Origin of the sequence: Bradyrhizobium sp. ISRA442, assembly GCF_038085055.1 — a bacterium.
GTDB lineage: Bacteria > Pseudomonadota > Alphaproteobacteria > Rhizobiales > Xanthobacteraceae > Bradyrhizobium.
This window is the reverse complement of record NZ_JALGCN010000015.1, coordinates 57045-172387: the sequence shown is the minus strand read 5'-3', so window position 1 is coordinate 172387 and position 115343 is coordinate 57045. Positions and strand designations below refer to the sequence as shown.

At 64.4% G+C, this 115343-nt stretch carries 90 protein-coding genes and 2 pseudogenes (2 of these 92 cut by a window edge); 45 read left to right on the top strand and 47 right to left on the bottom strand.

Annotation, left to right across the window (positions count from 1 at the left end):
* From MTR72_RS27640 to MTR72_RS27610, 7 genes are all read right to left on the bottom strand, one after another.
* Window positions 1-239 carry the 5' end (the start) of an ABC transporter ATP-binding protein gene (locus MTR72_RS27640; RefSeq protein WP_280967269.1) on the bottom strand. The gene continues 541 nt to the left of window position 1, outside the view, so 239 of the gene's 780 nt are visible here — the first part of the coding sequence; the start codon lies at window positions 237-239; its stop codon lies off the left edge, out of view.
* Window positions 240-304: 65 nt separating this feature from the next.
* On the bottom strand, window positions 305-1489 hold the full coding sequence (locus MTR72_RS27635) for a substrate-binding domain-containing protein (RefSeq protein ID WP_280967268.1): 1185 nt from the start codon (window positions 1487-1489) through the stop codon (window positions 305-307).
* A 108-nt stretch (window positions 1490-1597) separates the two neighbouring features.
* Complete coding sequence (locus tag MTR72_RS27630; RefSeq protein WP_280967267.1) at window positions 1598-3640, bottom strand: acyl CoA:acetate/3-ketoacid CoA transferase; 2043 nt, start codon at window positions 3638-3640, stop codon at window positions 1598-1600.
* A gap of 123 nt (window positions 3641-3763) precedes the next feature.
* Window positions 3764-5074, bottom strand: coding sequence for an MFS transporter (locus MTR72_RS27625; protein ID WP_280967266.1), 1311 nt, complete (start codon window positions 5072-5074; stop codon window positions 3764-3766).
* A 200-nt stretch (window positions 5075-5274) separates the two neighbouring features.
* The gene (locus MTR72_RS27620) at window positions 5275-6714 is read right to left on the bottom strand and encodes a sigma-54 interaction domain-containing protein (RefSeq protein ID WP_280967265.1); all 1440 of its coding nucleotides are present in this window, start codon (window positions 6712-6714) and stop codon (window positions 5275-5277) included.
* A 300-nt stretch (window positions 6715-7014) separates the two neighbouring features.
* Window positions 7015-8751 (bottom strand): putative bifunctional diguanylate cyclase/phosphodiesterase, encoded by a 1737-nt coding sequence (locus MTR72_RS27615; protein ID WP_280967264.1) that lies wholly within the window; start codon window positions 8749-8751, stop codon window positions 7015-7017.
* Window positions 8752-8972: 221 nt separating this feature from the next.
* A complete protein-coding gene (locus tag MTR72_RS27610) occupies window positions 8973-9935 on the bottom strand; it encodes a sensor histidine kinase (protein ID WP_280967263.1) in 963 nt (320 codons plus the stop codon).
* A gap of 179 nt (window positions 9936-10114) precedes the next feature.
* On the opposite strand from MTR72_RS27610, the gene MTR72_RS27605 reads away from it, so the two are divergent.
* On the top strand, window positions 10115-10954 hold the full coding sequence (locus MTR72_RS27605) for an SDR family NAD(P)-dependent oxidoreductase (RefSeq protein WP_280967262.1): 840 nt from the start codon (window positions 10115-10117) through the stop codon (window positions 10952-10954).
* 160 nt (window positions 10955-11114) lie between these two features.
* On the opposite strand, the gene MTR72_RS27600 is transcribed toward MTR72_RS27605, so the two are convergent.
* Together MTR72_RS27600 and MTR72_RS27595 are read right to left on the bottom strand one after the other, a co-directional pair.
* The gene (locus MTR72_RS27600) at window positions 11115-12491 is read right to left on the bottom strand and encodes a cytochrome P450 (RefSeq protein WP_280967261.1); all 1377 of its coding nucleotides are present in this window, start codon (window positions 12489-12491) and stop codon (window positions 11115-11117) included.
* Window positions 12492-12633: 142 nt separating this feature from the next.
* Window positions 12634-13869: an LLM class flavin-dependent oxidoreductase gene (locus tag MTR72_RS27595; RefSeq protein ID WP_280967260.1), complete on the bottom strand. Its 1236-nt coding sequence runs from the start codon at window positions 13867-13869 to the stop codon at window positions 12634-12636.
* 253 nt (window positions 13870-14122) lie between these two features.
* Here MTR72_RS27595 and MTR72_RS27590 point away from each other — a divergent pair, with 253 nt between their 5' ends.
* Together MTR72_RS27590 and MTR72_RS27585 are read left to right on the top strand one after the other, a co-directional pair.
* Window positions 14123-15535 carry an MFS transporter gene (locus tag MTR72_RS27590; protein ID WP_280967259.1) on the top strand — a complete coding sequence of 471 codons (1413 nt, stop codon included), beginning with the start codon at window positions 14123-14125 and terminating at the stop codon, window positions 15533-15535.
* 141 nt (window positions 15536-15676) lie between these two features.
* On the top strand, window positions 15677-16876 hold the full coding sequence (locus MTR72_RS27585; protein WP_280967258.1) for an extracellular catalytic domain type 1 short-chain-length polyhydroxyalkanoate depolymerase: 1200 nt from the start codon (window positions 15677-15679) through the stop codon (window positions 16874-16876).
* A gap of 100 nt (window positions 16877-16976) precedes the next feature.
* On the opposite strand, the gene MTR72_RS27580 is transcribed toward MTR72_RS27585, so the two are convergent.
* A complete protein-coding gene (locus MTR72_RS27580) occupies window positions 16977-17279 on the bottom strand; it encodes a hypothetical protein (RefSeq protein ID WP_280967257.1) in 303 nt (100 codons plus the stop codon).
* A gap of 141 nt (window positions 17280-17420) precedes the next feature.
* On the opposite strand from MTR72_RS27580, the gene MTR72_RS27575 reads away from it, so the two are divergent.
* The gene (locus tag MTR72_RS27575; RefSeq protein ID WP_280967256.1) at window positions 17421-17795 is read left to right on the top strand and encodes a winged helix-turn-helix transcriptional regulator; all 375 of its coding nucleotides are present in this window, start codon (window positions 17421-17423) and stop codon (window positions 17793-17795) included.
* Between the two features lie 186 nt (window positions 17796-17981).
* Here the strand turns inward: MTR72_RS27575 and MTR72_RS27570 are convergent, their stop codons facing one another.
* Window positions 17982-18650 (bottom strand): MBL fold metallo-hydrolase, encoded by a 669-nt coding sequence (locus MTR72_RS27570; protein ID WP_280967255.1) that lies wholly within the window; start codon window positions 18648-18650, stop codon window positions 17982-17984.
* A 167-nt stretch (window positions 18651-18817) separates the two neighbouring features.
* Here MTR72_RS27570 and MTR72_RS27565 point away from each other — a divergent pair, with 167 nt between their 5' ends.
* Complete coding sequence (locus MTR72_RS27565) at window positions 18818-20422, top strand: alpha-amylase family glycosyl hydrolase (RefSeq protein WP_280967254.1); 1605 nt, start codon at window positions 18818-18820, stop codon at window positions 20420-20422.
* Window positions 20423-20620: 198 nt separating this feature from the next.
* Entirely contained in the window at window positions 20621-21112 is a 492-nt protein-coding gene (locus tag MTR72_RS27560; protein ID WP_280967253.1) for an MmcB family DNA repair protein, read from the top strand.
* A gap of 144 nt (window positions 21113-21256) precedes the next feature.
* Here the strand turns inward: MTR72_RS27560 and MTR72_RS27555 are convergent, their stop codons facing one another.
* Window positions 21257-21811 carry an ActR/PrrA/RegA family redox response regulator transcription factor gene (locus MTR72_RS27555; protein ID WP_280967252.1) on the bottom strand — a complete coding sequence of 185 codons (555 nt, stop codon included), beginning with the start codon at window positions 21809-21811 and terminating at the stop codon, window positions 21257-21259.
* A gap of 103 nt (window positions 21812-21914) precedes the next feature.
* Entirely contained in the window at window positions 21915-23225 is a 1311-nt protein-coding gene (locus MTR72_RS27550; RefSeq protein ID WP_280967251.1) for an ActS/PrrB/RegB family redox-sensitive histidine kinase, read from the bottom strand.
* 137 nt (window positions 23226-23362) lie between these two features.
* On the opposite strand from MTR72_RS27550, the gene MTR72_RS27545 reads away from it, so the two are divergent.
* From MTR72_RS27545 to MTR72_RS27530, 4 genes are all read left to right on the top strand, one after another.
* Window positions 23363-24169, top strand: a complete 807-nt coding sequence (locus tag MTR72_RS27545) for an ABC transporter ATP-binding protein (protein ID WP_280967250.1) — start codon at window positions 23363-23365, stop codon at window positions 24167-24169.
* 136 nt (window positions 24170-24305) lie between these two features.
* Window positions 24306-25124 (top strand): ABC transporter permease, encoded by an 819-nt coding sequence (locus MTR72_RS27540; protein ID WP_280967249.1) that lies wholly within the window; start codon window positions 24306-24308, stop codon window positions 25122-25124.
* A 119-nt stretch (window positions 25125-25243) separates the two neighbouring features.
* On the top strand, window positions 25244-26572 hold the full coding sequence (locus MTR72_RS27535) for a polyhydroxyalkanoate depolymerase (protein WP_280967248.1): 1329 nt from the start codon (window positions 25244-25246) through the stop codon (window positions 26570-26572).
* A gap of 217 nt (window positions 26573-26789) precedes the next feature.
* Entirely contained in the window at window positions 26790-27629 is an 840-nt protein-coding gene (locus tag MTR72_RS27530; RefSeq protein ID WP_280967247.1) for a M48 family metallopeptidase, read from the top strand.
* 343 nt (window positions 27630-27972) lie between these two features.
* On the opposite strand, the gene MTR72_RS27525 is transcribed toward MTR72_RS27530, so the two are convergent.
* Complete coding sequence (locus MTR72_RS27525; protein WP_280967246.1) at window positions 27973-30180, bottom strand: transglycosylase domain-containing protein; 2208 nt, start codon at window positions 30178-30180, stop codon at window positions 27973-27975.
* A 167-nt stretch (window positions 30181-30347) separates the two neighbouring features.
* On the opposite strand from MTR72_RS27525, the gene MTR72_RS27520 reads away from it, so the two are divergent.
* Entirely contained in the window at window positions 30348-30773 is a 426-nt protein-coding gene (locus MTR72_RS27520) for a DUF1330 domain-containing protein (RefSeq protein ID WP_280967245.1), read from the top strand.
* A 308-nt stretch (window positions 30774-31081) separates the two neighbouring features.
* On the opposite strand, the gene MTR72_RS27515 is transcribed toward MTR72_RS27520, so the two are convergent.
* Together MTR72_RS27515 and MTR72_RS27510 are read right to left on the bottom strand one after the other, a co-directional pair.
* Window positions 31082-32308 carry an ABC transporter substrate-binding protein gene (locus MTR72_RS27515; RefSeq protein WP_280967244.1) on the bottom strand — a complete coding sequence of 409 codons (1227 nt, stop codon included), beginning with the start codon at window positions 32306-32308 and terminating at the stop codon, window positions 31082-31084.
* 259 nt (window positions 32309-32567) lie between these two features.
* Complete coding sequence (locus MTR72_RS27510; protein WP_341511575.1) at window positions 32568-33794, bottom strand: ABC transporter substrate-binding protein; 1227 nt, start codon at window positions 33792-33794, stop codon at window positions 32568-32570.
* A gap of 254 nt (window positions 33795-34048) precedes the next feature.
* Here MTR72_RS27510 and MTR72_RS27505 point away from each other — a divergent pair, with 254 nt between their 5' ends.
* Window positions 34049-34579, top strand: a complete 531-nt coding sequence (locus MTR72_RS27505) for a methylated-DNA--[protein]-cysteine S-methyltransferase (RefSeq protein ID WP_280967242.1) — start codon at window positions 34049-34051, stop codon at window positions 34577-34579.
* 181 nt (window positions 34580-34760) lie between these two features.
* On the opposite strand, the gene MTR72_RS27500 is transcribed toward MTR72_RS27505, so the two are convergent.
* Entirely contained in the window at window positions 34761-37550 is a 2790-nt protein-coding gene (locus MTR72_RS27500) for a [protein-PII] uridylyltransferase (RefSeq protein WP_280967241.1), read from the bottom strand.
* Window positions 37551-37802: 252 nt separating this feature from the next.
* Between MTR72_RS27500 and MTR72_RS27495 the strand changes: the two genes are divergently transcribed.
* Both MTR72_RS27495 and MTR72_RS27490 read left to right on the top strand, forming a co-directional pair.
* On the top strand, window positions 37803-38312 hold the full coding sequence (locus MTR72_RS27495) for an OsmC family protein (RefSeq protein WP_280967240.1): 510 nt from the start codon (window positions 37803-37805) through the stop codon (window positions 38310-38312).
* 240 nt (window positions 38313-38552) lie between these two features.
* Window positions 38553-39353, top strand: a complete 801-nt coding sequence (locus tag MTR72_RS27490) for a hypothetical protein (RefSeq protein WP_280967239.1) — start codon at window positions 38553-38555, stop codon at window positions 39351-39353.
* A gap of 48 nt (window positions 39354-39401) precedes the next feature.
* Here the strand turns inward: MTR72_RS27490 and mutS are convergent, their stop codons facing one another.
* Window positions 39402-42137 carry a DNA mismatch repair protein MutS gene (gene mutS / locus MTR72_RS27485; protein WP_280967238.1) on the bottom strand — a complete coding sequence of 912 codons (2736 nt, stop codon included), beginning with the start codon at window positions 42135-42137 and terminating at the stop codon, window positions 39402-39404.
* 206 nt (window positions 42138-42343) lie between these two features.
* Between mutS and pcaF the strand changes: the two genes are divergently transcribed.
* The 4 genes from pcaF to MTR72_RS27465 all read left to right on the top strand — a co-directional run bounded on the left by pcaF (window position 42344) and on the right by MTR72_RS27465 (window position 46145).
* The gene (gene pcaF, locus MTR72_RS27480) at window positions 42344-43552 is read left to right on the top strand and encodes a 3-oxoadipyl-CoA thiolase (protein ID WP_280967237.1); all 1209 of its coding nucleotides are present in this window, start codon (window positions 42344-42346) and stop codon (window positions 43550-43552) included.
* 145 nt (window positions 43553-43697) lie between these two features.
* A complete protein-coding gene (gene pcaH / locus MTR72_RS27475) occupies window positions 43698-44399 on the top strand; it encodes a protocatechuate 3,4-dioxygenase subunit beta (RefSeq protein ID WP_341511574.1) in 702 nt (233 codons plus the stop codon).
* Window positions 44400-44990, top strand: a complete 591-nt coding sequence (gene pcaG, locus MTR72_RS27470) for a protocatechuate 3,4-dioxygenase subunit alpha (protein ID WP_280967235.1) — start codon at window positions 44400-44402, stop codon at window positions 44988-44990.
* Window positions 44991-45080: 90 nt separating this feature from the next.
* Window positions 45081-46145: a phosphotransferase gene (locus MTR72_RS27465; RefSeq protein WP_280967234.1), complete on the top strand. Its 1065-nt coding sequence runs from the start codon at window positions 45081-45083 to the stop codon at window positions 46143-46145.
* Between the two features lie 219 nt (window positions 46146-46364).
* On the opposite strand, the gene MTR72_RS27460 is transcribed toward MTR72_RS27465, so the two are convergent.
* The 3 genes from MTR72_RS27460 to MTR72_RS27450 are packed head-to-tail and all read right to left on the bottom strand — an operon-like array spanning window position 46365 to window position 49564.
* Entirely contained in the window at window positions 46365-47921 is a 1557-nt protein-coding gene (locus tag MTR72_RS27460) for an MDR family MFS transporter (RefSeq protein WP_341511573.1), read from the bottom strand.
* 4 nt (window positions 47922-47925) lie between these two features.
* Window positions 47926-49089 (bottom strand): HlyD family secretion protein, encoded by a 1164-nt coding sequence (locus tag MTR72_RS27455; RefSeq protein ID WP_280967232.1) that lies wholly within the window; start codon window positions 49087-49089, stop codon window positions 47926-47928.
* A complete protein-coding gene (locus MTR72_RS27450; protein ID WP_280967231.1) occupies window positions 49082-49564 on the bottom strand; it encodes a MarR family winged helix-turn-helix transcriptional regulator in 483 nt (160 codons plus the stop codon). The genes MTR72_RS27455 and MTR72_RS27450 overlap by 8 nt, the downstream gene beginning before the upstream one ends.
* Window positions 49565-49721: 157 nt before the next feature.
* On the opposite strand from MTR72_RS27450, the gene MTR72_RS27445 reads away from it, so the two are divergent.
* The 9 genes from MTR72_RS27445 to MTR72_RS27405 all read left to right on the top strand — a co-directional run bounded on the left by MTR72_RS27445 (window position 49722) and on the right by MTR72_RS27405 (window position 59551).
* Entirely contained in the window at window positions 49722-50216 is a 495-nt protein-coding gene (locus MTR72_RS27445; RefSeq protein ID WP_280967230.1) for a Fur family transcriptional regulator, read from the top strand.
* A gap of 36 nt (window positions 50217-50252) precedes the next feature.
* Entirely contained in the window at window positions 50253-51236 is a 984-nt protein-coding gene (locus tag MTR72_RS27440) for a DMT family transporter (RefSeq protein ID WP_280967229.1), read from the top strand.
* Window positions 51237-51376: 140 nt separating this feature from the next.
* Window positions 51377-52660 (top strand): flavodoxin-dependent (E)-4-hydroxy-3-methylbut-2-enyl-diphosphate synthase, encoded by a 1284-nt coding sequence (ispG, locus tag MTR72_RS27435; RefSeq protein ID WP_341511572.1) that lies wholly within the window; start codon window positions 51377-51379, stop codon window positions 52658-52660.
* Window positions 52661-52880: 220 nt separating this feature from the next.
* Entirely contained in the window at window positions 52881-53777 is an 897-nt protein-coding gene (locus tag MTR72_RS27430) for a TauD/TfdA dioxygenase family protein (RefSeq protein WP_280967227.1), read from the top strand.
* A 140-nt stretch (window positions 53778-53917) separates the two neighbouring features.
* On the top strand, window positions 53918-56164 hold the full coding sequence (locus MTR72_RS27425; protein WP_280967226.1) for a hypothetical protein: 2247 nt from the start codon (window positions 53918-53920) through the stop codon (window positions 56162-56164).
* A 60-nt stretch (window positions 56165-56224) separates the two neighbouring features.
* Complete coding sequence (locus tag MTR72_RS27420; RefSeq protein ID WP_280967225.1) at window positions 56225-57262, top strand: TAXI family TRAP transporter solute-binding subunit; 1038 nt, start codon at window positions 56225-56227, stop codon at window positions 57260-57262.
* A 77-nt stretch (window positions 57263-57339) separates the two neighbouring features.
* Complete coding sequence (locus tag MTR72_RS27415; protein ID WP_280967224.1) at window positions 57340-57891, top strand: hypothetical protein; 552 nt, start codon at window positions 57340-57342, stop codon at window positions 57889-57891.
* Window positions 57892-57929: 38 nt separating this feature from the next.
* The gene (locus MTR72_RS27410) at window positions 57930-58529 is read left to right on the top strand and encodes a DsrE family protein (RefSeq protein WP_280967223.1); all 600 of its coding nucleotides are present in this window, start codon (window positions 57930-57932) and stop codon (window positions 58527-58529) included.
* Between the two features lie 212 nt (window positions 58530-58741).
* On the top strand, window positions 58742-59551 hold the full coding sequence (locus tag MTR72_RS27405; RefSeq protein ID WP_280967222.1) for an N-acetylmuramoyl-L-alanine amidase: 810 nt from the start codon (window positions 58742-58744) through the stop codon (window positions 59549-59551).
* 79 nt (window positions 59552-59630) lie between these two features.
* Here the strand turns inward: MTR72_RS27405 and MTR72_RS27400 are convergent, their stop codons facing one another.
* The 6 genes and pseudogenes from MTR72_RS27400 to MTR72_RS27375 all read right to left on the bottom strand — a co-directional run bounded on the left by MTR72_RS27400 (window position 59631) and on the right by MTR72_RS27375 (window position 66793).
* The gene (locus MTR72_RS27400) at window positions 59631-61238 is read right to left on the bottom strand and encodes a Na+/H+ antiporter (protein ID WP_341511577.1); all 1608 of its coding nucleotides are present in this window, start codon (window positions 61236-61238) and stop codon (window positions 59631-59633) included.
* A gap of 46 nt (window positions 61239-61284) precedes the next feature.
* Window positions 61285-62142, bottom strand: coding sequence for a class A beta-lactamase (bla, locus tag MTR72_RS27395; protein WP_280967221.1), 858 nt, complete (start codon window positions 62140-62142; stop codon window positions 61285-61287).
* Between the two features lie 184 nt (window positions 62143-62326).
* Window positions 62327-63070 carry a polysaccharide deacetylase family protein gene (locus MTR72_RS27390; RefSeq protein WP_280967220.1) on the bottom strand — a complete coding sequence of 248 codons (744 nt, stop codon included), beginning with the start codon at window positions 63068-63070 and terminating at the stop codon, window positions 62327-62329.
* Window positions 63071-63173: 103 nt separating this feature from the next.
* Window positions 63174-64175 carry a homoserine O-succinyltransferase MetA gene (metA, locus tag MTR72_RS27385; RefSeq protein ID WP_280967219.1) on the bottom strand — a complete coding sequence of 334 codons (1002 nt, stop codon included), beginning with the start codon at window positions 64173-64175 and terminating at the stop codon, window positions 63174-63176.
* A gap of 12 nt (window positions 64176-64187) precedes the next feature.
* Window positions 64188-65488, bottom strand: a pseudogene (locus tag MTR72_RS27380) (O-acetylhomoserine aminocarboxypropyltransferase/cysteine synthase family protein).
* A 369-nt stretch (window positions 65489-65857) separates the two neighbouring features.
* Window positions 65858-66793 carry an alpha/beta hydrolase gene (locus MTR72_RS27375; protein WP_280967217.1) on the bottom strand — a complete coding sequence of 312 codons (936 nt, stop codon included), beginning with the start codon at window positions 66791-66793 and terminating at the stop codon, window positions 65858-65860.
* Window positions 66794-66968: 175 nt separating this feature from the next.
* On the opposite strand from MTR72_RS27375, the pseudogene MTR72_RS27370 reads away from it, so the two are divergent.
* Window positions 66969-67853, top strand: a pseudogene (locus MTR72_RS27370) (branched-chain amino acid aminotransferase).
* A 240-nt stretch (window positions 67854-68093) separates the two neighbouring features.
* Here MTR72_RS27370 and MTR72_RS27365 read toward each other — a convergent pair.
* The 4 genes from MTR72_RS27365 to MTR72_RS27350 form a co-directional block, all read right to left on the bottom strand.
* Window positions 68094-68711 (bottom strand): class I SAM-dependent methyltransferase, encoded by a 618-nt coding sequence (locus MTR72_RS27365; RefSeq protein ID WP_341511571.1) that lies wholly within the window; start codon window positions 68709-68711, stop codon window positions 68094-68096.
* 208 nt (window positions 68712-68919) lie between these two features.
* On the bottom strand, window positions 68920-69795 hold the full coding sequence (locus tag MTR72_RS27360; RefSeq protein ID WP_341511570.1) for an acyl-CoA acyltransferase: 876 nt from the start codon (window positions 69793-69795) through the stop codon (window positions 68920-68922).
* A gap of 37 nt (window positions 69796-69832) precedes the next feature.
* On the bottom strand, window positions 69833-70813 hold the full coding sequence (locus MTR72_RS27355) for an amino acid--[acyl-carrier-protein] ligase (protein ID WP_341511569.1): 981 nt from the start codon (window positions 70811-70813) through the stop codon (window positions 69833-69835).
* Window positions 70814-70846: 33 nt separating this feature from the next.
* Window positions 70847-72067 (bottom strand): acyl-CoA dehydrogenase family protein, encoded by a 1221-nt coding sequence (locus tag MTR72_RS27350; protein WP_280967213.1) that lies wholly within the window; start codon window positions 72065-72067, stop codon window positions 70847-70849.
* A 355-nt stretch (window positions 72068-72422) separates the two neighbouring features.
* Here MTR72_RS27350 and MTR72_RS27345 point away from each other — a divergent pair, with 355 nt between their 5' ends.
* The 3 genes from MTR72_RS27345 to mtnA all read left to right on the top strand — a co-directional run bounded on the left by MTR72_RS27345 (window position 72423) and on the right by mtnA (window position 75009).
* A complete protein-coding gene (locus tag MTR72_RS27345; RefSeq protein WP_280967212.1) occupies window positions 72423-72695 on the top strand; it encodes a phosphopantetheine-binding protein in 273 nt (90 codons plus the stop codon).
* Window positions 72696-73009: 314 nt separating this feature from the next.
* The gene (locus MTR72_RS27340; protein ID WP_280967211.1) at window positions 73010-73885 is read left to right on the top strand and encodes an S-methyl-5'-thioadenosine phosphorylase; all 876 of its coding nucleotides are present in this window, start codon (window positions 73010-73012) and stop codon (window positions 73883-73885) included.
* A 17-nt stretch (window positions 73886-73902) separates the two neighbouring features.
* Entirely contained in the window at window positions 73903-75009 is a 1107-nt protein-coding gene (gene mtnA / locus MTR72_RS27335; protein WP_341511568.1) for an S-methyl-5-thioribose-1-phosphate isomerase, read from the top strand.
* A gap of 184 nt (window positions 75010-75193) precedes the next feature.
* On the opposite strand, the gene MTR72_RS27330 is transcribed toward mtnA, so the two are convergent.
* Window positions 75194-75829, bottom strand: a complete 636-nt coding sequence (locus tag MTR72_RS27330; protein ID WP_280967209.1) for an HAD-IA family hydrolase — start codon at window positions 75827-75829, stop codon at window positions 75194-75196.
* 135 nt (window positions 75830-75964) lie between these two features.
* On the opposite strand from MTR72_RS27330, the gene MTR72_RS27325 reads away from it, so the two are divergent.
* Window positions 75965-76723 (top strand): S1 family peptidase, encoded by a 759-nt coding sequence (locus MTR72_RS27325; protein WP_280967208.1) that lies wholly within the window; start codon window positions 75965-75967, stop codon window positions 76721-76723.
* Window positions 76724-76848: 125 nt separating this feature from the next.
* Window positions 76849-78351, top strand: coding sequence for a flavin-containing monooxygenase (locus MTR72_RS27320; RefSeq protein ID WP_341511567.1), 1503 nt, complete (start codon window positions 76849-76851; stop codon window positions 78349-78351).
* Between the two features lie 144 nt (window positions 78352-78495).
* Here the strand turns inward: MTR72_RS27320 and MTR72_RS27315 are convergent, their stop codons facing one another.
* From MTR72_RS27315 to MTR72_RS27295, 5 genes are all read right to left on the bottom strand, one after another.
* Entirely contained in the window at window positions 78496-79332 is an 837-nt protein-coding gene (locus MTR72_RS27315; RefSeq protein ID WP_280967206.1) for an MlaD family protein, read from the bottom strand.
* Window positions 79333-79640: 308 nt separating this feature from the next.
* The gene (locus MTR72_RS27310; protein ID WP_280967205.1) at window positions 79641-81860 is read right to left on the bottom strand and encodes an acetate--CoA ligase family protein; all 2220 of its coding nucleotides are present in this window, start codon (window positions 81858-81860) and stop codon (window positions 79641-79643) included.
* Window positions 81861-82135: 275 nt separating this feature from the next.
* Window positions 82136-82852: a DUF1614 domain-containing protein gene (locus MTR72_RS27305; RefSeq protein ID WP_280967204.1), complete on the bottom strand. Its 717-nt coding sequence runs from the start codon at window positions 82850-82852 to the stop codon at window positions 82136-82138.
* A 64-nt stretch (window positions 82853-82916) separates the two neighbouring features.
* Window positions 82917-83486: a class GN sortase gene (locus MTR72_RS27300; protein ID WP_280967203.1), complete on the bottom strand. Its 570-nt coding sequence runs from the start codon at window positions 83484-83486 to the stop codon at window positions 82917-82919.
* A gap of 176 nt (window positions 83487-83662) precedes the next feature.
* Window positions 83663-85924: a marine proteobacterial sortase target protein gene (locus MTR72_RS27295; protein ID WP_280967202.1), complete on the bottom strand. Its 2262-nt coding sequence runs from the start codon at window positions 85922-85924 to the stop codon at window positions 83663-83665.
* A gap of 187 nt (window positions 85925-86111) precedes the next feature.
* Between MTR72_RS27295 and MTR72_RS27290 the strand changes: the two genes are divergently transcribed.
* On the top strand, window positions 86112-86882 hold the full coding sequence (locus tag MTR72_RS27290; protein ID WP_280967201.1) for a helix-turn-helix domain-containing protein: 771 nt from the start codon (window positions 86112-86114) through the stop codon (window positions 86880-86882).
* Window positions 86883-86969: 87 nt separating this feature from the next.
* Here MTR72_RS27290 and MTR72_RS27285 read toward each other — a convergent pair whose 3' ends face one another.
* Window positions 86970-88193: an ABC transporter substrate-binding protein gene (locus MTR72_RS27285; RefSeq protein WP_280967200.1), complete on the bottom strand. Its 1224-nt coding sequence runs from the start codon at window positions 88191-88193 to the stop codon at window positions 86970-86972.
* A 77-nt stretch (window positions 88194-88270) separates the two neighbouring features.
* Complete coding sequence (locus MTR72_RS27280) at window positions 88271-89824, bottom strand: acyl-CoA synthetase (RefSeq protein ID WP_280967199.1); 1554 nt, start codon at window positions 89822-89824, stop codon at window positions 88271-88273.
* 265 nt (window positions 89825-90089) lie between these two features.
* Between MTR72_RS27280 and MTR72_RS27275 the strand changes: the two genes are divergently transcribed.
* The 7 genes from MTR72_RS27275 (at window position 90090) to MTR72_RS27245 (ending at window position 99055) form a co-directional block, all read left to right on the top strand.
* Window positions 90090-91226 (top strand): acyl-CoA dehydrogenase family protein, encoded by a 1137-nt coding sequence (locus MTR72_RS27275; protein ID WP_280967198.1) that lies wholly within the window; start codon window positions 90090-90092, stop codon window positions 91224-91226.
* 131 nt (window positions 91227-91357) lie between these two features.
* Entirely contained in the window at window positions 91358-92521 is a 1164-nt protein-coding gene (locus MTR72_RS27270) for an acyl-CoA dehydrogenase family protein (protein WP_280967197.1), read from the top strand.
* Entirely contained in the window at window positions 92521-93177 is a 657-nt protein-coding gene (locus MTR72_RS27265; RefSeq protein WP_280967196.1) for a glutathione S-transferase family protein, read from the top strand. Before MTR72_RS27270 ends, MTR72_RS27265 begins: the two co-directional genes overlap by 1 nt.
* Before the next feature lie 307 nt (window positions 93178-93484).
* The gene (locus MTR72_RS27260; protein WP_280967195.1) at window positions 93485-94285 is read left to right on the top strand and encodes a helix-turn-helix domain-containing protein; all 801 of its coding nucleotides are present in this window, start codon (window positions 93485-93487) and stop codon (window positions 94283-94285) included.
* A gap of 199 nt (window positions 94286-94484) precedes the next feature.
* Window positions 94485-95351 (top strand): BKACE family enzyme, encoded by an 867-nt coding sequence (locus MTR72_RS27255; RefSeq protein ID WP_280967194.1) that lies wholly within the window; start codon window positions 94485-94487, stop codon window positions 95349-95351.
* A gap of 114 nt (window positions 95352-95465) precedes the next feature.
* Window positions 95466-97082 (top strand): acyl-CoA carboxylase subunit beta, encoded by a 1617-nt coding sequence (locus tag MTR72_RS27250; protein ID WP_280967193.1) that lies wholly within the window; start codon window positions 95466-95468, stop codon window positions 97080-97082.
* Window positions 97079-99055, top strand: a complete 1977-nt coding sequence (locus tag MTR72_RS27245; RefSeq protein WP_280967192.1) for an acetyl/propionyl/methylcrotonyl-CoA carboxylase subunit alpha — start codon at window positions 97079-97081, stop codon at window positions 99053-99055. Before MTR72_RS27250 ends, MTR72_RS27245 begins: the two co-directional genes overlap by 4 nt.
* A gap of 147 nt (window positions 99056-99202) precedes the next feature.
* On the opposite strand, the gene MTR72_RS27240 is transcribed toward MTR72_RS27245, so the two are convergent.
* The 6 genes from MTR72_RS27240 to MTR72_RS27215 all read right to left on the bottom strand — a co-directional run bounded on the left by MTR72_RS27240 (window position 99203) and on the right by MTR72_RS27215 (window position 106128).
* Window positions 99203-100189 (bottom strand): ABC transporter ATP-binding protein, encoded by a 987-nt coding sequence (locus MTR72_RS27240; RefSeq protein ID WP_280967191.1) that lies wholly within the window; start codon window positions 100187-100189, stop codon window positions 99203-99205.
* Window positions 100186-101190 carry an ABC transporter ATP-binding protein gene (locus MTR72_RS27235; protein WP_280967190.1) on the bottom strand — a complete coding sequence of 335 codons (1005 nt, stop codon included), beginning with the start codon at window positions 101188-101190 and terminating at the stop codon, window positions 100186-100188. Before MTR72_RS27235 ends, MTR72_RS27240 begins: the two co-directional genes overlap by 4 nt.
* On the bottom strand, window positions 101190-102083 hold the full coding sequence (locus MTR72_RS27230; RefSeq protein WP_341511566.1) for an ABC transporter permease: 894 nt from the start codon (window positions 102081-102083) through the stop codon (window positions 101190-101192). Before MTR72_RS27230 ends, MTR72_RS27235 begins: the two co-directional genes overlap by 1 nt.
* A gap of 194 nt (window positions 102084-102277) precedes the next feature.
* Window positions 102278-103225, bottom strand: a complete 948-nt coding sequence (locus MTR72_RS27225) for an ABC transporter permease (RefSeq protein ID WP_280967188.1) — start codon at window positions 103223-103225, stop codon at window positions 102278-102280.
* Window positions 103226-103267: 42 nt separating this feature from the next.
* The gene (locus MTR72_RS27220; RefSeq protein WP_280967187.1) at window positions 103268-104866 is read right to left on the bottom strand and encodes an ABC transporter substrate-binding protein; all 1599 of its coding nucleotides are present in this window, start codon (window positions 104864-104866) and stop codon (window positions 103268-103270) included.
* Between the two features lie 338 nt (window positions 104867-105204).
* Window positions 105205-106128: a BKACE family enzyme gene (locus MTR72_RS27215; RefSeq protein WP_280967186.1), complete on the bottom strand. Its 924-nt coding sequence runs from the start codon at window positions 106126-106128 to the stop codon at window positions 105205-105207.
* Between the two features lie 80 nt (window positions 106129-106208).
* Here MTR72_RS27215 and MTR72_RS27210 point away from each other — a divergent pair, with 80 nt between their 5' ends.
* Window positions 106209-106985: an SDR family oxidoreductase gene (locus tag MTR72_RS27210; protein ID WP_280967185.1), complete on the top strand. Its 777-nt coding sequence runs from the start codon at window positions 106209-106211 to the stop codon at window positions 106983-106985.
* Between the two features lie 238 nt (window positions 106986-107223).
* Here MTR72_RS27210 and MTR72_RS27205 read toward each other — a convergent pair whose 3' ends face one another.
* Together MTR72_RS27205 and MTR72_RS27200 are read right to left on the bottom strand one after the other, a co-directional pair.
* Complete coding sequence (locus MTR72_RS27205; RefSeq protein WP_280967184.1) at window positions 107224-108774, bottom strand: AMP-binding protein; 1551 nt, start codon at window positions 108772-108774, stop codon at window positions 107224-107226.
* Between the two features lie 17 nt (window positions 108775-108791).
* Window positions 108792-109946, bottom strand: a complete 1155-nt coding sequence (locus MTR72_RS27200) for an iron-containing alcohol dehydrogenase (RefSeq protein WP_280967183.1) — start codon at window positions 109944-109946, stop codon at window positions 108792-108794.
* Window positions 109947-110450: 504 nt separating this feature from the next.
* On the opposite strand from MTR72_RS27200, the gene MTR72_RS27195 reads away from it, so the two are divergent.
* The 3 genes from MTR72_RS27195 to MTR72_RS27185 form a co-directional block, all read left to right on the top strand.
* Window positions 110451-111650 (top strand): efflux RND transporter periplasmic adaptor subunit, encoded by a 1200-nt coding sequence (locus MTR72_RS27195; RefSeq protein ID WP_280967182.1) that lies wholly within the window; start codon window positions 110451-110453, stop codon window positions 111648-111650.
* Window positions 111647-114802, top strand: a complete 3156-nt coding sequence (locus tag MTR72_RS27190; protein ID WP_280967181.1) for an efflux RND transporter permease subunit — start codon at window positions 111647-111649, stop codon at window positions 114800-114802. The genes MTR72_RS27195 and MTR72_RS27190 overlap by 4 nt, the downstream gene beginning before the upstream one ends.
* A gap of 287 nt (window positions 114803-115089) precedes the next feature.
* On the top strand, window positions 115090-115343 hold the start of the coding sequence (locus MTR72_RS27185) for an ABC transporter substrate-binding protein (protein ID WP_280967180.1). Its footprint extends 934 nt past the window's final position; the window shows 254 of its 1188 coding nt (coding positions 1-254); its start codon is at window positions 115090-115092; its stop codon lies off the right edge, out of view.

The following is a 115343-nucleotide window of genomic DNA, read 5'->3' as shown; positions in this document are numbered from 1 at the left end:
CCTGCACGGGTGCGTAAGGGTGCGGAATGCGCGGTGATGTCGGTGCCGTCGAACAGGATGCTGCCGCTTGAGGCGCGGAGCTGGCCCGAGATCAGGTTGAAATAGGTGGTCTTGCCGGCGCCGTTCGGCCCGACGATGGCGGTGAGCTCGCCCGGGCGAAACGTGCAGCTCACATTGTTGACTGCGACATGGCCGCCGAAGCGAATGGTGAGATCGCGGGTCTCTAGCGTCAGGGCCATTTGGGAAGCTCTTGGCATTCTCGAAGCCTCCTCTCCCCGCGCACGCGGGGAGAGGAGAGGGCATCTCACCGCTTGTTGCGGACGGGAACGTTCATGTCCTCGATCTTCAGCTCGCGCACCGGCTCGAGCACGGCCCAGGCGACGTTCGGATCGACCTTGACCTTGAAGTGATACATGCTCTGGAGTGCCTGATGGTCTTCTTTCCGGAACACCATCTTGCCCTTGGGCGTGTCGAACTCCAGGCCTTCCATCGCGGTGATCAGCTTCTCGGTGTCGGTCGACTTCGCCTTGGTGACGGCGGCGACGACGGACATCGCTGCCGCGAAGCCGCCCGCGGTGAAGAAGTCCGGCGGCGCGTTGAAGCGCTTCTGGTGCTCGGCGACCAGCCAGTCGTTCACCGGGTTCTTCGGGATGTCATAGTAGTAATAGGTCGCGCCTTCCATGCCGGGCAGGCCTTTGTAGGCCGCCAGCGCCGGCAGGATGTTGCCGCCGGTGGAGAGCTCGATGCCGTAGCGCTTCGGATCCATGTCCTGGAGCTTTGCCAGCGGATTGCCGGCGCCGGCCCAGATCACCCAGATCACCTTGCGGCCGGGCTTGTCCTTCAGCGCATCGAACAGGCGCTGGCCGACGGCGGTGAAGTCGGTGGTGTTGGTCGGCGCATATTCTTCCGCAGCGAGCGTTGCGCCGGTCTTGGCGAGCGCCTCCTTGAAGGCGGCGACGCCGTCGCGGCCGAAGGCGTAGTCCTGCGCCAGCGTCGCAACGGTGACGCCCTGCTTGCCGATCGCGACCGCGTTGGAGATCGCGTCCTGCGAGGAGTTACGCGCGGTGCGGAAGATGTAGCGATTCCACTTCTCGCCGGTAATCTGGTCCGCGACCGCCGGTTCGACGATCAAAATCTTCTTGTTCTCCTCGGCGACTGGGAGAATGGCGAGCGCCGCGGCCGACGAGGTCGTGCCGATCGCAATGTCGGCCTTGTCGTCCTGATAGGCCTCGGCGAGCGCCGCCTTCGAGAGGTCCGGCTTGCCCTGGTCGTCCTTGGTGATGATGACGATCTTGCGCCCGTCGAGCGTCATCGTGCCCCTGGTGGCGTATTCAAAGCCCATCTGCAGGCCGGTCTCGGTCTGCTTGGCATAGGCCTCGAGCGGACCGGTCTTGCCATAGATCAGCGCGACCTTGAGGTCGTCCGCGCGCGCGGACGTGGCCGCGGTAAGGCTGAGAATGGTTGTTGTTATGATAAATGACAAACGCAAGACGATCCCTCCTGATCAATTTTGTTGGGCAACAGCGATTTGCACAGCCTGACGAACATTGCAATTCAACCTTCCGGCCGAGGCCGTGCCTGCGAAGCGTGCATCATCTTAACCCTGCCGCACCGCGCGTTGCACGCTCCCATCGGATGCGGCTTCCTCGATCCGGCGCCGATCTGATTGCGCCTCTTCGGCGCTCTCGAAGATGTGCGGCGCGACGCCGCGCTTCTCCAGCGCTTCGCCGAGCTTGATCCGCAGGAAGCCGGAGGTGGTGTAGCGCGACACGCCCGAATAGAAGCGGTCGGTGAGGCTGCGCACCATGGCGGAATAATCGTCGAGCAGCTCGGGCAGGATCGAAAAGTTGTCATAGTTGACGATGGCGTAGACCCGGCGGCGGAGGGGGGCGAGCCTGGCCTCGACGATCGCCGCTATCGCGTCGATCTCGGCCTTGCTGCGCAGCGGAAAGCGCTCCAGGTTGACGAAGAACAGGTTCTGCTGCTCGTCCAGCGTGAAGCGCTGGTCGAGCGGGATGGTGAGCAGTCGCTCGCGCAGCTCCATGGGATCGTCACGGAAGATGCGTGCGTCCATCAGCACGGGATCGCGCGGAATCAGCGGCTTGAAGTCCATCAGGCGCAGAATGTCGCGCTCGATGTCGACGCCGGGCGCGACTTCCGTGAGCTCGAGCCCGTCTGGCCGGAGCAGGAAGACGCAGCGCTCGGTGACATAGAGGACCCGCTGCCCTCGCGCGGCGGCCACGGCGCCGCTGAAGGTGACGTGCTCGACCGCCTCGACGAATTTGCGTGACGCGGCCTCCTGGGTGATCGACAGCTTGCCGTCGTTGACCGCAACGCGCTGCCTGCCCGCACCGAAGGTGCCGACGAAGACGACCTCCTTGGCGTTCTGGCTGATGTTGACGAAGCCGCCGGCGCCGGCGAGCTTCGGCCCGAACTTGCTGACATTGAGATTGCCGGCGCGGTCGACCTGGGCGAGCCCGAGGAAGGCGGCATCCAGCCCGCCGCCGTCATAGAAGTCGAACTGGTAGGGCTGGTCGATCACGGCCTGCGTGTTGATCGCCGCGCCGAAATCGATGCCGCTTGCGGGAATGCCACCGATCACGCCGGGCTCGGCCGTCAGCGTGATCAGGTCGATGATCCGCTCTTCATTGGCAATCGAGGCGATCCCCTCGGGCATGCCGATGCCCAGATTGACCACGCTGTTGGCTTTCAGCTCGAAGGCAGCGCGGCGCGCGATGATCTTGCGTTCGCTCATCGGCATCACCGGCAGCGAAGCGGCGCGGACCCGGATCTCGCTGCTGAAGGCCGGATTGTATTGCGTGCCAAAGGTCTGCCAATGATGTTCCGGCTTGGCCACGACGACGCAGTCGACGAGGATGCCGGGGATCTTGACCTGGCGGGGATTGAGGCTGCCGCTCTCGGCGACCCGTTCGACCTGGGCGATGACGATGCCGCCGGAATTATGCGCCGCCATCGCGATGGCGAGCGCCTCGAGCGTCAGCGCTTCCTTTTCCATGGTGAGATTGCCGTCGGGATCGCCGGTGGTGGCGCGGATGATCCCGACATTGATCGGGAAGGTTTTGTAAAGCAGGCACTCTTCGCCGCGAAGCGTGATCAGCTCCACCATCTCCTCGGTCGTGCGCGCATTCAGCTTGCCGCCGCCGTGCCGGGGGTCGACGAACGTGCCCATGCCGACGCGGGTAATGTGTCCGGGGCGGTGCGCGGCGATGTCACGGAACAGGTGCGTGATCACGCCCTGCGGTAGGTTGTAGGCCTCGATCTGGTTGGCGATCGCGAGCTGCTGGAGTTTTGGTGCAAGACCCCAGTGCCCGCCGATCACGCGTCGAACCAGCCCTTCATGCGCAAAATGATTGAGGCCGCGATGCTTGCCGTCGCCTTGGCCTGCGGCATAGACCAGCGTCAAATTGCGCGGCTTGCCTTGCGTGTAGGGCGCGTCACCTTCGTTCGAGAGATACAGCTCCTCCAGCGCCAGCGCGATCTCCTCGGCAAAGCCGATGCCGACGAAGCCGCCGGTTGCAACCGTGTCACCGTCACGGATGAGCATCACGGCTTCCGCCGCGGTGACGACTTTGCCCTTCTCGGCGTTGCGCAAATAGGGCAAGGCAGGATGCTGGCTCACGGCATTCCCTCCCATGTCTGTTGCGGACCGCATGCCCGTTCTTCTGGCTTTGCTTTGATGGTAGCGCGTGGAGCGGCTGGCGACCAGCCGCTCGCGGCGTCGCAGGTGCCGCGCTCAGCCCGTTCAGGGCTGAGCGATCTTGCGCGTTTCGGTGGCGAAATACACCGAGACGACGGTGATGATGGCCAGCGCGATCATGTAGAGCGAGATCGGCCAGGTCGCCGGGGCGTAAGCCGTCATCAGGCCGGTGGCGATCAGCGGCGACAGCGCGCCGGCAAAGATCGAGGCGAGGTTGTAGCCGAGCGAGACACCGCTATAGCGCACCTTAGTGCCGAACAGCTCGGACAGGAAGCTCGCCTGCGGCCCGTACATCGCGGCGTGACCGACGGCGAGGCCCAGCACGATCGCGATCCAGGCAAGTTGCGGGTTCTTGGTCGACAGCAGCATGAACAGCGGGAACGACATCAACGCCGAGAACACCGCGCCGAAGATGTAGATCGGCCGCCGTCCGACCCGGTCCGACAGAGCGCCGAAAGCCGGAATGGTGAAGGTTTCGATCGCTGCTGCGATCAGGACGCCGTTCAGCATGTCCTGCTTGTTCATGCCGAGCGATTGCGTCGCATAAGCGAGCACGAAGGTCGCGTAGATGTAGAAGAAGCCGTTCTCGGCAAAGCGCGCGCCCATCGCCAGCACGATGTTCTTCGGATACATCCGGATCGCGTCCACGATCGGCATCTTCACTTCCTGCTTGGTGTCCTTGACCTTCTGGAACTCCGGCGATTCAGCGATGGTGAAGCGGATCCAGAGCCCGACCAGCACCAGCGCGATCGAGAACAGGAACGGGATGCGCCAGCCCCAGGCGTAGAGCTGGGCGTCGGTCAGCATCGAGGATACCACCGAGAACACCAGCGTGCCGAGCACGAGGCCGAGCGGCGCGCCGAGCTGCGGCCAGCTTCCATAAAAGCCCTTCTTGTCCTCGGGCGCGTGCTCGACCGCCATCAGCACCGCGCCGCCCCATTCGCCGCCGAGGCCGAAGCCCTGGACCAGCCGGCAGGTGACGAGCAGGACCGCGGCCCAGATGCCGGCGGTCTCATAGGTCGGAAGGAAGCCGATCGCTGCGGTCGCGGCGCCCATGATCAGGAGGGTCAGATAGAGCATGGTCTTGCGGCCGATTTTGTCGCCGTAGTGGCCGAACACCACGCCGCCGAGCGGGCGCGCGACGAAGCCGAGCGCGTAGGTCGCAAACGCCAGCAGCGTGCCGACCATCGCATCGAAGGTTGGAAAGAACAGCTTGTTGAAGATCAGCGCTGCGGCGGTGCCGTAGAGGAAGAAATCGTACCATTCGATCGCCGTGCCGATCAGGCTCGCGGTGGCGACCGTGACGTGCGAAGGATGTCGTGCCTGAAGCTGGTTGACTGTGATCGCTCCACTCATCTTGGGTGCTCCCTGATTTTTGCCAAGCGCGCACTTGCAGCATGCGTCTTTGTGCAGAGCGAAAAGCAAGCTCCGCGCCAGATGCGATGGAGATGAGAAAAGTGGCTGAAAACCCGGCAATTCGCGCGTCGCGCACCGGGAAAGACACGCGGCGCGGCGTGTCCGGAGTCTGAGACTCCTGACAATCTTAGTCTCGAAACTCAGACGGAGGAGGGTCCCGAGGCCAGACCGAACTTGGCGAGCTTCTTGTAGAAGGTCGCGCGCGAGATGCGCAGCATCTTGGCGGCTTCCGAGATCTGGCCGTTCGAGGCAGCGAGCGCCTGTTCGAGCGTGTGCTTCTCGAACTCGGCCTCGGCCTCGGCATAGGGCACCACGATGCCGGCCGGCCGCGCCGGCGCGGCGAGCCTGGTCTCCATGCCGACGGGAAGGATGCGGACGAAATCGTCACCGGTCAGCCGGGCGGAATCGCTGAGGATCAGCGCGCGCTCCAGGATGTTGCGGAGTTCGCGGACGTTGCCCGGCCAATCGTAGTGGGCAAGCGCGGCGAGCGCGCTCGGCGTGATCTTGGCGTTGACGTAATCGCCGGACGCGCTGATGTCCTCGAGCAGCCGCGCGCAAATCTCGGGCAGATCATCGAGGCAGTCGCGTAAGGGCGGCAGGTCGATCGAGAGCACGTTCAGGCGGTAGTAGAGGTCGGCCCGGAACGCGCCTTCGCTGACGCGCTTGTGCAGATCGACATTGGTGGCGGCAACCACGCGGACGTCGACCCTCGATACCTTGTCCGAGCCGAGCGGCTCGATTTCGCGCTCCTGCAACACGCGCAAGAGCTTGGCCTGCAATTGCAGCGGCATCTCGCCGATCTCGTCGAGGAACAGCGTGCCGCCGTCGGCGATGCGGAATTTCCCCTCGCGGCCCTTGCGGTCGGCACCGGTATAAGCACCGGGCGCGGTGCCGAAGAATTCCGATTCGATCAGCGTGTCCGGGATCGCGGCGACGTTGACGCTGACGAACGGCTTCTCGGCGCGGGACGAGGCGTTGTGAATCGCCTGCGCCAGCATCTCCTTGCCCGTTCCCGTTTCGCCGGTGAGAAGCACCGTGACGCTCTGCCGCGCGGCGCGGCCCGCGAGCTCCTTCGCCCGCGTGATCGCGGTTGTCTTGCCGACGAAGTCGGCGAAGGTGAAGCGCGCCGCGCGCGCGTTCGACAATTGCCGGCGCGCCAGCCGCAGGTCGCTCTCGAGCTGGGCGACGCGGGCGAGCAGGGGCTTGAGGCTGTCGAGCTGGTCATACAGCACGAAGCCGATCGCGCCGATCACCGTCCCCCTCTCGTCCTCGATCGGCATGCGCGTGACCACGAGCTGCTCGCCGCCGAGCTCCATGATGTCGAGCAGGATCGGCTCGCCGGTCTCGGCCACCTTGCGCATCAGGCTGTTCGGGATGATCTCCTCGATCGGCCTGCCGATCGCCTCGCTGGTGCGCTTGAGGCCGAGCGCAGCGAGGTATTTCTCGTTGACGTAGACGACCCGCCCGGTGCGATCGATCGCAATCGCGCCCTCGCAGAGCTTTTCCAGCCGCTCGAACAGCGTCTCCATCGCGCGCGCACGGAGATAGGCGGGATCGCTGACGGAAGAGGGGGCAGGCATGGCGTACCTCGGACGAAGTCCACCTGCTTATTACCAAAAGGCGAGTAATTTCAAAGGGTGAAAACGAAGGGAAACGGAGCTGGCCCGCTCAGCTCGTCGTCCTGGACAAGCGAACGAAGTGAGTGCTGATCCAGGACCCCCTCGCGAGCGCTTTGCGCGCGTCGCGATTACCACAGGGAGGAGTTTGGCGAAGACTCGCGGTTCCCAGCTTGCGCCACAACTGCTCCCTGGGGGTATGGGTCCCGGGCTCGCGCTTCGCGCGCCCCGGGACGACATCGAGGTTGTTGCGCCAGTTCGCTCCTACCGCCGGTACCCGCTCGCCCGTGAATAGCCTTGCCGGTTTTGCTGCATCGGGCGGCTTGCCACGTTCACCCGTGCCTCGCTCGAGACGGGCGTTGCCAGCTTCAGCTCCTCCAGGAAGATCGGACGGGCGAAATAGTAGCCCTGTGCGTAGCGGATCTTGGTCGCGGCCTGGAGGTAGGCCAGCTCCTCGTAGGATTCGAGACCCTCGGCGATGACGGTCATGCCGAGCGCCTCGCTCAGGGATTCGATGGCGCGCAGGATGCCCTGGCTGCGCGGACGCTTATGGATGTCGGTGATGAAGGAGCGGTCGATCTTGATCTCATCGGCGGTGATGTCGGCGAGCGCCGAGAGCGAGGAATAGCCGGTGCCGAAATCGTCGATCGAGATGCCGACGCCGAGCTTGCGGAACATCGGCAGGATCTCGGCCTGAAAATGATTCTTGGCGACGAAGGCGTCTTCCGTCACCTCGATCATGAAGCGTTTGGGGAAGCCGGTCTCCTCCAGCGCCTGCGCGAAGGTGCGCATGAATTCGGGATTGCCGGCCTGCTTGGCAGCGACGTTGATGCTGATGGTGGCTTCAGCGCCGAACGTGTCGTTAATCAGGTCGATCGATTTCACGATCTCGGCGAGCACGAGATGCGTCAGCTCGTCGATCAGTCCCAGCTCGCCGGCGAGGTTGATGAAGGAGCCGGGCGCCTGGATCACGCCTTCGTCGTCGCGCAGGCGCACCAGCGCCTCGATGCCCTTCACCGCCTGCGTCCTGATGTCGACCTTGGACTGGAAGGCGCAGCAGAATCGCTTCTCCAGGATCGCGAGCCGCAGCGACTGCTCGATCTTCATGCGCGCGAGCGCCTCGCGCTCCATGCCGGAATCGAAGAAGGCCGCCGTACCTTTGCCGCTGTTCTTGATGCGGTACATCGCGATGTCGGCATTCTGTCGCAGCATCTCGAAGCTGCGGCCGTGATCCGGGTACAGGCTGACGCCGACGGACGTGGAGGCGAAGATCTCGGAGTTGTCGATGAAGAAAGGCGCGGTCAGCCGCTTCAGCGTCGACTGCATGAAGTCGGCGACCTCCTGCTCGCTTTCGACCGGCGAGAGCAGGAGCAGGAATTCGTCGCCGGATATGCGCGACAGCATGTCGGATTCACGCAAGTCCCGGCCGAGCCGCTTGGACAGCTCGACCAGCAGCGCATCGCCGACAGCGTGGCCGTAATAGTCGTTGATGTGCTTGAAATTGTCGACATCGAGGAAGGCAAGCGCGAAGCGTTCGCCGATCTTCTCGCGCGCAAGGATGCCGTTGGCGCGATGCTCGATCACGCGCCGCGAGGGCAGTCCGGTCAGCTCGTCGAAATAGGCGGAGCGGAAAAGCTGGTCCTCGAAGTTCTTCTGCTCGGTGATGTCGGCGGAGGCCGAGATCAGGAGGTCGCGGCCGGCGAGGCGAACCGGCCGGTGGGTGGTGAGCAGCACCTGGCGCGCGGCGCCTTCGTGCAGCGATTCCTCGATGACGATGGCCTGGCCGGCTCTCAACGCCCGCTGGCAGGTATCCCGGCGTTGGGCGAGATGGTGCGCGGGGTGGCTGCCGTCCATGCCGAGTTGGGCGGCTGCGGCATCGTTAACCAGGAGAAGGTCGCCGCGCTCGTCCTGCACGGTCACGCCGGCCGGCAGCATTCTAATGATTTCCTTGAGAAATCCGAGTTCGGCTTCAGTCGCGCCGGTGTATTTGCTGTCGTTCATAGAACTGATGAATCTTCTTGTTCAGGCGCGTCTTTGCAATGCGCGAGATCATGCGCAGGTCCCTCTTAGGTTTGGTTAAGGGGTCCGCAGAAATACGAGTGTGTTTTGGGGGAAACTTGCGGCGTTGCGACGCGCCCTGCCGATCGTCATTAACAGAGCGTCAACAGCGCTTTTCGAAACTGCAGGCGAACCGCGTGGTCTGCCTTCGCTTAAAGCCGGAGCTAGCCCTTGTGGGGGATGCGACACTGCATGATGCAATGCAGCCCAGTCTTCAGATAAGAGATCTCGCTCTTGCCATCGAACGCGGACAGCGCCGATTTCAGCAATTTGGTGCCGAAGCCGGGCGCGGACACATTGTCGACCGGCGGGCCCTCGGTTTCGTCCCAGGTGATGGTCAGGCGATCGTCGTCGACGGTCCACGACACCTGCAGCAGCCCGCGCGGCGAGGAGAAGGCGCCGTACTTGCCCGCATTGGTGGCGAGCTCGTGAAACATCAGTGACAGCGTGACCGCGAGCTTCGCCGGCAGGAACAGTCGCTCGCCGTTGAGGGTGAAGCGGACATGACCGTAGGGACCGAGTTCCGAGATCAGGAGGTCGCGGATGTCGCAGCCGGTATTGTCGATCCGCGAGATCAGGTCGTCTGTCGCGGCCAGCGACCGCAACCGCGGATCGATCCTGGACCAGACCTGCGGGTGGTCGTGCAGCACTTGGTGCAGCACTGCATGCACCGTCGAGAGCTTGTTCTTCAGCCGGTGCTGCAGCTCGTCGACCAAAAGCTTGCGATAGTCTTCCTCCTCGATCAGGCGTTTGGCGATACGCCGCTGCTCCACCAGCATCGAGCGATAGTGCTCGACGCCCCAGATGGTGAGCGCGCAGACGGCCCAATACATCGCCAGCAGCGCAAATCGCGCGCGATCGGCAAAAGCGTCGCCGAAGTTCAGGACGACGCCGAGCACGCCGCCGACGAGCGCCGTCAAAATGCCGATCCGAAAGCCCCCGAACGCGGTGGCAAAGAACACGGCCGGGAAATACGGCGTGAAGTAAATGTCAGGGCGCACCTGGGCGAGGCCCCAGCGTGCCAGCGTTGCCAGCAGCAGGCAGGTTGCCGCGAAGACGAGGCTCAAGCCGAGTGACGGCGGCGCCACGCCCTGCCAGCCTTTCCGGAATTCGTCGACGAGCTTCATGCGCTGCCCAATCGCGCCGGGGTTTCGAAATTCGAGCGGCAGGCGAGAATGTTACGCATGCCGCGCGCGCAAGCATAGCTTGCCTTGCCGGGAGTGGGCAGGAATAGTGGCCATCGCGGCCCCGGCATCGACCGGTGTCCGCCAATTGGCATCAAATCGTTCGAGAACGGGAACATTCAATGGGCAGGCTGGACGGCAAGATTGCGGTGATTACCGGTGCGACGAGCGGAATTGGACTGCGTACGGCGGAAGTCTTCGTTGCCGAAGGTGCCAAAATTGTGATCGCAGGGCGCCGCGTGCCGGAGGGCGAGGCCCTGGCGAAACAGCTCGGCGCGGCCTGCATCTTCCGCCAGACGGATGTGACGGTCGAAGAGCAGATGCGCGCGCTGATCGCGCTCGCGGTGGAGAAATTCGGCCGGATCGATTGCCTCTTCAACAACGCCGGCGGCCCGGCGCAGACCGGCGGCATCGAGGGCCTCGAGGTCGAGCGCTTCGATGCGGCGATGGCGACGCTGGTGCGCAGCGTCATGCTCGGCATGAAGCATGCCGCACCCTACATGAAGAGGCAGGGTTCTGGCAGCATCATCAACAACGGCAGCATCGCCGGCCGCCTCGCCGGCTTCTCCTCCTCGATGGTCTATGGTGCGGCCAAGGCCGCAGTGATCCATCTCACCAAATGCACGGCGATGGAACTCGGCGAGTCCAACGTCCGCGTCAACTCGATCTCGCCCGGGGCGATCGCGACCGGCATCTTCGGCAAGGCGCTGGGCCTGTCGACCGAAGCCGCCGAGAAGACGCCCGCGGTGATGCGCGAGGTCTACAAGAGCGCGCAGCCGATTCCGCGCGCGGGTCTTCCCGACGACATTGCGCACGCCGCGGTGTTCCTCGCGAGCGACGAATCGAGCTTCATCAACGGCCACGACCTCGTCGTCGACGGTGCCATCACCGGCGGCCGCAACTGGACCCAGCAGCAGCATGGCTATGTCGCGCTGCGCAAGGCGTTCGATCAGGGGGCGTAGCTGCCACGGCGACGAAACCGTAGGGTGGGTTAGCCGACTGCTTGCTCGGTGGGTTCAACGTGCGACGACGGCAGGCGTAACCCACCGCGCCACGGGCGAGGGAAGAGGTGGGTTACGCCGAGCGGCCCGCGCTTCGCGCAGCCACCCTACGATCTGAGCGCTATACCGCCTTCATCACCACCCGCAACCCGTCCCTCGGCTTCGGGATCGGCCACATCTGCCAGTTCGGCTTGTAGCCGGGCTGCAGCGACACCTCGATGTTCTGCAGGAAATGCCGCGCGAAGCATTTCGCCTGCATGTAGGCGAAGTGCAGGCCGAGGCACATATGCGCGCCGCCGCCGAACGGTACCCAGGCGAAGCGGTGGCGGTTGCGCTGCGCCTCGTCGGTGAAGCGCAGGGGATCGAAGCGCTCCGGCTCCGGCCAGATGTCCTTCATGTGGTGCGTAAAGAGCGGATTGACGCCGATCGCCGTGCCGGCGGGGATCTTGTACCCCCTGAAGGTGAAATCGCGCATGGCGCGGCGCGGCATCGAGGGCACCGGCGGCTTGATCCGCAGTGCTTCCTTGAAGGCCATCTCCGACAGCGGCATTTTCTCGAGATCATCGAAGCTGGTCGGCGCGTCCGCAGGCAAGCCGAGCGCCAAGACCTCGGCGCGCAACCTGCTCTGCCAATCCGGATGCGCGGCGAGCTCGCCGATGAAGGATGTGAGCGATGACGTCAGCGTGTCGTGCGCGGCCATCATCAGGAAGCTCATGTGGTCGATGATGTCCTGCTCGGACAAGAGCGCGCCGTCCTCATGGGTGGCGTGGCAGAGCTGGGTGAACAAGTCCTCGCCGCCTCGTCCGGCGCGGCGAAGCGGGATCTGCTCGCGGAAATAGGCGACGATGCGCTTGCGTCCCTTCACGCCGCGCGCCATCTGCGTGCCCGGCAGCGGCCGGCGGATTGGCGCGACGGCCGCGGCCACCATGTCGACGAAGGCACGGTTGATCTCGTCGACCTCCGGCCCGATATCGGCGCCGAGGAAGGATGTCGCGGCGAGATCGAGCGTGAGCTGCTTCATCGCCGGATAGAGCTGCATCACGCCCGGCTTCGCCTTCCATTGCGCCACGCGCGCAGCGATGCCCCTGTCGAGATCGGCGAGATAGGACTTCATCGGCCCGGATTTGAAGGCGACCGAGAGCGTCTTGCGGTGCAGGCGGTGCTCGTCGAAATCGAGCAGCATCAGCCCGCGTGGAAACAACAGGCCGAGCACCTTGTTCCAGCCATGGGTCGAGGAGAACAGCTTTTGCTGGTCGAACAGCACGAGCTCGTTAGCCTCGGGCCCGAGCAGCACGATATTGGTCTCGCCGAAGATATGGGTGCGGTAGACCAGGCCGTATTTGGCGCCGTTCCGTTCGATATGGCCCTTGGGATCGGCCAGCACCTGGAAGGTCTTGCCGATGACCGGCCAGCCCTCATCGCCGGGGATATGCGTCAGCTCGTTGCGCTTGGGCGCGGTGTAGCCGAGCGCAGGCGAGGCGACATTCTGCATCGACATGACGAGTGCTCCGGTTGGCCGGCTGGGCGGAACAGCGCGGCCGCGGCGTTGCTGCGTCCGCGCCGCGCCGATGGGAGCAGCATAGCACAAGCCGAGGCATGTCATGTGTGATAGCGGCCACGCACGTGGCCGCGGATCGGCCCTACCGCTTCGCCGCTTCCTTCTGCAAATCCGGTGCGTTCACGGCCGGAATTGCGACGCGGCCCGGCCCGGTCACCTTCAGCGCCTCGGCGGCCTTCTCGTTTTCCAGGATCTTGGCCATCACGGCCTGGCCGGCGCGCTCGAAGATCGCGCGGTTCTCGATCACGAATTTTTGCGACTTGCGCAGGCCGTCGATATAGCCGTTGATCTCCGGCACCACGTAGCGCGCGACCATGTCCCAGCTCCGGCGCGTGGCTTCCGGATTGGCCCAATCGTGCACGAAGCCGATGATGGCGCCGACGCCGCCGGACACCTGCATCACGTTCTTGATGGTTTTGACGAGATCGTCGGGCGTGCCAATGGTGGAGGCGGCGCCCTCGACGAAGGCGGTCTTGTCCACGGCTTCGTCGGGAGAGGAGAACGCGGTCAGTCCCGGTCGTTGCAGAGTGCCGACATTATACTCGTTGTGCCAGCGCATCAGGCCCGCGCCGGCCTCGCGGCGCGCCTGCTCGCGGGTCTCGGCGATGTGCCAGGTCAGGAGCACGCGCCAGTCGGCGCGGCTGACCGTGGTGCCGTGCTTCTTCGCCGCGTCCTCGGCAAACTGCCATTGTTGCTGCAGCGACATCAGGCCCTGCGTCGTCATCGAGCCCAGCGAGATGATGCCGATGCCGTATTTGCCGGCGAGCGTCATGCCCGAGGGCGAGATCTGCGAGGCCACGACGAACGGCATCTCCTCCTGCAGCGGCAGGATCTGGAGCGCGGCGTCGTTCATGATGAACCAGTCGCTCCTGGCGGTGACGCGCTCGCCGTTGAAGAGGCGGCGGATCACGGCGATCGCCTCGTCCTGGCGGTCGCGCTGAGTCATCGGGTCGATGCCGAGCGTGTGGGCGTCCGAGGCAAGCGCGCCGGGGCCGGAGCCGAAAATGGCGCGGCCGCCGGTCATGTGGTCGAGCTGGACCATGCGCTGGGCGACGTTGAAGGGATGATGATAGGGCAGCGACACCACGCCGGTGCCGAGCCTGATGCGCTTGGTGCGCTCGCCGGCCGCGGCCAGGAACATCTCGGGCGATGCGATCATCTCCCAACCGGAGGAATGATGCTCGCCGCACCAGAACTCGTCATAGCCGAGGCTATCCAACTGCTCGACCAGGTCGAGATCGCGCCGGAACTGAAGCATCGGATGCTCCCCGATCGGGTGATGCGGGGCAAGAAAGGCTCCGAATTTCAGGCGTGCCATGGCGTTCTCTCCGGTTTGATTTTCTGTTTGTTGGCCCGCGCGAGGCTACGTGCTGGCGGATGCGAAGGCAATCGCGGCATCTCCCGCGCAGCGGAATGCGGGCATGCGCAATTTCTTCTCCCTCTCCCCGCGCGCGGGGAGAGGGAAGAGCATGCCTCGATGGCGAATCGCCGAAATCCTACCTCTGAGGTAATCGCGGCACTGCATGCGATCTGAAATCATCAGGCAACCAAATTCTGGGGGCCCTGCGCCGATGCATCAGATCGTCACACAACACGTCGATTCGTCCCGCCGCTGGTGGGTGCTGGCGATCGTCGTGGCGGCGCAGTTCATGTTCGGTGTCGATGCCTTCGTGGTCAACGTCGCCATCCCGACCATCGCGGTCGATCTGCATGCCACGCCCGCGCAGATCGAATCCGTGATCGCGATCTATCTGATTGCCTATGCGATCCTGGTCGTCACCGGCGGCCGGCTCGGCGACATCCACGGCACCAAAAACGTGTTTCTGACCGGCGTGCTCGGCTTCACCGCGACGTCGCTGTGGTGCGGCCTCGCGCAATCCGGCACGGAGCTGATCATCGCGCGGCTGGCGCAGGGCGCCACCGCGGCGCTGATGGTGCCGCAAGTGCTGGCGACGCTGCACCTCTTGTTCACGGATGAATCGCGCAGCCGCGCCTTCGGCATCTATGGCATCGTGCTCGGGCTCGCCGGCGCCGCGGGCTTCCTGCTCGGCGGGCTTCTGGTCACGCTCGATCTTGCGGGCACCGGCTGGCGCTCGGTGTTCTTCGTCAACGTGCCGTGCGGCCTCGTTATCGCCGGCGCCGCATGGCGCATCATGCCCTCGGTGCCGCGCCGGGCCGCAACCCGGCTCGACGTCAAGGGCAGCATAGTCCTGTTCGTTGGCCTCTTGTGCCTGATCGGGCCGTTATTGTTCGGCCATGATGTCGGCTGGGCACCGTGGCTGTGGGCGGTGATGGCAATTGGCGGTGTGATTCTCATGGCGTTCCTGAAGCTCGAACATGCGGTTGCGCGGACCGGCGGCATGCCACTGATTGATCTCACGCTGCTGTCGGATGCGGGCTTCCTGCGTGGCCTTGGCGCAGCCTTCTTCTTCTTCGTCGCCAATCTCTCCTTCTATCTGGTCATGACGCTGTTCATGCAGAGGGGATTGAAGATCCCGCCGTTGTGGGCCGGCATGGCCTTCATTCCGCTTGCGCTCGCGTTCGTGGTGGCGTCGCGCCACAGCGGCGCGCGGTCGCGGCATCGCGGCACCAAGGTATTGATCGAGGGTTGCGCACTTCAGATTGCGGGCCTTGCCGCGCTTGCGCTCGTGACATGCTATGTCGATGCGCCGTCGCCGGTCTGGCTCGCGCTCGCCATGATCATCTTCGGCTATGGCCAGGGGCTGGTGATGGCGCCGCTCTCCGGCGCGGTGCTTTCAACGGTGAAGCCCACTGCCGCAGGCTCTGCTTCGGGCATGTACGGCACGACAGCGCAGATCGGAAATGCGGCCGGTGTGGCCGCAATCGGCGCAGTCTTCTTCGCCGTTGAAGCGCTGCAATCAGCGCGCGCAGGATTCGTCGTCTCGCTCGCCTTGTTCGTGACGTTAATAATGATCTGCGCCGCATTTCTGGCGTGGATGCGCCGCGCATCTGCACGAAGTTGAGGCAGTGCCGTTAATACTTGCGGATTCTTGCGGGTTTTCCGGTGATTTCGTGCGTATCGACAGCACACGGTCTTTTTATTTTGCGCTGCAGCAACTATTTGGTTTGGGTGAACGTTGAAAGTCGCCCACCAGGAAGTTGCCGTGTCGTTAGCCAGAAATGTTGATCTGTTAAGACGTCTGCCAAAGCTGGACGGTTTGCGCCTCGCCGAGTTCGGCAACAGCGCTGATTCATCCAGCCCGCTGCAGGAAGTCACGGACTTCGGCGCCAATCCCGGCAATTTGCGCATGTTTGCGTTCGTGCCGGCGCAGTTGCAGCAGCCGCACGCGCTCGTCGTCGTGCTGCATGGCTGCGGCCAGACTGCTGCGTCCTACGATCTCGGCGCTGGATGGTCGACGCTCGCAAGTCACTACGGCTTTGCGCTTCTGATGCCCGAGCAGCAGCGCGTCAACAACGGCAACACCTGCTTCAACTGGTTCAATCCGGAAGACACCGCGCGCGACAGCGGCGAGGCGCGTTCGATCCGCGAGATGATCGCGCACATGGTCGAGGCGCATGACATCGACCTGCGGCGCGTCTTCATCACCGGCCTGTCCGCCGGCGGCGGCATGACGTCGGTGATGCTGGCGACCTACCCCGAAATCTTCGCGGCCGGCGCCGTGATCGCCGGACTTCCCTACGGTATCGCTTCCAACCTGCGCGAAGCACTGGACGGCATGTTCCATTCACCGGAGCGCTCTGCCAGCGCGCTCGGCGATCTCGTGCGTGACGCTTCGGACCATCGCGGACCCTGGCCGAAAATCTCGGTGTGGCACGGCAGCGCCGACCGCACCGTCAATCCCGGCAATGCCAATGAGATCGTCAAGCAGTGGCTCGACCTGCATGATCTGCCGGCGGAGCCGATGGCGGAGACCGATGTCGACGGCTATCCGCGCCAGGCCTGGTGGAACAGGAACGGCGAGACCCTCGTCGAGTCCTACACCATCACCGACATGGCGCATGGCACCCCGCTCGGTATCGCCGACAACGATCATCGTTATGGCATGGAAGGCGCGTTCCTGATCGAGGCCGGCATCTCCTCGTCCTATCACATCGCGAAATTCTTCGGCCTGACCGACTGGATCCGCAGCACCGGGACGGCGAAGCCGACGGCAAAGCCGGCCGTCGCCGCCAAGCCGCCGGCGGCCTTGTCGCCCGCGCCCCACCTCGCGCGATCGATCCGCTCGGCGATGGCCGAACAGCCGGCCGAGCCGAAGCGCAAGCCGAAACGCAAGCAAAGCCGCGGCTTCGATCTCGGCGCCTTCATCACGCGGGCGCTGACCGCCGCGGGATTGATGAAGTAGTTGGTTGCTCCGTAAGCGACCCACACTCCGCCGTCGTCCCGGCCTTCGCCGGGACGACAGTTGAGCCTGCGGCGGCGCCGTCGCATCAAGTCCGCCGAAGCTACGCCGTCGCGTCGATCACATCGATCGGCGTGACCGTCACTTCGCCGCCGGCAACCTTCCGCGTCATCTCCGTGTAGTGCTTGAAGAAGTCGCGCGATTGCAGCGTCTTCTGGGCGGCGTCGTCGGTGACGCTGGCGAGATGGAAGTAGTTGCCGTCGTCGCGGTTCTTCATGCAGCGATAGCCGATCCGCCCTTTCAGCTCCGGATCGTCGTTGATCGCCTTAATGAAGCGGGCGATCTCCTGGTGCCAGGCCTCGGTCGTGCCGTTCTTGAACTGGTATTTGATCATGAAGTGCTTCATGTGACGCTCCCTGTTCGTCTGTGCGCCATCATCTGCGCCTTGCGCGCGGTCCTGCAAGTATGGACAAAATTGATAGTATGGACTTTTTCGACGTCGCTCCTATCCTCGTGCAAGGCCTGGCTGGCGCATGGAGGAGACGACATGGCAAAGGCAAAGGGGGTTTCGGCGCGCACCTGTCCGGTCGCGGCGTTTCAGAAGATGATCAGCGGCAAATACAAGCTCCGCATCGTCTGGGATCTTAAGGATGGCCCGCGCCGTTATGGCGAGATCCGAAGCGGCCTCTTGCGTGGTGCTGCCGGTAGCGCAGAGATCACGCCGCGCGTGCTCAGCCGCGAACTGAAGGCGCTGACGGAGAGCGGTCTGATCGACCGCAAGGATTTCGGCGAGGTGCCGCCCAAGGTCGAATATCGCCTGACCCGCAAAGGCAGGAGCTTCGTGCCGGTCGTCGCCGCGATCCGCGAGTGGGGCGAGCGTCACCTCGGCGAGCCGGCGGCGCTCGCGGACGCCGCCGAGTAGCGCGGCCTGAACTTACTGTGTCACAAGACCCTCATGGTGAGGAGCGCGGAACGCGCATCTCCGGACGATGCTTTGCATCGCCGGACGAACCATGAAGACCCAGCTCTCACCCGCGGCCATCCTTCGAGACGCCCGCTCGTCGCGGGCTCCTCAGGATGAGGGGCGTGTGCTTGTGACGCAGTAAGGCTACATTTCGCCAGTGATGAACGGGTTGGTGATCCGCTCCTGGCCGATGCTCGAGCCCGCGCCGTGGCCGCAGATGAAGCCGACGTCATCGCCGAGCGGCAGCAGCTTGGTCTTGATCGAGTTGATCAGCGTCGCATGATTGCCGCCGGGCAGGTCGGTGCGCCCGACTGAACCTGCGAACAGCACGTCGCCGACATGGGCGAATCGCAGATCCTTGTTGAAGAACACCACGCTGCCGGGTGAGTGGCCGGGGCAGTGCAGGATGTCGAACTGCAAGCCGCCGATCGACACGGTATCGCCTTCGTCGAGCCAGCGGTCGGGAGTGAAATTGCGCCCGCCGGTCATGCCGAAGCGCGCGCCGCTTTCCACCACATTGTCGAGCAGGAACTTGTCCGCGACATGCGGGCCCTCGATCGGCACCTTCAGCGCATCGCGCAATTCGGCCGCACCGCCGACATGGTCGATATGGCCGTGCGTCAGCCAGATCTTCTCGACCGTAACGCCGGTCTGCTTGATCGCTTCGAGGATCTTGGGCACGTCGCCGCCGGGATCGATCACCACGGCCTTCTTGCCGGGTTCGTCCCAGATGATGGTGCAGTTCTGCTCGAACAGCGTTACGGGAACGATGATCGCGCCCGCCTTGGTTTTGGTGTCATTTTGCTCGGTCATGGCCGCACAATGCCGATTTTTGCCGAGCCGCCAAGCAAAAGATTCGCCTCGGCGCGGGAACAGCCGCACCCGCCGTCACACGGCCGTCCCAAAGGCCTGCTGGTCTGAGCCTGGGCATTGCTTCCGCGTTCTCCGGCGCAGGACGGATTTCAGGGGGTGTTTCCGGCATGGCTCAAAGCGGCGAGAATTGGTGGCGCGAGGGCATCTTCTATCAGATCTACCCGCGCTCGTTTCAGGACAGTGATGGCGACGGCGTCGGCGATCTCGCCGGCATCTTCCAGCGGCTATCTTATGTGAAATCGCTCGGGGTCGACGCGATCTGGCTGTCGCCGATCTTTCCGTCGCCGATGGCGGATTTCGGCTACGACATCTCCGATTACACCGGCATCGCGCCGCTGTTCGGCGCGATGGCGGATTTCGAAGCGCTGCTCGCTGCCGCGCACGACAACGGCCTGAAGCTGATCCTCGATCTCGTGCCCAATCACACGTCCGACCAGCATCCCTGGTTCGTGGAGAGCCGCTCATCGCGCGACAACCCCAAGCGCGACTGGTACATCTGGCGCGACCCGAAGGCTGATGGCAGCGCACCGAACAACTGGCTGTCCGAGTTCGGCGGCAGCGCGTGGCAATATGACGAGACGACAGGTCAATATTACTACCACGCCTTCCTGGCCCAGCAGCCGGACCTTAACTGGCGCAATCCGCAAGTTCGCGCCGCGATCTACGACGTGATGCGGTTCTGGCTGGAGAAGGGCGTCGACGGATTTCGCGTCGACGTGATCTGGCACCTGATCAAGGACGCCGAATTCCGCGACAACCCGCCGAACCCGCATTTTGTCGAGGGCCGGCCGCCCAATGAAAAGGTCCTCACGCAATATTCGACCGACCAGCCCGAGGTGCATGACGTCATCGCCGAGATGCGGCGCGTCACCGACGCCTATGATTCGCGCGTGCTGATCGGCGAAATCTATCTGCCGCTGCACCGGCTCATGGCCTATTACGGCAACGACCTCACCGGCGCGCAGATGCCGTTCAACTTCGCGCTGCTCTCGACCTTCTGGAGCGCGCGCTCGATCGAGAACATCATCGAGGATTACGAGAACGCGCTACCGAAAGGCGCCTGGCCGAACTGGGTGCTCGGCAATCACGATCGTCCGCGGGTCGCAAGCCGTGTCGGTCCGGAGCAAGCCCGTGTCGCCGCCATGCTGCTGCTGACCCTGCGCGGCACGCCGACGCTCTATTATGGCGACGAGATCGGCATGCACCAGATGGCGATTGCGCCCGAAGACGTGCGCGACCCCTTCGAGAAGAACGTGCCCGGCATCGGCGTCGGCCGCGACGGCTGCCGCACGCCGATGCAATGGGATTCCTCGCCGGCCGGCGGCTTCTCCGGCACGCGGCCGTGGCTGCCGCTGCCGGAGGACCATATCCATGAGAACGTCGCCAATCTCGAGGCCGATGCGCGCTCGATCCTCAACCTGTACAAGCGCCTGATCGCGTTGCGCAAGGCCTGTTCGCCGCTGGTGTCGGGTGACTACGTTCCGCTCGCGGCGCAAGGCGACCTGTTGCTCTATCGCCGCGAGACCGAGGGCAGGGCGGTGATTGTCGCGCTCAATCTCGGTCCCGACCCGATCGCCGTCACCACCAGCGCCATTCGCTTCGGCAGCGAAATCCTGCTCTCGACGTTCCTCGACCGCGACCGTGAAAGGCTGGAGGGCGTGCTCGACCTGCGCGGCAATGAGGGGGTAATCGTTGCGCCGCCACGCGCCTAGCTGTCGTCCCGGGGCGCGACGAAGTCGCGAGCCCGGGACCCATAACCGCAGGATCAGGTTTGGCGGAGACTCTTGATTACCAGTCGCGCGCCACAACGACACCCCGTGGTTATGGATTCCGGGCTCGCGCTGTGCGCGCCCCGGAATGACGGGTGACTTAAGGTGTGCGCACGCATCGGAATCGGATAAGCTCATCTCATGGACAACACCGCCCGCAACATCGCCCTCGTGCCGCCGCTGGATCGCCGCCAGTCGGAGACGGCGCTGGCGGTCGCGCGCGGCACGGCGCGGCTGTTGCGCTCGCTCGGCTTTTCCTGCATCAGCGAATTGCCGCTGCCGTCAGGCCGGCGCGCCGACCTGGTCGCCTTGAACGAGCGCGGCGAGATCTGGATCGTCGAGATCAAGTCGTCGGTCGAGGATTTGCGTGCCGACCAGAAATGGCAAGAATACCGCGCCCATTGCGACCGGCTGTTCTTTGCCTTCACGCAGGATCTTCCCTGCGAGATCTTTCCGGAAGGTACCGGCCTGATCATCGCGGATGCCTATGGCGCGCATCTGCATTGCGAGGCGCCTGAGCACAAGCTGCCCGCGCCTACGCGTAAGCAGATGACGGTGCGCTTTGCCATGGCGGCGGCGCTCCGGATCAACCGGCTGGTCGATCCGCAGGGTCACGCGGATTTTTGGGAGTAGCTGCGATCGGGATTTCGTAGCCCGGATGGAGCTAAGCCGTAGGGTGGGCAAAGCGAAGCGTGCCCACCATTCAAGCCGATCATGAGCGTAGAGAGCTGGTGGGCACGGCGCTGTGCGCCTTTGCCCACCCTACAAGATCATAGTTTACCTTGGCGCGCGCTTCGCCAGGATTCGCTGCAGCGTGCGGCGGTGCATGTTGAGGCGGCGCGCAGTTTCCGAGACGTTGCGGTTGCACATCTCGTAGATGCGCTGGATGTGCTCCCAGCGCACGCGGTCGGCCGACATCGGGTTCGCCGGCAGTTCGGACTTTTCCGTGCCGGTCGAGAGCAGCGCTGCGACGACGTCGTCGGCATCGGCGGGCTTGGAGAGGTAATCGATCGCGCCCATCTTCACCGCGGTGACGGCGGTGGCGATGTTGCCATAGCCGGTCAGCACGATTGCGCGTGCTTCGGGTCGCTTCTTCTTCAAGGCGGAGACCACGTCGAGGCCATTGCCGTCGCCGAGCCTGAGGTCCACCACCGCAAAAGCCGGCGCGGCTTTGCCGATCTGCGCCAATCCGTCGGACACCGTGTCACACGACGTCACCGTGAATCCGCGCGTCTCCATCGCGCGCGACAGCCGCTCCAGAAACGGCTTGTCGTCCTCCACGATGAGCAGCGAGCGGTCGGTCTGTTCGTTCAATTCGGCGATGGCGTTCAAGGTTTTGTCCTCTCTCCAGCGCATCTACATATGGCGTCGCAATCGGGCGGTGCCAAGGCCGTCAATGGTCGATCGGCCCTTCTGTGCGACGCAAGGTCGCGGTCTATCCTATTGTTTCTTCAAGCGTCTCGGTAGCCTCAAAACGTTGTCTGGGCCACGCGATCTGGACCACCGCGCCGTGCTCCGGAAAGGTCCGGTTGGTAAACGAGACCTTGGCGCCGGTGCGCTCGAGCAGCGTGCGCGCGATGAACACGCCCAGCCCCAGACCGCCGCCCTCGTCCTGGCTGCGACGCCGCGACAGATAAGGCTCGCCGATCCGGTTGAGGAGGTCGGGCGGAATCCCGGGACCATCGTCGGAGATCACAAGCTCGATAGTGTCGTTGTTCCACCAGGCATTCACCTCGACCGTCGTGTGGGCGAAATCGACGGCGTTCTCGACGATATTGCCGACGCCGTAGAGGATCGCCGGGTTGCGCGAGCCGACCGGTTCCGTTGCGGCGGCCACCGCGATCCGTACCTTGATCGCGACACCGAAATCGCGGTGCGGCGCCACCACCTCCTCGATCAGCTCCGACAATTTCATGCGGTCGAATGGTGCGCCGGTGGAAGAGAGCTGGGTGATCTTGCTCAAGATGTCGCGGCAGCGTTGCGTCTGCTCGCGCAAGGTCTTGAGATCGGCGGCAAAGCTCGGGTCTTTCACCGTCTTCTCGAGCTCGCGCGAGATCAGGAAGATCGTTGCGAGCGGCGTGCCGAGCTCATGCGCGGCGGCCGCGGCCAGCCCGTCGAGCTGGGTCAGATGCTGCTCGCGCGTCAGCACCAGTTCGGTCGCGGCCAGCGCGTCCGCAAGCTTCCGCGCCTCCTCGGTGACCTGGAAGGAGTAGAGGCTGGTGACGCCGATCGCGAGCACGATCGAGAGCCAGACACCGACGAGGTAGATCGGCGGCAGCACCAGGGGATCGTCGGAGTCCCAGGGCAGCGGCAGATGGAAGAAGAACAGGATGGAGGCGCAGGCGACGGCCAAAAGACCGAGACCGAAGGTGAGGCGCGCCGGCAGCGCCGTCGCGGAGATCAGCACGGGGGCGAGGAACAGGAACGAGAACGGGTTCTGCAATCCGCCGGTGAAGAAGAGCAGGCCGGCCAGTTCCACGATGTTCAGCGCGAGCAGTCCGGCGGCGTGGACCGGCTCAAGCCGCTGCATCGGATTGACCGCCATCTGCAGCGCCAGATTGAGCGTCGCCGACAAGGCGATGATGCTGACGCAAGGGACGATCTCGACGTTGAACTCGAGCCCCTGTGCCACGATGAAGATCGCGGCGAGCTGACCGAGCACCGCGAGCCAGCGCAGCCGCAGGATCGTATCCAGGCGGATATGCCGCTGCGGGTGGCGAAAGTCGGAGGCGGCGGTGTCGGTCATCTCAGCCAATCTAGCGGTGCGCAGGTCCGATCACAAACATGGAGGCCCGCGCATTCCATCTGGTTACAACCCTCTTACATCAAGCATTTACATCAAGCCTTGCACTCGACCGCGCAATAGCCGAAGAACGGCCCAGCATGACCGGGAATGACAATGCTTCAAGTCGGCCGACTGTCGCGGATGGCGCACTGTCCCCGGCGATTGCGGTCGACCGCCTCGTCAAGGTCTACAAGCAGACCCGCGCCGTCGATGGCATCTCTTTTTCGCTTCCGCGCGGCAGCATCACGGGGCTTCTGGGCGGCAACGGTGCCGGCAAGACCACCACCATCGCCATGATCATGGGCCTGGTGCTGCCGACGTCGGGGCGCGTGCGCGTGCTCGGCCATGCCATGCCCGAGCAGAGCGCCGAAGTCCTGGGGCGGATGAATTTCGAGAGCCCCTATGTCGACATGCCGATGCGGCTCACCGTGCGGCAGAACCTCACCATCTTCGGCAAGCTCTATGCGGTGAAGAACCTGTCCGACCGCATCGCGGAGCTGGCCGACGATCTCGATCTCACCGATTTCATCGACCGCGCCAACGGCAAGCTCTCCGCCGGGCAGAAGACCCGCGTTGCGCTCGCCAAAGCACTGATCAACCAGCCCGAGCTGCTCTTGCTGGACGAGCCGACCGCCTCGCTCGACCCTGATACCGCCGACTGGGTGCGGGCGCATCTGGAGCGCTACCGCAAGGACAACAGCGCCACCATCCTGCTCGCCTCGCACAACATGCTCGAGGTCGAGCGGCTCTGCGACCGCGTCATCATCATGAAGCGCGGCCGCATCGAGGACGACGATACGCCCGAGGCGATCATGGCCCGCTACAACCGCTCCACGCTGGAGGATGTGTTCCTGGATGTCGCGCGCGGCCGCGTGAATGGCCTGCGCGAGGAGGCGGCGCGATGAGCAAGCCTCTATGTTTCGGCCGTAGCCCGGATGAAGCGCAGCGAAATCCGGGACCAAACCATCCGTATGCAGCGGCCCCGGATTTCGCTTCGCGGCATCCGGGCTCCTGGTTACGGACGGGCTGCTCGGTGCAGCGATGAGCGAGATCTTCCTCCATCACGGCCTGTCCATGCAGCGCATCGGCGCGATGATCCTGCGGTACTGGTACCTGCTGCTGTCGTCCTGGCCGCGGCTGTTGGAGCTCCTGTACTGGCCGGCGCTCCAGGTCCTCACCTGGGGCTTTCTCCAGCTTTACATCGCGCAGAACGCCAACTTCTTTGCGCGCGCCGGCGGCACGCTGATCGGCGCCGTCATCCTCTGGGACATCCTGTTCCGTGGGCAGCTCGGCTTCTCCATCTCCTTCCTGGAGGAGATGTGGGCGCGCAACATCGGCAACCTCATGATGAGTCCCTTGAGGCCGATCGAGTTTCTGCTCGCGCTCATGACCATGAGTCTGATCCGGCTTGCGATCGGCATCATCCCGATGACGCTTCTCGCGCTGTTCCTGTTTCACTTCAATGTCTACAGTCTCGGCCTGCCGCTGATCGCCTTCTTCTGCAATCTGATCTTCACGAGCTGGGCGGTCGGGATTTTCGTCTCCGGCCTGGTCCTGCGGAATGGACTCGGGGCCGAGAGCATCGTCTGGACGCTGATGTTCGCGATCATGCCGCTCGCCTGCATCTATTATCCCGTCAGCGTGCTGCCGGTCTGGCTGCAATACGTCGCCTGGTCGCTGCCGCCGACCTATGTGTTCGAAGGGATGCGGGCGTTGCTGATCGAGCACACCTTCCGGACCGACCTGATGCTGGATGCCCTGGCGATCAATGTCTGCCTTCTCATTGCATCCTTCGGGGCATTCCTTGCCCTTTTGCGCAGCGCCAAGAAGCACGGGTCGCTGCTCTCGAGCGGCGAATAGCGTCACTTTCCCGTGGATTCTCCCTGTTTTAGCGATCCAGAGCATGTAGATGTACGGAACCGTGCATTGACGCAATATTGCGCATTCGGCAGTATGCTGCGATGCGAGAGGAATTAAATATGCCCATTGGTGAGTTTGGCGGCGCACCGCCCCTGGCGGCCGAAGGCAGTCCGGTCCTGACGACGCCGATGTACTGGATGTACGAGATGGCGCACGCCTCTCTGAATCCGGCACGCGCGGTCACCGACGCCACAAAGATTCTGTTTCAGAATCCCATGAATCCCTGGACGCACACCGATGTCGGCAAGTCGGTGGCCGCGGCCTGCGAGCTGTTCGAGCGCACCACGCGCCGCTACGGCAAGCCGGAATGGGGGCTCGACGACACCGAGGTCAACGGCATCCGCGTCCCCGTCGAGATCCGCTCGGTCTGGGAAAAGCCGTTCTGCAAGCTGCTCTATTTCGATCGCAAGTTCACGCGCCCGCTGCGCAGCCCGCAGCCGCGCGTGCTGATCGTCGCGCCGATGTCCGGCCACTATGCGACGCTGCTGCGCGGCACGGTCGAAGCCTTCCTGCCGGCGCATGAGGTCTACATCACCGATTGGGCCGACGCGCGCATGGTCCCGCTCAGCGAGGGCCGCTTCGATCTCGACGATTACATCGACTACGTCATCGAGATGCTCCACGTGCTCGGCGGCAACACTCATGTGATGGCGGTGTGCCAGCCTTCGGTCCCCGTCGTCGCCGCCGTCTCGATCATGGAAGCGCAGCGCGACCCGTTCGTGCCGTTGTCGATGACGCTGATGGGTGGTCCGATCGACACCCGCCGCAATCCGACCGCGGTGAACAAGCTCGCGGAACAGCGTGGCATCGACTGGTTCCGCAACACCGTCATCACCAAGGTGCCGTTCCCGCATCCGGGCATGATGCGCGACGTCTATCCGGGATTCCTGCAGCTCAACGGCTTCATCAGCATGAATCTCGACCGTCACATGGATGCACATAAGCAGCTCTTCGCCAATCTGGTGAAGGGCGACGGCGACCTCGTCGACAAGCATCGCGACTTCTACGACGAATACCTCGCGGTGATGGATCTCTCCGCCGAGTACTATCTTCAGACGGTCGATACCGTCTTTGTGAAACACGCCTTGCCGAAGGGTGAGATGACCCATCGTGGAACACGGGTCGATCCTTCGAAGATCACCCGCGTGGCGTTGATGACGGTCGAAGGCGAGAATGACGACATCTCAGGTCTCGGCCAGACCGAAGCAACGCATGGATTGTGCAGCTCGATCCCCCATCATCGCCGTGTTCATTACGTCCAGAAGGGCGTCGGACATTACGGCGTGTTCAACGGCTCGCGTTTCAAGTCGGAAATCGTGCCGCGGATTCATGACTTCATGGTCTCGGCCGCGAATCCGAAGGCAGCGCAGGCTCTCGCTGCCGAATAACCGCGTTCTTCGGCTTTCCCGCTGGAAATTGGGCCCTGTCGGAGGCCTCGACAGAGGGTAAGTTCCCGCCAGATTCGCGGTATTTAGGTAGCCTTATAGGAGTGAGTCTCTCCTCAACCCTTGGGGAGGCCGCATGCGTCACGCGAGGGCGAAAAATTGGGGTTCCAACCCCAGTCTGTAGGGTCTCCCGGACGGCCAACCCCTGTATATTGGGCAAATGATTTGTTTTTGCGCCGAGCGCTTTCCCTGGCGGCGGTTATGGCAGAATCCGGGCCAACTCCTGCCCCCCGGACTGACAGACATGGCCACTCGCGCTCTCCTCTATCGGCGGCCCCACGAACCAAAGACCCTCGTCATCACCCACGGATCGCAATTTTTTGCCATCCGATTGCGCCGGCACCGTCGCGCGCGTCGCTACACGCTCAGAATTCATCCGAGTGATCGCGAAGCCATCCTCACCATGCCGCCGCGGGGTACGCTTGCCGACGCCAAAGACTTCGCGCAGCGCCACGGTGCGTGGATCGCGGCCCGTCTTGGCCGCTTGCCGAAGGCGGCACCCTTCCAGGCGGGCACGGTGATACCGCTGCGCGGCGTGCACCACCGCATCGTCCATCGCGCCGGCATCCGCGGCACGGTGTGGACCGAAGTGCGCGATAGCGGCGAGCGCATTCTCTGCGTCGCGGGCGGCGTCGAGCACGTCGACCGCCGCGTCCATGACTTCCTCAAGCGCGAAGCGCGCCGCGATCTGCAGCGCTCGGCTGAAGCCTATGCCGCCGAGCTTGGCGTCAGGGTCAAGCGGCTCTCGATTCGCGATCAATCAAGCCGCTGGGGTTCCTGCACTTCGGCGGGCTCGTTGTCGTTCTCCTGGCGGTTGATCCTCGCGCCGCCCTACGTTCTCGACTATCTCGCCGCCCACGAAGTCGCCCATCTCGTCGAGATGAACCACTCGTCGCGGTTCTGGCGCGTCTGCGACAGGATCTGTCCGTCCGTCGAGCGCGCCAAGAAGTGGCTCGACACCCACGGCAATGATCTGCACCGGTATGGGATCGACGAATAGGGTTCATTAGCCCGGTTGTAAGCCGTCGGCCGTATTTGAAGCCGTCATCGCCCGCGAAAGCGGGCGATCCAGTATGCCGCGGCAGTCGTTGTGAATCCCGATGTCTCTGGAATACGGGATTCCCCGCCTGCGCGGGGAATGACAGTTGCGAATGAGGCGACGTCTGCGCGTTTCGCTCGACGGACCCGCACGCTGCGATGATGGCGCGGCGCCCCTGATTTGATCCGCCGTATCAGTGGTTTGATGGAATTCACCGAGCATCGCGCCGGAACTCACCGGCTACTTTGCATGGGGTTGTTTTCGACGTTTTTGTTGCAGACCGGATCTCGTCGCGCTTGAGGCGCTACCTATTCCCGCCGAACAGCCGGTCCATCAGCCAGCCATCGAGACCTGCCGCCGCTTCCGGCCGCACCGCCGTGCGCGTTGGGGCCGGGCGATAGCCAGCATTGTTGGCGGCTGGAGGCGGAGGTATCGGTGCCGACACTTGCGATGCGGCCTGGGCGAGGTTCGACAGACCCCAGCCGACTTGCGAACTCGGCAAGGCTGCCACCGGCACGCCCTCGTGCGCCGTGCGCATGAAGCGGGACCAGACTTCCACCGGCAAGCCGCCGCCGGTCGCCTTCTTGGTCGGCGAGTTGTCGTCATTGCCGAGCCAGACGCCGGTGACGAGGTTGGCGGTGTAACCGATGAACCAGGCGTCGCGATAGTCCTGGCTCGTGCCGGTCTTGCCGGCCGCCTGCCAGCCGGGGATTTCCGCCTTCTTCGCCGTGCCGGAGATCAGCGTCTCCCGCATCATCGTGTTCATCATCGCCACGTAGCGCGGCTCGATCACCGGGTTGCGCTCCTCGGGCTGGCGCATGTAGAGCAGCTTGCCGTCGACCGTCTTGATCCGCGTCACCACATGCGGCGATACGGCGAAGCCGCCATTGGCGAAGGGCGCATAGGCGCCGACCAGCTCGACCACGGAGACCTCGGAGGTGCCGAGCGCGATCGAGGCGTTCGGCTCCAGCTTCGAGGAGATGCCGAGCCGGTGCGCGGTGCGCACCACGTTCTTCGGCCCGACCTCGAGGCCGAGGCGAATTGCGACCGTGTTCAGCGACATCGCGAGTGCCTGGGTCAGCGTCACCGCGCCGAAATATTCATGGGTGTAGTTCTCGGGCTTCCAGCCCTTGACCTCGATCGGCGCGTCCTGGCGGATGGTGTCGGGCGTCAGGCCCTGCTCGAGCGCGGTCAGATAGACGAATGGCTTGAACGAGGAGCCCGGCTGGCGCTTGGCGGTTACCGCGCGGTTGTACTGGCTCTCGGAATAGTTCCGGCCGCCGACCATGGCACGCACCGCGCCGTCAGGCGTCATTGCCACCAGCGCTCCCTGGCTGACGTTGAACTTCACGCTTTTCGCCGCCAGCTCGTCGATGATGGCGGCTTCCGCCACACTCTGGAGTTTCGGATCGATCGTGGTCTCGACCGTGATGCTCTGGTCGATCTGGCCGACGAGATCGTCCAGCACCTCGCCGATCCAGTCGGCGACGTAGTTGACGGTGCCGGCGCCCGCCGGCTTCACGTTGATCGCAGGGTGGCCGATCGAGGCCTTGGCCTGCGCTTCGGTGATGAATTTGGCATCCGCCATCGCCGCAAGCACGACCTGCGCGCGTTGTTCGGCGCCTTCCGGGTTCCGATTGGGCGCCAGCCGCGAGGGTGATTTGACGAGGCCCGCCAGCATCGCGGCTTCGGCAATGGTGACGTTCTTCGCCGACTTGCCAAAATAGCGTTGCGCCGCGGCTTCGACGCCATAGGCGCCGGAGCCGAAATAGACGCGGTTGAGATAGAGCTCCAGGATCTCGTTCTTGGAATGCTTGCGCTCCAGCCAGATCGCGAGCTCGGCCTCTTGCAGCTTGCGCTGGAAGGTGCGCTCCTGGGTCAGGAACAGATTCTTGGCGAGCTGCTGGCTCAGCGTCGAGCCGCCCTGCGACACGCCGCGATGCAGGATATTGGTCACGGCTGCGCGGACAATGCCGAGCGGGTCGATGCCGAAATGCGAATAGAAGCGGCGGTCCTCGATGGCGATGAACGCTTTTGGCAAATAGGGCGGCAGATCCTTCAGTGCGACATTCGCGCCGGCCATCTCGCCGCGCTGCGCCAGCATGCTGCCATCCATGCCGACGATCTGGATCGTCGGCGGGCGTTTGGGAATTTCCAGCGATTGGATCGGCGGCAGATGGGCGCCGACCCAGATCACGACGCCGATCACGGCGATCACGCCCCACAGGCCGAGCACTGCACCCCAATAGATCAGGCGGCCGATACTGAGGTTTCCGCGCGACTTCGACCGGCGCTTGGCGGCGCTGCGGCTGGCTGGCGCCTTGCGCTCGCGCGGCGGCTCGGCATCGGAATCGTCGCTTCGACGCTTGGCGGATGATTTGGCTGACTTCTTCGGCTTCTCCTCGGCGTTCGGGATGCGGTCGGCTGCCGTCAGGCGCAGATCGGCGAGCGCCGCGGGCAAGCCAAATAGCGGCTCTTTCCGTCCGCCGCCCTTTTTCTTTCCCCACGCCATACGCAAAACGCCCGGTCAGCCCGCCCTGCCGCACGCTAGCTGTCGCTGTTTAAGGCCCGGTTACCCAAAGTTTAACGCGTGATTAGGAGGTGCGGCATTCGTCTGCAGCAGTTTCGAAGGCGAGGCAGCGAGGCTAGGATCGGCGGCACCAAGATGAGGGAACTCGCATGGGCCATATCGATCCGACCAAGGAAATCTTCGCGCAATTCCGGGACAACAACCGCCCGGGTCCGATCCACATGCTCAACCTGGTGCGCTTGCGCAAAGAGGCGGCCTATCCCGATGGCCGCAAGGCGACCGGCGCGGAAGCCTATGCGGCCTATGGTCGCGAGAGCGGGCCGGTGTTCGAACGTCTCGGCGGCCGCATCGTGTGGCAAGGCAAATTCGAGCTGATGCTGATCGGCCCGCAGGAGGAACGCTGGGACCACTGCTTCATCGCCGAATACCCAAGCGTCGCCGCCTTCGTCGAGATGATCCGCGACCCCGTCTATCGCGAAGCGGTGAAGCACCGGCAGGCCGCGGTCGAGGACTCGCGGCTGATCCGACACGCGGTGCTGCCGGTCGGCAAGAATTTTGGCGAGATACCGAAATAAGAGAGAGGAAATAAGAGGGAGGGAGTAGGAGCTGCATCCCGTCTCGATGAGACGTGGTTCTAGCCAAGCATTCCGCTGCGTTCCCTCCCCCCTTGCGGGGGAGGGCGAGAGAGGGGGGTGGCCCCGGGAGAGGTCGGCGTTCCGAACGCAAACTCTTGCAATGACTGAATTAGAAGCGAGGCCGATCACGGCATCACGGATAAGCCGTGCCGTGCGGCGCCCCCTCGCCAACCCTCCCCCGCAAGGGAGGAGGGAGCGAGAGAGCGTACAATGTGGCTCAAGAAGACTAGCTCCAGAGTCCAAGCGACCTAACCCGCCGGGCCCGTATCCTCGAGGATCGGGCCGAACAGCTCCCAGCGCTCGCCGTTGAACTTCATCATCTGAAGCTGCTTGTTGACGCGGTAGTCGGTCGGCGAGGTGTTGGCCTTGATGCCGGGCAACCCGACGTCGCCGGTCACGTCCTTCAGCGAGGCGGCCTGCTTCATGACGTTCTCGCGCGTCAGGTTGTCGCCGCACTGCTGCAGCACGTGGACCAGAAGCTGGGCGGTGCCATAGCCATAGACGTTGAAGTTCGAATCCTTGTCGCCGTCGGGATAGTACTTCGCCATGAAGTCGAAATATTTCTTCATGCCGGCGTCATCCTTCCAGGTCGGATCGAGCGGATCCTTGCCGTAGTTGACGCTGATCACGCCCTTGGCGGCTTCTAACCCCGCCGGCTTCATCACCGCACCGACCGAGGTGGCGTTGATGTCGACGATCTGCACCGGATGCCAGCCCATCTCGGCGATCTTCTTGATCGCCTGCGCCGCCTGCTTCGGCGTCGTGGCACTGAAGAACAGGTCTGCACCTGCATCCTTGATCTTGAGGATCTGCGAGTCGACGGTCGGATCCGAGACCTCGTAGGACGCTTCCGCCACGATCATCTTGGCGGCCTTGTCACCGAGGCCCGCCTTGATGCCGTTCAGATAGTCCTTGCCGAGATCGTCGTTCTGATAGAGCACGCCGATCTTGGCGTTCGGGTGCTCCTTCAGGATGTACTGGCCGTAGATGCGCCCCTCGACGAAGTAGTTCGGATTGTAGCCCATGGTCCAGGGAAAGTTCTTCGGATCGGTGAACTTCGAGGCGCCGGTCGCCGCAAAGAGCTGCGGCACTTTCTTAGCATTGAGGTATTTTTGCACGGCAGCGTTGGAAGGCGTGCCGACGATCTGGAAGGTCAGCAGCACCTCGTCGCTCTCGACCAGCTTGCGCACCTGCTCCACGGCTTTCGGCGGCGAATAGGCGTCGTCATATTGGATCAGGTTGATCTTGCGTCCGTTCACGCCGCCCTGATCGTTGATCATCTTGAAATAGGCGGCCTGGGCCTTGCCGATCGTGGCATAGGCCGACGCCGGACCTGAGAACGGCACGGTCTGCCCGACCTTGATCTCGGTGTCGCTGGCACCCGGATCGTATTTCTTCTGGGCGCTGGCCGCTGAGACCGACAGCGCCAAAGCCAGTGCCGTCCCGGCGACCAGGTGCAGAACTCCATTCCTCATTCGCAATTTCCTCGAATTGTTATTGCCGATGGTCTGTCCGATGCGCTGTTGCGCGCTGGACGCCATCGCTGCACGGAAGTGTGGCGGAGCCGTTGTTGCTGCGCAAGGTCGGCGCATCCGCGCAGTTCGTAGGGTGGGTTAGCGAAGCGTAACCGACCACTTCTTGCGCCACGCGGAAAGGAAAGAGGTGGGTTACGCCTAGCGGACTGCGCTTCGCGCAGCCGCAGGGCTAACCCACCCTACAAATTCGGCCGTGGGGCTAACCCGACGGACCGGAGTCCTCGATGATCGGGCCGAACAGCTCCCAGCGCTCGCCATTGAACTTCATCATCTGCATCTGCTTGTTGACGCGATAGTCGTTCGGCCCGGTGTTGACCTTGATGCCGGGCAGCGCGAAGCTCGGGGTGAAGTCCTTGATGTTGGCGACCTGCTTCATGACGTTCTCCCGCGTCAGGTCGTCGCCGCATTGCTTCAGCACCTGCACCAGTAGCTCGGCCACGGAATAGGCATAGGTGTTGACCGTGTTGAGCTTGTCGCCTTCGGGGAAATATTTGTCCATGAAGGCGAAGAACGCCTTCACGCCCGGATCGTCCTTCCACTGCGGATCGCTCGGCTCCTTGCCGTACTGCGTCGAGATGATCCCCTTGGAGATGTCGAGGCCCGCAGGTTTCAGCGTCGCCGAAATCGGGCTCGCATTGATATCGAGAATGTGCACCGGCGTCCAGCCGAGGTCGGCAAGCTTCTTGATCGCCTGTGCCGCGAACTTCGGCGTCGAGGCGTCATAGAACAGGTCGACGCCCATCGACTTCAGCTTGACCACCTGCGAGTCGACGGTGGGGTCGGTGACCTCGTAGGACACCTCGCCGACGATCATGCTGGCGGCCTTGTCGCCGAGGCCGCTCTTGAGCCCTGCGAGATAGTCGCGCCCCATGTCGTCGTTCTGGTAGAGCACGCCGATCTTGGCGTTGGGGTGATTGGCGAGGATGTATTTTGCGTAGATGCGCCCCTCGGACACGTAGTTGGGATTGTAGGCGATGGTCCAGGGATAGTTCTTCGGATCGTTGAAGCGCGCAGCGCCGGTCGAGGCCAGGAGCTGCGGCACCTTCTTGCCGTTGAGATATTTTTGCACGGCTGCGTTGGCGGCGGTGCCGATGAGCTGGAACGTGAACAGGACCTCGTCGCCCTCGACGAGCTTGCGCACCTGCTCGACGGTCTTCGGCGGCGAATAGGCGTCGTCATACTGGATCAGATTGATCTTGCGGCCATTGATGCCGCCCTGATCATTAATCATCTTGAAGTACGCGGCCTGGGTCTTGCCGATATTGGCGTAGACCGAGTAGGCGCCGGAGAACGGCACGGTCTGGCCGATCTTGATCTCGGTGTCGCTGGCACCGGTGTCATACTTCTTCTGTGCGAGTGCTTGGCTGGCGGAGAATGCGAAAGCGAGCACCGCCGCGGCAGCTATGTAGGCCCTGCGATTGTTCATGTTGGGATGTTCCTCCTGACGGAATTTTCTGCCGACGGTCTTTTCCCGTTGATTGCAACGGTCGCCATCGCTGCCGAAGATTGTGGAGGAAGGCGAGGTACCGCGCAAGGATCGTGGCCCCGCGCCGTAGCGTCTTTGGGCGAGGAACAAATGCAACCAGGGCGGTCGCTCCCCACTCAAGCGTCAGCTTTCGGGTGGACGCTAGCATGCCCGGTGTGGCACGTGCGATACGTGTTCCCTGTAAGGGTGTCGCAATGACCGGTCGATCGACACATCCGCCCGAGAGTTTTGGCCTCGATCGCCTGCAGACGCCGATCGGGATCGCGCTGCTCGTCACTGATGCCGAAGGCGTGCTGCGCGCGCTCGACTGGGAGGACTACGAGCACCGCATGCGCGAGCTCCTGCGCCTGCATTACGGCGCGGTGGATCTGCGCAAAGAGTCGGCACCGGCCGGCATGAAGGCTGCGCTGTCCGGCTATTTCGACGGCGATCTTGCGCAGCTCGCGACAGTCACTTGGCGGGTCGCCGGCACGCCGTTCCAGCGCAAGGTCTGGACGGCGCTCGCGAAGATCCCGGTGGGCACGACGCTCAGCTACGGCGCGCTTGCGTTGAGGCTTCATATGCCGAGGGCCGTCCGCGCCGTCGGCCACGCCAACGGCTCCAACCCGATCAGCGTGGTGCTGCCCTGTCACCGTCTGATCGGCGCCGACGGCTCGCTGGTGAAGTACGGCGGCGGCCTCGAACGCAAGCGCTGGCTGCTGCGGCACGAGGGCGTGGAGGTGTAGCGGTCAGGCGCGTCAACATCTCCTTCGTCATTCCGAGGCGCGCGGAGCGCGAGCCCGGAATCCATTCAACCGCACAACCGGTGGCACAATGGATTCCGGGCTCGCCGCTACGCGGCGCCCCCATTGCGCTATTGCGCAATGTGGAATGACGAGTGGAGGGAATTGTGCGCGATGTCCGCCCTCACGCCGCCGGCTGAACCGCCTTGTCGCCGGCCATCACATGGATCAGCGCGCTCTTGATCGCGGCCTGGCGCGTCGGGGCGTTGATCTGTGCGCCGAGGAGGTCGGTGACGTAGAACACGTCGCGCGCGCGCTCGCCGAAGGTCGCGACATGGGCCGAGGCGATGTTGAGGTTGAGCTTCGAGATCGCGGTGGTCAGCTCGTAGAGCAGGCCGGGTCGGTCGAGGCCGGACACCTCGATGACGGTGTAGCGGTCGGACCACTGGTTGTTGATGATGACTTCCGGCTCGATCACGAAGGGGCGCGCCTTGCTGCGCACGGTGCGCCGTGCCACCACCTCCGGCAGGCGTAGCTTGCCTTCCAGCACGTCCTCGATCATCTCGCCGATCCGCGTGGCTCGGCGGCCCTCGTCCTCGTCGCGGTCGTATTCCCGCGAGATCGAGATGGTGTCGAGCGCGCGGCCGTCGGTCGTGGTGTAGATCTGGGCGTCGACGATGTTGGCGCCGGCTGAGGCGCAGGCGCCCGCGATGATCGACAACAGCCAGGGATGGTCGGCGGCGAAGATCGTCAGCTCGGTGACGCCGCGCACCTCATCGAAGCCGACATTGATCGCGAGCTTGTGGCCGGCCTGTTCGCTCGACCGCACGAAACGGGCGTGACGGATTTTTCGCGGCAGCTCGACCTTGAGCCAATAGGCCGGATAGTGCCGGCCGATGTAAGCGTCGAGCTCGTCCTTCGGCCATTCGGCGAAGGCCATGCGGAATTCGGCGTGCGCCGCCGCGAGACGCTTGCCGCGGTCCACTTCCGAGAAGCCGCCGGTCAGCACCGGCTCGGTCTCATAATAAAGCGAGCGCAGAAGCTGTGCCTTCCAGCCGTTCCACACCCCCGGACCGACGCCGCGGATGTCGGCCGTGGTCAGGATCGTAAGCAGCTTCATCTGCTCGACCGACTGCACCACCGCGGCGAAATTCTCGATCGTCTTGCGGTCGGAGAGGTCGCGCGACTGTGCGACCGTGGACATGGTCAGATGCTCCTCGATCAGCCAGGCCACGAGCTCCGTGTCGGCCGGGCTGAAGCCGAGCCGCGGGCAGAGCCGGCGGGCCACCTTGGCGCCGGCAATCGAGTGATCCTCGAGCCGGCCCTTGGCGACATCATGCAGGAGCGTCGCGATGTAGATCACAGGCCGGTGCTCGGGCCGGGTCTTGCGCATGAGGTCGCTGGCGAGCGTGAACTCCTCGATGCCGCCGCGTTCGATATCCTGGAGAAAGCCGATGCAGCGGATCAAGTGCTCGTCGACGGTGTAGTGATGATACATGTTGAACTGCATCATCGAGACGATCTTGCCGAAGGCGCGGATGAAATGGCCGAGCACGCCGGTCTCGTTCATCCGTCGCAGCACGATCTCCGCGTTGTCGGACGTCAGGATCTCCATGAAGAGGCGGTTGGCCTCGGGATTTTCCCGCAAGGTCCCGTTGATCAGGCTGAGCGAGCGCGTCACGTCCCGCATCGCATCGGGGTGGAAGGCGAGGTTGTTCTTCTGCGCCAGGCGGAAGATGCGGATCAGGTTGACCGGATCGTGCTTGAAGACGTCGGGCGCGGCGACGTTGATGCGGTTGTTGTCGACGATGAAGTCGTCGCTTTCGGGCACCCGCCGCTTCACCGCGCTGGGCCGCAGCCGCGCCATCATCCGGCTCAAGACCGGCGCGGGCTTGGCCTGCTGGTCCTCGAGCTTGGCGCAAAGGATGGCGGTGAGGTTGCCGACCTCCTTGGCCACCAGGAAGTAGTGCTTCATGAAGCGCTCGACGTCCTGCATGCCGGGATGCGAGGTGTAGCCGAGGCGGACCGCAATCTCGCGCTGGAGGTCGAAGGAGAGGCGCTCTTCGGCGCGGCCGCAGTAGAAGTGCAGATTGCAGCGCACCGACCAGAGGAAATCGGCGCAGCGGCGGAACGTGCGGTATTCCTGCGCGTCGAACACGCCGCGTTCGACCAGCTCGTTGGTGTCGCGGACGCGGTAGACGTATTTTGCGATCCAGAACAGCGTGTGCAGGTCGCGCAGGCCGCCCTTGCCGTCCTTGACGTTGGGCTCGACCAGATAGCGCGACTGGCCGCCGCGGCGGTGCCGCTCCTCGCGCTCGGCGAGTTTCGCGGTGACGAATTCGGACGCGGTGCCCTGCACCACTTCCTTGTCGAAACGGGCGACCAGCTCCTCATAGAGCGGCTTGTCGCCGGTGAGGAAGCGCGTCTCCAGGATCGCGGTGCGGATGGTCATGTCGCCGCGCGCCTGGCGGATCGACTCGTCGACCGAGCGCGTGGCGTGGCCGACCTTCAGCCCCATGTCCCACAGGCAATAGAGGATGGCTTCCGCCACCTGCTCGCCCCAGGCGGTTTGCTTGTAGGGCAGGATGAACAAAAGATCGATGTCGGATTCCGGTGCCATCAGGCCGCGGCCATAGCCGCCGGTCGCGACCACCGACATGCGCTCGGCTCCACTCGGGATCGGCGAGCGGTAGAGATGCTGGGTCGCGGCCGCGTACAGGATGCGGATGATCTCGTCCTGCACGTGGCACAGCCGTTCGGCGCAGCGCCGGCCGTGACGGTCTTTCAGCAGGATCTGCTGCGCCTCGGCGCGGGCCGCGATCAGCTCGGCCTTGAGAAGCTGCGCCAGCGCGGAGCGGAACGCGTCCTCGCGCCCTTCATGCTTTTCAGCGAGCGCATCGACCGCGGCGGTGATCCGTGCGGTGTCGAAGCGGTCATCCACCTCTGCCTTGTGCTGGGTCGCAACGCTGTCCATGCCTCACCGGATATAAGAGGTGACAGGCGCTGTCACGAGACATTCGCGGCATGAGCGGCAGACGAGCCCGGCCAGCCCGTGGAATGGCCGCGGATCTGGTCTCGGTCCTTAGTATAACATCATGAATAGACTAGGTTTTTTTATTGTTGTGACCTGGCCGCTCATGGCAGCTTCCATCAATCGTGGGCTGACACGAGATCCATCGCCTTCTATACCGCTTCTCAGCTAATGACCCGCCGGAGGAGATCAGGAATGGACGCTGCGGAACTGCGCCAGATGCAGGCTCCGATCAAGGAGCGCTATAAGACCGATCCCAAAGCCGCGATGATCACCTTGAAGGCGAAGGGCTCGACCGACAGCGAGGGCATCGCCTGCAAGGTCGAGACCGGCCGCGCGCTTGCCGTTGCGGGCCTCCATCCGGCCACCGGCGGCTCCGGCCTCGAGCTCTGCTCTGGCGACATGCTGCTGGAGGCGCTGGTCGCCTGTGCCGGCGTCACGCTGAAGTCGGTTGCAACCGCGATCGAGGTGCCGCTCAGAAGCGGCAACGTCTATGCCGAGGGCGATCTCGATTTCCGCGGCACGCTCGGTGTCGACAAGGAGACGCCGGTCGGCTTCGCCGAGATCCGCCTGCGCTTCGAGGTCGACACATCAGCGCCGCAGGACAAGCTCGATCTCCTGCTCAAGCTCACCGAACGCTACTGCGTGGTCTATCAGACCATCAAGAACGGCCCGAAGATTTCGGTGTCGATGCAGCGGATGTGAAGCGCAATGCCCAACAATCGGTGTCGTTCCCGCCTAGTGCGCAATTGCGCACGGGGGGCGGGAATCCATAACCCCAGGCCGTTGTGTTTTCGGACGGTCGTTGCCCCAGCCTTCTAAAACGACCACGGCCTGTGGTTATGGATTCCGGGCTCGCGCTTCGCGCGCCTAGGAATGACGGACAAAGTGCTTCGCCTTCCATCCGGATCAGCGCTTCGCTTGTCCGGGACCACAAACAAGAAAATGCCCCCCGAGCTCCACTTCATCCTCCTTCTCCTCCTCCGCATGGCGATCGCTGCGGCGTTCGTCGTGTCGGCGTCTGTTATCACCGAGCGTTCGGGGCCGGTGATCGGAGCGCTGGTCGCGACCCTGCCGATCTCGGCCGGTCCCTCCTACGTCTTCCTTGCACTCGACCATGACGCCGCCTTCATTGCGCAGGGCGCGCTGGCGAGCCTGCCGGTCAACGCGGCGACGATCGTTCTCGGGCTCACTTACGTCGTGCTGGCACAGCGGCAGAATCTCGCGGTGAGTTGTGGCACGGCGGTCGGTGTCTGGATCGTGCTTGCGTCCATCATCCGTCTGTTCGACTGGACGCTGACTGCCGGGCTTGCCGTTAACCTCATCGCGTTCGGCATCTGCATTCCGCTGCTGGCGCGCTACCGCCATGTGAAGATGCCGCTAGTCACGCGCCGCTGGTACGACATTCCGTTCCGCGCCTCGCTGGTTGCAACACTGGTCGCGATCGTGGTCTCGACGTCGGGCTGGGTCGGCCCGCGGGTCTCCGGCGTCATCGCGCTGTACCCGATCGTCTTCACCAGCATGATGGTGATCCTGCATCCGCGCATCGGCGGCCCGCCGACCGCGGCCGTGCTCGCCAACTCCGCGTGGGGCCTGCTCGGATTCGGCATGGCGATCGCCGTGCTTCACCTCGGCGCGCTCAACTTCGGCTCCACCGTCGGACTGAGCCTCGCGCTCGCGACCTGCATCACCTGGAATTTGACGCTGTGGTGGAACGGGCGGCGGAAGCGGCTGGCGCCGGCATAGGATTCGTAGGGTGGGTTACGCCTTCGGCTAACCCACCCTACCGCATCGTCACTGCTTCGGCAGCTTGGCCTTCAACGCATACAGCGCGTCCAGCGCCTCGCGCGGGGACATCTCGTCCGGGTGCAGCGCCTTCACCGCGTCCATCAGCAGTTCGGCTTCGCTTGGCGGCGCCGCCTCGGCGGCGGCGCGCGAGGGCACCGCGAACAGCGGCAGATCGTCGACCAGCGCGCGTGCGGTCTGGCCGCGGTCCTGGGCCTCGAGCTTGGCCAGCACGGATTTTGCGCGCGTGATTACCGCGGGCGGGAGTCCCGCAAGCTTCGCCACTTGGATGCCATAGGAACGGTCGGCCGAACCAGGTAGCACCTCGTGCAGGAACACGACGTGGCCCTGCCACTCCTTCACCCGCACCGTGGCGTTGAACATGCGCGGCAGCTTTGCCGAGAGCGCGGTCAGCTCATGGTAATGCGTGGCGAATAGCGTGCGGCAGCGGTTACCTTCGTGCAGATGCTCGATCGCGGCCCAGGCGATCGAGAGACCGTCGAAGGTCGCCGTCCCGCGCCCGATCTCGTCGAGGATGACGAGCGAGCGCTCGCCGGCCTGGTTCAGGATCGCCGCGGTCTCGACCATCTCGACCATGAAGGTCGAGCGGCCGCGGGCGAGATCGTCGGCAGCGCCGACGCGCGAGAACAGCCGGTCGATGATGCCGATCCGCGCCCGCGAGGCCGGCACGAAGCTGCCGATCTGGGCGAGCAGGGCGATCAGCGCGTTCTGGCGCAGGAAGGTCGATTTACCGGCCATGTTGGGGCCGGTGAGCAGCCAGAGCTGGCCGGACTTTTGTCCCGGCGCCGGCGACAGGTCGCACGCATTGGCGATGAACGGCTCGCCGTTGCGCTTGAGCGCCTGCTCGACCACGGGATGGCGGCCGGCCTCGATGGCAAAGCCAAGGGAGCCGTCGACCTCGGGCCGCACGTAATTCTCGTCGACAGCGAGTTTTGCCAGCGACGTTGCGACATCGAGCAGCGCGAAGGCGTGCGCGGCGGCGCGCAAATCGTCGCTGATCGCCAGCGCCTTGGCACAGAGCCGCTCGAAGATCTCGAGCTCAAGCCCGAGCGCGCGGTCACCGGCATTGGCGATCTTGGCCTCGATCTCGCCCAGCTCGGATGTGGTGAAGCGCACCTGGCCCGCCAGCGTCTGGCGGTGGATGAAGGTCGCGTTCAGCGGCGCCGACATCAGCTTGTCGCCGTGCTGCGCGGTGACTTCGACGAAATAGCCGAGCACGTTGTTGTGCCGGATTTTCAGACCTTTCACGCCGGTGTCGTCGGCGTAGCGCGCCTGCATCGAGGCCACCACCAGGCGCGAGGCGTCGCGTAGATTGCGGGCTTCGTCGAGCGCGGGCTCGTAACCCTCGCGCACGAAGCCGCCGTCGCGCTTGATCAGCGGGAGCTGCTCGGCGAGCCCTGCGGCAAACTCTGTCGCAAGCTCGCGCGAGGGTCGCTGCAAGGCCGCCATGACGGCGGCGATCTCCTGCGGCGGCTGATCGAGCTCAGAGAGCCGCGCCAGCACCTGATCGGCGGCCACAATGCCGTCGCGGATTCCTGCGAGGTCGCGCGGGCCGCCGCGGCCGACCGACAGCCGCGCCAGGGCGCGCGACATGTCGGGCGCGCCGCGCAGGATGCTGCGGATGTCCTCGCGCGCGGCCGAATCGGCAACGAAGGCGCTGACCGCATCGAGCCGTCTTGCGATGCCTGCTGCATCCGTCAGCGGCGCTGCGAGGCGCTGCGCGAGCAGGCGCGAACCGGCGGAGGTCACCGTGCAGTCGATCGCGTCGAGCAGCGAGCCGCGGCGCTCGCCCGCCAGCGTGCGCGTCAGTTCGAGATTGGCGCGGGTCGCGGGATCGATCGCCATGGTCGCGCCCGATGCCTCGCGCGCCGGCGGTGACAGCGGCGGATGTTTGCCGACCTGGGTGCGGTCGACATAGGTCACCGCGGCCGCCGCGGCCGTCGCCTCGAGGCGCGTGAGCTGCGCAAGGCCGTCCATGGTCGCGACGGCGAAATAGTCGCACAGGCGCTTCTCGGCGGTGGCGCCGTCGAAGACGTCGCGGGTCAGCGGCGTCACCGCCGGCAGCTCGCGCAAGGTCGGCCCGAGCTCGTTGTCACTATACAGCGCGTCGGTGACGATCGCCTCGTTCGGATTGATGCGCGCCAGCGTCGCGGCAAGCTCGCCGCCTCCACACTCCGTCACCATGAATTCGGCGGTCGAGATGTCGATCCAGGCCAGTCCAAACCGGTCCCCGCCCGCGGAGGACCGGGCGCGCGCGATCGCCAGCAGATAGTTGTTGGCGCGCGCATCGAGCAGCGTGTCCTCGGTCAGCGTGCCCGGCGTGACCAGCCGCACCACGCCGCGACGGACCACGCTCTTGTTGCCGCGCGCCTTGGCGGCGGCGGGATCCTCGGTCTGCTCGCACACCGCGACGCGATGGCCGGCGGTGATCAGGCGATGCAGATAATCCTCGGAGCGCTCGACCGGCACGCCGCACATCGGGATGTCAGCGCCCTGATGCTTGCCGCGCTTGGTCAGCACGATGCCGAGCGCCTTGGAGGCGATCTCGGCGTCCTCGAAGAACAATTCGTAGAAATCGCCCATCCGGTAGAACAGCAGCAGGCCCGGATGCGCCGCCTTGATCTCCAGATACTGCTCCATCATCGGCGTGACGCGCGCGGCCATCTCCGCTTGCGGCGCGGCGGGTTCAAGGGCGGGTGCGGGAATAGGCTGTTGCACTGTCATAGGCGGCGCAACTTACAAAATTTCGTCCCAACGGTCCTATCGCTTTGGCCGGAAGAAGCGGGTTTTCCACGTTGTCCGCATAGCGGCATGCGCTAGCGCCTCGGAACACGCGCGAAACCGTCAATTGACCTGCCGCGGGCGCCCTCCTAAAACTCCGCCGTCATTGAAGAAATCCGGCCGAACCGCGGCATTCAGGGAGAACAACGATGCGTGATGTGTTTATCTGCGATGCCGTGCGGACCCCGATCGGCCGCTTCGGCGGGTCGCTCGCCAAGGTGCGCGCCGACGATCTCGCCGCAGCCCCGATCAAGGCGCTGATGGCCAAGCATCCCAACCTCGACTGGGCGCAGGTCGACGAAGTCTTCTTCGGCTGCGCCAACCAGGCCGGCGAGGACAACCGCAACGTTGCGCGCATGGCGCTCTTGCTCGCGGGTCTTCCGGATTCGGTTCCCGGCCAGACCCTGAACCGGCTCTGCGCCTCCGGCCTCGATGCGGTCGGCGCCGCGGGCCGCGCCATTCGTTCGGGCGAGGTCGAGCTTGCGATCGCCGGCGGTGTGGAATCCATGACGCGCGCGCCCTTCGTGATGGGCAAGGCGCAGGAAGCCTTCTCGCGCTCCGCCGAGATTTTCGACACGACCATCGGCTGGCGCTTCATCAATCCGCTGCTAAAGGCGCAGTATGGCGTCGATGCCATGCCGGAGACCGGCGAGAACGTCGCGGAGGAGTTCCAGGTATCGCGCGCCGACCAGGATGCCTTCGCCATCCGCTCGCAGCAGCGCGCCGGTGCTGCGATCGCGGCCGGCTATTTCGCCGAGGAAATCACACCGATCACCATTCCCGGCGGCAAGGCCGGTCCGATCACCGTCGACAAGGACGAGCATCCGCGTCCCGAAACCACGCTCGAGGGTCTCGCCAAGCTGAAGCCGATCGTGCGCAATCCCGGCACGGTGACGGCCGGCAACGCCTCCGGCGTCAATGACGGCGCCGCCGCGATGATCCTGGCCTCCGAAGCCGCGGTGAAGAAGCATGGTCTCACGCCGCGCGCCCGCATCCTCGGCCTTGCTTCGGCCGGTGTGCCGCCGCGCATCATGGGCATCGGCCCCGTGCCGGCGACCCGCAAGCTGATGGAACGGCTCGGCAAGAAGATCAGCGACTTTGACCTGATCGAGCTCAACGAAGCCTTCGCCTCGCAGGGCATCGCCTGCCTGCGCCAACTCGGCGTCAAGGACGATGCCGACTTCGTCAATCCGCATGGCGGCGCGATCGCGCTCGGTCATCCCCTCGGCATGAGCGGCGCGCGCCTTGCGCTTACCGCCGTGCACGGCATGGAAAAGCGCGGCGGCAAGCTCGCGCTCGCCACCATGTGCGTCGGCGTCGGCCAGGGCGTCGCGGTTGCGATCGAGAAATTGAATTGAGACTGCTTGCTCCCCCTCTCCCCGTTCTTACGGAGAGAGGGGGGAAGGGGGACTTTCAAACCGCTTCCCCCGATTAGTTATATACTATAATGATCGGCGGAAGCGTTGACCGGCTGGACCAAAATGGCCGGGGAGGAGTTCGCCCATGACATTCATTTATCCCGTCGACAGCAACAAGGCGCATCCGCTGCCGCTGTCGCCCGAGTACAAGAGCTCGATCAAGCGCGCGCCGAACAAGCCCTTGATCCCGATGCGCCACACGCTGTCGGAGCTCACCGGCCCGGTCTACGGCCACGAGACCGTGCGCGAGGGCGACAACGATCTCACCCGCCAGCACGCGGGCGAGCCGCTCGGCGAGCGCATCATCGTGCACGGCCATGTCCTCGACGAGGACGGCCGCGGCGTGCCGAACTCGCTGGTCGAGATCTGGCAGGCCAATGCCTGCGGGCGCTACGTCCATGTCCGCGACCAGCATCCCGCGCCGCTCGATCCGAACTTCACCGGCGCCGGCCGTACCCAGAGCGATGCCTCCGGCTACTACCGCTTCGTCACCATCAAGCCCGGCCCCTACCCCTGGGGCAATCACCACAATGCCTGGCGGCCGGCGCACATCCATCTCTCGGTGTTCGGCCACTCCTTCGTCACGCGGCTGGTGACGCAGATGTACTTTCCGGGCGATCCGCTGTTCCCGTTCGATCCGATTTTCAATTCGGTGCCGGACGAGAAGGCGCGTGCGCGGATGATCTCGTCCTTCGATCTCGAGGACACCCAGCCTGAATGGGCGCTGTGCTACCGCTTCAATATCGTGCTGCGCGGCAAGAACGCCACGCCAATGGAGAACACTTAAGTGCAGGACAACGGTATCACGCCATCGCAGACGGTCGGACCGTTCTTCAAATACGGCCTGACGCCGAACGGCGAATACGCCTGGAACGACGCGTTCACCAACTCGACGCTGACGCCCGACGTCTCCGGCGACCGCATCCGCATCGAGGGCCGTGTGTTCGACGGCGACGGTGTCGCCGTGCCCGACTGCATGCTGGAGATCTGGCAGGCCGATGGGCAGGGCCGCTTTGCCGACCCGCAGGACAAGCGCGCGCTGCCGAATGCCAGCTTCCGGGGCTTTGCCCGCTGCGGCACCGACAAGGACGGCAATTATTCCTTCGAGACCATCAAGCCGGGCGTGGTGCCGGATCCCGACGGCAAGCCGCAGGCGCCGCACATCCTGGTTGCGGTGTTCGGCCGCGGCATGCTGCGGCATCTCTACACCCGCATCTATTTCAGCGACGAGGCCGGCAATGCCGGCGATCCCGTGCTGGCGCTGGTTCCCGCCGATCGTCGGGCAACGCTGACCGCGGAGCGCGAGGCCGGCAAGCCGGTCTACCGCCTCGACCTGCGTCTGCAGGGCGACAACGAGACGGTGTTCTTCGACGTGTAAAACCGGGGACGCCTTCTAAGCGAAGGCGGACCGTCTGGCGCTTCCGGGTGTGATCGTGCAGTATGGCTGCGGCACCCGGGGCGCGTTTTCATGACACCTCCACAACTGCCGGCGGTGGTTGAGCCCGCACCTCTCACGGCTGCGCTGCGCAAGGCCGGCGCGCTGGACCGCGGTGCCGTCCGCGAAGTGAAGGTGCTGCACCGGCGCGACACAATCGTGTCGCACATCATCCGTCTCGGACTGCGCTATGTCGGAGAGTCCGCCGGCGCGCCGCAATCCCTGATCCTCAAGACAGCGCACGCCAATTTTGCAAAGACCCTGTCGAATGCCGGCCGGCAGGAAGTGGCCTTCTACACGCAGCTCGCGCCCAAAATGCCGGCGCAGGTCGTGCCACGGTGCTTTGACGGGAGCTTCGACGAGGAGAGCCTCGCCTGGCATCTCCTGCTCGAGGACCTCTCCGACAGCCATGCGATCGCGACCCAATGGCCGCTGCCGCCGTCGCGCGAGCAGGCGATGGCGATCGTCACGGCCCTGGGGCACATGCACGCGGCGTGGTGGGATCACGCCAGCCTTGGCGAAACCGTCGGAACCTGGATGAGCACCGATGACAGCACAAGGCTGATGGAGACTTTCGCTGGTCATTACGACCGCTTCGCCGATCTGCTCGGCGACCGCCTCAGCGAAGAGCGCCGCATCATATACCGCCGTCTGATCGATCAATCGGCTCGGCTATTCCAGCGCTATCATTCGCGACGTCACGTCAGCATCGCCCACGGCGACGCGCATATCTGGAATTTCCTGCTGCCGCGCGCCGGCGTCGCGGATTCCGTGCGCATCTTCGATTTCGATCAGTGGCGCATCAACGTGCCGACCGGCGACCTCGCCTATATGATGGCGACGCAATGGTATCCGGAGCGCCGTCAGGCCCTCGAACGCCCCCTGCTCAACCGCTACTACGAGACGCTGATCGCGCACGGCGTCACCGGCTATACGCGCGGGACGCTCGATCAGGATTATCGCCGGTCGGTGCTCTGGCACATCACCAAGCCGGTGTGGCAGTGGAGCATCAACATTCCGCCGGTGATCTGGTGGAACAATCTGGAGCGGGTGTTTGCGGCGGTGGATGATTTGGGCTGCGAGGAATTTCTGGGGTAGGGGCCAAGCATTCGGGAAGTGTGAGGCGCGACGGCGGTTCAACTCCTTCGGTGTCGTCCCGGCGAAGGCCGGGACCCATAACCCCAGGGAGTGGTTGTGGCCGAGCTCGTTGTCACGAGTCTTCGCCAAACCCAATCCTGTGGTTATGGGTCCCGGATCTGCGCTTCGCTTCGCTGCGCTTGTCCGGGACGACAGCGGAGCTTGCGGAACGAGTGCCTTCTACTCCATCACCGCATGTTCCGGCCCCGCCGACTGCTTGCGCAGGGCGGCCTTGGTCGAGCCGATCATCAGCGCGAGCGGGATGGTGCAGAGGATGAAGATCATCACGAGCTGGTAGTCGTGCGCGAACGCGATGATCTGCGCCTGCACGGCGACGAGCTTGTCGGCCATGGCGCGGCCGGCGTCGGCGGAGAGGTTGATCATGCGGCTGACGTCCGGCATCTGCAGCGCGTGGTTGAACGGGTTGATGTGCTCGGACAGGATCGCGTAGGTCCGCCGCATGCCTTGCGTCAGCTCGGCGATCACGATGGAGATGCCGACGGAGCTCGCGACGTTGCGGAGCAGCGTCAGCATCGAGGTGCCGTCGGTGCGCAAATTGTTCGGCAACGTCAGGAACGACACGGTCGAGAGCGGTACGAAGACGAGGCCGAAGCCAAAACCCTGGATGATGCTGACGGTAACGATCTCCGGCACCTGGGTCTGGTCGGTCCAGCCGGTCATCCAGAACAGCGAGCCCGCGGTCAGCATCAGGCCGGAGATGATCAGCGTGCGCGCCTCGATGAAACGCATCAGGCGGCCGACCAGCATCATCGCGAAGAACGTACCGAAGCCGCGGCTCGCGAGCAGGCCGCCTGCGGTGATAATGGGATAGCCGATCACGTTCTGCAGGTAGGGCGAGGCCAGCGCCATGGTCGAGTACAGCACGAGCCCCATCACCGTCATGAAGATGCACCCGGTGAGGAAGTTGCGATCCCTAAACAGCGCGAACTGGATGAACGGCCGCGAGGTCGTGAACGAGTGGGCGAAGAAATAGTAGAAGGCGATGGCGGAGATGGCGAACTCGGTCACGATCTCGGCCGACTCGAACCAGTCGAGCTGCTCGCCGCGGTCGAGCGCGAGCTGCAGCGCGCCGATCGCGATCGCCAGCGCGGTGAAGCCGAACCAGTCGAATTTGAGGCTGAGATCCTTCTTGGTTTCGTCCATGAAGATGATCAGCCCGAGCACGGTGATCGCGCCGAACGGCAGATTGACGAAGAACACCCAGTGCCAGGAATAGGTCTCGGTCAGCCAGGCGCCTAACGACGGGCCCATGATCGGTCCCATCATCACGCCCATGCCCCAGATCGACATCGCCTTGGCGCGTTCCTGGAGCGTGTAGTAGTCGAGCATCACGGCCTGCGACAGCGGCACCAGCGCGGCGCCGAACACACCCTGGAGCAGGCGGAACAGCACCATCTGGTTGATGTCCTGCGCAAGTCCGCACAGCACCGAGGCGACGGTGAAGCCGGCCGAGCAGATGATGAAGATGCGCTTGCGGCCGTAGCGGTTCGCGATCCAGCCCACCGGCGCCGTCATGATCGCGGCGGCGACGATGTAGGACGTCAGCACCCAGTTGATCTGGTCTTGCGAGGCCGACAGCGTGCCCTGCATGTAGGGCAGGGCAACGTTGGCGATGGTGGTGTCCAGCGCCTGCATGATGGTCGCTGTCATGGCGCAGATCGTGACCATGTTCCGGCGCAGGCCGGGGACCATCAGATTGGTCGCGGGACCGGACATCGGATCAGTCCTTGTCCTGATTCGCCGTGGCCGACAGGCCGAGCAGGCCGGCGAGCGAGCGCTGGTGGCCGGTGTCGATGGTGGCATACACGCTCATGCCCGCCTTCAGCTTCCTCACGTGTTTGTCGTCCTCATCGAAATAGATCCGAACCGGCACGCGCTGCACCACCTTGACGAAGTTGCCGGTGGCGTTCTGCGGCGGCAGGATCGCGAATTGCGCACCGGTGCCCGGCGACAGCGAGCCGATCTTGCCCTTGAACACATGGTTCGGGAACGCATCGACCTCGAGCGTGACGGGCTGGCCGACGGTGACATAGGTGAGATCACTCTCCTTCGGATTGGCGTCGACCCAGGGATGGGCCACGTCGATGATGGAGAACACCGGGGTGCCGGCGGCAACGAAGCGGCCGAGCTGGATCTGTTCGACCTGCGTCGCCACGCCGCTCATCGGCGCGCGCAGCACGGTATGGTCGAGGTTGCGCTGGGCGTCCTCGAGCTTCGCTTTTGCCTGCGCATAGGGCGGGAATTGGTCCAGTGGCAGTTCGGGATTGCCGAGCAACTGGGTCCTGGCGTTGGAAAGCTGCTGCTTGATGAACTGCGCCTGCGCCGCGGCAGTGACCAGCGCGTTCGACGCGTTGTCGAGGTCGAGCTGCGAGCCGTAATTGTTTTTCACCAGCGCCTGCTTGCGCTCGACGTCGCGCTGCTTCAGGTCGACGCCCTTTTGAGCCAGGTCGAGCATGTCGCCGTAGATCTTGATGTTGGCGTGGAGGTTGTCATAGGTCGTCTGCGCCTGCGCGAGCTGCGCCTTGGCCTCGTCCACCGCCAGGCGGAACGGCACGGGATCGATCTCGAACAGCTCGTCGCCCTGCTTGACGAGCTGCCCCTCCTTGACGACGACCTTCTCGATCTTGCCTGAGATGTCGGGCGTCACCAAAACCTTCTGCGCGCCGACATAGGCATCGTCGGTGCCGACATAGCGGCCGCCATTCAGATAGAAGGTGATGCCGCCGAGGGCGGCAACGATCGGCAGCACGACCATGAGCAGGAAGCGCCGATAACGCCGCAGGCCGGCGATGAGGCGGCGGCGCGGCTGGGTGCCGGCTTTCTTGGTGGGCTTGCCGCTGTCGATTTTCTGCTCGGGCTGGAATTTCAGGACCTGATCAGCCATAGCGCTGCTCCTTACGCGCTTGCTCCGCCCCGCTGGTCTGGGTCGCGTTACGCACGTTTTCTTTGATTGTTTCGAGTTGGGTGAGGAGACGGTGGGCGTCCGCCGGATTGATGCCGTCGAGCGCGTTGGCGGTGATCTCGGACCGCAGCCCGCTCATCCGTCCGAGCAATTGCCGCCCGGCCTTCTTGAGATACAGGCGCTTGACGCGGCGGTCGGAAGCGTCGCTGCGGCGCTCGATCCAGTCGTTGTCGCAAAGCTTGTCGATGAGGCGCGTCAGCGTGATCGGCTGCACCTCGAGCAGTTCGGCAAGCTCCGATTGCTTCATGCCCTCGCTGCGCTCGACCTTGGCCAGCACCGCCCATTGCGCACGGGTGATGCCAAAGCGCGACGCCTCCTTGTCGGCGTAGACGCGGAGCAGGCGATAGAGTTCACCAAGCGTAAACAGGAAGTTCTGGTCCACGGATCCGCGGCTCATGAGCTTAGTCTCCAATAAGCTTGAGATATAATAAGCAAGCTTATGATTATTTCATGGCGGCGCAGCGGGACGCTGTCCCACCGTAAAGGCATGGCTGACCGCCGTTTTGCCGGTCGCGCTTTGGGTTCCCCGGCCAAGATGCTAAAACGCCAAACGCATGAGCCTCGCAAAACCGGCCTTTCCCGCGCCCGACCACGATCACGGCCGCTGCACCGCGGACGCGTTGGCGCATGCCGAGGAGGTCTGCGAGCAGCGCGCGCAGAAATTCACGCCGATCCGCCGCCAGGTGCTCGCGGCGTTGCTCTCGAGCCATCGCCCGCTCGGGGCCTATGAGGTGATCGATGAATTGGCCAAATCGATGCCGCGGCCGGCGCCGATCACGGTCTATCGCGCGCTCGATTTCTTGATGGCGAACGGCCTCGTGCATCGCATCGAGAGCCGCAACGCCTATCTCGCCTGCGCCGCCCATGACCATGACGCGACCTCGGCGGTGGCGTTCCTGATCTGCGAGCGCTGTGGCCTCGTCGGCGAAATCCCGTCAGCCTCCTTCGCGCCGGACCTCAACGCCGCCGCGCGCGCCTCGGGCTTCGCGCCGAAACTGTCCGTGGTCGAGATCACGGGCACCTGCACCCATTGTCAGAAGACTTCTTAAAGCAACAACGGCGCCAAGCCGGTTTTTCGGGAAGACATGTCCTCACCGCAAGCCATACCGTCCGCCGGCCGCCCTCTCAGTGCCGGCGCCATCGCCCTGATGCTGATGCTGTGCCTGACCTGGGGCTTCAACCAGATCGCGGTGAAGCTGGTGCTGCCGGACATCCCGCCGATGCTCCAGGCCACGATCCGCTCGATCGGCGCCCTGCCGGTGCTGTTCATCATCGGCAGCTTGCGCGGCGTCAAATTCTTCGAGCCCGACGGCACCTGGAAGCCCGGCCTCGTGGCCGGACTGATGTTCGGCATCGAGTTCGTGCTGATCTACCAGGGCATCCGCTTCACCTCGGCGTCCCGTGCGGTGGTGTTCCTCTACACCGCGCCGTTTTTCGTCGCGCTCGGCTCCTATCAGGTGCTCGGCGAGCGGCTTGGCGGATCGCAATGGCTGGGACTTGCCGTGAGCTTCGCCGGCGTCGCGCTCGCGATCGGCGTGCCGCAGCCGGATGTCGATGCGAAGGTGCTGCTCGGGGATCTCATGATCGTCGGCGGCGCTTCGCTGTGGGCCGCGACCACGCTGGTCGCCAAGGGCACGCGGCTGCGTTTCGCCGCACCGGAGAAGGCGCTCGGGTATCAGGTCGCGACCTCGATCCCGATCCTGGGCCTGGCGGCCTGGCTGTTCGGCGAATCGATCACCCACACGCCGGCGCCGCTGTCCCTGGCGCTGTTGGCGTTCCAGGCGATCTGGGTGGTCGGAACCACGTTCACGCTTTGGTTCGCGCTGGTGAAGACCTATTCGGCCAGTAAATTGTCGGCTTTTACCTTCATCACCCCTTTGTTTGGCGTGGTGGGTAGCTATTTCATCATGCACGACAACCTGAGCCTGGCGTTTGGGGCGGCTGCGCTCCTTGTAATTGCTGGGCTTTTTCTGGTTAACCGTCCGAGTGCGGCGGTTCAGGAGCTCCCTCTCCCGGTGCCACCCGCTCGCCAGGGAACTCCTGAACCGGAAGCCGCACTCGATTCATAAGTTCTTGGTATCTCTTTGAATTCGAAGCTCGCTCGCAGTGGCAAGACAGGCGAACTTCGAATTCAAAGAGAGACCGCCAAGTGGCCGCGGCGGCGCGCGGTGCATTGCTGAACGTCACTAAAACCTGATATTTGGACCCCATGAACAAGCTCGAAAACCCCCTCGATTCCGAGATCGCGGGCCCCGCGCCCCGGCACCAGACCACCCAGGTCAAGGTCGGCGACGTCACTGTGGGCGGCGGCGCGCCGATCGTCGTGCAGTCGATGACCAACACCGACACCGCCGATATTGACGGCACCATCGCCCAGGTCGCAGCGCTCGCGCGCGCCGGCTCGGAAATGGTCCGCATCACAGTGGACCGCGAGGAGGCCGCAGCGGCCGTTCCGCACATCCGCGATGGACTGCGCAAGCGTGGCATCACCACGCCTCTGATCGGCGACTTCCACTATATCGGCCATAAGCTGCTCGCGGAGCATCCGGCCTGCGCCGAGGCGCTCGCCAAGTACCGCATCAATCCCGGTAACGTCGGCTTCAAGGACAAGCGCGACACGCAGTTCGCCGACATCATCGAGATCGCCAACAAGAACGGCAAGCCGGTGCGCATCGGCGCCAATTGGGGCTCGCTCGATCAGGAGCTCTTGACCAAGCTGATGGACGAGAACGCGGCGTCCGCCAATCCGCGCGACGTGCGCGCGGTGACGCGCGAGGCCATGGTGCAGTCCGCGCTGCTCTCGGCCGCCCGCGCCGAGGAGCTCGGCATGTCCAAGGACCGCATCATTCTCTCGGCTAAGGTCTCGCAGGTGCAGGACCTGATCGCGGTCTACCAGGATCTCGCGGCGCGCTCCGATTACGCCATCCATCTCGGTCTCACCGAGGCCGGCATGGGCTCGAAGGGCATCGTCGCCTCGTCCGCGGCGCTCGGCATCCTGTTGCAGCAGGGCATCGGCGACACCATCCGCATCTCGCTGACGCCGGAGCCGGGCGGCGACCGCACCCGCGAGGTGCAGGTCGGCCAGGAGCTGTTGCAGACCATGGGCTTCCGCACCTTCGTGCCGCTGGTTGCGGCCTGCCCGGGTTGCGGCCGCACCACCTCGACCACGTTCCAGGAGCTGGCCCGCTCGATCCAGGACTTCATCCGCGACGAGATGCCGACCTGGAAGACGAAATATCCCGGCGTCGAGGAGCTCAACGTCGCGGTGATGGGCTGCATCGTCAACGGCCCCGGCGAATCCAAGCACGCCAATATCGGCATCTCGCTCCCGGGCACCGGCGAAGCCCCGGCCGCCCCGGTCTTCGTCGACGGCAAGAAGTTCCGTACGCTGCGCGGGCCCACGATCGCGTCCGACTTCAAGGCGCTGGTGATCGACTACATCGATCAGCGCTACGGCCAGGGCGCCAAGGTCCCGGTGACCGCAGCGGAGTAGAACAAAGGCGGAGTAGTTTACTCCGCTTGCGCCTCACCCACTGCTGTCGTCCCGGCCTAGTGCGCAATTGCGCACGGGGGGCCGGCCACATATGGGTCCCGGATCTGCGCTCCGCTTCGCTGCGCTTGTCCGGGACGACGGGCTGAGTTTGCGGTGCAGATTGCACATCCATCACTGCGCGCTACCATGTTTCCCAACCAAAACGATCGGGAGACACGCCATGAGCTCACTCGCTGGCAAGCAAGGTCCGCGCTATCGCCACATGGTCGAGGATGGCGCGCCATATGAGACCATCGCGGTCGAAAAGCTCACGCCCGTCATCGGCGCGGAAATCACCGGCGTCGACATCGGCAAGCTCGTTTCGGACGACGCGCGCTCCAACCGGCAGATGGACGAGATCCATCGCGCGCTCGCCGAGAACCTCGTCATCTTCTTCCGCGACCAGCACATCACGCCGACACAGCATCTCGCCTTCGGCCGCAAATTCGGCGAGCTGCATTTCCATCCCGCCGCGCCGCACGAGGACGAAGACCCGGCGCTGATGAAGATCTACGCCGACAGGAACTCGCCGCGCGCCAACGGCGAGGGCTGGCATTCCGACGTGTCCTGCGATCTCGAGCCGCCGATGGGCTCGATCCTCTACATCAAGCAATGCCCGCCGCGCGGCGGCGATACCCTGTTCGCCAACATGTACGCGGCCTATGAGGCGCTATCCGATCGCATGAAGACCTATCTCGACGGACTGACCGCGCTGCATGACGGGGAGCCGATCTATCGCGGGCTCTATGCCAATTACGGCGTCGCCGACCGGCCGTCCTATCCGCACGCGGAGCACCCCGTGGTGCGCACGCATCCCGTCACGGGCAAGAAGGCGCTCTACGTCAATCGCGGCTTTACCCGTCATATCAACGGCATCCCCCGCGATGAGAGCGACGCGATGCTCGCCTACCTCTACCAGCATGCCGAAAACCCGCTGTTCCAATGCCGGTTCCGTTGGACCGAGAACGCGATCGCCTTCTGGGACAACCGCTGCACCCAGCATCGCGCGATGTGGGACTACTGGCCGCATACGCGCTCGGGCACGCGCGTGACGGTGAAGGGTGAAAGACCCGTGTGAGTGCAGCTCTTGCCATGCACTGCCGCGCAGACCGCGGCTGAACTCGATACTCGCAGCCTAACCCAAAAGGGGTAGGCAGGGGGTCGCCCATGCGAGGCATAGAATCCGTGAGCCGGCTGGCCCTATGATGCCGCATCAGAATGGGCCATATCACCATGCCACAGGTGATAGTGGACGCGCCGAGACGTAAGGGCATCGTCATTCGCAACGATGACGGTAACTCTTGTGAAAGTGCCGGCTCGCGCGTCAAATCGGATCAAGTGCGATTTCTTCACAGCGCGACGAGACGTCCGGCGGCTCCCCTGTGGTTGGCAGCCACCCTGGTGGTGATGTGTCTTTCAGATGCGCCGGGTTTGCGCGACGGAGCGCGCGCGCAGTCCAATGGCATCGCCGCCAATTCCCAGCAACTTGGACCAGCAAAGACGGGCAATACGGGCGACGCGCGCCCGGCTGGAGAACAAGTGCAAAGCGTGGAGACGCTCGCCCGCGAGCTCGCGACGACACGGCGAGATATCGAATCGCTGCAAGGCCTGTTGAGCAAGGAACGCGAGGAGTCGGCTCGGGTCGAGAATGCGTTGCAGAGCGAAGCCGCGGAACTGAGACAATCGCTGAAGGAGCTGTCGCAAGGCGGTGCGGCGGACCAGCAGAAGTCATTGCGAGAGGAGCGTGGGCGAGCCGCGCGGTTGGAACAGGACCTTGCGGCGGCTCGTCGTGACGTGGAAACGCTGACCGCACTGGCGGTCAAGGCGAGCGACGAAGCGGCTCGGCTGAGGCAGGCCCCGCAAAATGGCGGTGCAGACGTGCAGAAGTCGCTGGAGCAGGAGCGCACGCGGTCCGCGCGCTTGGAGCGGGACCTTGCGGCGGCTCGTCGTGACGTGGAAACGCTGGCCGCATTGGCGGTCAAGGCAAGCAGTGAAGCGGCCCGACTGAAGCAGGCCCCGCAAAGCGGCGGGGCGGATCTGCAGAAGGCGCTGGAGCAGGAGGTCGCGCGGACCGCCCGACTGGAGCAGGACCTCGCGGCGGCTCGCCGTGAGGTGGAAAAACAGGCTGCGCCGGCGGTCAAGGCAGGCGATGGCTCCGCGGGGCCGAAGCCGGCCTCGCAAAGCGGTGCGGCGGACCTGCAGAAGGCACTGGAGCAGGAACGCGCGCGGATCGCGCGATTGGAACAGGATCTCGCGGCGGCCCGTCGTGAGGTGGAAAAGCAGGCCGCACTGGCGGCGAAGGCAAGCGAGGAAGCGGCGGAGCTGAAGCGGGCCGCGCAAAGCGGGGCGGTGGACTTGCGGAAGTCGCTGGAGCAGGAGCACGAGCGAGCCGCGCGACTGGAGCAGGACCTTGCAGCGGCCCGTCGTGACGTGGAAACGCAAGCTGCGCTGACGGCGAAGGCAGGCGACGAACTCGCCCGGCTGAAGCAGGCGGAAGCAAGCGCTGCGGAACTGCGCCGATCGATGCAGAAGGAGCATGAGAGGGCCGATGCATTGGCACAGGATCTCTCGATGGCGCGCACCAAGATCTACGCATACGAGGCTCAGGCGGCCAAGGCAAAGGACGAAGCAGCGCAGCACAAGCAGGCGGAGGTAAGCGATACCGCCGAGTTGCGACAATCACTCCAGCGCGAGCGGCAGCGGGCCGAGCAACTCGCTCGTGATCTTGCAACAAGAAGCCGCGAACTCGATGCGCAGGCCGAGCGGGCAGCCGAAGCGAACGCGCAGGTCGCCGGGACGAAGCAAGCCGCGGAACAGGCGGTGGCCGAGCAGCGCAGCCTACTACAACGCGAGCGGCAGCGGGCCGAGCAGCTCGCTCGTGATCTTGCAACAAGAAGCCGTGAGCTCGATGCGCAGGCCGAGCGGGCAGCCAAAGCGAATGCGCAAGTCGCCGGGATGAAGCAAGCCGCGGCGCAGGCTGTGGCCGAGCAGCGCAGCCTGCTGCTTGCATCGGCGCGCCGCGACATTGGCGCGTTCGCCGCGAACGTGCCGTCTGTTGCGCCTCAGGTGATTAACACTGTCGCCACCAGCCGGTCCGTGCAGGAGCAGCCGGCAAGCGCGCCGGTGGCGTCAACGGAGGCCCAGGCCACGGTGGCGCGTACACCGGGCAATGCCGAGCTCAACGCTGACGATGGTGTGCAGGAGGCGAGACTGATGGCGCGGGCGCGTTTGCTGCTGGAGCGAGGAGACGTCGGTGGTGCGCGGATCGTGCTGGAACGCGTCGCCGAGATGGGCAGTGCCCAGGCGAGTTTCGCGCTGGCGGAAACCTACGATCCGCTGATCCTCTCAAGCTGGGGAACGTATGGAACGCGCGGCGATGCGGCGAAGGCACGCGATCTCTACGCGAAGGCCGAGGCCGGAGGAATCAAGGAAGCAAAGGCACGATTCGAGGCGCTGCGCCGATAGAGCGGTCTTCGCGGCAAGGTGGTCGAACGCGCTGACAGGATGATGCAAGGGAGCTGGTCGATGAGAAGATCTATCGGATTGCGCCTTCTGTTTCTGCTTGCGACCCTGGTGCCGTTGCTCCTGGCGCTTCAGCCGTCCCGGGCGGATGCGCGGTCGCAGCATGCTCGGCCTCACAAGGCGCGCGTGACCCAACCGCAGCTCAAGCCTGAAATTCTGGCAATGAACGCCTGGACCGTGGGCCTCGCCGGCGGTCTTCTCGAGGGCGCGCCGATCCGCCTGGCCGCGGAGGTGGCCCGCGTGGTCGATGATGGCGACAATCTGCACGTTCTGCCGGTGGTGACGCGGGGAGCCACGGAAAATCTGAATTCGCTGCTGTATTTGCGCGGCATTGACGCGGCGATCATCAATTCCGACGCGCTCGAGGAATACAAGAGCCAGGTGCCGGACATCCAGCGACGGATTGCTTATGTCCTGAACTTGTTCCCGTCCGAACTGCATGTCTTCGTTCGACCGGAGATTAAGAGTCTGAGCGATCTCGCCGGCAAGAAGGTCAACTTCAACAGCCAAGGTACGGCTGCGGCCTATTCGGGACCGCTGATCTTCAGCCGCCTCGGCATCGAGATCGAGAAGACCTTCATTCCGCATCAGATCGCGCTCGAGCAGATGCGCAAAGGCGAGATGGCTGCGGTCGTCTTTATTACTTCGAAGCCGGTCGACGCTTTTGTGAAAGGCCGGTTTGAACCGGGCTTCAAGTTCCTGCCCGTCCCGTATGAGAGCAAATTCGAGGACTATTATCTTCCCGCAGCTCTCGACGCGGCGGATTACCCAAATCTGATCAAGCCGGGTGATCGCGTCGCCACGATAGCCGTACCGACTGCTCTCGTCGCCTTCAATTGGCCCGCCAACACCAACCGTTTCCAGCGCGTTGCACGCTTCGTCGATCATCTGTTCTCGCGCATCGACAAGCTGCAGGGGCCGGGGTTCGATGCAAAGTGGAAGTCGATCAATCTCGGAGCGACTGTGCCCGGCCTTTCGCGCTTTCCTGCCGCACAGGCGTGGCTCGATCGTCAGCCGCGCACGACACAGGCATCGCAGTGACCAGGCTCGCCGTCCCGCTCCTTGCCGCAATTGCCGCCGTCAACGGGATTGCCTTGGCGCAAGGGACGGAAGACCCCATGGCACAGCTTCGGGCCTGTTCCCAGTTGGAACGTGAGGCGCGTCTGGAATGCCTCGACAAGCTGTCGCGTGCCGTCGCGCCGTCCCGTCGCGAAACGGCGAGAGCGGACAATTGGACGATCAGCGAGACGACGTCTCCCGTCGATTATTCGCCGATCGCCACTGCGACGACATCGCCGCGCGCCGGCTCGGTCGAGCAGTCCATGAAGCTGTCGATTCGGTGTCGCGGCGGGCGGACCGAATTGTCTCTCGCGGGGCCCGGCATTTCAGGCCGGGGCGACGACTATGTGATTTCGTATCGCATCAATGGCGGTCAGCCCGTGCAGGTCGCGGCAACTGTGCCGGCGATCGGCTCCGGCGTCGCAGTCGCAGGCGATGTTGTTCGCTTGTTGCAGTCGCTGCCCGATAACGCCGACCTTGTTGTCCACCTCTCACCCCGTACCGGGGCCGTTCATGACGCAACATTCTCCCTCGCAGGGTTGGACGCGATGCGCGCGAGGATGGCCGCGATCTGCAAATGGCCTCAAGCTGTCGCAAGGCCAAGCAATTGAAAATGGTGTTTGTCGAGTTTTCGAGATGGAGATGCCTGATGTGTCATTTTAAATCTGTTGCTAAATTGATTGCGATTGGTGCCGTCGCCGTGCTGGCTTCCACGTCGTACACGGCGGCCCAGCAAGGTGGAAAATACTGGGTGCCGAACCAACAGTCCGCAACCCACCGGGCGGGCGAGGCTCGGAAACCTGTAAGGCCGCGAGCCACGGCCGAAACACGGAAGCGATCGGCATTTGCGCGCATGCACAATCCGGCGGCGCCGAAGGAGAAGGAGCATCACCTGATCCTGCAGGTGAACACCAATGATCCTGCCGCCATGAATCTCTCGCTCAACAACGCAACGAACGTGGCCGAATACTACAAAGGCCTCGGCGAAAAGGTGAAGATCGAGGTGGTCACGTTCGGCCCGGGCCTGCACATGCTCCGCGAGGATACCTCGCCCGTGAAGGCTCGCATCGAGGAGATGGCCCTCAGCGCGCCCGAAGTATCGTTCAAGGCCTGCGGCAACACCCAGGAGAAGATGCAGAAGGCCGAGAACAAGTCCATACCGATCGTCAAGCAGGCGGAGGTCGTGAAGTCGGGCGTCGTGCGCGTGATGGAACTGCAGGAAAAGGGATGGACCTACGTGAAGCCGTGAGGTGAGCCACGCGGCGTCAATCGCATTGACGTCCCGCACCCGCTACGCCAAGCTCCGGGAAAATCAAGAAACAATCCCGGGGAAACGCCGTGCTCCGCACCGAAGACAACAAGTTCCTGACCGAATCGGGCCCTGGAACGGGCATGGGTGATTTGCTGTGCGATGTCGCAGGCCTCGTCGGCCGGCCACGGATTGCAGCGGCGGAGTAGGGTTTGTCGTCGCGGGGCATCGTCGCAGCCATCGTCGTCCTGCTCGTCGCGCTGACGTTCTTGCCGGCCGACCGTGGCCACGCTGCACCGGCCCGGAAGGTCACGAAAGCCAGAGCCAAGCCGCCGGCGCTGGAGACATGCGAGCCGCGACGGTTCCGGATCATCCTGGATGTCGGACATACGCCCGAATCGTTCGGCGCGACCAGCGCGCGCAACGATACCGAATTCGGCTTCAACCTCCATTTGACCAGGCTGATCGGCGAGAGACTGAAGTCGGATGGCTTTGCCGCGACCCGGATCCTTGTGACGGAGGGCAAGGCGAGAGCGAGCCTGTTCAAGCGGGTCGCTGCGGCCAACCACGCGCATGCCGATCTCGTCCTGTCGATCCATCACGATTCGGTGCCGGACAAGCTGCTGGAGGAGTGGGAGTTCGAAGGTGCCAGGAGCTGGTTCAGCGATCGATTCGGCGGCCATTCCCTGTTCGTGTCGGAGCGCAATCCGAGGTTCGGCGCAAGCCTGGCGTTCGCCCGACTTCTCGGCAAGGAGCTGAAGAGCCGCGGGCTGCAATATGCCAACCAATACACCCTGCCGGTGATGGGACGCTACCGCCGCCAGTTGCTCGACAAGGACGTCGGCGTCTACCGCTATGACGCGCTCATCGTGCTCGCCCAGACCCGAAGCCCCGCGGTGCTGCTCGAGGCCGGCTCCATCATCAACCGCGACGAGGAGATGACGATGAACTCGCCCGAGCGGCAGGAGCTGATCGCGTCGGCTGTGACGGCGGCGATGGAGGAGTATTGCGGGAGGCGGTAGGTGGCTCTGGCGGCTCGACAATCGTCATTGCTTCGCTGCGCTCGCAATGACGACGTGGAGTCATCGCGATCCCGCTCGCCTACAGCGGCGCTCCGCGATACTCCCTGTTCGCAAGACTCGCCTCTTCGAGGTCGAGGTCGCGTTCGATCCGGCGTCGTGTTTCGTCGGTGATCCGGCCGTCGCGCAAGAGGTCGTGGATGAATTTGCGCTCGGCGACGATCAGCTCGCGGGTCAGTGCGGTGCCGGCGGCGGAGACGTCGTGGTGGGCGGGATCAAGCGAGTCCGGAAGCTGGTTGACGCGGATCTCGTGGCGCGCGCGCAGGAGACGCATCACTTCGTCCGACACCTCCTTCTCCGCGGTCAGCACGTCCAGCGATTGCAAGGCGGCGTCGAGCGCCTGGCGCCGCGCGGCAATCTCGGCCTCGTGCTCGGCGATATGCTCGCTGCGGCCGGCATCGGCGACGCCGAGCCATCGCACCATCGCAGGAAGGCCGAGGCCGAAGCCGACCAGCGTGATGAAGATGACGCCGAAGGCAACGAACAGGATCAAGTCGCGAAACGGGAAGGCTTCGCCGTTCGGCAGCGTGAATGGGAGCGCCAGCGCGGCGGCGAGCGATACCGCACCGCGCACGCCGATGAAGGCGAGGGTGGACACCCATTGCCAGGGCGGCGACGGGTCGCGCGCGCGCAGCGACGGGCTGAGCATCCGCGGCAGATAGGTCGCGGGATAGAGCCAGGCAAAGCGCGCGATGACGACGATCGCCACGACCACGGCGGTCGCGATCATGATGTCGTCGAGCGGGAACGCCCTCGACTTCTCGTACAGCGCGCGCATCTGGAAGCCGGTGAGCAGGAACAGAAGGCCCTCGATCAGGTAGATCACGAGGTCCCAGAAGAAGATGCCCTGCAGGCGTGTCGCCGAGGAGATCAGCAGCGGGCCGTTCCAGCTTACATAGAGTCCGCAGGCCACTGTGGCGATCACGCCGGAGCCGCCGACATGCTCGGGCAGCCAGTAGGCGACGTAGGGCGTGATCAGCGACAGCGTGAGCTCGACCTGCGGATCGTGAGCCCATTTGCGGGCGCGCAAGGAGAGCCAGCCGACGCCGATGCCGAAGGCGATCTCGCCGGCGACGATGAGAAAAAACTCGCTCGCCGCCACCGGCAGCGATAGATGCCCGACCATGATCGCGGCGAGCGCAAAGCGGTAGAGGATCAGGGCGGTGGCGTCGTTGGCGAGCCCTTCGCCCTCGAGAACGACCAGGATCCGGCGCGGCAAATTGAGCCGTCGCGCGATCGCGAGCGGCGCCACCACGTCGGGCGGCGCGACGATGGCTCCGAGCAGGAATCCGATGGTCCAGGGCAGGCCGATCAGATAGTGCGTGGCGGTCGCGACCATTGCCGCGGTGAAGATCACTGCGCCGACCGCGAGCAGCACGATCGGACGCAGATTGTTTTTGAACTCGCGCCAGCTCATCGCGACGCTGGCCGAATAGATCAGCGGCGGCAGCACCATCAGCAGCACCAGTTCCGGCGGCAGCTCCACCGGCGGCATGCCGGGCACGAAGGCGAGGCCGACGCCGGCCAGCATCAGGAGAATGGCGGGCGCGACATTGAAGCGACGTGCGGCGAGCGCGGTGCCCGCCAGCACGGCGAGCAGGATGAGAAAGGTCTGAAACTGCGCTTCGATCATGGCCTGTCTTCGCCGGAAGCGGCCACAAGGTCAATGCGGCGGGTCAGGCCAGCCGTTCGACGACCGTCCGTCCGATGCGCGCGAATAGCGCCTCGATTTGCGCCGCGGTCGGCGTGCCGCCCTGGGTATAGGCCGCGATCAGGATCGGCTTGTCGGGCTTCGGCCATGCCACCGCGATGTCGCCCGAGGCGTCCTTGCCGTTATTCCCGGTCTTGTCGCCGATTTTCCAGCCTGCGGGCAGCCCGCCGCGCAACCGGTTGGCGCCGGTCTTGCAATTCACCATCCAGTCGGTGAGCTGGCTGCGCGATGCCGGGGAGAGGCTTTCGCCCAGCACCAGCCGGCGCAGGTTGCCCGCCATCGCGGCAGGCGTCGTGGTGTTGCGGGGATCGCCGGGCGGGGAGCGGTTGAGCTCGGGCTCGTTGTGGTCAAGCCGCGAGGTGGCATCGCCGAGCGAGCGCCAGAACGCAGTCAGGGCGGCGGGGCCGCCGACCCTCGCCAGCAGCAGATTGGCGCAGGTGTTGTCGCTGAGCTCGACGATCGCCTTGCACATGTCGGCGACCGACATCGCGCCGGCTGAGAGATTTTGCCTGGCGACCGGGGCGTATTCCAACAGGTCGGCCTGGCCGTAGGGGATCATGGCGCTGAGCTGCTCCTCGCCGCGATCGACCCGCGCCAGCACGCAGGCCGCGAGCGAAGCCTTGAAGGTCGAACACATGACGAAGCGCTCGTCGGCGCGCCAGGCGAGTTTTGCGCCGGTGGTGAGGTTTTCCGCATAGACGCCGATCCGCCCGCCGCTCTCACGTTCATAGCCGATGAACTCAGGCGGCGCCTCTGCGGCAAGCGCGGGGCCGGCGGCCATCCAGCACAGGGAGGCCAGCACGGAACGACGATCGAGAGGCATGGGAAGTCCTTTTGCGGCGAGACCGGGCGTGCCTGATGGATTTCCTCGACGAATCTATGACAAAGCGTCAGGCAGTGAGAAAGATCGACTAAAGCGCGATGGGATGAATCGTCATCGCGCTTTAGGTTGTTGTTTAATCATGATCTTTTCGGAAAACCGCTTCGCACTTTTCCGGATCATGCTTTCAGGCGCCGATCCGGCGCAAGGCCTCGGCCACCGTCACGATCGGCATGCCGCGCGTCTGCGCCGCCTTCAACGCGTGGCGCAGCAGCGCCGGCGTGCAGCCATAGGAGCTCGGCTGATCGACGACGTCATGGCCGTAGAAGATCAGCCAGCCGCCGCTGTCGATCGCCTGGTCGAGATAGCGGTCGATGCCATCAGTGTCGATCTCGCAATCGACCAGGGGCGAGGCTCGCAGGAACTGCAGGTCGATCACGTCGCGGTTGACGCCGGGAAGAATGCCGCGTGCGGAGCGGAAGTTCTTCGCAAGCTGCGACTTGCGCCAGATCGAGGCGATCCCGTACGGATAGGCGAAGTTCTCCAGCTTGATCGAAGGATCGACGTCCATGAAGTAGCGGCGGTTCTGCTCGATCTCGCGCGCCATGGCGCCCTCGTCGAGGTCGATCGCGCACAGGTGTGAGAAGGTATGGCAGGCGATCTCATGGCCGGTCTGGTGCAGTCGTACGATGGCCTCCTTCGACAGCGCGTGCCAGTGGTCCGAGGGCCGGTCGATGAGGCTGCCGGCGAGGTAGAACGTGCCGCGCCCGCCATGATCTTCCAGGAGTGATGCGCCGAGGCTAGCTGCGCTGTCGGGCGCGTCATCGAAGGTGAAGCTGACCATCGGAGCGTGGGCCGTCAGCCGATGCGGCGCCGTGCGAAAATGCCGGGCCAGCCGATTGCTCACGCGTCCGTTGACTGCCGACCACACGACTGCTTTCCCTGTTTGCCCCGACCTTGCCGACTGAACCATCCGTTCATCGTCCGAGGCAAGCTTAACGCCTGATTAGTCCTAACGTAAAACTCGCGGTCTTCTAGCGCGCCAGCAGTGCGGCTTCCGTGCCTGCGGCAAGATAGCTCAGCCAATTCCGGAACAAGGCCGCCGCCGCGCTTCCGGCCGCGATATCAGTGCGCAAAGTCAGCGCGGGCAGCTCGGCCGCCAGCGCCGGATGGCACTGCTGTCGTGCCCTCTTCTCGAACCGCGCTAGCCTCTCCTCGGTCGCTGCGTCGAAATAACTCACCGGCACAGCCGGATAGTTGTCGCGCTCGCGCGCGAGATAGCGGCCGATGTCGCGCAAATATTCGCGTTGGAGCGACAGCGCATCATATTCGGGATGACCCTGGAAGAACACGAAACGGCTGGCATATTGCCGGACGAAGATGTCGACGCCGGCCTCGCGCGAGTGCGTCAGCACCTGATAGCCGGCCTGAGTAAGATCGCTCCCGGCGACTTCGTTGAGACGCGAATGCGAAACTTTGAGCGACGCGGGCGCTGCCCCCGTCAGCGGATCGCTGGTGACCGCTTCGCAGTCGAAGATGCCGTGACACTTGGCCGGCAGGCGCCGCCGCCCGATCCGATCGAGGTGGAGCACTGCCGCATGCGCGGCCAGGCACGACCAGATCGTCGAGCGGGTATTGACCTTGGCCCAGTCGATCAGCTCGGTGAGATCGCGCCAGTACGGCTCCTGGTCGAGTTCGGGTGCGACCGGCTCGGCGCCGGTCACGATCAGCCCGTCGAACCTGCGGCGCTTGAGATCGGCGAGATCCGAATACTCGCTCTCGACATGCCACTTCGCTTCGGGTGAGCGCTTCACCGACGGCAGCGAGAAGCAGTGGAAGCGGATGCGGCGCGCGCCGGCTGCAGCCTGGAGCAGCTTCATGAATTGCCGCTCGGTCGCTTTCAGCGCCGGGTCGGGCATGTTGTTGATCAGTCCGATCGTGAGCTCGGCGCCGCCGCGGCCGTGCGCGATATCCTCCTGCGCCGGCACTAGCGCCGGGCTCGGCACACCCTGATCCCTTTCGATCAAGATGCTCATCGGCGCCGTCGCCTACTCCGCGGCCTGAAGGCGCACCGACGCGCAGGCCTTTTCCAGCGCCTGGTCGATGTCCTCGATGATATCGGCGGCATGCTCGATGCCGATCGAGAGGCGGATCGTCTCCGGCAGTACGCCCGCCGTGCGCTGCTGCTCGGCCGATATCTGCCGGTGCGTAGTCGAGGCCGGATGGCAGGCGAGCGACTTGGCATCGCCGATATTGACGAGGCGCGTGATCAGCTTCAGCGCATCATAGAAAGCCTTGCCGGCTTCCATGCCGCCCTTGATACCGAAGGTGAACAGCGAGGAGGCGTTGCCGTTCAGATATTTTGCACCAGCGGGTAATAGGGGCTATCGGGGAAACCCGCGTAGTTGACCCAGGCGACGCGCGGGTCCGCACGCAAGAATTCCGCAACCTTGCGAGCGTTCTCGACGTGGCGTTCCATGCGCAGCGCCACCGTCTCGATGCCCTGGAGCAGCAGGAACGCGTTGAATGGCGACAGCACCGCGCCCATGGTGCGCTGATAGACGCTGCGCGCGCGCTCGATATAGGCGGTCCGGCCGAACCGCTCGGCATAGACGAGGCCGTGATAGGAAGCGTCCGGCTTGTTGTAGGCCGGGAAGCGGTCGGCGTGCTTGGCCCACGGGAAATTTCCGGAATCGACGATGGCGCCGCCGAGCGTCGTGCCATGGCCGCCCAAAAACTTGGTCAGCGAATGCACGGCGATGTCGGCGCCGTAGTCGAACGGCTTGAGCAGGATCGGGGTCGCAACCGTATTGTCGACGATCAGTGGCACGCCATGCGCATGCGCGATTCTGGCGAGCGCCTCGATGTCGCAGACATTGCCGGCAGGATTGCCGATCGTTTCGGCGAACACCGCGCGGGTATTCTCGTCGATCAGCTTTGCAATGGCCTCCGGCTTGTCGCTCTCGGCGAAGCGGCCCGTAATGCCCTGACGCGGCAGGATGTGGGAGAGCAGCGTGTGGGTGGTGCCGTAGAGCTGTGGCACGGAGACGATGTTGCCACCGTGATCGGCGACGTTGACGAAAGCGAAATGCAAGGCGGCCTGGCCGGTCGCGACCGCGAGCGCACCGACGCCGCCTTCGAGTTGGCTGATGCGTTTCTCGAGCACCGCGCTGGTCGGATTGGCGATGCGGCTGTAGCGAAAGCCTTCAGCCTCGAGATTGAAGAGCGCTGCGCCGTGATCGGCGCTGTCGAAGGCGTAGGCTGCGGTTTGATAGATCGGCACGGCGACTGCGTGCGTGGTGGCTTCGGGTTCGTAGCCGGCGTGAATAGCGATCGTCTCGTTGCGCATCGTCCACCTCCGAGTGGGGCGGGCCGCACTTATTGGCCTGAGTGAGGGATGTGCGTTGTCCGCCGTCCTCGTGTTAGAGGCGGGTGGTAAAGCGGACAATAATTCGCCTAGAGATCGAGGAAGTAACCCTAACGGTTGCTGCCGAATTGGCGAAAATTTGAGTCGAATTTGTAAGCGTTGCTCGTGATGGTTATCGCTTAGGCGGTGTTTCTTCCCTTCTCCCCTTGTGGGAGAAGGTGGCGGCGAAGCGCCGGATGAGGGGTCTGTCTCCGCAGAGTAACCTCTATCGAATTTGCGGAGAGATACCCCTCACCCGGCTTCGCTTCGCGAAGCCACCCTCTCCCACAAGGGGAGAGGGTAAGAAGCACCTCACCCGCCAACCGCGCGCCGCACCTGCTCGCCGATCTGCGACAGCACGAGCTGCGCCTGCGGCAGGATCGCGCCCATGGCGTGGAAATTGTGAACCATGCCGTCGTGGCAGACATGCTCGACCGTGACGCCCGCGGCGAGCAGCTTGTGCGCATAGGCATTGCCTTCGTCGCGCATCGGATCGAACTCGGCGGTGTGGATGATCGCTGGAGCAAGGCCGACGAGCCGCGTTGCGCGTAGCGGCGAGATGCGGGGATCGGCGGTGTTGATGCCGTCCGGCAGATAGTCGGCGAGGTCGGCTTCGATCGTGACGCGGTCGATCAGGTGCCCTTCGGCAAACGCCTCGCGCGAAGGTGACGTCTCTTCGAAATCCAGCACAGGGCAGATCAGGCATTGCGCGATGATCGAGAGGCCGGCGTTCTGCAGCGCCTCCTGGCAGACGATCGCCGCGAGCGTGGCGCCGGCGGAATCGCCGCCGACCACGAGCCGCTCGGCGTCGATGCCGAGCGACGACGCCTCTCGCGCGACCCATTCGGTCGAGGCGATGGCGTCGTCGACGGCGGCGGGGAATTGATGTTCGGGTGCGAGCCGGTAATCGACCGAGACCAGCCGGCAGCCGGTCGCATGCGCAAGCGCCGCGGCAATGCGGTCGTGTGTCGAAATGCTGCCGGCGACCAACCCGCCGCCGTGGAAGAACACAAACCCCGGCGCGCGCTCGCCCGCGTTCGCGGGCGTGTAGAGCCGATAGGGGAGGTTGCCGCCCGGACCGGGGAGTACCCCGTCGGACGTCGTCACATCCGGCGCCTCGGCGCGCGCGAACTGCATCAGCTTCGCCAGCGACTGTCGCCGCGCCTCGACACTCGGCCGGCTCCGCGCCTGCGGCGCGGCCGCGGCCATCATGGTCAACAAACGCTTCGCGAGCGGATCGAGCGGCATGGGGCACCGGTTAACGACAGTCGACGTGCAGATAATACTGCGAAATCGTGCAATCGCCCACGTCTCTTACTTCCCCCTCGTGGAAGATGCACAGTAGCTCCCCGCAGGAAATCGTTTAGGAATCGGGCACCATAGTCGTGGCATAATGCGGCATCACGCCAAGGGGAGGCCGGTCATGGCCGAGATCAAGAAGCCCATCGAGTATTCTCCGAGCTGGACCTTCTTCGAAGGCAAATGGCACGACGGCAACGTGCCGATGATGGGGCCGCGCACGCATGCGGCCTGGCTCGGCTCGGTCGTGTTCGACGGCGCGCGCGTTCGAGGGCGTTGCGCCCGATCTCGACCGCCACGTCGCCCGTGCCAATCAATCTGCGATCAATTTCGGCCTGAAGCCGATGGTCGATACCGACACCTGGCTCGCGCTCGCGCGCGATGGGCTGGCGCGCTTTGCGCCGAATGCGGAGCTCTACATCCGCCCGATGTATTGGGCGCAGAACGGTTCCGGCGGTGGGGTCTTGTTCGATCCCGAGACCACCAACTGGTGCCTGTGCATCTACGAGGCGCCGATGCCGAAACCCGTCGGCACGCCATCACGCTGTCGCCGTTCCGCAGACCCACCGCGGAATGTGCCCCGGTCGAGGCGAAGGCCGCCTGTCTCTATCCGAACAATTCGCGGGCACTGGCGGAAGCCGCCTCGCGCGGCTTCCAGAACGCGCTGATGCTCGACATGCTCGGCAACGTCGCCGAGTTCGGCAATTCCAACGTGTTCATGGCCAAGGACGGCGTGGTCTATACGCCGGTGCCGAACGGCACGTTCCTGAATGGCATCACGCGCCAGCGCGTCATCGGCCTGCTGCGCGCCGACGGCGTCACGGTGGTCGAGAAGACGCTGCGCTATTCCGACTTCGTCACCGCCGACGAGATCTTCTCCACCGGCAATTTCGCCAAGGTCGCCCCGGTCATCCGCATCGATGATCGTGAGCTGAAGCCGGGCCCATTCTACACCAAAGCGCGCAAGCTCTATTGGGACTTTGCGCACGCGGTGAAGCTGGCAGCATAGGCTGGTCTGCACACGCTCCGTCATTGCGAGCGCAGCGAAGCAATCCAGAGTCTTTCCGCGGGGGCAGCCTTGATTGCTTCGCTGCGCTCGCAATGACGAGGTTGGGGCATATACGTACCGATCTCTGCACTGTCATCGCCTGACTTGATCGGGCGATCCAGTATTCCAGAGACGTTCGTCGTCCATTGAGAAGCCGCGGCGTACTGGATGCCCCGCCTTCGCGGGGCATGACATGCGTCTTTAACTGCGCCGCCTGAACCGGCTGAACTGGAACGCCTGCGTCGAATTCCACGGCGTATGGTGGATCTCGCGCCGGGTCTCGACGAGTTCGAATTCCGGCCCGAGCTCTGCCGAGAGGCTCGCGCTGTCGTGCCGCTGCACGGGCAGGCCGCTGCATTTCTCCGGACCGTCGGGCGCAAAGGTGGCGATGATGACTTGGCCGCCGGGCGCCACGGCCGCGCGCAAGCGTTCGACATAGGCCGCCCTGTCCACCGGATCGGTCAGGAAGTGAAATGCCGCGCGATCATGCCAGACGTCGTACGTCTTCGCCGGCTGCCAAGTCGTCACGTCCACGACGATCCAGTCGACAGCTCCAGCGCCGGTGCCGATTCGTCGCTTGGCCGCGTCGAGCGCATTGGCCGAGAGATCCAACACCGCCAGGTTGCGATATCCCTCGCGCAGGAGGCAGTCGGCCAGTCGCGATGCACCACCGCCGATATCGATGATGGCGGCGTCTCGAGCCGGATTTGCTGCCCGGATCATCTCGAGCGAGATCTCCGGGCAATCCTGGAACCAGCTCACCTCGGTCTCGCCCTTGGTGGCGTAGACGTTCTCCCAATGCATGCTGCGGTCAGACATGGCGTGCGCTCCGGCTTTGGTAGAGCTTACCACGTCGTCCGCATTCTTGTCCGTAAGCCGCATGCGCAGGTGTCATCGCCCGGCTTGACCGGGCGATCCAGCATTCCAGAGACAGCGACGAATACGGAAAAGCCGCGGCGTACTGGATGCCCCGGTCAAGCCGGGCATGACAGGCGCGTATTGCCCATCCCGTGTTGGCTACGCCCTCTCACGGCCCGTACAGCACGAGCTCGGTGTCCGTGAGGTCGGCGAGGTTCGGCCGGTGCGGGCCCTTGAAATATTTGCGGCCGCGCCGCTCGGTGTAGATGCCGACCAGGCCCGGGATCGGGCCGTTGGCATCGACGATCACCGAGATCTTGCCGAGCCGGAGCAACAGCCGGCCGATGCGGCCGGCACAGGCAACGTATTCCGCGGCGCTCCTGCAGTAGATCAGCCGCATTGCCGGCGGCGCGATGAAGCCGCGGCGGATCCGCACCGATTGCAGGACGAACGGAAACGCGCCCTGCGGCGTGCGACAGACCACGCTGAGACAATTGTAGCGCGCATGCCGTCTCAACAGTTCAGTCTCGGCTTCGGAGAGCCCGTCGATCTGCTTGACGTGCTGCGAGATCACCTCGATCTTGCTCCAGCGCGGCGCGCGCGTCAGCGCCGGCACCGAGAAGAACATGCCGCTGGAATAGGCACGAAAGCCCTGCGTCTCGATGATCGGCCAGGTCCACGCCGCCGGGCTGATGTTGAGATAGGTCACGTCCTTGTGCCGCTGCGCGATCTTGGTCAGCAGCGGCGCGTAGTTGCGATACGCCGGGTCGACATACCAGCTCGACAGGTTGCACTGGATCGCGGTCGCTTCGCCGTTCTTCCGCGTCGTGTAGATCAGCAGCAGCACCCCGACGGGGGTGCCGTCATCGTCGAGCATGTAGCCGAAACGCGGATAGCCTTCCGGTACGGGGCGGAAGGCTTGCCGTCGCAGGCCCTGGATCCAATAGTTGCGCGAGCGGCCGACGAAGCCGCGCGTCAGCAGGTCCGCGATCGCCTCGACGTCGGACTCAGCGATCTCGCGGCATCGGACCTTGGTGTGGATCACGCTCGTCTTGCCCGTGGAAATGGTCGGCCTCGTTGCTTTAGCGCCAGCCCTCGCCATGGGCATCGGCCGGAACGTGCGGCTGCATGCCCAGGATATCCCGCACCTTGGCGGGCCAGGCGGAGAGATCGGTGCCGTGGGTGTGGAACATGGCGACGGCGAGCCGGTCCATGCCGAAGGCGACGCAGCCGGTGTGAGCGGGCTCGCCATTGGCATCCCGGATGCCCCAGGTCGTGCCGAAATGCTCGCGATGATAGTTGAAGCTCATGCAGGCGGTTGGCTGCTCTTCCGAACGCAGCGGAATCAGGAGCTCGAACTTGAGCTGCTGCTGCTTCTGGCTCACCGCCTTCATCTGGCCGACGCGGCCGAAGAAGGGATCGCTGGCATAGTCGACGCGGAAGGTCAGGCCGAGGTCGCGGGCGATCGCCTGCGCCCGCACCATCCAGCGCTCGCGGAAGTCGGCGACGTCATTGGGCGTGCCGATGCAGACATATTCACGCATGCGGAACGATTGCAGCCGGTCGAGATGGCGCGACGGCTCGCGGCGGAAGCAGTCGGCGGCAACGTCGAAGCGCAGGCCGCCCTTCGGGAGCTGCCCCCGGCTCGCCGCGATCGGATAGACGGGATAGCAGGCGGCGGGCGACAGCACGAGATCGGCCGGGGATAGCGAGGTGGTCCAGTCGCCGCCGGCGTCGAACCGGCTTACCGCAGCGTTGATCTCGCGTTCGGTGCCGTGCAGGCCGCAGACGCAGCCGAGCAGGTTCGGAAAGCTCTTGAGGTAGCCGGACTTCTCGAGCTGGGCGCGGCTCATCACCGGGGGAAAGCGTATCACCTCCGTGCCTGCTTCGCGGTGCCGAGTTATCAGCGCGGCGAGCCGCTCTACGACATCCTCATAGAGCGCGGTACGGGCGTAGACGCCGTCCGAGCCCATGCGATGGAACAGGACATCAGCGAGATGATCGAGCGGATCGGCAAGTTGCGGCGCGGTCTCGGGCGCGTTGGGGAGAACGGCAATGTTCATGTTTGCGATTCCTGCTATCTGCAATTGTTCTTGTCAGTCGCGAAGGCTCATCGGCACGCCGCTCATCAGCGTCGCCGTCGCAGCGTTTGCGAGGATGCGGTCGTTGTTGATCATGATCGGCGACGACAGCACGTCGCGCAGATGGCGGCCCATGGTGAATTCGCCATCGTTGCGATAGCCCGACAGCCCGGTCGTGCGCATCGCGTGCATCACGGTCTCGACCGCGAGCTCGGAGGCCTGGACCTTCAGGAGCGTGATCGACGACTGGAAATCGAGCGAGCCGAGGGCGCGCTCGTCATGCTCGGCGCGCGCGAAAGCATCGACATTGGCGGCGATCAGCGCGCGCAGCTTGGCGAGCGACATTTTCGCGGCGGTGAAGTGCGCCGCCGCCGGCGGCATCTGCCCGCCCGCGCCGCGTGCCGCCTTGCGGATGAATGCCTGCGCGCGCGTCACGGCCGCGGCGGCAATGCCGGCCCAGGCCGACGACCAGCACAGATGCGCGAACGGGGTCATGGTCTGGGCGTGGATCTTGTCATAGGACTCGGGGAAGACGCGATCGGCGGGGCAGTCCACCTTCAGCTCGAAGCCGGTCGAGCAGGTGCCGCGCATGCCGAGTGTTTCCCAGCCCAGCGTCCGCTTCAGCGAATAGTCGTCCTTGGCGAGCGCCAGCAGCACCTGGTCGGATGCGACGGCCTCGGTGGCGCGGCGGGCAATGGTAACGAGGCCGTCGGCCTCGGCGCCGTAGGAGATCACGGTGGCGTCACGCACGAGCGTAACGGTGTCGCCGGCATTGTCGACCGCGGCTGCGCTGGCGCGGATGTTGCCGCCGTTCTGACCTTCCGTGGTGGAGGAGGCGAGCAGCCACTGGTCGCGGGCGACGCGGCGCATCATGGTCTCCATCCAGGGGATGCCGTGGCCGTGCCTGATGACGCAGGCGACCTTGGTCTGATGCATCGCGTAGATCATCGCGGTCGAGGCGCAGGCGCGCCCGAGCGTGTAGCAGATGTCGGTGACGTCGTAGATCGAAGCACCGAGCCCGCCGAATTCGACCGGGATCATGACGCCGAGCAGCTTCTGCTCGCGTGCCATTTCGAACGCCTTGTGAGGGAAGCGGGCGTCGCGATCGACGCCCTCGGCATCGGCGGCGGCCACCGCGGCGGTCTTGGCCGCGCGTTCGACCAGCGAGGGACCTTGTTCGAGAAAGCTCGCTTGCGCCTCGCCGACAGGCTGAAGGACCGCTTCACGCACGTTCATGCTCGTCCGCCTCTCCATTTCGTCGTTCGAGATCGCCCGGCATCATTGGCGATGCACATCGCGATCATCCGACCATCTTTGCTTGTGATGTAAGGCTAGGGATTTAATTCAAATTCGTCGATGAAATAGAGGGTAAACGAAGTCCAATTCCGAACGAACAGTTAAGGGGCAGTTTTTCGTATCGCCGAATTTTCCGGCATCGTGTTAGCGATTTGGAAGAAGCATGAATTTCGGACAATCTGAGTCATCGTTTACTAAGAAACGCGAAGTAATGGTCACGCCCATTGCGGGATCGGCCGTCCCTGCCCATCGTAACTGGCAATCCGGTCCGACCTAGATAGATGGGAATTTGCCGATGCAGGCCTTCGATACCGACGTGCGCAATCGCATCATCAAGCTGGTGAAGGGCATCCTCGAACAGAATTCGCTTGCTGCTGACGTCACGCCGTCCGCGAAGCTCGTCGACGTCGGCCTGACCTCGATGGACATGGTCAACCTGATGCTGGGCGTGGAAGCCGAGTTCGACTTCACCATCCCGCAGTCCGAGATTACGCCGGAGAATTTTCAGTCCGTCGAAACGCTGGAGCGGATGATCGTGACCCAGTTGCAGCCCGCGACGGCGGCTTAGTTGGCTGTACCGCGGCCTCCCCTGTCGTTATTGAGGCGAAGCTGCTGCCAAACGCTCGAACGTCGTCCTGGCGAAAGCCAGGACCCATACCGAGGAATCTATCGATTGCGGATGGTCGCAGTCCCGAACCACGAGTCTTCGTCAAACCACCCCCTGGGGTAATGAGTCCTGGCTTTCGCCAGGACGACAGCGAATGTGCGGCGAGGGGTGTCATTCTCCTGACGACATCCCGACCCCTATCCCGTTCCAAAACCGCCGCAAAACTGGCATAGCTTCTCCACGGGATCGCGGATTGCGAACGGGGTGGAGCAGACATGACGCAGGCGGTATTGGGCATCATCGGAGGCTCCGGCATCTACGATCTGCCGGGCCTCGAGGGCGCACACGAAGAGGTGATCAGGAGCCCCTGGGGCGAGCCCTCGGCTCCCTTACGGCGCGGCACCATCGCGGGCCTGCCGATCGTGTTCCTGCCGCGCCATGACAGGGGTCACCGGCTGTCGCCCTCGGACATCAACTACCGCGCCAATATCGACGTACTGAAGCGCGCCGGCGTCACTGACCTGGTGTCGCTGTCGGCCTGCGGCTCGTTCAGGGAGGAACTGCCGCCCGGGACCTTCGTTCTCGTCGACCAGTTCATCGATCGCACCTACAAGCGCGAGAGCTCGTTCTTCGGCAGGGGCTGCGTCGCGCATGTATCGATGGCGCATCCGGTCTCGCCGCGCCTGCGCATTCATCTTGCCGCCGCGGCCGAGGCCGAGGGCATCGCAATCGCCCGCGGTGGCACCTATGTCTGCATGGAGGGGCCGCAATTCTCGACCCTTGCGGAAAGCATGACCTACAAGACGCTGGGCTACTCCGTGATCGGCATGACCAACATGCCCGAGGCAAAACTCGCCCGCGAGGCGGAGATTTGCTATGCCACGGTGGCGATGGTGACGGATTTCGATTGCTGGCATCCCGATCATGATGCCGTCACCGTGCAGGACATCATCCGGATGCTGACTTCTAACGCCGACAAGGCGAAGACGCTGGTGGCGCGGCTGGCAAAGGATTTTCCGCGCGAGCATGAGCCGTGCCCGGTCGGCTCCGACCGCGCGCTCGACACCGCGCTGATCACGGCGCCCGAGGCGCGCGATCCGGAGCTGCTAGCGAAGCTCGACGCGGTGGCGGGGCGCGTGCTGCGCGCCTGAAGCGAAAGGCAGATGCGATGAAGGTTGACGGCAAGCATTTTCGCAGCATCTGGCGCGAGCGTGACGGCTGGTCGGTCGGTGCGATCGACCAGCGCAGGCTGCCGCATGAATTCGTCGTCGCGCGGCTGACCTCGTGTGACGATGCGGCTACGGCTATCCGCGACATGCTGGTGCGCGGTGCGCCGCTGATCGGCGCCACCGCGGCCTATGGCGTGGCGCTCGCCATGCGCGAGGACAGTTCCGATGCCGGCCTGAAGCGCGCCTATGAAACGCTGGTCGTGGCGCGGCCGACCGCCATCAACCTGAAATGGGCGCTGGACGAGATGCGCGCGACGCTCGCGCCGATCGACCCCTCAGAGCGGGCGGAAGCCGCCTATGCGCGCGCCGACGAGATCGTCGAGCAGGACGTCGAGATCAACCGCGGCATCGCCGGTAACGGCTTTATGCTGATCGACGCTATCGCGGCGAAGAAGCCGGGCGAGACGGTCAACATGCTGACCCATTGCAATGCCGGCTGGCTTGCGACCGTGGACTGGGGCACCGCGACGGCCCCGATCTATCTCGCGCATGAGCGCGGCATCAAGGTCCATGTCTGGGTCGACGAGACCCGCCCGCGCAATCAGGGTGCCTCGCTGACCGCCTGGGAACTCGGCCATCACGGCGTGCCGCACACGGTGATCCCCGACAACACCGGCGGCCATCTGATGCAGCACGGCATGGTCGACCTCGCCATCGTCGGCACCGACCGCGTCGCCGCCAATGGCGACGTCTGCAACAAGATCGGCACGTACCTCAAGGCGCTCGCGGCGCATGACAACGGCGTGCCGTTCTACGTCGCGCTGCCGTCGCCGACGATCGACTTCGCCGTCAATGACGGCATCAGGGACATTCCGATCGAGCAGCGCGGCGGCGCAGAGGTCACCGACATGACCGGCCGCACCGCCGATGGCCGGCTGGAGACGGTGCGCATCGTGCCGGAAGGCTCGCCGGTCGCGAACTACGCGTTCGACGTCACACCGGCGCGGCTCGTCACCGGCCTCATCACCGAGCGCGGCGTGCTGAAGCCCGACCGCGCCTCGCTGGCAGCCGCATTCCCGGAGCGGATCGCTGCCGCGGCGGAATAGGCCTCTCCATTAAGCGATATCGCGCCACACCGTCATTGCGAGCGCAGCGAAGCAATCCAGAATCCCACCGCGGAGACAGCCTGGATTGCTTCGCTTCGCTCGCAATGACGATTGTTGAGGCAGCACGTGACCATCTACATCCCTCACCCTCTCAGGACGAGGGGTGAGAGTGCCGTTGCCGCAGCTATCCGAGCTTCAACCCCGTCGCCGCCTCGAGCTCGGCGATCGCCTGCGCGCCGCTGGTGACCTTGATCGTGGTCATGCCCATCTCGCGCGCCGGCTTGAGGTTGACGCCGAGATCGTCGAGATAAACGCATCGTGCCGGATCGGCCTTCAGCGTCTCGACCATCATCCGGTAGATGCGCGGGTCGGGCTTGCGTAAGCCGATCTTGGCGGACTCGATGACGTGGTCGAACAGCGCCATCACCTCTGCGACATAGAGTGTGCGACCGGTGAGGCTGCCGATCGCGTTCGCCGGCAGGTTATTGGTGATGCAGCCGGTCTTGAACTTCGCCTTGATACGCTTCAAGGCCTCGACCATCTCGGGGCGCAGATCGCCCTGCAGCAGCGGCAGCACGTCACGGCCGCGGACCTCGGCGCCGAGCGCGAGCGATTCCGCGGCGAACAAATGATCGAAGGTATCGATATCGACCTCGGCGCGCTCGAACTTGGCCCATGCATTTTCCAGATGATTGGCGGCATTGGTACGCCGGATGATGTCGGCGGGCAGGCCCCGTTCGGTCTCGAAGCGCGTAAACGCCTCGAACGGCGAGCTGGTCAACACACCGCCAAAATCAAAAATCACGGCCTCGATCGTCAATGTCGCACCCTCGTCAATTCGTGCCAAGATAGCTGACAAGACGGCTAGCACGGGGTATCGGCAAGGGCGAGTCCGAAGCCATGTCGGATCTTTACGATCGACCGCCAATACGTGTTCCTATCAAGACGTGTTTCCATGACAAAGTTCGCGACGTTCATTGCAGGTGTCCTGCTGCTCACCACGCCCGCCCATGCCATCGTCGGCGGGGGCACGCCGCAGGCCGAAGGCGTGGCGCGTGCCATCGTCACCATCGTCGGCTCGCGCGGCAATTTCTGCACCGGCAGCCTGATCGCACCGAAGCTGGTGCTGACGGTGGCGCACTGTGTGCAACCCGGTGCAGACTACAAGGTCGTCGACTATGGCGCCGATGGTAAGCCGCAACTCCTGAATGTCCGCACCGTCGCGATCCATCCGAGCTTCAACATGCAGGCGATGCAGGCGCATCGTGCCACCGCCGACGTGGCGCTGCTGCAGCTCGAAATTCCACTCAAGGGAAAATCGACGGTGCCGGTCGGCGCGCCGCAAATTCCAATTCACGTCGGCAGCCGCTTCACCATCGCTGGCATCGGCGTCACCACGCGCGGCGATGGCAAGAGCGGCGGTATCACGCGGGTCGCCGGCCTTGTTGCCACGGGTCAGCCCGGCACGCTCCAGATCCGGTTGGTCGATCCCGTAACCAACGGTGTTCGCGACGGAATCGGCGCCTGCACCGGTGATTCCGGCGGCCCAGTGTTCGAGGATAGGCCGAGCGGGCCCGTGATCGTTGGCGTCATTAGCTGGTCGACCGGGCCGAATGGCGCGGCCGGTTGCGGTGGATTGACCGGCGTCACCCCACTCACGCTCTATCGCGACTGGATCGTGCAGACCGCGCGGAGCTGGGGTGCGGCGCTGTGATTTGATCGCGACCTGATCTATGTCATTTTGCAGTGGAAGCGCGATGGGCGACCAAGCCGATCGCGGAGGAAACGCGCCGCCCGGTCAAGGGCGGTCCAAAAACCAAGCAAGGCATAGAAGCAACAATGAATGTCGCTGTTCGCAGTCACGCCACGACCAAACAGGCTTCAGAACATTTCGACGTGCTGATCGTCGGTGCCGGTATCTCGGGCATCGGCAGCGCCTATCATCTCACCAAGCAGCCTCCCGGCACGAGCTTCGTGATCCTGGAGACGCAGGCGACGTTCGGCGGCACCTGGACCACGCATCGCTATCCAGGCATCCGCTCCGACAGCGATCTCCACACCTTCGGCTATCGCTTCAAGCCCTGGGTCGGCCCGCCGATCGCGACCGCCGAAGAGATCCTCGCCTACATGAACGAGGTGATCGAAGACAACGATATCGCAAGGCACATCCGCTACGGGCACAAGATCAATTCGGCGAGCTGGTCGAGCGAGACGAATCTCTGGACCATCGAAGCGGTAACGACCGACACCGGCGAGGCCAGAACCTTCACCGCCAACTTCCTCTGGATGTGCCAGGGTTACTACCGCCATTCCGAGGGCTACACGCCGGAATGGAAGGGCATGGATCGCTTCAAGGGCCGTATCGTCCATCCGCAGACCTGGCCGGATGATCTCGACCTCTCAGGCAAGAAAGTGGTCGTGATCGGCTCGGGCGCGACCGCGGCGACGCTGGTGCCCAACATCGCGGACGCTTGCGCGCATGTCACCATGCTGCAGCGCTCGCCGACCTATTTCCGGCTCGGCCGCAACGCCATCGAGATCGCCGAGGAACTGCGCCGGCTTCAGGTGGACGAAGAGTGGATCCACGAGATCGTCCGGCGAAAGATACTGTTCGAGCAGGATGCGTTCACAAAGCTCTGCGTGGCCAAGCCCGACCAGGTGAAGAAGGACCTGATCGATCAGATCCGCGCGGTTCTCGGGCCGGACTACGACGTCGAGACCCACTTCACGCCAACGTACCGGCCGTGGCGGCAGCGCATCGCCTTCGTGCCCGATGCCGACCTGTTCAAGGGTATCGCCAGCGGCAAGGCGTCCGTCGTCACCGACGAGATCGAGTGCTTCGTCGAGAACGGCATTCAGCTCAAGTCGGGCAAGCTGCTCGAGACCGACGTCGTCGTCACCGCGACCGGATTCAACCTCGCCGCTCTCGGCGACATCGCGTTCGAGATCGACGGCCAGCCGCTCGCCTTCGGCGACACCGTCACCTATCGCGGCATGATGTTCACGGGTGTGCCGAACATGGTCTGGGTGTTCGGCTATTTCCGCGCAAGCTGGACGCTGCGCGTCGATCTCGTCGCCGACTTCGTCTGTAGGCTGCTCGGCCATATGAAGGACAAGGGCGCGAAGAAGGTCGAGGTCAAGCTGCGGCCCGAGGATCACAACATGCCGATCCTGCCCTGGATCGATCCGGAAAACTTCAACCCCGGCTATATGATGCGCAACATGCACCTGTTGCCCAAGCGCGGCGACAAGCCGGAATGGCAGCACAGCCAGGATTACTGGACCGAGAAGGACGAGATCCCGAAGACGGATCTGGACGACAATGCGTTCGTATACGGGTGAGGGAGCAGGTCCTGGACTAGTTAGGGACGGCAACAATCGCCCCACACTCCGCCGTCGTCCTGGCGAAGGCCGGGACCCAATACCCCAGGGAAATTTTTGTAGCGGGAGTCGATAGTCGCGAGTGCTCGTCAAAGCACGCCACGCTTACCGCTTCTGCTGCGGCGGCCTGCGGGGCTGGCGCGGGGCGGGGGTGCCTTGCGGATCGAACTTGCCGCTCATCTTGTTGGCGCCCTCGCTGATGTCGAGCAGCGTTCTGCGCCCGTCCTCGATGAAGCTTGCCGACTTCTTCTTCATGGTCTCGGCGAGCTCGCGTAGCCCCTGCACCTTCTCGAACAGCTCGTCGGCCTTGCCATCGACGAAGCCCGGCACCACGCCCTCGATCTTGGTGACCGCCTTGTCGAAGCCGGCAAAGGCGCTGTCGACCTTGGCCATGACGGCGTCGATCTCATCGCCCTTGCCCTTCAGATCGGCGGTGTAATCTTCGAACGTGCGGAGGGTGTCCGTGATCGCGGCGGAGTTGCTGACGATCATGCGGTCGACGCTGTGCAGCGTCTCGACGATGGATTCGGCGTCGCTGAGATCGGCGGTCAGCACCGGGATTCCGTCCGAATCCAGCGGCACGGGGGGCGCCGAGGGCGCACCGCCGATCAGCGAAATCGCGGCAATGCCGGTAAGGCCCTGAAGCTCGATCCCCGCCACGGTGTCCTTGCGGATCGGCGCATTGTTGTCGAGCATCACGAGCGCCACGATCCGGCGGGGATTGTCCAGCTTGATCGACAGGATATGGCCTGCGGGCACGCCGTCGAAATTGACCGGACCGCCGCGGCGCAGCCCGCTCGCCGATCCGCCCTCGAAAACGACCCGGAGCTGGCTGCGGCTCTGGATCGAGCGCCATTTCTGCACGCCGAGCAGGCCGCCGAACGCCACGGCGATCACCGCCAGCGTCGCCGTTCCGATCACCAGATTGCTTGCGCGTGCCATGCAGTTCGATTTTACGGTCAAACCGGGTCAGTTGGAAGGATATCCATTTGGCCACAATGCTAGGCAGGGCGAGTTAGCGAAGCGTAACCCGCTGCTGTCTTCGACCGTTGCCCGAATTGGTGGATTGCGCCGGGCTAGACTTGCTGCGTCACAAGACCCTCATGGTGAGGAGCGCGGAACGCGCGTCTCGAACCGTGAAGGCCCAGCTCTCGCCCGCGCCCATCCTTCGAGACGCCCGCGTGTTGCGGGCTCCCCAGGATGGGGCCGGGGACTTGTGACGCAGTAGGGCTAGTCCGCCCTATGCCATCTCAGTGACCGGCGGCGCGCTTTGCCGCAGCATTGTTCAGGACGATCAGCGCATCGACTGCTACGCCAGTCTTTGGATTGATCAGGAACGGATTGATGTCGATCGAGGCGATCCGGTCGCCGGCATCCGCGATCAGGTTGGAGAGCCCGACCAGCGCCTTCACGGCGGAGGCCTCGTCGAGCTTCGGCTTGCCGCGATAGCCGCGCACCTTGATGCCGGCCTTGGTGCGACCGATCAGGAGCCTTGCCTCGGCCGCGTTCAGGGGTGCGCCGGCGAGCGCGACGTCCTTCATCAGCTCGATATCGATGCCGCCGGTTCCGAACAGCACAACCGGGCCCATCTCGGCATCCAGGGACGCGCCGACCACGAGCTCGAGATCGGCCTTGACCTGCTGCGCGATCAGGATGCCGTCGAGCCTCGGCTTGCCCTTCAGCTTCTTCACCCGCGCGGTGATGTCGGCGAATGCCTTCTTCACCTCGGCCGCGCTGTTGAGGTTCAGCATCACGCCGCCGATATCCGATTTGTGCAGGATCTCGGCGCTGACGACCTTGGCCACGACCGGGAAACCGATCTGCTTGGCGATTCTGACGGCCTCCGCCGCGGTCTGCGCGATCGCCTCTTTCGAGATCGGGATGCCGTAGGCCTTCAGCAGCTTCTTCGAGGCGACCTCGTCGAGCGCGGCGCCGGTTGCCGAGTTCAGCGTCTTCTCCAGCACGGCGCGTGCGGCAGGCTTCGAGCTCGAGAGGATGTCAGGCACCTCCTTGCGCAGCCTGGCATAGTCGAGCAGCGATTTGATCGCGGTGACCGCGCGGTCCATGCCCTGCATGACCGTGAGATGCGGCAACGATTTGCGCAAGCCCTTGGTGAAGTCGGTGAAGCCGATCGACATCGCGCTGACATAGATCACGGGCTTTGAGGCCCGGCTCGCCATCTCGTTGACGATGCGCAAGTTGCGCTCGCGCAGCTCGTGCGGCGCCTTCGGCAGCTCGGAATCGATGATGACGACGTCGATATCGGGATCGTCGATCATCAGTTTGATCGACTTCATGTAGACGGAGGGATCGACCACCGCGGCAAACCCGGCGTCGAGCGGGTTGCCGACGATCGAGCCGGGTCCGAGCATCTTCGCGAGTTCGCCGCTGACATGCGGGCTCAGCGGCGCGAAGTTCAGGCCCGCGGCATAGAAAGCGTCGATCAGCATGCCGCGTTTGCCGCCGGACAGCGTGACGGCGGCAAGCCGATCGCCCTTGGGCACCGCGGCGTGGGCGAAGCATTCGGTGGTCTCGATCAGCTCATCGAGGCCGTCGACGCGAATCACGCCCTCGCGGGTCGCAATCGCATCGAACGTCTCGATCGAGCCAGCGAGCGCGCCGGTGTGCGCCATCGCCGCGGCGCGGCCGCCCTCGGACGCCCCGAGCTTGAGCGCGATCACCGGCTTGTGTGCGGCGCGCGCCGCCTTGCAGGCGTCGCGGAACGCCTTGGTGTTGCGGACGCCTTCGAGATAGACGACGATCACCTTGATGCCGGGATCCTCGGCGAAATAGCGCATGAGGTCGGGCGTTTCGAGCCCGGTCTCGTTGCCGGTCGTGACCATGTAGCCGACGCCGACGCCGCGATCCTCCAGCGCCTGCCGGATCGCCATGACGATCGCGCCGGATTGCCCGGCGATCGCCACCGCGCCCTGTTCCATGGTGACGACGCGGTCGTCGATGTTGGTGAAGAGCTTTTCGCCGGCGCTCAAATTGCCGAGGCAGTTCGGGCCCGTGACGGCAAGTCCGGTCTCGCGCACCGCCGCTTGCAGTTCGGCCGCGAGCCTCTGGCTCTCTTCATCCTGCAACTCGCTGAAGCCGGAGGTGACGATGGTGGCCGAACGCGCGCCGGCCGCGCCGGCATCGCGGATCACCTGCACGGCAAACCGCGCAGGCACCAGCACCAGCACGTGATCGGGCTTCTCGGGAAGGCTCGCGAAATCCTTGTAGCAGGTGACGCCCCAGATGGCTTCGCGCTTGGCGTTGACCGGGTAGAGACCGCCCTCGAAGCCGTACTTGACCAGATTATTCCAGATGCGCTCGGCATAATTACCGGGCTTGTCGGTCGCGCCCACCAGCACGATGTTGCGCGGGTGCAGCATGGCATGAATGCCCTTGACGATGTCGCTGGCATCGGGTGGCGGCGACCATGGGCGCAGAGAGACGAACGCAGCAGACACCTGGGCTTCCATGGCGCAATCCTCACCTGTTGTTTTTGTTGCGGCGCGTTGTTCTGTTCTATGGCGAGTTCTGGCGAGGCAATCGCGGCGAGCACAATGCCGCCAGACGGAATGGGCGGGACTTCATGCGAGAAGGCTAGCATCACCGGACTTTTGGCGAAAGTGCGAACGATCCACGCGCGTGCCGGCAATCGCCAGTGATCGCCAATGCTGTGCTCCGGCAATCGCCGTTCTCACGCGGCGCGCACTCCGGCTTTCGCGCGCTTCGCTTTGAGTTGTTCGGTACGTTACCAGACCTCGCGCGGCCGTGACGGCGAGGCGAGTCCCGCGAGCAGCACGGCCAGGATTCCCGTGAGGAAGATGCCGTCGAACGTCCCGGCGCCGCCGATCGACGCGATGGGTGCGCCGAGGCCGCCGATCTTGTCGAGGTTGAGCAGATCGGCCCCGATCAGAGTTCCGATCGAGCCGCCGATATAGGCGAGCGGCGCGGCATACTCGCGCGACAGCAGGAAGGCCAGGATCGCCGTGGCCACGACGGGCACAAATACGGGTACCGCGATGCCAACCCCCTGCACCGGCGTGGCCATGATGTGGATGATGAATGCGATTGCAATGACGGCGATCGTTGCCTTCACCCAGAGCTGATATCGCAGCACCAGATAGGTCGACATCATCGTCGGGATGACGGCACCGCCGACATTGACAGCGAGCACCGTGCCCGGCCATTGCGTCACCAGCGGCACCACGTAGCGCATGCCGAAGAAGTCGACGATCTCGCCAGACCGCACCACCTTGGCCGGCAGAACCGTGATGGGAATGTTGAAATAGCTGCCGATCAGCGAGCCGAACAGCAATAGCAGCGCCATGCCCGGACCGACCCCGAGCCGCATATAGGCGTGCCGCAGGATGCGGAGCTGAATCAGGATAATCAGCCCGGCGAACAGCAGCACCAGGACGGAAAACAATCCGGGCGTGATCGGCAGATACTGGGCTTGGCCATGCATGGTCGGATCCGATCGCAGACGATCTCGACCGGCAGCATCCCACGGGATGGCATGGATGACAAACTTACCCGTCGGCTCCGATCAAGGTGGCATGCAGGATGTAGCGCTCGGGACCTGACGTGACAGCGTCGAACGGCCAACAGGTCGTGAGCACAAGTTCAAAATCCTGTGTTGCAGGATCGATGCCTGAGGCGTCGAAGCGCACCACTGCAGAGGCGTCCGCGCGATAGCGAAAACGCCTGCCGTCGCGGCGCGTGATCTCGATGACGTCGCCGATCGCAACATTCCGCAGGAAGCGGAAATGCGTGTCACGGTGTGCGGCATAGACCGCAACGCCGCGCTCGCCGGCATCGACCGTCCGCTCGACATGGCCGGGTCCGAAGGCGAGTGCCTGCCCGCTGCTGCCCGCCAGCACGATGGCGCTGGCGCCGATCCGCTTCACCTCGATCCGCGCGACCGGCCAGGTATCCGCCCAGGACCATGACTTCACCGGTTGTCCGGTCGCAACGCTCTGGTCGAACGCGCGCTCCAGCAGCGCCTGTGCCAGCCACGCCTTCGCATGGATGTAAGCGCCGTCGCCGAACAGGATGATACCGACGATGGCAAGAACGAGCGGCGAGGTCAGGCGGGGCATGGCGTATTTTCTCCCGTCATTGCGAGCGAAGCGAAGCAGTCCAGATTGTCTCCTGGGCGACAGTCTGGATTGCTTCCGCGCTTCGCTCCTCGCTATGACGTTGAATAAAAAAGCGCGCGCGGCTGTGGGAACGGGCAACCGCGCGCGCTGAGGAAGAGGAGTCGGGGGCTCCTCCCTCAAACGGCGTCAGTGAGCAAGGGCTGACGCCGGTTGAACACGAACAGGACCAGGCTGAGCAGGATGAGGATCAGGCCCGCGATCATCTTGAGCTCGGCCGAGGTCGCGGTCTTGGGCAGGCGGATCGCGTCGGGCGCGGCAGGCGTCGGCCGCCTTGCTGCCGGCTGACCGCTCGCATCGGCACGACGTTCGCGCAGTTGCGTCGGCACTTGCGGCCGCTCGCCAAAAACCTTCTCGAAGTCCCAGCCGGCAGGCAGGTTGATCGGCAGCTCGCTGAGCTTGAGCGGCTCGCCCGCAGGGCGGCTCGGCGTCTTATCGACCGCGACGAGGCTGGTCAGCCGCGTGACGATCTGATGATCGAGCGCTAGCGCCAGGATGGCCTTGTCGGAGTCTTCCGGTGACATTTCCCGCATCGTGCGCGCGACCTCGGCATCGCCGATCTTGCGCCTGGCCCAGAGCTTCGACAGGCCCTTGCCCTCGGCGGCATTGCGCAGCGGCAGCGTCACTGACCACGGCCGGTCGCCGACGCGTCCCTTGATCTCCAGTGCGCCCGCGAGCTTGTCGAGCCTGGCGGCCAGCACCAGCGGCTCGTCGCGATAGACGTCGGGAATGATCGCGGGCGTGATGTCGGCTTTGGCCTCGGAGAACTTTGCGGTGAGGCCGGTCACGGCCGGGTTCTCCAGCTTTGCAAACAGGCCGCGCATGCGCTCCTCCACCTGCTCGACCGAGCCGATATGGGTGAAGGCGCCGCAGCCGAGCTCGGCGGCGCGTGTCATCAGATAGGTGTTGGGAGCAGACCCGATGCCGATCATAAAGATGCGCGAGCGGCCGCGCATCGCCGTGATCGTTTCGAACAATTGCTGCTCGTTGCCGATCGCACCATCGGTGAGGAATACGACCTGGCGAACCATGTTGGTCTCGCCGAGCTTGTCGGTCAGCGCGGCGCGCATCGCCGGTACCATCTCGGTGCCGCCGCGAGCCTGCAACGCGCTGACGAACGAAGTCGCCTCGCCGACATGTGCGGCATCGGCCTGCACAGATGTCGGAAACAGCACGTCCATGGTGTCGTCGAAGCGAATGACGTTGAAACGGTCGCTCGGCTGGAGCCGGCCGAGGGCATAAAGCAGGCTCGCCTTGGCCTGAACGATCGAGGTGCCGCCCATCGAGCCCGAATTGTCGATCACGAACACCACTTCGCGCGATAACGGTTTCTGCGCTGTCTGCCCGACCGTGGGAGGCGTGACGAAGGCGAGCAAATAGTCGGCGTCGCCGACATGTTCGCGGAACAGGCCAACCGACGGCGCCTTCTCTGCGGCCGGCTTCCAGGTCAGTTCGAAATCGCGGTCCGCGGGCACGACGCCGTCGGCGAGCGTGACGATGCGCGTCGCGCTGTCCGGGCTCTCGAGCTTGATGTTATGGTGGTGGCTCTTCACTTCGCCGAGCGCGAAACCGGCATTCAGACGCACCGTGATTCTGGTCGGGTTGACCGGCGAGTTCTTGGCAGGATCCAGCACGGGCGGCGAGATCCGGTCGCGGTCCGGCACCGGATCGGAGGTGGTCGTGCCCCAGCCGGAGCCGTCGGGCCGGAAGTCGACGCTCTGCGCGATCGGCGCCGGACTATAGCGCGGCCCGACCACCAGCGGCACACGCAGCGAATATTCGTTGCCGGATTGGTGCACCGGCTCCTGATATTCGATCTGCACCAGCACGGTCTCGCCGGGGCCGATATTGGCGACCGAGTTGGTGAAAATGTTCGGTCGTTCCTGCTCCGTCAGCGCGGCCTTCTGGCCCGCCCGTCGCGCCTGCTCGTAGATCACGCGAGCCTGTTGCCGCTCCTTGATGTCACCGACGATGATACGGTCGCCGACCACCATCTTCAGCGTGTCGACGGCACCATCGGTCGCGAGCGGATAGACGTAGGTCGCCTCGACCCAGTCCTTGGTCGGATTGCGGAAGACTTGCGTGACGCGGGCGCGCAGCGTCGGGCCCGACACCGTGATGTCGACATCAAGGCCGAGGCGGATGGCTTCGCTATAGGCGCCGTCGTCCTTCAGGAGCAGCGTGCCGGAACGGGCATCGCCGGGCTGGAGCAGGCTGGCCTGCTCCGCCGTCGCCGACCATCCCGGCTCGAAGCTGACGAGCAGGGCGACGAAGCCGACCAGGATCACGGCAATGCCCTGCACCAGAAGAAACAGTCCGAGCTTGATCAGTCTGCCCAGCATGGGGTGTTCATCGTTGTCGAACGCGTCGTAGCTATCCATTTGGCCTGCTCCCGAAGGATGTTTGCTGGCCCTGACCTTCCGCCGGGAGAGGCCGATTTTGCGAGCAGAATGATCGGCAATGTTCCGCCGCGGCCGGCCGGGCCGCGCAGCGGCGGCGACGGTCCTGTGCGGTTTTGTGCTGACTTGTCCGCCCTGCTAGAATGGCCCTCATGGAGCAGGGCTAACGATGCAGACGCAGGATAAACTCAACGACAAGCAGCTTTCGGACGAGCAAAGCCGCGAAATCGCCGAGACCATTCGCGAGGAGCTGGCCAAACGCCGGATCTCCCGCCAGGCGCTGGCCGCGCAGGCCAAGCTCAGCCTGTCGACCCTTGAGAAGGTGCTGGGCGGCCGCCGGCCGTTCACGCTGGCGACGACCGTGCGGCTCGAGCAGGCACTGGGCGTGTCCTTGCGCAAGAGCGTCGTCGTGGCGGCGCCTGAAGCCGGCAACGATGTCGCGCCCGACAGCCTCGGGTCCTATTCGCACCGCGCGGTGACCTGGCTGGAAGACGTCTACATCACGTTACGGCCGTCGTTCGGCACCAACGATGCGATCTTCGCCTACCGCACCGAGATCGTCTGGGAGCCCCGAGTCTCCTCGCTCGTCTTCCGCGAGGGCGAGCGGACGGATGCCGCTTATGAGCACACTGGCGAGGTCGCGGTGCCCCACCAGTCCGGCTTCATCTATCTCGTCATCATCAAGCACGGCCAGCATCGCGTCATCACGGTGTCGCGGCCGACCGTCGCCGGCGAGATGTACGGTATCATCTCGACGCTCCGCGCCGGCCCGGGCTCGCAACTGACGCCGATTGCGGCGCCCATCGCCTATGTTCCCGCGCGAAATATCGGCGATCCGGCGGTGGGCCGGATCGCGCCCGACCATGCCAATTACAAGCTGTATCGGGATCACCTGCGGCGCACGGTCAACGAACCCTTTGCGCTGTTCCTGCCCGGCTAGACGCGCGCCGGCATCGCTAAAAGAATGGCGGCCTTTCGGCCGCCATTCTGTTCGATCCGAGAATGTTTCGGCCGAAGCCGGCTCTTGCTAGCCGCCGGTCTCGGCGCTGATGACGTCGCCGATCAGATCCCACTTGCCGCCCTTGAACTGAATCATCTTGAGCTGCTCGATCGGGGCGAAGTCGTTCGGCGAAGTGTTGATCTTGATGCCGGGAATCAGGACGTCGGGGGTAAAGTCCTTGAGGCTGGCGGCCTGCTTCATCACGTTGTCCCGCGTCAGCTCGTCGCCGCACTGCTTCAGCACCTGCACCATGGTCTGCGCAGCGGTGTAGCCGTAGACGAGGTTGATGTCGGAGATATTGGCGCCCGGCATGTATTTGTCGATGAAGGCCATGAACTTCTTCATGCCGGCATCGTCCTTCCATTGCGGGTCGGATGCATCCTTCAGATAGGTCGCCGACAGCACGCCTTCGGAGGCTTGCAGGCCCGCAGGCTGCATCACCGCGCCGATCGAGATCGAGACGTCGGTCATCACCTGCATCGGCTTCCATTCCAGTTCGGCGATCTTCTTGATCGCTTGGGCGGCGAATTTCGGCGTCGCGATGTTGACGAAGACGTTGGCGCCGGTGCCCTTCAGCTTGACGATGTGGGAGTCGATCGATGGTTCGGTGGTCTCGTAGCTCTCTTCCGCGACGATCAGCGAGGACGCCTTGTTGCCGAAGATCTCCTTGATGCCGGCGACGTAATCCTTGCCGAAATCGTCGTTGGCATAGAAGATCGCGACCTTCGCGTCGGGCTTCGCCTGCAGGATGTACTTCGCGAAGACTCGCGCCTCGACCCGGTAACTCGGCTGGAAGCCCATGGTCCATGGGAAGGCTTTCGGATCGTTCCACTTGCTGGCGCCGGTGGCCAGGAAGAGCTGCGGCACCTTCTTGGTGTTGTGATATTTCTGCACGGCAGTCTGGGTCGGCGTGCCCAGCGCGTTGAACACCAGGAAAACCTCGTCGCTCTCGATCAGTTTGCGGATCTGCTCCACCGTCTTCGGCGGCGAATAGGCGTCGTCATAAGAGATCCAGTTGATCTTGCGGCCGTTGATGCCGCCCTGCTCGTTGATCATCTTGAAATAGGCCTCTTCGGTCTTGCCGATGATGCCGTAGGCGGACGCCGGGCCGGAATAGGCCTCGACATTGCCGATCTTGATCTCGGTGTCGCTGGCGCCGGTGTCGTATTTCTTCTGGGCGTAGGCACCCTGGACGGTGAGCAACGTCAAGGCGGTCGCTGCGGCGAGCAGGGAGAGTTTCTTGTTGTTCATGAAAATTCCTTGGGTTTCTTCTGGGGTGGAGACAGGCACGTCAGAAAAGCAAAAGCACCCGCGGAGGGGCGCTTTCGTCAGGCGGTGGCGACCTTGACCTTGTCGGTTTCGGAGGCCACGGAGAATTCCTTGCGTAAGGTCGGCTTATGGATCTTGCCGGTGGCGTTGCGCGGCAGCGCAGGCACAAAGCGCACCTGGCGCGGGCATTTGAAGCGCGCGAGATTGGCCGCGCAGTGCGCGAACACGTCGGCTTCGGAAAGGTTCTCACCTGGCTTGACCGCGACGATGGCGAGGCCAACCTCGCCCCATTGCGGATCGGGAATGCCGATCACGGCGGCTTCGGCGATCGCGGTGAGCTGGTGCAGGACGTTCTCGACCTCGGCCGGATAGACGTTCTCGCCGCCGGAAATGTACATGTCCTTCCAGCGGTCGACGATGTAGTAAAAACCTTCCTCGTCGACGCGCGTCGCATCGCCGGTGTGCAGCCAGCCGTCAGTGAAGGAGGATTCGTTTGCCTCCGGCCTGTTCCAGTAGCCCGGCGTGATGTTCGGTCCCTTCACCCAGAGCTCACCGAGTTCGCCGACATCGGCATCGCTGCCGTCTGGCCGCACGATCCGCACCTCTGTGTGCAGAACCGGCTTGCCGGCGGAGCCGGCTTTGCGCGCCGCATCCTCGCGGTCGAGCACCAGCACGGCCGGTGAGGTCTCGGTCATGCCGTAGCCCTGCTGCAGAGCGACGCCGCGCGCCTCCCACACCTTCAAGAGCGGCACCGGCATCGGTGCGCCGCCGACACCGCCGACGATCAGCCGAGTAAGATCGGTGGTTACGAAAGCCGGATGCTGCGCCATGAACTGGTAGATCGCAGGCACGCCGAAGAACACGTTGATGCCCTGGGCGGGATCGTTGATCAGGCCGAGCGCCGCGCCGGGATCGAAGGCGCGCATGATCAGCACGGTGCCGCCGGCATGCAGCACCGGGTTGGTGTAGCAGTTCAGCCCGCCGGTGTGGAACAGCGGCAACACGGTGAGCAGCACCGAGGACGGACCGATACAGGCGGGACCGCCGAGGTTGACGCAATTCCAGAAGGTCATGCCGTGGGTGATGGTCGCGCCCTTCGGATGGCCCGTGGTGCCCGATGTGTACATGATGGTCGAGACGTCATCGAGCGTGACTTCTTCGATTGCATCGAGCGGCTTTGTCGCGGCGATGCCGGCCTCATAGGTGCCGCCCGCGGCGAGCAGCAGGCTGGTCGCGACGTTGCAGAGCTTCGCCACGGTGAGCGCGGTCTCGGCGAGATCGGTGTCATGGATCATCACCTTCGGCGCACAATCGCCGACGATGAACTGGAGCTCGGGGACGGTGAGGCGGGTGTTGAGCGGCACGAAGATGGCGCCGAGCCGTCCGCAGGCGAACTGCACTTCCAGCGTGTCCGTCGTGTTCAGCGCCAGCACCGCAACGCGATCGCCGCGCGAGATCTGCAGCGCATCGCGCAGGAACGAGGCAAGGCGCGAGACGCGGGCGTCGAACTGCGAATAGGTGAAGCGGCGCTCGCTCGCGAGGTCGATGACCGCGACCTTGCCAGGTGTGCGGCGGGCATGATGAGCGATCCAGTCGTAATAACGAACGGCCAAAACTCCCTCCCTCGGCGGCTTTTGCCGCCTGCATTCTTGTTGCCGTGCACCAGGCCCGGCGTGGCCCTGGGAGGCCAGCCGGAGTTTGTGCACCAAGTCTTTTTTGACCCGGAGTTGGTCCGCGAGGGACGAAAACTGTCTTGCGTTCAGTTGCTAGGTCATGGCCTGCTCGGAGCAGCTCTGTCCGGTCAGCCACTCCGCGCAAGTGAGCCGCCAATGTTCCGGCCATGGTACATGCGAAGAATCGCCGTCAGCGAGGCGCGCAATGAAGAGCCCGTTCTATACCGCCGAGCATGATGCCTTCCGCGACGTGATGCGCCGCTTCGTCGCGAAGGAGATCGAGCCTTACGCCCATGAATGGGACGAGGCCGGCGAATTCCCGCGCGCGCTCTATCGCAAGGCCGCCGAGATCGGGCTGCTGGGGCTGGGATTTCCCGAGGAATATGGCGGTATTCCCGCCGACCAGTTCATGAAGATCGTGGCGAGCCAGGAGCTGGCGCGGGCCGGCGCTGGCGGCGTCAGCGCGAGCCTGATGAGCCATACCATCGGCTCGCCGCCGATTGCACGGGCAGGCCGGCCTGAGATCAAGGCAAGAGTGCTGCCGCAAATTCTCACTGGGCAGAAGATTTCCGCGCTCGCGATCACCGAGCCGAGCGGCGGCTCCGATGTCGCCAACCTTCGCACCAAGGCGCGGCGGGACGGCGATCACTACGTCGTGAGCGGCGAGAAGACCTTCATCACCTCCGGCGTGCGCGCCGACTATCTGACCGTTGCGGTGCGCACCGGCGGCGAGGGCGCCGGCGGCGTCAGCCTGCTCTTGATCGAGGGCAACACGCCGGGATTATCACGCATCAAGCTCAAGAAGATGGGCTGGTGGGCCTCCGATACCGCGACGCTGCATTTCGACGACTGCCGCGTGCCGGCCGAGAACCTGATCGGCGAGGAGGGCCAGGGCTTCAAGATCATCATGCGGAATTTCAACAGCGAGCGCATGGGCATGGCGGCGGGCTGCACCGCCTTTGCGCGGGTCTGCGTCGATGAGGCGATCGCCTACGCCAAGGAGCGCAAGACCTTCGGCAAGCCGCTCGCGCAGCACCAGGTGATCCGCCACAAGATCGTCGACATGGCGCAGAGGGTCGCAGCAAGCCAGGCTATGCTGGAGATGCTGGCCTGGCGGCTGGAGCAAGGCGAAAGCCCGGTCGCCGAGATCTGCATGATGAAGAACCAGGCGACGCAGACCATGGCGTTCTGCGCCTCGGAAGCGGTGCAGATCTTCGGCGGCGCCGGCTTCATGCGCGGCATCAAGGCCGAGCGCATCTACCGCGAGGTCAAGGTCAACGCCATCGGCGGCGGCACCGAGGAGATCATGAAGGATCTCGCGAGCAGGCAGATGGGTCTATGAATTCTCTCTCCTCGCGTCATTCCGGGGCGCGAGCGAAGCGGAGCGAGCCCGGAATCCATACTCACGATCGTGGCTATGGATTCCGGGCCCGCGCCAAGGGGCGCGTCCCGGAATGACGAGGCTGAGAGCTAATGCTGTTCACCGCCGACCACGACGACATCCGCCGCTCCCTGCAAAAATTCATCACCAACGAGATCAACCCTCATGTCGATGACTGGGAGAAGGCCGATATCTTTCCGGCGCACGAGCTGTTCAAGAAAATGGGCAGCCTCGGCTTCCTCGGGCTGAACAAGCCGGTCGAGTTCGGCGGCTCGGGTCTTGATTATTCTTACGCGTTGATGATGGCGGAGGAGCTAGGGGCCGTCACCTGCGGCGGCGTGCCGATGGCGATCGGGGTGCAGACCGACATGGCGACGCCGGCGCTGGCGCGGTTCGGCTCCGACGAGGTGCGGCGCGAATTCCTGGCGCCCTCGATCGCCGGCGATTATGTCGCCTGCATCGGCGTCTCCGAGCCCGGCGCGGGATCGGACGTCGCCTCGATCAAGACCAATGCGCGCGCCGACGGCGACGATTACGTCATCAACGGCGGCAAGATGTGGATCACCAACGGCACGCAGGCCGACTGGATCTGCCTGCTCGCCAACACCGGCGATGGACCGGTTCATCGCAACAAGTCGCTGATCTGCGTGCCCATGAAGGCCAAGGGTGTCACTGTCGCGCGCAAGCTCGACAAGATGGGCATGCGCTCCTCCGACACGGCGCAAATCTTCTTCGACAATGTCCGCGTGCCCAAACGCAACCGGATCGGTGAGGAGGGCAAGGGCTTTACCTACCAGATGATCCAGTTCCAGGAGGAGCGGCTGTGGGGCGCTGCGGCCTGCCTGAAGGCGCATGAATACATCATCAACGAGACCATCGAATATACCCGCAACCGGAAAGCCTTCGGCCAGAGCATCCTCGACAATCAGGTCGTGCACTTCAAGCTTGCCGAGATGCAGACCGAGGTCGAGCTGTTGCGCGCGTTGGTCTATCGTGCCGGGGAGGCGCTGGTCGCTGGCGAGGACGTCACCAGGCTTGCGACCATGGCCAAGCTGAAGGCCGGCCGGCTCGGGCGCGAGCTCACCGACGCCTGCTTGCAATATTGGGGCGGAATGGGCTTTACCAACGAGACGCCGGTCAGCCGCGCCTATCGCGACAGCCGCCTGACTTCGATCGGCGGCGGCGCCGACGAGGTCATGCTGATGGTCCTGTGCAAGATGATGGGCACGCTGCCCGGCAGCAGAGGAAATGCCTGATGATCACGCTCTATCACTGCGACGCCGCGCGTTCGTTCCGCCCGCTCTGGATGCTGGAGGAGATGGGCCTCCCATACGAGCTGAAGATGCTGCCGTTCCCGCCGCGGGTCTTCGCCAAGGACTATCTCGGCATCAATCCGCTCGGGACAATTCCATTCATGATCGACGGCGAAACGCGGATGACCGAGTCCTCCGGCATCTGCCACTATCTCGGCATCACCTACGGACCGACGCCGCTGATGGTTGGCCCTGAGGATCCCGCCTACGGTGCGTTCCTGAACTGGATGTATTTCAGCGACGCCACGTTAACCTTCCCGCAGACGCTGGTGCTCCGATACACCCAGCTCGAGCCGGAGGAACGCCGCAACCCGCAGGTCGCCGGCGATTATGCGAAATGGTTCTTAGGGCGATTGCGCGCCGTTGAGGCAGCGACCACGAATGCCGAAACCTTGTGCGCCGGCCGCTTCACCGCCGCTGATATCGTGATCGGCTACGCGCTCCGGCTCGCCGACGCCATCGGGCTCGCCAAGGATTTTGGGCCAAATGTCGCAGCCTATTGGGCGCGCCTGCAGCAACGCGACGGCTTCAAACGCGCGGTGGCGGCAGAGCAGAAGGCCGGGATAGAGCAGAACGTCGCGCCGCGGGTAAGGGCTTAGCTTTATTTTTGTCGTCCTAGCGAAAGCCAGGACCCATTACCACAGGGAGCAGTTTGGCGAAGACTCGTGGTCGCCAGTCCCGCGCCGCAACTTATCCCTGGGGTAACGGGTCCTCGATCAGCGCTTCGCTTCGCTGCGCTTGTCCAGGACGACGGTGTGAGGGGTTCCGGGTTCGTCCCTCGACCGTCCCGGAACGACGATGCTTTGCACCTCCATGACAGCGCTATCCCGTCGTGACAGCGCCCAAATTTCCGCTAAGGTGACCTCCGTCCGCAGCGGCCAGAGAGCCGCGCGAGGAGGACCGCCAATGGAAGACAAGGGTCGCGAATCCGACCATCTGATGCTGATCACGCCCGAGCGGGTGTTCTATGCCGGCCTGCTCGGCCGCCCGCGCAAGCGGACGCCCGGTTGCTGCCACGTCTATGTCGCGGTCAAGGGCAGCCTGCATCTGACGCTTGATGACGTCCCTGCCACCGGCGAATTGTTCGTCACCCTGCCGAATCAGCGGCATTCCATTGCCAGCGACTATCGCACTGCCATCAGCGTGACGCTCGAGCCGGAAAGCATGCCGGACGGTGTGATCGAGGCATTGGCCGAGCGGTTGACCGGACCGGATAGCGCCGCCTATGCCCGCAAGATCCTCGCGGCCTACGCGCTGCTGCGCCAGCGCCGCTATGGCGACATCACCACCGCCGAGTTCGACGAGATGTGTTTCGGCGAGGCGCTGCCGCGCCGCGTGCTCGACGCGCGCGTGACGCGCGCCGTCGCGCGCATCGAGCGCTTCTCCGGCGAGCCGGTGACGGCCGATACCTGTGCCGCGGAAGCTGGTCTCTCGGCCTCGCGCTTCCTGCACCTATTCAAGGAGGAGACCGGCATCTCCTTCCGCTCGTTCCGCGCCTGGAAGCGCGCTCGGCACCTCTTGCACTACGCCAACCAGGACCTCAACCTCGCCCATCTGGCGCAGGACATCGGCTATCCCGACTCGACCCATTTCAGCCATTCGATCCGGCGCTTCTATGGACTGAAGCCGCGCGCGATCTTCGTCGGCTCGCGCGATCTTGCGATCTATCGCAGCAGCGAGACGGTGCGGCTCGCGGAAGCGAGCTAGCATCGTCTTCCGTAGTGTGGGTTAGCGAAGCGTAACCCACCTCTTTAGTTTCTGCGGGGATGGAAGTGGTGGGTTACGTCTTCGGCTAACCCACCCTACGGCAGTGCCGTTTTTTCTAGCTTCTCCGCGCAAGAAGCCGCATGTCGCGCATCACATGATCGCCAACGTTGCACTCTCACCTCTGCGAGACATCCAAGGCATGAGCGACAAGGCCGTCATCACCTGCGCGCTGAACGGCGTGCTCACCGACCCCAAGCAGCACAACGTGCCGGTCACGCCGGAAGAGATGGCGCGCGAGGCCAGGGCCGCGTTCGATGCCGGCGCCAGCATCATGCACATCCATCTCCGCCAGCAGGCGCCGAACAAGGGGCACCTGCCGTCCTGGGAAGTCAGCGTCAGCAAGGAGATCCAGCAGGCGATCCGCGAGGCCTGCCCCGGCGTGATTATCAACCACACCTCGGGGGTCTCCGGGCCGAACTACAGCGGCGCGCTCGATTGCATCCGCGAGACCAGGCCCGAGATCGCCGCCTGCAACGCCGGCTCGCTGAACTATCTCAAAGTGAAGGCCGACAACACCTGGGCCTGGCCGCCGATGATGTTCGACAATGCGGTCGAGAAGGTGAAGGACTATCTCGACGTCATGAACGCGGTCGGCACCATCCCGGAATTCGAATGCTTCGACGTCGGCATCGTCCGCAGCGTCGGCATGTACACCCAAGTCGGCATGTACAAGGGACCGCTGGAATATAACTTCGTGATGGGCGTTGCCTCCGGCATGCCGTCCGATCCCGAATTGCTGCCGATCCTGCTCAAGCTGAAGCGCCCCGAGGCGCATTGGCAGGTTACCGCGATCGGCCGCGAAGAGATCTGGCCGCTGCACCAGCGCTGCGCCGAGCTCGGCGGCCATTTGCGCACCGGGCTCGAGGACACCTTCTATCTCGCCGACGGCAAGAAGGTGACGTCGAACGGCCAGCTCATCGAAGCGGTCGCCGCCTGCGCCCGTCGCGCCGGGCGCGAGATCGCGAGCCCTGCCGAGGCGCGGAAGATCTTTGGGACGAATCGGTAAGGTTACGCCTCAACCGTCATTGCGAGCGAAGCGACGCAATCCAGAATCTCTCCGCGGAAACAGCCTGGATTGCTTCGTCGCTTCGCTCCTCGCAATGACGTCTAGGATAGAGTTATGTCCATTCTCGAAAACACCATCTCCCCCGGCGGCGCCGCCTATCATGCCAACCGCGACGGCATGCTGGCGCTGATCGACCGCATGCGCGCGCTGGAAGAGCGCACGCGCGCCACATCAGCCGCCGCAAAGGACCGCTTCCACAAGCGCGGCCAGCTCCTGCCGCGCGAGCGGGTCGCGCTGGTGCTTGACCCCGGCGCGCCTTTCCTCGAGCTCTCGACGCTCGCGGGCTACATGTTCGATGTGCCGGATGCGAACAAGAGCGTGCCCGGCGGCGGCGTGATTGCCGGCATCGGTTTCGTCTCGGGCATCCGCTGCATGGTCAGCGCCAATGACGCCGGCATCGATGCCGGCGCGCTCCAGCCCTATGGCCTCGACAAGACTCTGCGGGTGCAGGAGCTCGCGCTTGAAAACAAGCTGCCTTACGTTCAGCTCGTCGAAAGCGCCGGTGCCAACCTCCTGCGCTACCGTGTCGAGGATTTCGTCCGCGGCGGCAACATCTTTCGCAACCTCGCGCGGCTCTCGGCGGCGGGCCTGCCGGTCGTCACCGTGACGCACGGCTCATCGACTGCCGGCGGCGCCTACCAGACCGGTCTGTCCGACTACATCGTCATGGTCCGGGGTCGCACCCGGGCCTTCCTCGCCGGGCCGCCGCTGCTGAAGGCCGCGACCGGCGAGATTGCGACCGAGGAGGAGCTCGGCGGCGCCGAGATGCACACGCAGATCTCCGGGCTCGGCGACTATCTCGCCGAGGACGATCGCGACGCGCTGCGTATCGCGCGCGAGATCATGGCGGCTATGCAATGGGAGCGGCCGGGCAGGGTGGCTGCGCAGTTCAAGCCGCCGCGCTACGACCAGGACGAGCTGCTTGGCATCATGCCGATGGATCACAAGCGTCCCGTGGATATGAAGCAGGTGATCGCACGCATCATTGACGATTCCGACTTCACCGAGATGGCGCCGAACTACGGTCCGGCCACCGTCTGCGGCCATGCCCGCATCGAGGGTCAGGCGATCGGCATCATCACCAACAACGGCCCGCTCGATCCCGCCGGCGCCAACAAGGCGACTCATTTCATCCAGGCCTGCTGCCAGACCCGCACGCCGCTGCTCTATCTCAACAACACCACGGGCTACATGGTCGGAAAAGCCTATGAAGAAGCAGGCATGATCAAGCATGGCTCGAAAATGATCCAGGCGGTGACATCGGCGACGGTGCCGCAGATCACCATCTATTGCGGCGCCTCCTTCGGCGCCGGCAATTACGGCATGTGCGGCCGCGGCTTTCATCCGCGCTTCTGCTTCTCCTGGCCGAACGCCAAGACCGCGGTGATGGGCGGCGAGCAGGCCGCCGAGACCATGGCGATCGTGACCGAGGCCGCGGCCGCACGGCGCGGCAAACCGATCGAGAAGGACAAGCTGGAGGCCATGAAGGCGCAGATCGTCGGCGTCTTCGACGGCCAGATGGACGTGTTCTCGACCAGCGCCCGCGTGCTCGACGACGGCGTGATCGACCCGCGCGACACGCGGGCGGTCCTGTCCGAGGTGCTCGCGATCTGCCGCGAGGGCGATGCACGGAACCCCCAGCGCATGCAATTCTCGGTGGCCCGGCCATGAGGAACGGATCAGCGCAGCAGCGGCCGTTCTTCAAGGTCCTAGTCGCGAACCGCGGCGAGATCGCGTTGCGGGTGATGCGAAGCGCTCGGCGGCTGGGCCTCGGTGTCGTTGCAGTCTATTCGGACGCGGACCGCGATGCTCTGCACGTGCGGCAGGCAGACCAGGCCGTGCGCATCGGCGAAGCCTTGCCGGCGCAATCCTATCTCAACATATCAGCGATCATTGCCGCGGCGAACGCGAGCGGCGCGGACGCCGTGCATCCCGGTTATGGATTTCTTGCCGAGAACGAGGAGTTCGCACAAGCCTGCAAGGAGGCCGGTCTCGTCTTTATCGGCCCGTCGTCGCAGGCGATCGAGGCGATGGGCAACAAGGCCGGCGCCAAGGAACTCATGAAGAGGGCCGGTGTGCCCATCGTGCCCGGCTATCAGGGAGCGGAGCAGGACGACGAGGTGATGCTCGGGGAAGCCGGGAGGATCGGCTTTCCCGTGATGATCAAGGCGGTCGCTGGTGGCGGCGGACGTGGCATGCGGCTCGTGGCCGACGCCGCATCGTTTCCCGGCGCGCTGCGCAGCGCGCGGTCGGAGGCGAAAGCTGCATTTGGCGATCCTACAGTGATCCTTGAACGCGCCATCCAGAACCCGCGCCACATCGAGATCCAGGTGTTAGGCGATGCGCACGGCAACGCCATTCACCTCGGCGAGCGTGACTGCTCGGTGCAGCGGCGGCACCAGAAGCTGATCGAGGAGGCGCCGTCGCCTGCCGTCACGCCCGAGCTGCGCGCGAAAATGGGCGAGGTGGCCGTCGCCGCCGTGAAGGCGCTGCGCTACGAAGGCGCCGGCACGCTTGAATTCCTGCTCGATGAGAACGGCGAATTCTACTTCATGGAGATGAATACGCGCCTCCAGGTCGAGCATCCCGTGACCGAGGCGATCACCGGGCTCGATCTCGTCGAGCTGCAGTTGCGCATCGCGCGCGGCGAGCCGCTGCCGGTGAAGCAGCAGGACGTCAGGTTCTCCGGCCACGCCATTGAGGTACGGCTGTGCTCGGAGGATGCCGCGCACGACTTCATGCCGCAGTCCGGCCGCATGGCGCGCTGGCAGGTGCCGGAAGGCATCCGGGTCGAACACGCGCTGCAGTCGGGCTCGGAGATTCCGCCCTTTTACGATTCCATGATCGCCAAGGTCATCGCCCATGGTGCGACGCGTGAAGAGGCGCGCAGCCGCCTGATCTGCGGCCTGGAGCAGCTCACGGCCTTCGGCGTGACTACCAACCAGGCCTTCCTGATGTCCTGCTTGCGCCATCCCGGCTTTGCCAGGGGCGAGGCGACAACAGCGTTCATCGGAGCGCATCGCGACGAATTGCTGGCGCCCGGCAAGGCCAGCGCGTTTGAGGCAGCGCTCGCCGGCCTCCTGCTCTACGTCACCGATCCGCATGCGCCATCATGGCGCGGCGGGCGGAGTCTCGCAGCAACGTTTCCGTTGCCGGTCAGGATCGAGATTGCCGGTCGCGTCCACGAGCTCGAAGTCACGCGCGAGCGCGACGGCAGCTATACGGTGGCGGGCGATGGCCGACAAGACAGGTTCGAGATCGATCAGCTCGAGTCCGACGCCGTTCGCTTCCGCCACGACGGTGTGATGGACAATGCAAAATTCCTGCGCGATGGCGACCGGCTCTACCTTGGGCATCGCGGCATCCCGCTTGCGGTAACGGATCTGACCCTTGCTGCGCCGAAAGCCGCCGCAGCAAACGGCGGTGACGGCAAGGTCCGCGCCGCGATGAACGGCCGCGTCGTCGCCGTGCTGGTCAAGCCCGGCGACCGCGTCACCGCCGGCCAGCCGGTGATGACGCTGGAGGCGATGAAGATGGAGCACGTCCACAAGGCCGGCATCGACGGTGTGGTCTCCGCGATCGATGTCACCGAGGGCGAGCAGGTCACCACGGGGAAGATCGTGGTGGAGATCGAGGCGGGTTAGCGCCGCAAACACCGCAATCGTAGGGTGGGTTAGCCAACTACGTGCGCCGAAGCTTCCACAAGCGAAGGCGGAAAGCGTAACCCACCACTTTATGTATCCGCGATGAGAAAAGCGGTGGGTTACGCTTCGCTAACCCACCCTACAATTCTATTGCCCCCGCCCCGTCCCCTCATTCAGCAGACACGCCACCCTGTGCCCTTCACCCGCCTGTAGCAGCGCCGGCCGCTCCGTCCTGCATCGCTCCATCGCAAACCGGCAGCGCGTGTGAAACGCGCAGCCGGACGGCGGATTGACTGGACTCGGTACGTCGCCCTCGACCAGCGGCGCGATCTTCTTGGCATGCGGGTTCGCGATCGGCACCGAGGCGAGCAGGGCCTGCGTGTAGGGATGGCGCGGATTGCGGAACAGCTCGTCCTTGTCGGCGATCTCGACGATGCGGCCGAGATACATCACCGCGACACGGTGGCTGATATGGGCGACCACCGCCAGGTCATGCGCGATGAAGAGGTAGGAGAAACCGTGCTGCCGCTGCAGGTCGATCAGCAGGTTGATCACCTGCGCCTGGATCGAGACGTCGAGCGCGGAGACCGGCTCGTCGCAGACGATCAGCCGCGGCTCAAGCGCGAGCGCGCGCGCGATGCAGATGCGCTGTCGCTGGCCGCCGGAAAACTGATGCGGGAAGTTGCGCATCTGGTCGGGCCGCAGGCCCACCTGCTCGAACAACTTTGCGACGCGCGTCTCCAGCGCCTTGCCGCTGGCCAGCCCATGCACGGCCAGCGGCTCACCGACGATGTCGCCCGCGGTCATGCGCGGGTTGAGCGAGGCGAACGGGTCCTGGAACACGATCTGCATCGAACGGCGATGCGGCCTGAGATCGGTCTTGGAGAGATGGGTGATGTCCTCGCCCTCAAGGCGGATCCGGCCCGAGGTCGGCTCGACCAGCCGCAGCACGCTGCGCGCGACCGTAGACTTGCCGCAGCCGGATTCGCCGACGAGGCCGAGCGTCTCGCCGACACCGAGCGCGAACGACACGCCGTCGACCGCATGCACGGTGCCGACCTGCCGGCGCAGCACGCCCGCGCGCACCGGGTAGTGCTTCTTCAGGTCAGTGACCTCGAGCAGCGCTTCGGTCATGCGACCTCCGCGACTTCAGCCGCGCGCCAGCAGGCGGCGAGATGGCCGCCGCCCTGATCCAGGAGCGGCGGATATTCCTCGCAGCGCTTGATCGCGAGCTTGCAGCGCGGCGCGAAAGCGCAGCCTGCCGGCAGGCGCACCAGCGAGGGCACGGTGCCGGGAATTTCGTTGAGCCGGGCCTGCGTCGCGACGCCAGACGCCGGCACCGCCGGGATCGAGGCCATCAGCCCGCGCGTATAGGGATGCTTGGGTGCGGCGAACAGCGCCTCGACGGTCGCCTCCTCCACCTTTTTCCCCGCATACATCACGATGACCCGTTGCGCCGTCTGCGCGACGACGCCGAGATCGTGCGTGATGAGCACGAGGCCGGTGCCGAGCTCCTTCTGCAAGTCGAGGATCAAGGCCAGGATCTGCGCCTGGATGGTGACGTCGAGCGCGGTGGTCGGCTCGTCGGCGATCAGCAGCGCCGGCCGGCAGGCAAGCGCCATCGCGATCATCGCCCGCTGGCGCATGCCGCCCGAAAGCTGGTGCGGATACTCCCGTGCGCGCCGCGCCGGCTCCGGGATGCGCACCAGGCGCAGCATTTCGATCGCGAGGTCTTGGGCCTCTTTGGCCGGCATGTTCCGGTGCAGCCGCACCGCTTCGATGATCTGGTCGCCGATCCGCATCACCGGATTGAGCGAGGTCATCGGCTCCTGGAAGATCATCGAGATGCGATTTCCCCGGATCGCGCGCATGGCCGCATCATCCAGCGCCAGGAGATCGGTGCCTTCGAGCGTCACAGAGCCACCGACGATACGGCCCGGCGGATCGGGCACGAGCCGCATCAGCGACAGCGCGGTGACGCTCTTGCCACACCCGGACTCGCCGACGATCGCCAGCGTCTCGCCGCGCCTGACGGTAAACGAGACGTCGTCCACGGCCTTGAACAGGCCGGAATTCGTGAAGAACACCGTTTTCAGGTTCTTCACATCGAGCACGATATCGGATTTTTTCGTCATCAGCCGCGCTGCCTCGGATCCAGAATGTCGCGCAGGGCGTCACCGAACAGATTGGTGCCGAACACGGCAAGGCTGATCGCGATGCCCGGAAAGATCACCAGCCACGGCGCGGTGCGGACGTATTCGGCGGCCGATTCCGACAGCATGCGGCCCCAGGACGGATAGGGCTCGGGAATGCCGAGGCCGAGGAAGGAGAGCGAGGCTTCGGTGAGAATGGTCGAGCCGAGCTGCGCGGTGGCAAGCACGATCAACGGCGCCAGCGTGTTCGGCAGCACGTGGCGGACCGCGATCCGCATCTCGCTCATGCCGATCGATTTGGCGGCCTCGACGAACGGCTGCTCGCGCAGCGCCAGCGTATTGGCGCGGATCACGCGGGCGACGGTCGGGATCAGCGGAATGGCGATCGCGATGATGACGTTCGGCAAGGACGGACCGAGCGCGGCCGTCATCACCAGGGCCAGCACCAGCAGCGGCAGTGCCTGCAGGATGTCGGAGACGCGCTGGAATACGAGGTCGAACCAGCCGGAGAGGTAGCCCGAGGTCAATCCCACGATCACGCCGATGGTGCCACCGAGCGCCGTCGAGCCGAGGCCGACCGCGAGCGATATCCGCGCGCCGTGGATGATACGGCTGAACACGTCGCGGCCGAAGGAATCCGTACCCATCCAGTGCGCGGCGCTGGGGCGGGCCAGCGCACGCGCGGCATCGACCGTCAGCGGATCATAGCGCGCGATGAAGTCGGCAAAGACGGCCGTGAACACGAATACCGTCATGATGATGAGCCCCGCTGCGCCCAGCACATGGCGCTGCGCCAGGAACAGCACCCGCCGCCAGCCGCCGGTCGCATGGGCGCCAGCGCGCCTCAGTTCGAGATCATAGTCGATCGTGGCCATATGCCTACCTTCTCCCTCTTCCCGCTTGCGGGGAGAGGGTTGGGGTGAGGGGGGCTCTCCGCAGGGGTGGTGAGAGCTGGACTCGCGGAGAGTCCCCCTCACCCGAATTCGAGCTGCGCGCGAATTCGACCTCTCCCCGCAAGCGGGGAGAGGTGAAGGAACGTGCATGCGCTGTGCGAGTGAGGATCATACGATCAATCCGTAAACCGGATGCGCGGGTCGAACACGGCGTAGAGCATGTCGACGGTGAAATTCGCGAACACCACGACGACCGCGATGAACATCACGAGATTCTGCACGATCGGATAGTCGCGCCAGCGGATCGCCTCGACCAGGAAGCGCGCGACGCCGGGGATGTTGAACACGGTCTCGGTGACGATGAGGCCGCCGATCAGGAAGGCCGCCTCGATGCCGATCACGGTGATGACGGGCAGAATCGCGTTCTTCAGGGCGTGGTGATAGTTCACCGCGGCGTCGGATGCGCCCTTGGCGCGGGCGGTGCGGATATAGTCCTGCCGCAGCACCTCCAGCATCGAGGAGCGGGTGATGCGCATGGTCAGCGCGGCGCTGCGGAAGCCGACTGCGGCGGCCGGCACCGCGTAGGTCGCGAACGCTTCCAGCCAGGTCTGCGGATTGGGATTGAAGATCGGCATCTGGCCGAACATGGCCACCGACGCGGTCAGGATGAGCAGGCCGAGCCAGAACGAGGGCAGTGACAAGCCGCTGAGGCTGACCACGCGTAAGCCGTAGTCGAGCTTGGTTCCCTGCTTCACCGCGCTGATGACGCCGAGTGGAATGCCGATCGAGGCGGAGAACAGCAGCGCAAGCCCGGCGAGCCGCGCCGTGATCGGGATCCGCGGCAGGATCTCCTGCAGCGCCGGTTTCTCGGAGACATAGGAGTAGCCGAAGTCGCCGCGCAGGAAGCCGCCGATCCAGTGCAGATATTGCACCACCAGCGGCTGGTCGATGCCGAGCTCCTTCTCCAGATTGGCCTTGTCGGCGGGGTCGACATAGCCGGCGGCAGCAAACAGGATGTCGACGATGTTGCCGGGCACGATGCGCAGCAGGAAGAAGATGACGATCGATATCCCGAACAGGGTCACGAGCATCAGGAACAGGCGTCGTACCAGATAGGCAAACATCTTCCGCCTCCTGCCGAGCTCGTCAGCCGCCCGCCGCCTGCGCTACTTGTCCATCCACACGTCCTCGTAGCGGTAGCCATTATAGGAGCTGTTCGACATGACCGTCACGCCCTTGACATAGGGCTTCCAGCACGTGCCGGTGCGCGCGTGGAAGATGATGGGCCGGGCAACGTCCTCCTGGAGCTTCTTGTCGATCTCCCACACCAGCTTTTTGCGCTTGTTGATGTCGGTCTCCTGCGACTGCACGTCGAACAGTTTCTCGATCTCCTTGTTGCAGTAATTGGTGTAGTTGCGCTCGGAGCCGCAGGAATAGTTCTCGTAGAAGGACTGATCGGGATCGTCGACGGCATTGCCGGTCAGATTGAGACCGAGCATATAGTCCTTGCGCGCGACTTTCGGGAACCAGTTCGCCGTCTCGACGACGTCGAGCTCGCCGTCGATGTAAATGCTCTTGAGCTGATCGATCAGGATCACCGCGGGGTCGCGGTACACGGGGATGTTGCGGGTCGAGACCTTGACCGCGAGATGCTTGTCCGGTCCGTAGCCGGCTTTTTGCATCAGCTTCTTCGCCTCCTCGCGGTTGGCTTTTACATCCGGACCATAACCCGGGATGCTCTGCAGCATGTCCTTCGGCATCGCCCAGAGTCCCGCGGGAGCCGGTTCCATGGTGCCGCCGATGTCGGCCTGGCCTTCGAAGAGGATGTCGACGAAAGCCTTGCGGTCGAGCGCCAGCGCCATCGCCCGGCGGACATCGGCATTGTCGAACGGCGGTGCGGTCGAATTGACGATGATGTTGGTCGAGACGTTGTTGGGCTCGACGACGCACACCGCCGTCGGGTCCTGTGACTTGACGTCCTTCAGCAGCGGGATCGAAACCTCGGTCGGGAAGGTCATGTCGAACTTGCCGGCGACGAAGGCGAGGATTGCGGTCGAGCGGTTCGGAATGATCGTGAACTCGATGCCGTCGAGATAGGGCCGACCCTTGCGCCAATAGTCGGGGTTGCGGGTCAGCTTGATCGATTCATTGGCCTTGAACTCGACGAATTTGAACGGGCCGGTGCCGATCGGATGCGTGCGCATCTCGGCGGGCGAGACGTGGCAGGGATAGACCGGCGTATAGCCGGAGGCGAGCAGCGCCAGCAGCGAGGGCTGCGGCCGCTTCAGGTTGAAGGAGACCTCGAGATCGCCGTTGGTCGTGACGTCGTTGACCTCGTTGTACCAGGCCTTGCGCGGGTTCTGCCGGAACTTCTGCTGCGACTTGCCCATCAGCATGTCGAAGGTGCATTTGACATCCGCCGAGGTGAACGGCTTGCCGTCATGCCATTTCACGCCCTGGCGAAGCTTGAAGGTCAGCGTTTTGTTGTCGTTCACCCACGCCCAGCTCTCCGCGAGTTCCGGGACGATGGTGTCCATGCTGTTCTGCGCCACGTCCTGCTTGTAGATGACGAGGTTGTTGAAGACCGGCATGAAGGGAACGTTGAGCGAATAGGTCGCGCCCTCGTGGATCGAGGCGTTGCCGGGGCTGTCGCGGTGATACATCCGCAAAATGCCGCCCTGTTTGGGCTCGCCGGCGAGCGTTGTGGTTGAGGTCGTCAGCACAGATAGCGCCGCCATTGCGGCGAGCGCCCACACGCTCCGCATGCTCATCCTCCCTGGACACCGGCCTTTTGCGGCCTGTTGATCGTGACGATAGCGACGCGGGCGGAGGGAGGCAACCGGCGAAGGCCCTCTGCGGCCTTGGTAATTCGGATGACGTAAGGTCGCACGGCGCTCCCGCATAATGTGAGAGGTTCCCCATGTCGTCCTGGCGAAAGCCAGGACCCATTACCCCAGGGAATAGTTTGGCGAAGACTGGTCGTTTGGGACTTGCACCGTACGCTCCGCAGATGGATTCCGCGGTATGGGTCCTGGCTTTCGCCAGGACGACGTTGGTGAGATATCTCGCTTAGACACCGCTCGTCGTTGCGAGCGTCTCGAGCCTACACCTGCAGCGTGTCCCCGCCCTTCAGGTGCAGCAGCTCGCGCGCCTCATCCGAGGTCGCGACTTCGAGGCCGAGGCCTTCGATGATCTTGCGGGCGAGCCGCACCTGCTCGGCGTTCGAGGACGCCATCCGGCCCGGCGCGGCCCACAGCGAGTCCTCCAGGCCGACGCGGATATTGCCGCCCATGGCCGCCGCCATCGCCGCGATCGGCAATTGATGTCGCCCGGCCCCCAGCACCGACCAGACGAACTTGTCGCCGAACAGCCGCTCTGCCGTGCGCTTCATGTGCAGCACATCTTCCGGGTGCGGGCCGATGCCGCCCTGAAGGCCGAACACGGTCTGGACGAACAGTGGTGGCTTCACCAGGCCTTGATCAAGGAAGTATTGCAGATTGTAGAGATGCGCGGTGTCGTAGCACTCGAACTCGAAGCGCGTTCCGGTCTCCGACAGCGTCTTCAACACGAATTCGATGTCCTGGAAGGTGTTGCGGAACACGATGTCCTTGTTCTCGACATGCTTACGCTCCCACTCATGCTTGAAGGTCTTGAAGCGGTTGAGCATGCCGAAGAAGCCGAAATTCATCGAGCCCATGTTCAGCGAGGCGACCTCCGGCTTGTAGACCGCTGCGGGGCGCACGCGCTCGTCCACCGTCATGGTCGGCGAGCCGCCGGTGGTGAGGTTGATCACCGCGTTGGAACGTTGCTTGATGATCTTCAGGAATGGCGCAAAGGCCTCCGGCGACTGATCCGGCTGGCCGGTTTCGGGGTTGCGCGCATGCAGATGCACGATCGCAGCGCCCGCTTCCGCGGCCTCTACGGCCGCATCCGCAATCTCCTGCGGCGTCACGGGCAGCGCTGGCGACATCGACGGCGTGTGGATCGCGCCGGTGACGGCACAGGTGATGATGACTTTGCGGGCCATGGACTTTAACTCCCGGTTTTAACTCGAAGCGGGCTGTGATCTAAGGTCACGCTTAGCATTTCGGACCGACTGGAGCCATCATGGATCTCGACATCAAAGGTTTGCGCGTATTGGTGACCGCGGGTGCGGGCGGCATAGGGCTTGCAATCGCCCGCCGTTTCGCCGGCGAGGGCGCAAAGGTGCATGTTTGCGATGTCGACGAGATGGCGCTCGCCGCCCTTGCCAAAAGCGATCCCGCACTGACGCACTCGCAATGCGACGTGTCCGACCGCACCGCGGTGAAGACGATGTTCGACGCGGCGGTCCGCGCGCTCGGCGGCCTCGACGTGCTCGTCAACAATGCCGGCATCGCCGGCCCGACGGCGAAGATCGAGGAGATGAATCCGGAAGACTGGGACCGCTGCGTCGAGGTCTGCCTTACCGGCCAGTTCAACTGCACGCGGCTTGCCGTGCCGCTGCTGCGCGAGAGCAAGAATGCCTCGATCGTCAATATTTCTTCCGCGGCGGGGAAGGTCGGCTTCGCCATGCGTACGCCCTACGCGGCGTCGAAGTGGGGCGTGATCGGCCTGACCAAGTCGCTGGCGATCGAGCTCGGCCCCGACAAGATCCGCGTCAACGCCATCCTGCCGGGCCTCGTCGCCGGCGACCGCCAGCGCCGCGTGCTAGAGGCCAAGGCGCAGCAGCGCGGCATCTCCTACACCGAAATGGAGCGTATCGCGTTCTCCTATACATCTATCAAGGATTACGTCACGCCGGAGCAGATCGCCGACCAGATCCTGTTCATGTGCAGCCCGCGCGGCCGCACCATTTCCGGCCAGGCGATCTCGATATGTGGTGACACGCAGATGTTGGGGTAGGCTGCGTCAGCAAGTTCGTCGTCCCGGACAAGCGTAGGGAAGCGGAGCGCAGATCCGGGACGACACTGTAGCCGCATCGGCGCAGTGCTCCCTCGCCCCGCTTGCGGGGAGAGGGTTGGGGTGAGGGGGAGTCTCCGCGGGGGCGGTGGCAGTTGGACTCGCGGAAGCGCCCCCTCACCCGGAATTCAAGCTTCGCTTGAATTCCGGCCTCTCCCCGCAAGCGGGCAGAGGCGAAGAGTCACACAATCCTTGACGCCTTGTTGCCCCAATACCGGTCCCGCAGCAGCCGCTTGTAAAGCTTGCCGGTCGGCAGCCGCGGCAGTTCCTTCTCGAAATCGACCGAGCGCGGCACCTTCTGCCGCGATAGCGACTGGCCGCAGAAGGCGATTAGTTCTTCGGCGAGTGCTGGCCCCGGCACCACGCCCGGCATCGGCTGTACCACGGCCTTCACTTCTTCGCCGAGATCGGTATTGGGCACGCCGAACACCGCGGCATCGGCGACTTTCGGGTGGGTGATCAGCAGGTTCTCGCATTCCTGCGGGTAGATGTTCACGCCGCCCGAGATGATCATGAAGGTGGCGCGGTCGGTGAGATAGAGGAAGCGGTCCGCATCGACGTAGCCGACGTCGCCGACCGTGCTCATGCTGCCGTCGGGCGAGCGCGCCTCTTTCGTCTTCTCGGGGTCGTTGAAGTATTCGAACGGCGATCCCGTCTTGAACCACACGGTGCCAGCGGTGCCGGTCGGACATTCCTTCATGTTCTCGTCGAGGATGTGGAGGTCACCGAGCAGCACCTTGCCGACGCTGCCGCGATGCGCGAGCCATTCCTCGGTATTGCAGGCGGTGAAGCCAAGACCTTCGGTCGCGCCGTAATATTCGTGGATGATCGGCCCCCACCATTTGATGATGTCGTCCTTGACCAGTGCCGGGCAGGGCGCGGCGGCATGGATCGCAATCTCGAGCGAGGACAGGTCGTAGCGGCCGCGCGCCTCCTCCGGCAGCTTCAGCATGCGCGAGAACATCGTCGGCACGAGCTGAGTGTGGGTGATGCCCCATTTCTCGACGAGTTGGAGATACCGCTCGGGGTCAAAACTCTCCATGATGATCACGGTGCCGCCCATGCGGATCGTGAGGTTGACCGCGGCCTGCGGCGCCGAGTGATAGAGCGGCGCCGGCGACAAATAGACCATGCCTTCGCGGTAGTGCCAAAGCTTCGTCAGGAAATCGAACAGCGGCAGGTTGTGCTTGGGCGGCTCCTGCGGCAGCGGCCGCAAGATGCCCTTCGGCCGTCCCGTCGTGCCCGACGAATAAAGCATCGCCGTGCCGAGCCACTCGTCCGCGACCGGTGTGCCCGGCAGATCGGCGGTTATCTCGGCCAGCCCGACGATGCGATCGCTCTCGCCTGGGCCGTCGGCGACGATGCAGAGCTTGACGTCGGGACAGGCCTGAATCGCCTCGCGGGCGATGTCCAGCTTCGCCACCGACGTGATCAGGATCTTGGACTGGCTGTTGACGAGCAGGTAGGCGAGCTCGCCCGGCGTAAGGAAGGAGTTGATGCAGGTATAGTAGAGCCCGGAACGCTCGCCTGCACCGCAGGCTTCGAGATAGCGCGAATTGTTCTCCATGAAGATCGAGTAGTGGTCGAGTCGCTTCAAGCCCTGCTTGCGGAACAGATGCGCGAGGCGGTTGCTGCGCGCCTCCAACTCGCGATACGTCACCGTCTCGCCGGTGCCGGCCATGATGAAAGCGGGCTGGAGCGGGCGTAGGCGGGCATGCGTACCTGTGTACATCGATCCTCCGGCTTGGATTATGCGGCGAGAAGCAGGATTTCGCGTACCTGCGCAGGGCCATCGATCCTGCGCGGGTTGCGCGGCACCCAGGGCGTGCGCATCGCCTGCGCGGCGATGGCGTCGAAATGCTCCGGCGATACGCGCACTTCCGTGAGGCTGCGCGGCATGCCGAGCGAGCGGATGAAGGCGTCGAGCACGTTGGCGGCATCCTGGCCGGGGAAGCCCATCGCGGCTGCGACGACCTGCTGGCGCTCGGCATTGGCAGTCGCATTCCAGCGCATCACCGCCGGCAGCATGACGCAGGAGGTGTAACCGTGCGGCACGTCGAAGGCGGCGCCGAGCACGTAGCCGATGCCGTGGCTGGCGCCCATCGGCACGCCGGCCGAAAGCGCGCCCATCGACAGCCAGGTGCCGAGCTGCGCGTCCATGCGCGCGTCGAGGTCGGCGGGATCGGCCTTCACTCGCGGCAGCGCGTCGGCGAGCATGGCAAGGCCTTTCATCGATTGCGCGTCGGCATAAGGGTGCGTCTCGCGCGAGCAAATCGCCTCGACGCAATGATCGACGGCGCGGATGCCGGTCGATAGGAACAGCCATTCCGGTGTGTGCACGGTGATGGCGGGATCGAGGATAGTCGCGCGCGGCACCATCAGCGGGTGGCGCAGCATCTGCTTCACATGCGTGCTACGGTCGGTCACGCCTGCGATCGAACTGAACTCGCCGCCGGCGATCGTGGTCGGTACGCTGACCTGTCGCACCAAGGGTGCATTCATCTCCGGTGCAACGCCCTTGTGCACACGGATGCGCTCGATGCCGTCGATATCGTCGATGTCGTTGGCAAGGCAGAGCTGCACCGCCTTGGCGCCGTCGGTGATCGAGCCGCCGCCGACGGTGACGATCAGATCCGCCCTGGCGTCCCGTGCTGCATTGGCGGCCGCGATCACCGCCTCGCGCGGCGTGTGGGCCGGCATGGCATCGAACACGCCGGCGCAACGCGCGCCCAGTGTCTCTTTGATCTTCGCGATCTCGTCGGTCTGCCGGTTCAGCGTGCCCGAGACCATCAGGAAGGCGCGGTTCGATCCCAACCGGTCCATCTGCGCCAGAATGGCCTCGGCGGCCGGATGGCCGAACACGACCTCCTCGATCGCGCCGAAAACGACACGTCCTTGGTGCACGGCTGTCCTCCCGGACAATTCGTCTTGTTTTTGTGTGCACAATCTAGCCGACGCAATGGCCTGCGTCATGTGCGAAGACGCTGGAGCTGAGTTGACCCTCCCCTGGAGGGGGAGGGTCGACGCGCGAAGCGCGAGCGGGGTGGGGTGACGGTCTCTCCGCGTTGAACGGTGTCCGGGCGGAGAGATCACCCCACCACGTCACGCAATCTCGCTCTGCTCGATTGCGTGCCGACCCTCCTCCAGGGGAAGGTCACTTCGTGGGCCTCGCACCTGCCACTCCATTCCGGAGCCCGGCGCGTAAATTCATTCGCATCCGCCCGATTATCGCCGCGTGCGCGCGCGACCTTCCTTCTGTCAACCCGTCCACTCGGCTAGGATCATCCACCCAAGAAATTGCGTGTTCTTCTCGTCTTGAAGGTTTCATCATCGAAACCCATCTTGTGCCGCCTGCGGGTAAGAAGCTACCCTGTTTGTTGCCGTAGCCACCAAGGAAGAGGGCAAGACATGAGCGAGCCGAACCGAGGACTGCACCCAGCTCGGAGGCGATCCGCGCCGCCTGCCCTTTCTGCGGTCCTGGCGCTCGCCGTTGCCGGTTTGCTCGCCGGCTGTGAGAAGCCGGCCTCGCAGGCCGCCGCCCCGCCGGCGCCCGCCGTCACAGTTGCCCAGCCGGCCAAGCGCACCGTGACCGATTGGGACGAATTCACCGGCCGCTTCGAGGCCGTGGAGGAAGTGCAGGTGCGTCCCCGCGTCGGCGGCTACGTCAACTCGGTCGAATTCCAGGACGGCGCCATCGTGCATGCCGGCGATCTCCTTTATGTGATCGACTCGCGTCCGTTCGAGGCGGTGGCCGCGCAGGCGGAGGGACAGTTGTCGGACGCGCGTGCCAAGGTGGAGCTAGCCAAGCGCGAGCTCGACCGCGGCCTGAACCTGGTCCAGACCAGTGCCGTCTCCGAACAGGTCGTCGACCAGCGCCGCCAGGCGCTGCAGGCCGCGCACGCCGCCGAGATGCAGGCCGAAGGCGCGCTGAAGGCCGCCAAGCTCAATATCGAGTTCACGCATGTGGTGGCGCCGATCACGGGCCGCGTCAGCCGTCATCTCGTCAGCCCCGGCAATCTCGTGCAGGGCAGCGACGCCGGCTCCTCGACGCTGCTCACCTCGATCGTCACACTCGATCCGATCTACATCTATTTCGACATGGATGAGGCGACGTTCATCAAGTACAGCAAGCTGTGGTTCGAAGGCCGCCGCCCGAGCTCGCGCGACACGGCAAACCCGGTCCAGGTGACGCTCGCCGGCGAAACCAAGCCGTCGCACGAGGGCACCATCAACTTCCTCGACAACCGCCTCGACGTCTCGACCGGCACGCTGCGTAGCCGTGCCGTGATCAAGAATACCGATCTCTCGATTTTGCCGGGACAATTCGCCCGCGTGCGGTTGATCGGCAGCGCGCCCTATGAGGCGCTCCTGATCCCGGACGTCGCGATCGCGACCGACCAGTCCCGCAAGATCGTGTTCGTGGTCAAGCCGGACGACACCGTCGAAGCGCGCGCCGTGACACTCGGGCCGCTCGATGACGGCCTGCGCGTGATCCGCGAAGGGCTCAAAGCCGAGGATCGCGTCATCGTCGACGGCATCCAGCGCGCCCGTGTCGGCGCCAAGGTCAACCCGCACACAGCGCAAGTGCAGGCCGGTGGCAAGTCATGAATCTCGGCCGCCTCTCCATCAACCAGCCCATCTTGGCGATGGTGCTGTCGATCGTGCTCCTGATCGTCGGCGCGATCGCCTACACCACGCTGCCGGTCTCCGAATATCCGCAGGTGGTGCCGCCCACCGTCGTCGTCACCACGCAATATCCCGGCGCCTCCGCGCAGACCGTGTCCGACACGGTCGCTGCTCCGATCGAGCAGGAGATCAACGGCGTCGAGGACATGCTGTATCTCTACAGCCAGGCGACCTCGAACGGCCAGCTCACCATCACCGTCACCTTCAAGCTCGGCACCGATCTCGACAAGGCGCAGGTGCTGGTGCAGAACCGCGTCGCGATCGCGCAGCCGCGCCTGCCCGAGGAAGTCCAGCGCAACGGCGTCACCACGCGCAAGAACTCGCCCGACATCCTGATGGTCGTGTTCATGCTGTCGCCCGACGACACGTTCGACCAGCTCTACATCTCCAACTATGCGCTGCTCCAGGTTCGCGACCAGCTCCTGCGGCTCGACGGCGTCGGCGATATCCAGATTTTCGGCGCACGCGACTATTCGATGCGACTTTGGCTCGATCCTGACCGGATCGCCAATCTCGGCCTGACCTCGACCGAAGTGCTCGCGGCGATCCGTGCGCAGAACGTGCAGATCGCGGGCGGGCAGATCGCGGAGCCGCCGATCGCGGACCGCGCCTTCCAGCCGAATCTCACCTTCACGGGGCGACTGAAGGATCAGAAGCAATTCGAGGACATCCTGATCAAGGCCGGCTCGGACGGCCGCACGGTGCGCTTACGCGACGTTGCCCGCATCGAGCTCGGCGCGCTGTCCTACACCACCAACAGCTTCCTCTTGCGCAAATCGGCGGTCGCCATGCTGGTGACCCAGCGGCCAGGATCGAACGCGCTGGCCACCGCCAAGAACATTTCCGATACGATGACCAGGCTCAAGGCGAGCTTTCCGAAGGGCCTCGACTACAACATCGGCTACAACCCGACCGAGTTCATCGCGCAATCCGTCCACGAGCTGATCAAGACTATCTACGAGGCCATGCTGCTGGTGGTCATTGTGGTGCTGGTGTTTTTGCAGGGCTGGCGGCCCGCGATCATTCCGATCATCGCGATCCCGGTCTCGCTGGTCGGCACCTTCGCGGTGATGGCGGCGCTCGGGTTCTCGATCAACAATCTCACGCTGTTCGGCCTCGTGCTCGCCGTCGGCATCGTGGTCGACGATGCCATCGTGGTGGTCGAGAATGTCGAGCGCCATCTCGAGCACGGCCTGAGCCGGCGCGATGCCGCGCTGAAGACCATGGAGGAGGTCGGCGGCGCGCTGGTCTCGATCGCGCTGGTGCTGTGCGCGGTGTTCGTGCCGACGGCATTCCTGGGAGGTATTTCCGGACAGTTCTTCCAGCAATTCGCCGTCACCATCGCGGTCGCAACCGCGATCTCCTGCTTCTGCTCGCTGACGCTGTCGCCGGCGCTGGCCTCGCAGATACTGGTGCCGCATGAAGAGAAGCGGCCGCCGGCGGCCTGGAATGTCATCGCGCGGGGCTGGGGCGCCTTCACCGGCGTCTTCAACCGCGTGTTCGACCGGCTGTCACATGGCTATGCCGGCGCCGCCAATTTCGTGATCCGGCATTCGGTGGTGATGCTGCTGATTTACGTCGTGCTGATCGGCAGCGCCGGCTGGCTGATCGTGACCACGCCGCAGGGCTTCATTCCGGCACAGGATCGCGGCTACGTCATCATCTCAGTGCAATTGCCGGGCGCGGCGTCGCTGGCGCGCACCACCGAGGTGGTGCGCGAGATCGAGCGGATCTCGCTGGATACGCCGGGCATCGTTCGCGTCGCTGCCTTCGCCGGCTTCTCGGGCGCGACGCGCACCCAGGCCGGCAATGCTGCGGCGCTGTTTCCGGTGTTCGACGAGCCCGAGGTCCGCCTGAAGAAGGGCCTGTCCGCCAACGCCATTACCGCCGAGCTGCGCAAGCGGCTCGCCGCGATCCAGGGCGCCTTCATCATCGTCATTCCGCCGCCGGCCGTGCCTGGCATCGGCACCGGCGGCGGCTTCACGATCCGCATCCAGGACCGCCAGGGCCGCGGACCGGAAATGCTCGCCGCTGCGACCGACGAGCTGGTCGCCGCCGCGCGCAAGGCATCCACTCTGACTTCGGTGTTTTCGCCGTTCACGGCGAACACGCCGCAGCTTTTCGTCGACATCGACCGCACCAAGGCGCAGAAGCTCGGCGTTCCCATCGCCAGCATCAACGACACGATCCAGACTTATTTCGGATCGACCTACGTCAACGACTTCAACCTGTTCGGCCGCACCTACCACGTCACAGCCCAAGCCGACCTGCCGTTCCGGAAAGAGACCAGCGATCTGTCGCGGCTGCGCACCCGCAACGCGTCCGGCGACATGGTGATGCTCGGTAGCGTGGTCGATTTCCGCGACGTTTCGGGTCCCGACCGCGTCGCGCGCTACAATCTCTATGCGGCCTCCGAACTGCAGGGCGAGCCGGCACCGGGCACGAGCTCGACCACCGCGCTCAACACCATCAAGAAGCTCGCCGACGATACCTTGCCGAGCGGCTTCTCGTTCGAATGGACCGACCTGTCGTATCAGCAGGTCACCGGCGGCAATGCGGGCCTGTTCGTGTTCCCGATCTGCGTGCTGTTCGTCTATCTCGTGCTCGCCGCGCAATATGGGAGCTGGAGCCTGCCGTTTGCGGTGATCCTGATCGTGCCGATGTGCCTGCTCGCCGCCACCATCGGCGTGCGCATCATGGGGCAGGACGTCAACATCCTGACGCAGATCGGCTTCGTCGTGCTGGTGGGCTTAGCTGCGAAGAACGCGATCCTCATCGTCGAGTTCGCCCGCGACATCGAGCTGGAAGGCAAGCCGCGGCTGGAGGCCGTGATCGAGGCCTGCCGCCTGCGCCTGCGGCCGATCCTGATGACGTCCTTCGCCTTCATCCTCGGCGTGCTGCCGCTGGTGATCTCGACCGGCTCGGGCTCGGAGATGCGCCAGGCCGTCGGCGTTGCCGTCTTCTTCGGCATGATCGGCGTCACCCTGTTCGGCCTGCTCTTCACGCCGATCTTCTACGTGGTCGTGCGCAATCTAGCCGATGGCCGCGGGAAGAAGGCGGAGATTGCGGGGTGATTGCGCGTCAGTGTAGCGGCCACTGACGTGTCCACAATCACGGTGTCGTCCCGGCGAAGGCCGGGACCCATAACCCCAGGGAGTGGTTGTGGCGTGAAGCTGGTAACCGCGAGTCATCGCCAAACCCAATCCTGTGGTTATGGGTCCCGGCCTTCGCCGGGACGACGGCATTGGATTTAGCGCACACCCGCCATACTAACGGCTGAGGCCGAAATGGATGGGCAGGGGCGGGGTTCTTCACTAGTATCCGCCCGATTTCACAACAGAAGACTGCTGGGAGTTAAAATATGAAATCAGCACTTTTGGCCGCTGCGGCCTCTGCCGTATTGCTGGCGGCGCCGGCGTCCGCACAGGGCGTCAAGATCGGCATTCTCAATGACCAGTCCGGCGTCTATGCGGATTACGGCGGCAAATGGTCGGTCGAAGCCGCCAAGATGGCGATCGAGGATTTCGGCGGCGAAGTTTTAGGCCAGAAGATCGAGCTCGTCACCGCCGATCACCAGAACAAGCCGGACCTTGCGACCTCGATCGCGCGGCGCTG

What these genes read in the sequence shown, in the direction of transcription:
- MTR72_RS27595 (WP_280967260.1), bottom strand. Translation starts at nt 13,869, where the DNA reads ATGGCACGCCTGAAATTCGGAGCCTTTCTTGCCCCGCATCACCCGATC.
- MTR72_RS27365 (WP_341511571.1), bottom strand. Translation starts at nt 68,711, where the DNA reads ATGTCTGACCGCAGCATGCATTGGGAGAACGTCTACGCCACCAAGGGC.
- MTR72_RS27340 (WP_280967211.1), top strand. Translation starts at nt 73,010, where the DNA reads ATGACGCAGGCGGTATTGGGCATCATCGGAGGCTCCGGCATCTACGAT.
- MTR72_RS27490 (WP_280967239.1), top strand. Translation starts at nt 38,553, where the DNA reads ATGCCCCCCGAGCTCCACTTCATCCTCCTTCTCCTCCTCCGCATGGCG.
- MTR72_RS27575 (WP_280967256.1), top strand. Translation starts at nt 17,421, where the DNA reads ATGGCAAAGGCAAAGGGGGTTTCGGCGCGCACCTGTCCGGTCGCGGCG.
- MTR72_RS27620 (WP_280967265.1), bottom strand. Translation starts at nt 6,714, where the DNA reads ATGCCTGCCCCCTCTTCCGTCAGCGATCCCGCCTATCTCCGTGCGCGC.
- MTR72_RS27265 (WP_280967196.1), top strand. Translation starts at nt 92,521, where the DNA reads ATGATCACGCTCTATCACTGCGACGCCGCGCGTTCGTTCCGCCCGCTC.
- MTR72_RS27410 (WP_280967223.1), top strand. Translation starts at nt 57,930, where the DNA reads ATGTGTCATTTTAAATCTGTTGCTAAATTGATTGCGATTGGTGCCGTC.
- MTR72_RS27310 (WP_280967205.1), bottom strand. Translation starts at nt 81,860, where the DNA reads ATGGAAGCCCAGGTGTCTGCTGCGTTCGTCTCTCTGCGCCCATGGTCG.
- MTR72_RS27560 (WP_280967253.1), top strand. Translation starts at nt 20,621, where the DNA reads ATGGACAACACCGCCCGCAACATCGCCCTCGTGCCGCCGCTGGATCGC.
- MTR72_RS27345 (WP_280967212.1), top strand. Translation starts at nt 72,423, where the DNA reads ATGCAGGCCTTCGATACCGACGTGCGCAATCGCATCATCAAGCTGGTG.
- MTR72_RS27255 (WP_280967194.1), top strand. Translation starts at nt 94,485, where the DNA reads ATGAGCGACAAGGCCGTCATCACCTGCGCGCTGAACGGCGTGCTCACC.
- MTR72_RS27295 (WP_280967202.1), bottom strand. Translation starts at nt 85,924, where the DNA reads ATGGATAGCTACGACGCGTTCGACAACGATGAACACCCCATGCTGGGC.
- MTR72_RS27415 (WP_280967224.1), top strand. Translation starts at nt 57,340, where the DNA reads ATGGCACAGCTTCGGGCCTGTTCCCAGTTGGAACGTGAGGCGCGTCTG.
- MTR72_RS27505 (WP_280967242.1), top strand. Translation starts at nt 34,049, where the DNA reads ATGACCGGTCGATCGACACATCCGCCCGAGAGTTTTGGCCTCGATCGC.
- MTR72_RS27315 (WP_280967206.1), bottom strand. Translation starts at nt 79,332, where the DNA reads ATGGCACGCGCAAGCAATCTGGTGATCGGAACGGCGACGCTGGCGGTG.
- MTR72_RS27590 (WP_280967259.1), top strand. Translation starts at nt 14,123, where the DNA reads ATGCATCAGATCGTCACACAACACGTCGATTCGTCCCGCCGCTGGTGG.
- MTR72_RS27355 (WP_341511569.1), bottom strand. Translation starts at nt 70,813, where the DNA reads ATGAACATTGCCGTTCTCCCCAACGCGCCCGAGACCGCGCCGCAACTT.
- MTR72_RS27210 (WP_280967185.1), top strand. Translation starts at nt 106,209, where the DNA reads ATGGATCTCGACATCAAAGGTTTGCGCGTATTGGTGACCGCGGGTGCG.
- MTR72_RS27245 (WP_280967192.1), top strand. Translation starts at nt 97,079, where the DNA reads ATGAGGAACGGATCAGCGCAGCAGCGGCCGTTCTTCAAGGTCCTAGTC.
- MTR72_RS27195 (WP_280967182.1), top strand. Translation starts at nt 110,451, where the DNA reads ATGAGCGAGCCGAACCGAGGACTGCACCCAGCTCGGAGGCGATCCGCG.
- MTR72_RS27455 (WP_280967232.1), bottom strand. Translation starts at nt 49,089, where the DNA reads ATGGCTGATCAGGTCCTGAAATTCCAGCCCGAGCAGAAAATCGACAGC.
- pcaF (WP_280967237.1), top strand. Translation starts at nt 42,344, where the DNA reads ATGCGTGATGTGTTTATCTGCGATGCCGTGCGGACCCCGATCGGCCGC.
- ispG (WP_341511572.1), top strand. Translation starts at nt 51,377, where the DNA reads ATGAACAAGCTCGAAAACCCCCTCGATTCCGAGATCGCGGGCCCCGCG.
- MTR72_RS27270 (WP_280967197.1), top strand. Translation starts at nt 91,358, where the DNA reads ATGCTGTTCACCGCCGACCACGACGACATCCGCCGCTCCCTGCAAAAA.
- MTR72_RS27615 (WP_280967264.1), bottom strand. Translation starts at nt 8,751, where the DNA reads ATGAACGACAGCAAATACACCGGCGCGACTGAAGCCGAACTCGGATTT.
- MTR72_RS27625 (WP_280967266.1), bottom strand. Translation starts at nt 5,074, where the DNA reads ATGAGTGGAGCGATCACAGTCAACCAGCTTCAGGCACGACATCCTTCG.
- MTR72_RS27250 (WP_280967193.1), top strand. Translation starts at nt 95,466, where the DNA reads ATGTCCATTCTCGAAAACACCATCTCCCCCGGCGGCGCCGCCTATCAT.
- MTR72_RS27305 (WP_280967204.1), bottom strand. Translation starts at nt 82,852, where the DNA reads ATGCATGGCCAAGCCCAGTATCTGCCGATCACGCCCGGATTGTTTTCC.
- MTR72_RS27460 (WP_341511573.1), bottom strand. Translation starts at nt 47,921, where the DNA reads ATGTCCGGTCCCGCGACCAATCTGATGGTCCCCGGCCTGCGCCGGAAC.
- MTR72_RS27350 (WP_280967213.1), bottom strand. Translation starts at nt 72,067, where the DNA reads ATGAACGTGCGTGAAGCGGTCCTTCAGCCTGTCGGCGAGGCGCAAGCG.
- MTR72_RS27500 (WP_280967241.1), bottom strand. Translation starts at nt 37,550, where the DNA reads ATGGACAGCGTTGCGACCCAGCACAAGGCAGAGGTGGATGACCGCTTC.
- MTR72_RS27235 (WP_280967190.1), bottom strand. Translation starts at nt 101,190, where the DNA reads ATGACGAAAAAATCCGATATCGTGCTCGATGTGAAGAACCTGAAAACG.
- MTR72_RS27540 (WP_280967249.1), top strand. Translation starts at nt 24,306, where the DNA reads ATGAGCGAGATCTTCCTCCATCACGGCCTGTCCATGCAGCGCATCGGC.
- MTR72_RS27610 (WP_280967263.1), bottom strand. Translation starts at nt 9,935, where the DNA reads ATGAAGCTCGTCGACGAATTCCGGAAAGGCTGGCAGGGCGTGGCGCCG.
- mutS (WP_280967238.1), bottom strand. Translation starts at nt 42,137, where the DNA reads ATGACAGTGCAACAGCCTATTCCCGCACCCGCCCTTGAACCCGCCGCG.
- MTR72_RS27550 (WP_280967251.1), bottom strand. Translation starts at nt 23,225, where the DNA reads ATGACCGACACCGCCGCCTCCGACTTTCGCCACCCGCAGCGGCATATC.
- MTR72_RS27190 (WP_280967181.1), top strand. Translation starts at nt 111,647, where the DNA reads ATGAATCTCGGCCGCCTCTCCATCAACCAGCCCATCTTGGCGATGGTG.
- MTR72_RS27290 (WP_280967201.1), top strand. Translation starts at nt 86,112, where the DNA reads ATGCAGACGCAGGATAAACTCAACGACAAGCAGCTTTCGGACGAGCAA.
- MTR72_RS27420 (WP_280967225.1), top strand. Translation starts at nt 56,225, where the DNA reads ATGAGAAGATCTATCGGATTGCGCCTTCTGTTTCTGCTTGCGACCCTG.
- MTR72_RS27375 (WP_280967217.1), bottom strand. Translation starts at nt 66,793, where the DNA reads ATGCCGCTCGATCCGCTCGCGAAGCGTTTGTTGACCATGATGGCCGCG.
- MTR72_RS27215 (WP_280967186.1), bottom strand. Translation starts at nt 106,128, where the DNA reads ATGGCCCGCAAAGTCATCATCACCTGTGCCGTCACCGGCGCGATCCAC.
- pcaH (WP_341511574.1), top strand. Translation starts at nt 43,698, where the DNA reads ATGACATTCATTTATCCCGTCGACAGCAACAAGGCGCATCCGCTGCCG.
- MTR72_RS27205 (WP_280967184.1), bottom strand. Translation starts at nt 108,774, where the DNA reads ATGTACACAGGTACGCATGCCCGCCTACGCCCGCTCCAGCCCGCTTTC.
- MTR72_RS27515 (WP_280967244.1), bottom strand. Translation starts at nt 32,308, where the DNA reads ATGAGGAATGGAGTTCTGCACCTGGTCGCCGGGACGGCACTGGCTTTG.
- MTR72_RS27510 (WP_341511575.1), bottom strand. Translation starts at nt 33,794, where the DNA reads ATGAACAATCGCAGGGCCTACATAGCTGCCGCGGCGGTGCTCGCTTTC.
- MTR72_RS27450 (WP_280967231.1), bottom strand. Translation starts at nt 49,564, where the DNA reads ATGAGCCGCGGATCCGTGGACCAGAACTTCCTGTTTACGCTTGGTGAA.
- MTR72_RS27240 (WP_280967191.1), bottom strand. Translation starts at nt 100,189, where the DNA reads ATGACCGAAGCGCTGCTCGAGGTCACTGACCTGAAGAAGCACTACCCG.
- bla (WP_280967221.1), bottom strand. Translation starts at nt 62,142, where the DNA reads ATGCCTCTCGATCGTCGTTCCGTGCTGGCCTCCCTGTGCTGGATGGCC.
- MTR72_RS27565 (WP_280967254.1), top strand. Translation starts at nt 18,818, where the DNA reads ATGGCTCAAAGCGGCGAGAATTGGTGGCGCGAGGGCATCTTCTATCAG.
- MTR72_RS27520 (WP_280967245.1), top strand. Translation starts at nt 30,348, where the DNA reads ATGGGCCATATCGATCCGACCAAGGAAATCTTCGCGCAATTCCGGGAC.
- MTR72_RS27285 (WP_280967200.1), bottom strand. Translation starts at nt 88,193, where the DNA reads ATGAACAACAAGAAACTCTCCCTGCTCGCCGCAGCGACCGCCTTGACG.
- MTR72_RS27260 (WP_280967195.1), top strand. Translation starts at nt 93,485, where the DNA reads ATGGAAGACAAGGGTCGCGAATCCGACCATCTGATGCTGATCACGCCC.
- MTR72_RS27465 (WP_280967234.1), top strand. Translation starts at nt 45,081, where the DNA reads ATGACACCTCCACAACTGCCGGCGGTGGTTGAGCCCGCACCTCTCACG.
- MTR72_RS27325 (WP_280967208.1), top strand. Translation starts at nt 75,965, where the DNA reads ATGACAAAGTTCGCGACGTTCATTGCAGGTGTCCTGCTGCTCACCACG.
- MTR72_RS27430 (WP_280967227.1), top strand. Translation starts at nt 52,881, where the DNA reads ATGAGCTCACTCGCTGGCAAGCAAGGTCCGCGCTATCGCCACATGGTC.
- MTR72_RS27530 (WP_280967247.1), top strand. Translation starts at nt 26,790, where the DNA reads ATGATTTGTTTTTGCGCCGAGCGCTTTCCCTGGCGGCGGTTATGGCAG.
- mtnA (WP_341511568.1), top strand. Translation starts at nt 73,903, where the DNA reads ATGAAGGTTGACGGCAAGCATTTTCGCAGCATCTGGCGCGAGCGTGAC.
- MTR72_RS27600 (WP_280967261.1), bottom strand. Translation starts at nt 12,491, where the DNA reads ATGTCGATGCAGAATGTCGCCTCGCCTGCGCTCGGCTACACCGCGCCC.
- MTR72_RS27225 (WP_280967188.1), bottom strand. Translation starts at nt 103,225, where the DNA reads ATGTTTGCCTATCTGGTACGACGCCTGTTCCTGATGCTCGTGACCCTG.
- MTR72_RS27535 (WP_280967248.1), top strand. Translation starts at nt 25,244, where the DNA reads ATGCCCATTGGTGAGTTTGGCGGCGCACCGCCCCTGGCGGCCGAAGGC.
- MTR72_RS27445 (WP_280967230.1), top strand. Translation starts at nt 49,722, where the DNA reads ATGAGCCTCGCAAAACCGGCCTTTCCCGCGCCCGACCACGATCACGGC.
- MTR72_RS27545 (WP_280967250.1), top strand. Translation starts at nt 23,363, where the DNA reads ATGACCGGGAATGACAATGCTTCAAGTCGGCCGACTGTCGCGGATGGC.
- MTR72_RS27605 (WP_280967262.1), top strand. Translation starts at nt 10,115, where the DNA reads ATGGGCAGGCTGGACGGCAAGATTGCGGTGATTACCGGTGCGACGAGC.
- MTR72_RS27440 (WP_280967229.1), top strand. Translation starts at nt 50,253, where the DNA reads ATGTCCTCACCGCAAGCCATACCGTCCGCCGGCCGCCCTCTCAGTGCC.
- MTR72_RS27525 (WP_280967246.1), bottom strand. Translation starts at nt 30,180, where the DNA reads ATGGCGTGGGGAAAGAAAAAGGGCGGCGGACGGAAAGAGCCGCTATTT.
- MTR72_RS27570 (WP_280967255.1), bottom strand. Translation starts at nt 18,650, where the DNA reads ATGACCGAGCAAAATGACACCAAAACCAAGGCGGGCGCGATCATCGTT.
- MTR72_RS27425 (WP_280967226.1), top strand. Translation starts at nt 53,918, where the DNA reads ATGGGCCATATCACCATGCCACAGGTGATAGTGGACGCGCCGAGACGT.
- MTR72_RS27320 (WP_341511567.1), top strand. Translation starts at nt 76,849, where the DNA reads ATGAATGTCGCTGTTCGCAGTCACGCCACGACCAAACAGGCTTCAGAA.
- MTR72_RS27495 (WP_280967240.1), top strand. Translation starts at nt 37,803, where the DNA reads ATGGACGCTGCGGAACTGCGCCAGATGCAGGCTCCGATCAAGGAGCGC.
- MTR72_RS27220 (WP_280967187.1), bottom strand. Translation starts at nt 104,866, where the DNA reads ATGCGGAGCGTGTGGGCGCTCGCCGCAATGGCGGCGCTATCTGTGCTG.
- MTR72_RS27230 (WP_341511566.1), bottom strand. Translation starts at nt 102,083, where the DNA reads ATGGCCACGATCGACTATGATCTCGAACTGAGGCGCGCTGGCGCCCAT.
- MTR72_RS27275 (WP_280967198.1), top strand. Translation starts at nt 90,090, where the DNA reads ATGAAGAGCCCGTTCTATACCGCCGAGCATGATGCCTTCCGCGACGTG.
- MTR72_RS27580 (WP_280967257.1), bottom strand. Translation starts at nt 17,279, where the DNA reads ATGAAGCACTTCATGATCAAATACCAGTTCAAGAACGGCACGACCGAG.
- MTR72_RS27300 (WP_280967203.1), bottom strand. Translation starts at nt 83,486, where the DNA reads ATGCCCCGCCTGACCTCGCCGCTCGTTCTTGCCATCGTCGGTATCATC.
- metA (WP_280967219.1), bottom strand. Translation starts at nt 64,175, where the DNA reads ATGAGCATCTTGATCGAAAGGGATCAGGGTGTGCCGAGCCCGGCGCTA.